Genomic DNA, 115343 nt, shown 5'->3' on the forward strand with positions numbered 1-115343 from the left:
CCTTTCTTTCCATTATAGGAAAAGAAGAATGGTATAGAAAATATCATCATCCATTGTATGTTTTCTACGAATAATCCATTATAGCTAAAATCGCTGCCCATAAATAATAATGAAAATATAGAATAAAATAAAACTAAAGAAAGCTTTTTATCTCTAAAATAATAGAAAATAAAGGTAAGTATAGGACCTAAAATAGAACCTTCCGTAAATAATGATAAAAATAGTATTATCATTATGGATAAAGAAGTTAAAGGTTTATTAGTTTCTTTATCACGTATTTCAATAAAATTTAATAATACTACAGAAAATGCCATGGATAAGAAGATATTATTTTTAACCCCTCTAATATCAGTGAAGATAATAGAAAATATTATAGGAGCTAAGAGAATTATAACTCCACAGAAAATTATTCTAAACATGTTTTCAGAAGGGGTCTTATATGCAATATAAGTTGACAGTAGTACTGTAGCTGTAATTACAATACCAACTAAATATATATTTACGTTTCCACTAGTTATTCCAGAAGGAAAGATAGTGGTTATTAATATATTACCAGATGCCATTATTCCAGATGCAACAAAAAGTCTTTTTGCATAATTGTATTTGCTTCTTGTATGAAAATACCCATCTATTAATAAAAAGAAAAATGTAGGTGCTACTAATCTTCCTATGTAGTGAAACCATAAAGGGGTATTAGGTATGAAACTTGCTATATGGTCAAGTAACATAAAAAAAAGCATTAAAAGTTTTAATTGAAATCTATTAAACATAATGGAACCTCCTTTAAACTGTATTTTACAGGTTTTAATATAGATATTTTAGATTACTTAATTCACAGTGCACAATTCACAATTATGGATATTTCTCAGCAGAAGCTGAGAAATTTAAAATTGATTCTCATTTTTAAGATAGTTTATTTATGGTCATAAATTCCAATACGTGTATAACTAAATTCTAATATATGTAAATTATAAAGTAAATATTTTCAAAGTATATAGTATAAGAATTAATTATTTAAATTAATAATAATTGTTATTTGATATTGATAATTGTTTTCATATAGTATATAATGAAATCATAAAGGGTATATAAAACACAAAATGAGAAAAAATAAGGTAATTAGAATTTAAGGAGGAAAAATGTATGGAAAGATTAGTAGGTAGAAAAGCACCAGATTTTAAGATGAATTCAGTTACTGGTGATGGAAGTGATTTTAAGGAGATAAAGTTATCAGATTACAATGGTAAATGGCTAGTTATGTTTTTTTATCCATTAGATTTTACTTTTGTATGTCCAACAGAAATTACAGGATTCAGTAAAAGAGCTGATGAATTCAGAGCAATGGGTGCAGAGTTATTATCAGTAAGCGTTGACTCAGAATATTCACATCAAGCATGGATAAAAAATGGTCTTGGAGAAATTAATTTTCCTATGGCTTCAGATATAACAAAACAAGTTTCAAAAGAATATGGTACACTTGTTGAAGAACAAGGAATTTCTTTAAGGGGATTATTTATAATTGATCCAAGTGGAGAAGTTAAGTATTCAGTTGTACATGACTTAAATGTTGGTAGAAGTGTTGATGAAACATTAAGAGTATTAAAAGCACTTAAATCAGGAGGACTTTGTCCAGTAGATTGGCAAGAAGGAGATAAACATCTATAGTCAATTTTTATCCACATATTAAATAGAAGTTTAAAATTTAAATAGCATTTATATAAATTAAAAGATGCATGTATATTACGTTATACATGCATCTTTTTTCTTATAATCGTATTTAATAGAGATTAGGATATATGAATAGCTGTGCCCTTTGGTATATTATCATATATCCACTTAGCATTTTCTAGAGCTAGGCGGACACATCCATTAGAAATAGCCATTCCCAGTCTTCCATCTCTTATAGAACCATCAAGGTTATATATAATTGAGTGAAAGAGATAGTTACCTTTTATTTGGGTGTAATACCTAGCTATATATCCATGGTTAGCACCAAAAGAGAGTCCTTTAATTCCAACAGTGAAATTTCCTTTAGGAGTAGGGGTAGATGGCTTCCCAATTGAGCATAAGTAACTTTTGATAAGTTTCCAATTATTTTTTGAACCTTGAAATATATTTACTTTAAAATTTTTAGTATCCACCCAAATGAAATAATTAGTGCTGCTAGCAAAATTGTTTTTATTTACAAAATCTGTAGCTGTAGATATATAATTTGGATCCTTTCTAAAGGCATCGTTTAGTGCTGTTACTTTATACTTAATTAGACGATAAGGTCTACGTAATAAGTTTTTTAGTGTATCTTTCATTATCTTCTCCTATAAAATACTACCTTACTTATATTATATAAAGAACATAGTAAATATTTCATATTATGTTAGAGCAAATTATGTCATTTTTAATAATATAGTATAAGGATAATTATATAAATTTTATTTATTTGCCCAAGTATTGTATTGGGAGGTGGGTTAATGTCGGCTATTGTAAAAGTTAATAATGTTAACATGAGCTTTTATACTTTAGAAGGAGAACTTCAAGTTCTTAAGGATTTAAATTTTTCTGTAGAAGAGGGGAAAATTTTAGCGCTTTTAGGTCCTTCTGGTTGTGGTAAATCTACAATGCTAAATATTTTGAGCAATCTTTTAAAGCCAACTTCTGGTGAGGTTCAGATCAATGGTAAGATTGGTTATATGTTTCAAAGAGATCATCTTTTAGAGTGGAGAACTATAATGGACAATATAACTATTGGTCTTGAAATACAAAAAAAACTCAATGATGAAGCTAGAAAAAAAATAGAAAATCTTTTAAAAGTTTATGGACTTTGGGATTTTAGAAATAGGTATCCAAAAGAGCTATCCGGTGGAATGAGGCAAAGAGTTGCATTGATTAGAACTCTTTCTGTTGATCCAGATATTTTACTTTTAGATGAAGCTTTTTCAGCATTAGATTACCAAACTAGACTTTTAGTTAGTGACGATATTTATAAGATTATAAAAAGTGAGAAAAAAACCACTATACTTGTTACTCATGATATATCTGAAGCTATATCAATGGCTGATTTTGTGGTGGTTTTATCGAAAAGACCATCAACCATAAAAGGCATATATGATATTAAACTTACAATTGAGGAAGAAAAAACTCCTTTATCTGCACGGAAGGCGCCAGAATTTAAGGATTATTTTAATCTTTTATGGAAGGAGTTAGATATCTATGAAAAATAATTCTTTAACCCCATATGAAAATTTTTTAAGGAAAAGAAAAAGAGAAAAACGAATGATTTTATTTTGGCAAATATTTATTCTTGTATTACTTTTAGCTCTATGGGAAATTTTGGCAAGAGTTAATGTTATAGATACCTTTCTATTTAGTAAGCCATCAGATATACATGTATTATTCATGGACTATATGAGTAATGGAGAACTATTTAAACATATAGGCATATCTGTATGGGAAACTGTATTAGGATTTACTATAGGAACGATTTTAGGAATTTTAATAGCTATAATGCTTTGGTGGTCTAAAACTGCTTCTAAGATTCTAGATCCTTATTTGGTTGTTTTAAATGCTCTACCTAAAACTGCACTAGCTCCAATTCTTATTGTTTGGGCAGGAGCAGGAATTAAGGGAATAGTTGTAATAGCAATAACAATATCAGTAGTTACAACAATTTTATCTGCATACAACTATTTTATAAATGCAGATGAAGAAAAAATTAAAATGCTGCAAAGCTTTGGAGCTACTAAAGGACAAATCCTAAGAAAATTTATACTTCCTTCAAATATAGGTAATATCATAAATATAGTAAAAATAAATATAGGTATGTCTTGGGTAGGAGTTATTGTTGGTGAATTTTTAGTATCTAGATATGGTATAGGTTATTTAATAGTATACGGTGGACAAGTGTTTAAATTAGATTTAGTTATGATGGGCGTTGTTGTTTTAGCAATTTGTGCATTAGTTATGTATCAAATTGTTAATGTGATAGAAAAGCTTTATAGGGAAAAAAGAAATTGAGGTAATTCTTAAACTTAGGAATACAAAAAATAAATAATAAGATATTTCTTATATAAAAACTTTATTGTGGTGGTGAATTTATGAGCAAAATAAAAAAAATAGCATCAATTTTAGCTTGTCTATCAATAGCTGTAGTAATTTTAGGTGGCTGTTCTAAAAAAGATGATTTGGTTAAGATAAAAGTTGCAGAAGTTACTCACTCTATATTCTATGCTCCGCAATATGTAGCCATTAATGAAGGATTCTTTAAAGAAGAAGGGTTAGATGTAGAGCTTATAGCAGCTCAAGGAGCAGATAAAACTATGGCTGCCCTTGTTTCAGAGGAAGTGCAAATAGGACTTATGGGACCAGAGGCTTCAATTTATGTTCATAATCAAGGAAGTAAAAACTATGCTATAAACTTTGCTCAAGTTACTAAAAGAGACGGAAGTTTTTTAGTTGCTAGGGAAGCCCATGAGAATTTTAAAATGGATGATTTAAAAGGAAAAGAACTACTTGGAGGAAGAAAAGGCGGCATGCCTGAAATGAGCTTAGAATATGCAATAAAGAATGCAGGGTTAACTATAGGTGAAAATGTTAAAGCGGGAGAAGTGAATGTAAGAACAGATATACAATTCAATGTAATGGGGGGAGCATTTAGCGCAGGAGAAGCAGAGTATGTAACCTTATTTGAGCCATTAGCTACAGCCATGGAAAAACAAGATAAAGGTTATATAGTAGCATCTGTAGGAGAATTATCAGGAGAAATTCCATTTACAGCATATTCTGTGACTAACACATATATGGAAAAGAATCCTGAAATAATTCAAAAGTTCACAAATGCTTTATATAAAGGACAGTTATATGTTCAAAATCACAGTTCTGAAGATATAGCTAAATCCATACAGCCATTCTTTACTGATATTAAGATGGAAGATTTAATAGTAGTAATTGAAAGATACAAGAAAATAGATGCTTGGTGCGAAAATCCAATACTAAAAGAAGAAAGTTTAAATAGATTAATGGACGTAATAGAACTTGCAGGAGAGCTTGATAAAAGAGCACCATATGATAAAATAGTAACCACTAAATATGCAGAAGAAGCTATAAAAAATATTGTGAAATAAATTTATTTAGAGAAATCTCCTTGTGTTTTTTACATAGGGGGATTTTAATTATTATTAATAATGATGGTAAGATAAGTGAAACAGTGTACATAGTGGTATTAAAAATTCCTATAACTTAATAAAGTAAGTATATTTTAAAATAAGTTTTGTAATAGGTATTATATGGCTTTACATTATTTGTATCTTAAGGTAAAAATGGTATAATACATATATAGTAAAGGGTTGATATTGTTTTAATAATATTATTGTGACTTTTAATTTAAAGTTTGTTTACTAATGATAAATAAAATGAATAAATTTTAAAAAATATCTAGGTGGCTTTATAGCTTAGGAGTTATATAAATCTGAGAGGATTAGTTTATTATGAATAATAAATTCTTACATGAATTACAAGAAGATATTTTAGATAAAAAAGCACTTTATATATTATATACATTTGTTTTTATTTTAACTTTTTTATTACAGTTGAAAGTATAAGACTATTTCTTGATGTATTTAGAGTTATTATATCTGGGATAGCACTAGTATTTTTAGTTTTAATTTATTTTAAATGTAAAGATTCTAGAGATCAAAAAGCAAATAGAATAATTATTCACAATATAATTTTTTATTGCGTTAAGTTTTGCATGTATATATGCTTTTATAAAAGATTTAAAATATATTTTATAATTTTTAAGGAAGTTTGGCTACTTTCCTTAATGTATTTTTAGAACAATCTGTACAAAAGCTTTGACTATTTTATTAAAGTAATACATGTTTTAATAAAATTATTAATATCTCTTTTGTTTCTTAAAATAATAAGTTTTTCTTTGTATATAGAAATTCTATCTTTTAATTTGTCTTTTCCTAAGTCATAATTTTTTGCCCACTTTAACATAGATTTAAGCATTTCAAAGCTTGGAGTATAAATACATTTTTCAATTCCAAGTCGCTGCTTTATCCAACGTTTGATTATTCTATAATTCCTAATTTTTTTAGAAATTTCAAGTAGAACAATTATATCAGCTGCTTTTAAGCCATCTTTAAAACATGGCCTGCATACATCTTCAATAATCCAATCTCTTTGTTTTATTACTGAATAAAAAAGATTATCTCGTTCTTCAACTTCTCTTTTACGATTACACCAAGGAGCTGATTTATCAGGTATATGTACAATTTCATCAAGTGAGTGGTAAGGAATTTCTAATGTTTCAGATAATTTTTTTGCAAGTGTGGATTTACCACTGGAAACTGAACCAACAATATATATTTTCATATTTTACTCCATATCATAAAATTATTAATTTGTTTTATTTTATAACTGTGTATTAAATCATAGCTCGTCTATATAGTAATTATAGCACTAATTCTATTCATCTATTTTTTCAATTTGATGTGTATATCATTAATGTGTTGAATATGGCAAATTCCTTCTTTATGTTTTTATCTTTTTATATGATTATGTTCCAATGAAAAATCTTTAGCAAATTTAAAAGAATAATTATAAAAAATTTTATTATTGATAGAAAACCTTTAGAAGAAACGACATTATAAGTATAAGAGCTCTTATTAAGGAGGATATATATGAGAATAAACGATGAAAATGTTGTAAGACATTTGAGAGGTAAAAATGAAAAAGCGCTGCATTATGTTATAGATAGCTATGGTGGTATTGTAAAAGCTATAGTAAAAAAACATCTATATAATTTGGAACAGGTGCAAGAAGAGTGCATAGATGATGTATTTCTTGCAGTTTGGAATAATATAGATCAGTTTTCAGGTGAAAAAAACTCTCTTAAAAATTGGATTGCAGTTATATCAAGGTATAAATCTATAGATTATAAAAGAAAATATTTAAAACTTTTACAAGAGGAAAATATCGAGGACGTGGCTTTAAAAAGCCCCTTAACTGCAGATGGTTACCTTATGGCGAAGGAACTTAGTTATGAAGTTGATATCTTACTTAATAATTTAAAAAAAGAAGATAAGGAGCTTTTCATTAGTTATTATATTGAAGATAAAGAAATAGAGGATATAGCTAGAGAGAAGGGGATTAAGAAATCTTCTATATATAATAGACTGTCAAGGGGAAGAAAGAAGCTTAAAGATATTAATCTAGGTAGTGAAATTGAATAAATTTTATGAGGTGAGAATATGAAAGATAAATTTGAAATGATGAATGATATGGTTGTAGATTTAAATGAATATGAAGTATGTGAGCTAAATGATATAGAAAAAAAACAAATAAAGAAAAGATTAAAGCCTAAGATTAAAAATAAAAACAGTAAGAAGAAAATAGCCGTTATTGTTATAGCCCTAGGACTTGGCTATATTGGGATTGTAAGTAATATTAGTGTTTTAGCGGATATACCCCTAATAGGAAGTGTCATAGAAGAGTATGTAAATTCTAAAGGAAAATCTTTAGAAGATTATAAAACAATTGTACATGAAACAGAAGTAGATAGTGAAATTACGGTAAAGCTTAATGAGGTAGTATTAGATGCAGGACAACTTATAATTAGCAGTACATTTAAATCAAATAAAGTAAATATAGATGATCTATACGCATCACCAACAGTTTATATCAATGGAAGTGAAGTTAGTAAAAATGGATGTGGTTCTAATAAGAAGATTGATGATAATACTTATAATATGTTTTCAAATATAAATTTAGGAAATATAGATATGAAAGATAATCTTGATATAAAAATAGTTTATGAAAATATTCGGGTTAACACAATGCTAGGCAAGTATAAACACTTACCTGGAAAGTGGAGCTTTGAAATTAGTTCTTCTCCAGAAAAACTTATATCAGACATGAAAACTATAGCAATAAATAAAGAATTTAAATTGGATAATGGACAAGAAATAAAAGTAGAAGATTTAATAATTACCCCAATATCAACAAAGCTAGATTATAAGATGATAAAAGAGAATAAAAATGATGTAACCTTTAAATATGATGTACAGTTCAAGGTGGAAGATGAAAGTGGTAATGAATTTAAATTTATATCTGGGACAACTGCAGCTGAAAATAGTCATTTGAGGTTTGAAACTTTAGATGATAATATAAAAAGGCTTAAAATAACGCCTTATGTTATATCTGGTGAAGAAGGAGAGAAAAAGACAGATTATTATAAGGTTTTATATGATGAAGTTTTTTATGTAGAAATAAAATAACTATATTAAAAAATACTGACTTAATACTAAAAGTAGGGGAATACTAACAAATATAGGTTTACAAAAATAATTTTCAAAGATATAATTAAACAAGGCGTCTAACTAGCTATTTTAAAAGATGTCTTATAGTAAAATTAAATAGTTTTGCGTTGAAGGAGAAGAGTACATAGGTGCAGATTTTAAAGAGAGCCAAGGATGGTGGAAGCTTGGTAAATCAAGCTATGGAAGGAAGCTCTGGAGCTATTAGTTGAAAGAAATTTTTGGAGTAAACTAATGGGATTCTTCCCTTAAAGAGAAATGAGTGGGTTAATTGTATTAATAAATTAACCAATATAGGTGGTACCACGGAAGTATGTCTTTCGTCCTAAGTTTTAGGATGAAAGACTTTTTTATTATATTCATAATTGTGAATTGAAAAAGCTATGAATTATATAATTTTAAAATTATTAAGTTTAAATTAAATATATAGAAAGATAAGGTGAATAATATGAATTATGAAAATTTAGCAGAACTTCTTTTTCCTACTATTGATAAAACACCACAATATTATATTGAAAAGTATCCAGCTAGAAACCTAAAAGAGGGTGCATGTGTTACAAGATATGCACCTAGTCCAACAGGTTTCCAACACATAGGAGGAGTATTCTCAGCACTTATTGATGAGAGAATAGCAAGTCAAAGTGAAGGGGTTTTTTTCTTAAGAATTGAAGATACTGATCAAAAGAGAGAAGTAGAAGGTGCTATTGTTGATACCATTTCAACTATGAAAAGTTTTGGTCTTAATTTTAATGAAGGGATGATTGATCAAACTAATGAGATAGGAAACTACGGCCCTTATAAACAAAGTTTAAGAGGGGAAATATATAAAACTTTTGCTAAGGATTTAGTTAAAAGAGGCTATGCTTATCCATGTTTCTGTTCAGAAGAAGAAATTAATGCTATAAGAGAAGAACAAACATCTATCAAAGCTAACCCAGGATATTATGGAAAATGGGCAAAATGTAGAAATTTAAGCTTTGAAGAAATTAAAGAAAACATTGAAAAGGGAGAAAAATTTATTTTAAGATTAAAATCTCCAGGAAATATTGAAAATAGAGTGGAAATTCAAGATTTAATTAAAGGTAATATATCTTTCCCAGAAAATGATCAAGATATAGTTATAATAAAATCTGATGGACTTCCAACTTATCATTTTGCTCATGCTGTAGATGATGGATTAATGAGAACTACTCATGCTATTAGAGGAGAAGAATGGTTATCATCACTTCCAGTACATATTCAGTTATTTGATATTATTGGATTTGATAAACCTAAATATTGTCATACACCAACTATAATGAAACTTGATGGAAACTCTAAGAGAAAATTAAGTAAGAGAAAAGATCCAGAAAGTGCTGTTAGTTATTATACTGAAGAAGGATATCCAATGGTTTCAGTAGTTGAATATCTATTAAACATCATTAATTCAAACTTTGAAGTATGGAGAGAAGAAAATCCTTTTGCAGATTATAAAGAGTTCCCAGTAGAATTAGAAAAAATGAGCAAAAGTGGTGCACTGTTTGATATTATAAAATTAAATGATGTAAGTAAAAATGTTATTTGCAGATTAAAAGCACCTGTAGTATATGATTACTACATAAATTGGGCTAAAGAATATGATAAAGAAATGTATGATTTAGTGATTAGTAATGAGGAAATGGCTAAAGAAATCTTTAACATAGATAAAGAAGGGCCAAAACCAAGAAAAGACTTTGCAAAATGGAAAGATGTAAGAGAGAAAATTTTCTTCTTCTTTGATAAATTATTCGAAGAAGATGGTACAGAAAATATAGAGCTTCCAAAGAATGTTGAGCTGGAAGAAGCTAAAAGAGTTATAGAAGCCTATAGTAAAGCTTATAATTTCAAAACAGATAAAGATACTTGGTTTGAAGAACTTAAAGCTGTAGCTGTAGAATTAGGTTATGCTACAGATAGAAAGAGCTTTAAGAAAGAACCAGAAGCTTATAAAGGTATGGTTTCAGATGTAGCAGGAGTAGTTAGAGCAGCTTTAACTCATAGAGCTAATACACCTGATTTATATACTATAATGCAAATCATGGGTGAAGATTTAGTTAGAAGTAGATTCAATAAATTTTTAGAGCTTTAGTTAAATAAGAAAAGCAGTAGAAAATAATTTTCTACTGCCTTTCTTATTATTTTAATTTAAATGAACTTTTTAATGAAACAATTCTATTAAACACTATTTCATCTTCTGTAGAATATTTAGAATCTACATTAAAGTAACCATGTCTAAATAATTGATATTTATCTTGAGGTTTAGTTCCCTTAACACTTGGTTCAATGAAGCCTTTAAGTATTTCTAAAGAATTTGGATTGATTTGCTCTAAGAAGTGTTTATCTTCTCCATCTTCATCATCAAGTATTAATGGTTCGTATAATCTAAACTCAGCTGGAATGCTGTGTTTAGCATCTACCCAGTGAATTGTTCCTTTAACTTTTCTTCCAGTGAATCCAGTACCACTTTTAGTTTCTGGATCATAAGTACAGCGAATTTCTATAACGTTTCCATCTTCGTCTTTGATAACTTCATTACATTTTACGAAATAAGCACCTTTTAATCTTACTTCATTCCCAGGGAATAACCTAAAGTATTTTTTTGGTGGCTCTTCCATGAAGTCTTCACGCTCTATGTATAACTCTCTTGAAAATGGTACTTTTCTAGTTCCTGCATTTTCATCATCAGGATTATTTTCGATATCTAACATCTCTACTTCATTTTCTGGATAGTTAGTTATAACTAATTTTAGTGGTCTTAATACAGCCATAGCTCTTGGAGCTTTTGGGTTTAAGTCTTCTCTTATGAAGTACTCAAGCATTTGAGCATCTACAGTAGAATTAGCTTTAGCAACACTTATAGCTCTACAGAAGTTTCTTATAGCCTCAGGCGTATATCCTCTTCTTCTTAAACCAGCTACTGTTGGCATTCTTGGATCATCCCAGCCATCAACTACATGTTCATCAACTAACATTTTAAGTTTTCTTTTACTCATAACTGTATTAGTTATATTTAATCTTGCAAACTCAATTTGTTGAGGAACAGACTCCATTTCACATTCTCTAACAAACCAATCATAAAGTGGTCTATGATCTTCAAATTCTAAAGTACAAATAGAATGAGTTATACCTTCAATAGCATCTTCAAGTGGATGAGCAAAGTCATACATTGGATAAATACACCATTTATCGCCAGTATTATGATGAGTAGAGTGAGAAATTCTATAGATAATTGGATCTCTCATATTGATATTTGGAGAAGACATGTCTATTTTAGCTCTTAATACTTTTTCACCGTCTTTGAATTCTCCACTTTTCATTTTCTCAAATAAGTCTAGATTTTCTTCTACAGTTCTATTTCTGTGAGGACTATCTTTTCCAGGCTCTGTTAGTGTACCTCTATATTCTCTAATTTGCTCTGGATTTAAATCACAAACATAGGCTTTACCTTTTTTAATTAAAAGAATTGCTCTATTATACATTTCTTCAAAATAATCAGAAGCAAAATGAAGATTATCCCAGTCAAAGCCTAACCATTTAACGTCTTCCTTTATAGATTCTACATACTCAGTATCTTCTTTTATAGGATTAGTATCATCGAATCTTAAGTTAGTTTTTCCTTTAAATTCGTCAGCTAGTTCAAAGTTTAAAACTATTGATTTAGCATGACCAATATGTAGGTAGCCGTTTGGTTCAGGTGGAAAACGAGTTATTATTTCCTTATGCTTATCACTTTTTAAATCTTCAATTACTATGTTCTTTATGAAGTTAGATGAATTAAATTCGTTTGACATAATGCATACCTCTCTTGCTAAATTATTTAAAGCATCTGAAAAAATAACAAGGTAAAGATGTTAGTCTATTTTATCTCATATGTCTTATATCAGAGAAGCCGTTAGGTTCTGTTTATAGTAGTAATATAGACAGAACCAGACAACGTAGTATGATACAAAATAGGCTAACATTCTGGCTCGTTATTTTTTTAAGATGTCTAAAACAAACATAGTTAATAGTTGTTAATATCTCTACTATATTTATTTACATTTACCTTTAATCATAAACCAATTATGGAAAAAAATAAAGACTTTACTTACTTATTTACAGAATTATGACATACTATAGGTTATTATAGTTTTCCTTATTAAATTTTTCTTATTATCTTTTTATTATTCCTAGCTACTTAGTGTCTTATAATAAAAGTATTTAATGTCACAATGAAGATTATATTTGACGTATCTAATGCGACAAAATATATTCATTTCTTCTTAAAATAAAGAATCTTAGGGAGAAGCAGGATAATTTATAGATTTAAAAAAATATACTGCAAGGGGATAGTAAATCTTAATAAAGTTTTATTAAATAAGTAGTTTTCAAAAAATACAAAAAGACCTATTTAAAATAGGTTTAAAAAAATAGCTTTTTCTATGTAAAATTTATATAAATAGAAAAAACATTAAATCATTTATATAAGTTGGAGTTATTAAATTCCATTTCTCCAAGAAGCATTTTTTCTAAAGAATCAAAATTATAATTTCTACTAGGTATCTTACTCCAAATACTCTCTTTCTTGGTTTTGATGCTTTTACTTTTAATATTTTTATTCTTTTTAAAAAGTGAATTTTTTTGATGTTCTATTGGATCTACCTTTAAAGTTATAGTGTAGAGATTTGACGTACTTCCTCTTCTTTGTTTTTTTATAATTCCTGCAGCTATCAACTCATTTAAGTATCTTTGAATAGTTCTTATAGATTTTCTTAAAATATTAGCTAAATAGCTTTGAGAAGGGAAGCATTGAAGCTTGTCTCCATAACACATACTTTGAAGTAAGAAGTGAAGTTTAAAAGCTCCATCAGAAATATTATAATTTAAAACCTTATTATCAATTTTAGTATATGACATAGCCATTCCTCCTAAAATACATAATTCTAGTAAGTAAATATGCAATTAAGAGAAAATTTTATAAAATATTTTTAAAAACTATTCAATATGTTATTAAACTATGTCATAAGAATCTGATAATAGAAAAAATATATTTTAAATAATAAGTTAAAGAATAAATTATATATTAAGAGAAAAAATAATATTTTTTAAAAACTTGGAGTAGAATCAAAAAGCATTATAAATTATTAAAATTATTCAATAAAAAATCGTGATTAAACATCGCGATTTTTTAATTTTAAATTATTCTGCTATATTTAGTAATACTTTAAGAATTCATTAATATTATATTAATGTAATAAATTTTAAGAGGTAATATTAATGGCTGTAGAAATGCTTAAATTACATCCAAGCAATCCTACAAATGAGCAAAGATATGAGATGGTTAAAGAATCATTAAATGAAGTGGGAAGACCAGAAGATTTTTATAATGTAATTAACTTATTAAGTCCTCCACCTGATATTACAAACTATGCTCCACCATTATCCTTAAAAGGGGTGAAAATAGGAATTATAGGTGGAGGTGCTGCTGGATTAAGTTCTGCTTTTGAATTAAGAAAATTGGGAGCAGATATAACTATTTATGAAGCATTAAAAGATAGAATTGGTGGAAGAATTTATACCTATTATTTTGATAAATCTAAAAAACTATATGGGGAACTGGGAGCAATGAGAGTACCTGCATCTCATGAAACTACATGGCATTATATAAACTTATTTAGTTTAAGAACTAATCCCTTTGTTCAATATAATCCTATGACATTTTTACTTGTTAGAAACAGAAGGATAAGAAATACTAGTGAAAATATAGAGAAATATATCTATCCTTTATTTCCTTTAAGAAAATGGGAAAGAGATACACCTTGGGATGAGCTGCATAATTATGGAATGATTTCTTCTATGAATAATTTAACCCCAAAAGAAAGAACAGATATTTTAAGGATACTTCCTAGATATAGCTTACCATATGAATATCTAGATAACCTTAGTATACGTCAAGTATTGCAAAAGAATAAATTAAGCCAAGGTGCTATAGAGTTAATAGCTGGAATTGATGTTTTAACATCACCATTTTTTAACGCTTCTTATAATGAGCTAATGCAGGAAAATTACCCAGTAACTTTTAACTATTTGTATCAAATTGATGGTGGTATGGTTAACCTTCCACTTGCATTCCATAGAAGCTTAACTTCTGAAGAGCCAACAGAATATGAAAATATACCTCAACATATGCTAGGAACATGTAAATGGAAATCAGGTTGTGTAGTAACCGGAATATATAAAACGAGTAATAAACATGAAAGAGTATCTATTGAGTATAGGAATACGGATAATAATAGAACCTATATGGAAACTTTTGATTATGTAATATGTGCTATTCCTTTTAGTACTTTAAGGGAAGTGGATGTAGCTCCAGTGTTTAGCGCTAGAAAAATGCAAGCTATTAAAGAATTTACTTATGAAAACTCCCTTAAAACATTTTTTTACTGCAAAAGGCGCTTTTGGGAAGATGACGAATATTATGGTGGTATATTAGGGGGAGTATCTTACACTGATGAGGCAATTCAGTCAATTGTTTATCCTTCTGATCATGCAGTTAGGCAGGTTTATTGCCCAGAAGAACCAGGAATATTATTAGCTTCTTATAGCTTATCTTTAGATTCTATTCGTGTAGGAGGTATGAAAGAAGAAGCAAAATTTGAATTAACTAAAAGACAAGTAGAAAAAGTGCATGGACTTCCTGCTGGTTATTTAGATAACATAGTAAAAGAGTATAAAAGTATTGACTGGAATACAGAGCCATATTTTAGAGGTGCCTTTGCTGTAAATGCACCAGGACAGAAACAATTATTTACCTATAATATTTTACAACCAGAGTATAATGGAAGAATATTTTTTGCAGGAGAACATGCCTCTGCTAACCATGCATGGATACAAGGTGCTCTTTATAGTGGTAAGTTTACAGCTAATAATTTAGCAAAATATGCTATGAGTCATAAAAATCAATGTTAACAAATATATTTTTATTTCCATTAATCCATCCTTTTATGAACCTGTTATCTTTCATATAAAAAAGATAGCAGGTTTATTTATATAGATAAAATAGCAAAAAACCTACTAACTTTCTAAAGGTTAATAGGTTTTTAATTTTAACAGAATTTTAAAAAAAATATTTTAAACTTCATTATTTTATTGTTCAGCATGATGAGTTTTATCAAACTTAATTTCCCAATGAATAACAAAGGTTAATATTGCTCTTAATAAAATTATTGCAGCTAAAATATACATTTCATCAAGGGTTCTTATAAGTACAGTTTTTAATATCTCACCTGCTAATTTAAATTCCAAAGCAAGTGCTAAAGCTTCAGCAAAATCTACTTTTATTAAATTAGTACTTGGATTAAATAAGCTTTTTATATACTGATAAAATCCCTTAAGTGCAGAAATTACCACTATAATAATTCCTATTAATTCTAAAAAATGAATAATATAAGGAAGTATTAAGTTAATAAGATGTTCTAGACTCACTTTAATCATCCTCCTATGATTCTATACATGGTTAAGGGTAATATATTCCACTAATCAATAGGAAAATCCTTTATTCTACAAAATATATTAAATAATATAGTGATTTATTCAATATATTTAAGATTTTTTACATTAGTTAACAAATAAGTATAAACTTTATATCTATTATAGTTAATCTGTCAAATCTAATAGTGGTAATTTTACTTCAAATGTGGTTTTTTCTTCATCACTATATGCAGTTATTTCTCCATTATGTAATTGGACGATATTTTTTGTTATAGCTAAACCAAGTCCTGATCCACCAGTTTCTTCTGATCTAGATTTTTCCACTCTATAAAAACGTTCAAAAATATGTGGTAAATCAAGTACTGGTATAGGATCACCATAATTAATTACTTTTATAACCGCAGTATTATCTTCTTTATTTGTAACAATATCAATATATTTGCTATGTTTACCATAAGTTATACCGTTGGAAATTAGATTTTCAAATGCTCTCACTAATTTATCGCCATCACCAAGAACTATAAGTCTATCTTCTGAAAAAAATAATCTTTCTTCCATATTGGCACTTTCAAGTTGAAAACGAAATTGTATAATTAATTGATTTAATAACTCCACAATATTAATTGGATTTTTACTAATTTTAACGCCACCATTTCCTATTCGGGTAAGTTCAAATAGGTCATTGATTAAAAGATTTAATCTTTTAGATTTTTCATAGGCGATATTTACATAATACCGTAATTGAACTTCATCTCTATAACGGTCTTCTTCAATCACTCCAAGATATCCAATGATTGACGTTAAAGGAGTGCGTAAGTCATGAGAAACATTTGTGATTAATTCGTTCTTAGATTGTTCTGCTATACGCTCATCTACTGAATTATTTAATCGTTCAATAATAATATTCATATTTTTAGCAGTTTCGCCTAGTGTATTTTTTGCCTCTATAGTAAGTTTTTCATTAGATTTTTCCTTAGCAACAAGATCTATAGCATTAGTAATTTGAATAAAATTTTTTACTTTTTTATGAGTAAATAGAAATAAGATTAATATAAAAATAAAAAACCATAATATATAGGATACAAAACGTAATTTGCTCAAAGGAATATAAGTTGATACCCTTATAGGAAGTTCCAAAAATCGCCATAAAATTGGCTCATATCCAGAATCAATAAGAATAGGATAGAACATATCCTTAAGAATAATTAAAATTAAGTAAGAGAGAAGCATACTTAGAATAACCATAGATATATACTTTGCTTGAAGTTTATAGATAGTGCTTTTTTTCAATTTTATAACCTACTCCCCAAATTGTATGAATTATTTTTTCTCCACCCATAGCTTTTTCTAATTTATCTCTAAGCTTACTTATATGAACCATGACTGTATTGTTAGATTGATAATATTTTTCTTTCCATACCCGTTCAAATATCTCTTCAGCGCCAAAAACTCTTCCAGGGTGGCTTGCTAGAAGGTGCAAAATTTCAAATTCGGTAGAAGTTAAATTTATATTTACGTCATCTACAAGTACTGAATGAGTGGATTTTTTTATAACTAATGAGTCAATTCTAATAATATCTTCATCCTGCGAATTCATCATATTTTCATTAAAATAATAGGCTCTTCTCAATAGAGTTTTTACTCTTACAGTTACTTCTAGTGGATTAAAAGGCTTAACCATATAATCATCAGCACCGGTGATTAATCCAGTAATTTTATCTGTATCTTCATTTTTGGCACTTAACATAAGAATAGGTATATTTAATGTGGCCCTAATTTGTTTACATACCTCTATGCCATTCAGTTCAGGCATCATTATATCTAAAATAACAAGTTGTATATTGGTATTTTTAATTATTTTTAATGCTTCTACGCCATTGTAGGCTTTAAATATTTTATATCCTTCATTTTTAAGGTAAATTTCTAATAAATTTACAATTTCATGATTATCGTCTACAATAAGTATATTTTTATCCATAAAATCCTCCTATATTGATTTATCTAAAGCTAGAATATATTGTTAGTAAAAAGTAGCCTAAGAAATTAGTTAGTAAAGAATTAATTTAAACTATAATTGTATATAGTTCATTGTTAATTCCTAATTATTTAAAGTAGTTGTTTTGAGATGCACATACATCTATAGATGTATACAACATTATTATAGGATAATTTTATATAAACATATATACTATTGATAAACTACTTTAAAAATTAATTTATAGCTTAATATGATTACAATATTATATATTTTAATTCACAATGTACAGTTTACAATTTACAATTGTGGATATTTCTCGGTAAAAGCTGAGAATTTTAAAATTATTTATTTTTGAAGTGACAAATCATTTCTTATAAAGAATTAGCAAGATATTATTAGTAAAAATTAATTTTAACATAGATTCATAACTATCAATTCTAGATAAAATCAATTATTTATTTAAATATTCTTCTAAAGTAATGCCTTGTGTTGTTATAAATTCAGCTACTTCTTTTCCAACGTATCTTATATGCCATGGTTCATAACTATATCCTGTTATATCTTCTTTGCCTTTAGGATATCTTATTATGAATCCAAATTTATAACAATTATCCTTTAACCAAATTCCTTCAGCAGTAGTTTCAAAACTTGTACTAAAATCTTTATTGGTTATGTCCATAGACAATCCTGTGTTATGTTCACTATATCCAGGTTTAGCAACAAAGCTATCTGCCAATTCTTCTCCTTGACGTTTTACTCTTTCTTCATAGGTATCTTTTTGAGTTTTATAAGAACGATAACCAGACAGTGCATATAAATTTATTCCTTCATTTCCTGCTGCTTTAAATAATTCTTCTAAAGCTTCACCAGCTTCTTTTCTCATTAGCTTTTCTTCTTTTGTCATATTTGAAAAAAATCTTACATTAGGTTTTATTAAATCTTTAGGTTTATAATTTTTACCTAACGAATTTTCTCTATTTACCAATACTAAAATATCATCGGAATTTTTTTCAGCACTTACCTCACTTGAAATGTTTGGTTTATTTGCTGCTTTAACCATTCCAACAACACCTAAAACTATAATTATTATATAATACTCCTCTAAATAATTTTTTCAAAACTATTCCTCCTTAAATTAAATAATCTTCATTTAGCACTAATAGCAATATTTAAGTTTATTTATTGAAAATAATTTTAAATATTTGGCTAAAAAGGCTAATATACTTTGATTTTAAGAAATATAGTTTAAAAAAATTATAATAAAACCTTAAGAATTCTTAAGATTCATTATGTAGATAAATGGAAGTTAGTGATTTATAGTAAAAAATTAATAGATGATTAATTTTAATTTTTTTAATATAATAATTTGTGTGTATCAAAAGAAATGAAATTTATGAAGGTTAAATTTATTTATTTACTTTAAAATTTTAATTAAATAATAGGAGAATATTGTATGACAAATAAAAATATTGAAATGATGAAAAAAATTATTGAAGATAAGAAAAATAAGAGTTCAAAACAAAATGGTATGCAAAGAGCAGAAAAGTCAATGGGACAACTAAGACAAGGAAAAAGTAGCAAAAAAACTGGTGGGTTATTTGATAAATAGAATATTAATTAAAGTATTAAAATAAAAAAGCATTAAGTTTTTATTTAAACTTAATGCTTTTTATATATAAATTTAAGAAAATATTATTTTTAATGGTTATAAACTTTACTTAGCATAATTTTTCTTTTCAGCAATTCCTGAAAGCATAAGAGCTAAAGCACCATCGCCAGTTATATTACATGCTGTTCCAAAGCTATCTTGTAAGGCAAATATGGTTAATATAAGAGCTGTTCCTGCTTCATTAAATCCAAGAACACTTATTATTAATCCAAGAGATGCCATTACAGTTCCACCAGGAACTCCAGGAGCACCTATAGCAAATACACCAAGTAAAAGAATAAATAATATCATAGATGAAACAGAAGGTAACTGTCCATAAAGTATTTGTGATACTGTCATAACAAAGAATACTTCAGTTAATACTGAACCACAAAGATGAATATTTGCACATAATGGAATTGCAAAATCCACGATATCCTCTCTTAACACATCAGATTTTTTAGCTGATTTTAAAGCCACTGGTAAAGTAGCTGCTGAGGACATAGTTCCAACAGCTGTTAAATATGCAGGTCCATAGTTCTTAAGTACTTGCCATGGATTTTTTCCTGATATAAGACCAGCAATAAAGTACAATAGTGCAAGCCAAATAAAATGTCCAATTAGAACTATAATTATAACTTTTATAAATACCGGTAATTGTGTTGTTATAGAACCTTCATAAGCTAAAGTAGCAAATGTAGATGCTATAAATAAAGGAAGTATAGGAATGACAATTCTATTTACTATACTTAAAACTATACCTTGAAATTGATCAAGTAAATTTTCAAATAAATCTGCCTTTGTCCAAGCTGTTGCAAGTCCAATCAATATTGAAAGTACCAAGGCACTCATTACTGACATAACTGGAGGTATATCTAATTTAAATATTAGTTCAGGAAGCTCTTTTAATCCTTCAGTAACAGGAGCTATAGATAATTTTGGAATTAAAACATATCCAAAAAATGATGAAAATGCCGCTGCTCCAACAGATGATAGATATGCTAATAATACTGCAAATCCTAGTAATTTTGATGCATTACTTTTAAGTTTTGCTATTGATGGAGCAATAAATCCTATTATAATTAGTGGTACGGCAAAGAATATTATTTGCCCTAATATATATTTTAGGGTAACAACAATGTGTATAAAGCTAGCTGGAGAATTAAGTCCAACCAAAAGGCCTATTATAACAGCAAGAATTAGCTTAAATATTAAGCTGTTAAATAATTTTTTCATAAATAAGTCCTCCTATATATTTTGATTATAAAATATAAAAAGCTTCTTCTTTATATAAAGATAAAAACTTATTCTTAAATTATATTAATATAATAATTACGTTAATTCAAAAAAAATTACAAATATAATTAATTATATTATAAAGAGTTTATAGTATTTAAATATAAATTTGTATTTCTATAGAAGTGATAATAGTGATTATTAAGTATAAAAGGATAAATTATAATTGTCAAAGGAATTATTTAAAAATATATGGTTACTTTTAATCTTTGAGATGCAAGATTATGATTAAAAAGAAAATATAACATTACATAGATACTTTTAAATAGGATTTTTTATTAAATTTAAATTTTAAATACTTTTATGGTAAACTTGTAATATGAAAATATTGGTTACAAAACTCAGGAGGATGGTTTATGAATTAAAGATGTTTCAATTTATTGATGATTCTATTATATATTTTAAAGATATGAAACTCATTTAGATACCTTATGTGAGATATAGAGTGTTATTTTGAAGAAATGTTAATGGAAGAAGATCAAGGGTTTTAAATATTAATTCTAGAGTAAAATCTATTAGTAGTCTAAAGGAAAAAGATTATTAGAAATAATTATTATAAAAAATATAGTACTGTAGAAGAATTTTTTTCTAACCTTTCAGATTTAATAGGAATTAGAATTGAATGTAGATTTATTGAGGATGAAGATAAAATATATAAGGTAATTAAAACACATTTTACGGAAATAAATGAAGAAGGGTATTATTATAATTCATCGAAGAAAAATATAAAATTAAAATTATCAGATAAACAACCTCAAGAGCAGAAAAATGGATTTAAGATATTTAGAATAGATGGTTTCTATGAATATAATGATAAAAAATTCAATTTTGAACTTCAAATTAAATCTTTGAATTAATATATTCTGGGGTGAAATAGAACATAAAATAATATATAAAAATAATAATTATATGTTAGTTGATGAGTTTTATAAAAATATAATGGGAGCAATTAAGAAAAATCTTTCTATGATAGATAATCAACTTTTACTCATATATGATCAAGTAAATAAATTTAATGCTATTGATCCAACAGTTAGAAAATCTCAATTAGAAACTGTGCTGTCTAAAATAATCTATGATATATTTTCTACACAAATGAAAAAGAGTATAGGGCTAATTGTAGATTTTAAAAAGTCCTGTGATGCCATAGTAAAATACATATTTAGAACTAATAATGCAGAAGATTTAGAAGACTATAATGAAACTTTATTAAAAACTTTATCTAGATTAAATGCCATAGGAAAAGATGATATGAACTTTAATTCTCAAATAGAATTTGAAAGAGAAGTAGAATTCAAAGATGAATTCTGTAATACTGTTGGCACCTCAATATTAAAGTCAATTAATACTGACTTTCAGTGGAATTTGTTTTTAGAATGTTATTTCAAATAGAATTAGGAAATAACTCAGAGGATTTTGAAAGTTTTATAATGTACTTTAAAAATATATTTTTAAAAAATATAAGTTTTCAAAATTAAATTTTCTATTTAATGAAGAGTAATCGGAAAATATAAAAAAATTCTATAATAAAACAACTGTCTATATGTTTTATAGAGATAGATTCTATTACATTTATATATGAAGAAAATATAGAAAAAATTAATCATGAAATAAATAATATTATAAAAGATATATTTACTAATATAAATACTTACGAGCAGTGGGAGAGATAATAAAGATATTTATTTAACACTATTCAATTTAAAGGTACTTTCTATATTTGATTATAAAATTAAAACTGTAAAGGTTAAAAGTTTCATAGAAAAAATTAAAGTCTCATCTACTACTAACATTCAAATAAGTGAAAGCATTTTAAAATACATTGATAAATTAGAATTGGTAACAGAAATATCAGCGAAAGATGCTTTAAAATTAATTAAAATAAATAATATCAGCGAAGGTATTAAGAAATTTTAAATTATATAAATATCACTAAAGAAAACAGAAAATTGTAAACTCCACCTTAGAGAAGCTTTTAAAAGTCTATTTTTAAAAAGGTGGAGTTTTATATTAGAAGCAATATATAAATAAACCACCTAAAAGTCAATGTATAACTAATAACTACCTCCTTAAATATTTTAATTTATAACTTTGATCAATGGACAATTGACAATTATGGTTGAAATTAGTTTTAATCAAACTAATTTCTTTAATAGATTTTTAATAAAAGTGACTTCGCCACTTTTAAAAGGAATAAGTTCAAGACTTCTCTTAAGAGAAGTATCCATAATTGTCCATTGTCAATCGTCAATTCTCAATTGTATAAATATAAGCTAAAACAATTTGTTAACACAATTTTATGAGTGTATATAGATTAAATTTAGGAGTGGTACATCTATATACATATTTACCATCTTCTTGATTTAAATTCTTTTAATTCTTATTTTTAATTAAAAAAAATATTTTATCACTAATTTTATGAGCATTTTTATCTATTAAATGTCAGTTTTATAATATATGCTATTGTAAATTTATATATATTATGGGAAATATTTTTAGAATGATAATCCTATAATTGGAGGTAAAATGATTAAAAAAAATAAAAAAATTAAATGTATTTGTTATTGCAGTAATTTTTAGCTTATTTTTTAATGAATTTCTTGTACAAGCTATAGAAAATAACTTTAAGTTTAGAAGAATAACTATTAAGGATGGCTTATCTCAATCTTCTGTAGAGTGTATTTTTCAAGATAGTAAAGGCTATATGTGGTTTGGCACAACAGACGGATTAAATAGATTTGATGGTCATGAATTTAAAGTTTATAAGTATAATCTTAATGATGATAACAGCTTAACATCTAATTACATAAACTCAATTATAGAAGATAGCGAGGGTTTTTTATGGGTAGGTACTACTAAGGGATTAAATAGGTTAGATACCTATACAAATGAAATTACTAGATACGTAAACGACTCTAATAATATCAATAGTTTATCGTCTTATAATGTATGGGATGTTATGGAGGATAGTAAAGGATATATATGGGTTGCAACGGATAAGGGGTTAAATAAATATGATAAAAAAACAAATACCTTTATAAGATATTTCTTTGATGAAAATGATAATAATAGTTTAAGTCATGATTTTATTACTTCATTATATGAAGATTGTGATGGATTAATTTGGATTGGAACTAAGAATGGATTAAATAGTTTTAATACTGAAAAAAATTTATTTACAAGATATACTCAGGACAGTTTAAATACAAATAGCATTAGTGATAATTATATAACTGAAATTTATGAGGATAGAAATAAAGATATTTGGATAGGCACTTTAATAGGTGGATTAAACAAATATAATAAAAAAACTAATAAATTTACACATTATAAAAGCAGCAATAAAAAGAATCAATTACAATCTAACTCTATTCAAAGTATTTTTCAGGACAGCAGGGGCATTTTATGGATAGGGACAGAAAGCGGATTAAGTAAATATAATAGGGATACTAATGACTTCTTCACATATAAAAATAAATATTATGATTCAGATAGTTTAATAGATGATAATGTGTTAAATATACATGAAGATAAAGCTGGAATGCTTTGGATAGGAACATATAGCGGTATAAGTATGCTCAATCCTGCTTCTAAGTTTAACCATTATAAAAAAAATGCAACTGAAAAAAATAGCTTAAATGACAATATGATAAATGGAATATATGTAGATGATAAAGATGTAATATGGATTGGTACTAATAGTGGAGGTCTTAATTCTATTAATAGAAAAAATGGAGAAGTAAAACAATATACAAATGATATTAACAATGATGAAAGCATTAGTCATAATCGGATTTGGTCAATTACTGAAGATAGAGATGGCGATTTGTGGATAGCTACTAGTTATGGATTAAATAAATTTGATAAGGCTACAAAAAAATTTACCAGATACTTTAATAATAACGATAACAAAAATAGTTTAATAAACAATGAAGTAAGATATATATACGAAGATAGTGAAGGGCTTATATGGATTGGTACACGTCATGGCTTAGATTCTTTTGATAAGGAAAAAGAAGAATTTACTAATTATAATTGGCTACTTAGTAGTAATGGAGTAAAAGATTATTACATCTCTGCAATTTATGAAGATTCTAATGGGATTTTGTGGCTAGGATGTGGAGTAGAAGGTGGACTAATTAAATTTAATAGAAAAACTAATAAGATAAAGAATTATAAATATGATAAAGAAAATAGCAATAGCATTAGTAATAATAGTATAGAATCCATAGCAGAAGATGAAAATGGAAACCTATGGATTGCAACTCATTATGGTGTAAATAAATTTAATAAAGAAAAAGAAGAATTTGTTAGATATACTGAAGATGAGGGTCTTTGTAATAATTATGTTTACGGAGTTCTAATAGATGAACTTGGCAATCCGTGGGTAAGTACAAATGGTGGATTGGCCCAAATAGATGTATATGATAATAGAATTATAAATTTTAACATCAACGATGGTTTGCAAAGCAATGAATTTAATGGATATTCATATTTTCAAAGTAAATCAGGAGAAATGTTTTTTGGTGGGGTAAATGGATTAAATAGCTTTTATCCAGAAGATTTATCGAAAGAATATTATTCATCTAAAGTAGTAATAGAATCTTTCTCTATAAATGGTAAATCTATGGATATCAGGAATGAAATAAAACTTAATCATAATCAAGAGAATTTTTCTTTAGATTTTTTCTTACCTAATTATGAAAACCCAACTAAAACAAAGTATGCCTATATGTTGGAAGGTGTTGATAAGAAGTGGGTATATTCTAACTATAGAAATTATGCTAGCTATACTAATATTAAACATGGGAAATATATTTTTAAAGTAAAAGCAAGAAATAGTAATGGCATATGGAGTGAAGTTACAGAAATACCTATTACAGTTTTAAGACCTCCTTGGAAAACTTGGTGGGCATACCTATTATATACTTTATTAATTCTAATAGTTATATACATAGTTTGGAACTATGTAACCATACTTGAAAGTTTAGTAAAACAAAGAACTATTCAGCTAAATAATAAACTTGAAGAAAATGATAAGTTGTATAAAAGGCTCATAAAAAATGAACAGTTTAAAAATAAATATTTTGTCAACTTATCTCATGAGCTTAGAAGTCCACTAAATGTAATATTATCTGCAGTTCAATTATTTGAAAAGATGTGTAAGGAGGATGTAGTATTAGAAAAAGATACATTAAGTAGATATGTTGGTATAATAAAACGTAATTCCAACAGTCTTTTAAATACTATAAATGAACTTATAGATACCTCTAAAATTGAATCTGGAAGCTACAAATTAAATGTTAGTGAGGAAAATATTATATATTTGGTGGAAGATATAGCATTGTCTATGAAAGAATTTGTAGAAAGCAAAGGCATAGAGCTTATAATAGACCCAGAAGTTGAAGAAAAATTTATTGAATGTGATGCCAGAGATGTAGAGAGATGTATTGTAAACTTAATATCTAATGCTGTTAAATTTACTGAAGAAGGCGGAACTATATGGGTTAATATATATGACAAAGAGGATTTTATTGAAATATCAGTAAAAGATACTGGTGCTGGTATTGCAAAAGAATATCATGAAATAATATTTGATAGATTCGGACAAGCAAATAATGTTATATCAAAGCAGAAAATAGGTAGTGGAATAGGTCTTACTTTAGTAAAATCATTAGTTGAATTGCATGGAGGAAATATAAAAGTAATAAGCGAAATAAATGAAGGAAGTAATTTTATAATTACTTTACCTGTTAGGCAGAAGTTAATAAACCACAAAAATATTTAGTTTTAAATAAGATTTTAATATAATCCAGTTAGTAAATGTTTATTAAAAAATACAATAGGAAAATCATTAATATGTGAAAGAATTTCAAGAAAGTAACTCTTACTTTTGTTAAGTAAGAGTTACTTTTTTATTACTGGGAAATTATACAATTGAGAATTGACGATGGATAATTGACAATTAAGGTGGAAATTAGTTTTAATCAAACTAATTTCTTTAATGAATTTTTGACTAGCAATTACATTGCTAGTTTTTTTATAAGAAGTTACTGTGTAACTTCAAAAAAGAAATCAATTGAAAACTTCTCACATAAGGGAGAAGTCTCCATAATTGTCCATTGTCAATTTTCTATTCTCAATTGTATAAGTTTTAGGGGGAAGAGGTAAGTTTTAAGAATAATTACTTTACATATAACTAATAATAAAAAAAACATATTTATTAGTGAAGTTTTATCAATGTTTACAACAAAAATATGACTTAAATTATTCATTAAAATACATGAGAAAATTTTTATTAAGAATCAATTAATTATTGAGGAGATGAAAAAATGAAAAAACTAAAAAGATTTTTAACAATATTTTTAGTAGCATTTATTTTCAGTTGCAATATTGTTAAAGCACAAGATGCTACAAGAGAATTTATTTCCAAAAGACCTACTAAAGAAAGCGCCAATGTGCATTTTTCTTATGTGAAAAATGGTAAAAGAATTAGAGAGGATACAATTCTTATAATAACTAGTAAGGAAAATAAAGATTTGTATGCTTATTGCATTGATATGTATAAGAAATATCCTTCCTATAATGGAACAGAGTATAAATTAGGAGAATTATCAAGTAGTATAGATAGAAATAAACTAAATAAGGTTTTCGTAAATGGTTTTCCAGTTGTTAGTCCAGAGACGCTATCAAAAAAATCCGGACTTGATGAAAGAAACTATTATTCTTTAGAAGAAGCTTATGCAGTAACTCAATTGGCTCTTTGGCATTATACAGAGGCTAATAGAGATATAATAAAATTTTCAGTAGAAGAGGATATACCAGATAAGAGAATATTACAAGGAGTTAAATATCTTATAAGTAGAGCAGAAGAAAATAAAGAAGAAAGTTTGATTACTTTTCAATATAAGAAAGACACCATAAATAAAATTGCCTTTGGGAAGGAAGGATTTAATTATTTTGGACCAATAAAAATACAGGGAGATATTGAAAGAACGGAAGAAATAAAAATAAATTTACTAAGCAAAAATGCAACATTGGTATATGGCAATGGAGAAGCTGTTGGTGATACAGTGATTATAGATAGAGAATTTTATGTAAAAACACCAAAATCAAATAAAATTTCAAATATTGACATTGATATTAGTACTGATTTAACTAGTTATATTGAAAAATATTATGAACCCTTTGATGCATCTATACAGGATATTTTAGTTGCAGAACGAGTAAACACAGGATTTAAAGATAAAATGTATATCAATATGCTACTACCTCAAACCGGTAATATATTCTCGTCTCAATCAATATTAGGAGTAGGAATATTAATGATAGGTTTAGGAGCAGTTATAATTAAAAAGCATCGATAAATAACAAAAGTTAAAAATATTTACATATATGATTAGATGATTAAATTTGTATATAAAAGAAATTTAATCAAATACTAATAAGAAAAAGGATGGTGTACTTATGCTTAGTGAAAAATTAATTGAAGCAATAAATGACCAAATCAATTACGAATTTTATTCAGCTCATTTATATTTATCCATGGCAGCATATTGTTATAATGAAAATTTAGATGGTTTTGCAAATTGGTTTTTGGTGCAAAATGAAGAAGAAAGATTTCATGCTATGAAGTTATTTAATTATGTAAATCAACGAGGCGCTGCTGTAGAACTAAAAGAGATTCCAGCACCCAAAACAAAATTTAATTCTTTACAAGAAATATTTGATGAAACATTGAAACACGAGCAATTAGTCACTAAAAGATTTTATGATCTTACTGATATGGCTATGGCAGAAAAGGACTATGCTACTGTTAGTGCTCTTGAGTGGTTCAATAATGAACAAATAGAGGAAGAAGCAACTGTAAATTTAGTTATCTCTAAATTAAAACTTGTAGAAGGAGCTTCTTTATACTTATTAGATCAAGAATTGGCAAATAGAACCTTTGTAGCTCCAGCAGAATAATTTTAAAAGAGTGTAAAGTATATTTAAAATTTAGCCTATGAGAACTATATAATTTTCATAGGTTTTAATTTTATTATACTAATATAATTTTTACTAAAGAATATTAAATTTTACAATATTACCACCATAAAACTTTACTTATACCCATAATGAATTTTGCAAAAGTAACAACTTTATGATACAATTAAGTTGTTACTGTTGAAAAGTGTAAAATATTCTGAAGAAAAGGGGGAAGAATATGATAGAATTTAAGAATATAAAAAAATCTTATAAAGATACATCTGTTTTGAAAAATATAAATCTAAAAATAGATAAAGGTGAGTTTGTAGTTTTCATTGGTTCTAGTGGATGCGGTAAAACCACTTTATTAAAAATGATAAATAAACTTATAAAACCTACATCTGGAGAGATTTTTATAGATGGAAAAAATATAGAAAATGAAAATCCTATTGAATTAAGAAGAAGAATAGGATATGTAATTCAACAAACAGGTTTATTTCCTCATATGACTGTTAGAGAAAATATAGAGTTAATACCAAAGTTACAAAAACTAGATGATAGTAAGATTGAAGCTAAGACTAAAGAACTTATGGAGATGGTTGGATTAGATCCTGATAAGTTTATAGATAGATATCCTTGTGAATTAAGTGGAGGACAGCAACAAAGAGTAGGTGTTGCAAGGGCTTTCGCTATAGATTCAGAAATAATATTAATGGACGAGCCTTTTAGTGCTCTTGATCCTATAACTAGAAGTGATCTTCAAGAAGAACTTTTTAATCTTCATCAAGAAGTTAAAAAGACTATAGTATTTGTAACACATGATATGGATGAGGCTTTAAAACTTGCTGATAAAATTTGCATTATGAGTGGAGGGGAAATATTACAATATGATACTCCTGAAAACATATTAAGAAATCCAACAGGAACATATGTTGAAGAATTTATAGGAAAGAATAAAATTTGGAATAATCCTGAGTATATAAAAGCTAAGGATATTATGATTGAAGACCCAGTTAGAATAAGCAGTAAGAGAACAATTCTTCAAGGAATTGAAATTATGAGAAGTAAGAAAGTAGATAGCTTATTAATAACTGATAAAAATGGAACTTTAAATGGATTAGTTACATTAAAGAACATAAAGAAAAATCCAAATATGGTTTTAAAACTTGAAGATGTTATGGAAAGCAACGTTATACGTGTACATGATGATGATAACTTAATAGATATACTAGAAACCATGAATAAATATGAAATTGGATATATTCCAGTTGTAAATAATGAAGATAAGCTTGTAGGATTAGTTACTAGAAGCAGTTTAATTTCAGTGTTGAGTGAACAATTCATAGACATGGAGGTGAATGCTTAGTGCAAGGTTTTTTACAATTTTTAGTAGATAAAAAAGGTCAAATTTTTCAACTTTTATTAGAACATATTGAGCTTACAGTATTTGCAGTATTTATTGCTATATTAATTGGAATTCCCTTAGGTATATTAATAACAAGGGTCAAAAAAGCATCTAAACCAATACTTATGTTAGCAAACCTTATTCAAGCTGTACCAAGTTTAGCATTATTAGGATTTTTGATTCCTATAATAGGAATAGGTAGTAAACCAGCTATTTTAATGGTAGTGCTATATTCTTTATTACCTATAATAAAGAATACTTACACAGGACTTACTAATATAAATCCAGATATGCTAGAAGCTGCAAAGGCAATAGGAATGACTAAAGGGCAAATCCTTAGACTTATACAAATTCCTTTAGCCCTTCCAATAATAATGGCAGGAATAAGAATTTCTGCAGTAACAGCAGTTGGACTTATGACTATAGCAGCTTTTGTTGGTGCAGGTGGATTAGGGTATATGGTATTCTCAGGAATACAGACAGTAGATAATTATATGATTTTAGCTGGAGCTATACCTGCTTGTATATTAGCCTTAGTAATTGACTTCATAGTTGGAAAAGTGGAAAAAGCGGTGGCACCTAGTGGAATAAAGATGGCTGATGGTACAATGAAAATAAAGAAGGTATCTAATGGAAAGAAATCTAATAAGAATCCATTAATAGCAGCTTTACTATTAATAGCAATTGTATCAGGTAGTATTTTTGCGTTTACTAGAAATAACGATAAAATAGTTATTGCCTCTAAAAACTTCTCTGAACAACTTATAGTAGGTAATATGCTAGCGGATTTAATTGAAAATGATACTGATTTGAAGGTTGAAAGAAAATTAAATCTAGGTGGAACTAATATTGCTTTTAGCGCCATGACTGCTGGGGAAGTTGATGCCTATGTAGAGTACACAGGAACAGGTCTTGTGAATATATTGAAAAAAGACATAGTAAATGATCCAAATAAAGTTTATGATATAGTATCAGAAGAATTTGAGAATAAATATAATATAAAATGGCTTGATCCTCTTGGATTTAATAATACATATGTTTTGGCAGTAACTAAGGATACAGCTGAGAAATATAATCTAGAGAGTTTTTCAGATTTAGCAAAGGTAAGTAATGACTTAGTAATAGGTCCAACTATAGAATTTACTAATAGACAGGATGGATATTTAGGTCTTATTAAAGATTATAATATGAGCTTTAAAGACTTAAAACCTGTAGATGGTGGATTAAGATATACCGCAATAGATACTAAGAAAAGTGATGTTATAGATTCCTTTGCAACAGATGGATTGTTAAAAGCCTTTGATTTAAAGGTATTAAAGGATGATAAAAGCTTTTTCCCACCATATTATGCAGTACCTATAATAAGAGAAGAGACATTAAAAAAACATCCAGAGCTTGAAGAAGTTATGAACAAGCTCTCAGGTAAAATAAATGATGATACAATGAGAGATTTAAACTATAAAGTAGATAAACTTGGAGAATCACCTGAAAAAGTAGCTAAAGATTTCTTAATAGAACAGGGATTAATATCTAAGTAGTTAATCAGTTAAGAATTCATAATGGACAATTGAAAATTAAGGTAGAAATTAGTTTTATCAAACTAATTTCTTTAATAGATTTATTGTAGCGGCGAACATTGTTCGCCGCTTTTTTTCACCTCTGGGGAACAGTAGTGAAACCCTTTAGGGTTCCCCTGAGGTGCAGTATAGTTTGGAACAAAAATTAATGAATTTATAATTGTGAATTTTGCACTTTGCATTGTGAATTAGTTAAAAATATCCGATGATTAGAAAGTATGTCCAACTTTAAGTTGGATATACTTTCTAATCATCGGATAAAAATATTTTTGCAGAGTTATATACTTTTTCATCACCTATAAGTAAAAGCACATCACCTTTATTAAAGGTTGCATAGGGGCCAGGGGAAAGTATAAGGGAGCCCTTTCTTTTTATTCCTACAATAGTGGCTCCTGTATTTTGCCAAAACTTAGCTTCAGAAATAGATTTACCGATTAGCTTACAGTTATCGGGAATTTTTATTTCTAAAGGCGTTACTGGAGTTATATTGCCTAATCTGCCAGAGTGGTCTACTATTTTATTTATAGTTTCCATTATCTCGTCTTCAAGTTTTCGCTTTTTAGCAATTAAGTCCGCAAGGGTAGTCTTACAAGAAGCAATACTTTCTATATTTTGAAATTTATTTATAAATTTAAAAGCATTATCTTTTGAAAGAACAGTTATTCCACTTCCTTTAGATGATTGAACTACATTCACATCTTCTAAAAGTTTTATTGCTCTTCTTATAGTTTCAGGAGAAACATTATATTTTCCTGCCAAAGTAGAGCGACCATGTAATTTTTTTCCTTCCTCAATATCTCCTTTATATATGCCACTGGCTATATCCAAAGCTATTTTTTGATATATAGGCATTGAATAATTTTCATACATAAGCTTACCTCCAAGTATACCAAGTTAACTTAATTCTAGAAGTAAGTTGGTTTTAAGTCAAGAGTAAAGTATACCTTTAGAAAAAGTTGCTAATGAAGAATTGACAATTGAGGTTGAAATTAATTCTTATGAATTAATTTCTTTAACTATTTTTACTAGCAATTTTATTGCTAGTTTTCTCCACCTCTGGGGAACAGCAGTGAAGCCCTTTAGAGTTCCACTGAGGTGCAGTATAGTTTGGAACAATACCTAAAAACTCAAACCAATATTAATGGAGATAACTAATATAATTTAAATATTAGTTAATGTATTAAATATTATTTTATATCATACTGCACCCCAGGGGTATATTTTAGAGTTTAGTTTATGTATTAGGCTTATTCAGGTATTTTAATTTCTCTAATATTTTTTAATATGTTATATACCCCAGGGGTGGAAATTAATTTAAAACTTCTCCATAAAGGAGAAGTATCAATAATTGTCAATTATCCGTCGTCAATTCTCAATTGTATAAGTAATAGTAATTCTAAATCAAGTAACTTTAATTTTTAAGATTTATACAAAAATTCTCTATACCCATTTCTCAGCCCAATTTTGGACTTCTATCATAGCTTTTTCAAGTTCTTTACCTTTTTCAGTAAGCTCATATTCGATTCTTACAGGAGTTTCAGCGTAAACTATTCTTTTAATTAATCCTTCTCCTTCTAATTCCTTAAATCTTTCTGCTAACATTCTATCACTAAGCTCTGGAATCATAGTTTTTATGTCAGAAAAACGTTTAGGACCACTTAAAAGTACTTTTATTATAAGTCCAGTCCACTTTTTACCTAGTAATGTAAAAGCATATTCAAATTTAGGACACATATGAAATTCACTCATCATATCACCTCTTATTCTAGTATGTTATAAATGCTTAAATTTATGAAAGAGTTACTACTACAATTATAATTTAATTTCTATAAAAATAAAAGTAAATATAAAAAAATTAAAAACTTACTTGACAATATATACTTACTTTTAGTACAATACTTACATAAAATAAGTTAAATGATTTTAATTAGTTTTACGAAAAAACAATAAAGAATAATTAATAAAGAAAATATATACAATATGGAAGAGGAGGTAATCCTATGATAAAGATTATAAATGGCGAAGCTGTTAAAGATGGAGCTGGAGTAAAACTCAATAGAGTTATAGGAAGTAGAAATTTAGATAATGCAGATCCTTTTTATCTTCTTGATGAGTTTAGAAGTGATAACAAAGGTGATTATATGGCAGGTTTTCCTATGCACCCTCATAGAGGAATTGAAACTATAACTTATATGGTAGAGGGCAGTTTTAAGCATAGAGATTCAAAAGGAAACGAAGGAGTGCTAAATTCAGGGGATGTGCAGTGGATGACTGCTGGAAGAGGAATACTTCATGAGGAAATGCCATTGATGGAAGAAGGAAAATTATGGGGATATCAACTTTGGCTTAATCTCCCAAAGGAAAAGAAAATGATTGAACCTAAATATAGGCATATAAGTAATGAAGAAATTCCTATTATAAAGGAAAAAGGAGTTCTAATAAAACTTATATCAGGGACATATAAAGATAAAAATGGAGCTACAAATCCCACAGTACCAGTAGATTATATAGATGTTAGAATTAATGATGGAAGATTTGAAAAGGAAGGAATGGAAACAGTTCTTTTATATGTTCATAGTGGAGAGATAAATGTAGAAGCTCAAGGAGAAAATGCAGCTGTGAAATCTGGCAATATGTGCTTTATAACTGGTGGTGGGAATATAGAAGTTATAGGGGAAGGCGGATTTTTATATATAAGTGGAAATCCACTTAGAGAACCAGTTGCAAGATATGGACCTTTTATAATGAATACCAGTGATGAAATAATTAAAGCAGTAGATGATTATAATAATGGAGTTTTTGATAAATAGGAGGGATTTTTTATGGATTTAAAAAAAGTATATGAGGAAAGACGAGCAATAAATTTCTTTGACCCTAGTAGAGATATTAGTGAGGAACTTTTAAAGGAGATAATAGATTTGTCAGTACTTGCACCTTCTGCTTTTAATCTTCAACCTTGGAGTATAATTGCAGTAAGGTCAAAAGAAGCTAAGGAAAAACTTTATAAACTTTCAAATAATCAACCAAAGGTTTTAGAGGCACCAGTAACTTTGATTATAGTTGGAGATAAAAATGGATATAATAAAGATAATCCAGTATGGCAAGAGTTTCGTAAAATTGTAAATGACGATGAGGAAGCTATTAAAAATACGCAACAAGCTGCTTATAATTTATATGGAACTTCAGAAGAAAATAAAATTAAATTTGCTGAAAGTAATGGTGGATTATTATCAATGTCTATAATGTATGCAGCTAAAAATTTTGGGGTAGACTCTCATCCGATGAGTGGAATTGATTTTGAAGGTATAAAGAAAGAATTTGAATTAAGTGAAGATAAAACAATAGTAATGACAATATCCTTAGGATATTTAAAAGAAGATAAAACATTATATCCTAGAAGAGCTAGAAGAGGATATGATGAGATAGTAAAAGTACTATAAGTCATTTGAAAAATAGCTAGTCATCACTGTAAAAAAATTATTAGATTATTTTAAGAAAGTATTGATTAGTATATAAAAACATGATATAATAAAGAAGTTATCAGTTAAATAACTATAACATAAAGATTTAATATGATTAAAACATTCCCTTTTTAGGTGTATCGAGTAGATCGTTTTTTAAATCTTAATATAAATAAAAAGGAGAAATGTTTAAAATGGCAGATAAGAATTTAGTATGTAAAGATTGTTCAAAAGAATTCGTTTTCACTGAGGGAGAGCAAGAATTCTACAAAGAAAAAGGATTCGAAAATGAGCCACAAAGATGCCCTGAGTGCAGAAGAGCTAGAAAACAAAACAGAGGATTTCAAAGATAATTAAACAGTAATAAATTACCTATAAGAAGCAATTCTTATAGGTTTTTTAATTTTTTAAATTAATACTACGTAGTTTTACATTCATATGAATACCTTCCTACTTAAATACATACTCTATGACTAACTTAAATAACTCACAATTCACAATGCAAAATTCATAATTATGGTTGAAATCAATTCTTTATGAATTAATTTCTTAAACTAATTTTTTACTAACAATAATTTTTAATTCTCAATTGTATAGAAGATACTTATAAGAATTTATATTAAAGTAGTTTTCTTTTATAAAGACGTATGTTAAATAAAAATAATAAAGATAAGAAAAATGAATAAAAAGTAAAAGATATTAATAAAAACTTATAATTGTTAACAAATATTAACAAACTGGAAGTTAGATGGTATAATATAATGGAAATTAGAATACAATTAAGGATGGTTTTTTATATGCGATGGATAGAGCTTAAAAGGAAGAAACATTTAAATGGATGTGTGAATATACCAGGAGCTAAAAATAGTTCACTTGCATTAATGGCAGCATGCTGTTTGAGTGATGAACCAATTATACTTAAAAATGTACCCCATATTTCTGATGTAGCTTTGATAGAAGATATAAGTAGAGATATTGGATTTAATATAATTAGTAAAGAAGATTATTTATTACTTGACCCAACAAATATATTAGGAGCTGAAATTGATCCTAAAAAAGCTTCAGCTTATAGAGCATCTTATTACTTTATTGGAGCATTACTTTCAAAATTTAAAAAAGTTACTTTAGGATATCCTGGAGGAGATAACTTTGGAAGTAGACCTATTGACCAGCATATTAAAGGATTAAAAGCTTTAGGAGCAGATTTTAAATTTTATAATGACTATTATGTAGTAGAAGCGGAAGAGCTAAAGGGTGCTGAGATATTTTTTGATATAATTTCTAGCGGTGCCACTATTAATCTTATGCTTGCAGCAGCTAGAGCAAAAGGAAAAACCATATTACAAAATGCTGCAAGAGATCCTGAAGTCGTAGATTTAGCTATTCTTTTAAATAAAATGGGAGCTAATATTAAAGGAGCAGGTACTAGTACAATTGTTATAGAGGGAGTAAATGAGCTTAAAAAATGTAGCCATAGGGTTATTCCAGATAGATTAATTGCAGGAACTTTTTTAATGAGTGCAGGAATTGCTGGAGGAAATATTACAGTGGAAAATGTTATACCTGAACATTTATTATCTTGTGTAGCCAAGCTTGAAGAAACAGGATTACATATTGAAACAGGAGAAAATTATATAAGAGCAATTAAAGAAGGTAATTTAAGAGGGGTAAATGTAAAAGCTTCGATGTATCCAGGTTTTGCTACAGACCTTCAACAACCATTAACAGCAATGCTTGTAGAAGCAAATAGTCATAGTATGATAAAAGATACTGTTTATCCAAATAGAATTAATCATTGTTTTGAATTAAATAAAATGGGAGCAGATATTATAATTAAAGAGGAAGGTTTTGTAATTCCAGGTAATCGTAAATTAAGAGGAGCACATGTTCATGCTAGTGATGTTAGAGCTGGAATATCTCTTATTCTAGCAGGATTAGCAGCAGAAGGGACTACTTATATAACTGGTATAGAGCATATAGAACGTGGATATGAAAATATTATAGAGACATTTTCCTCTATAGGAGCAGATATTAAAATATGTGAAGATAATAATATGAAAGAAAGCGAATTTGTTGTTTGCTAAAAGATATAAAAATTATATTTTTGAAATAAAATTTATTAAAAAACTCCAATGTTTTGACATTGGAGTTTTAACTATCTTAATTTTAATTTCTCAAAAAACTTTCTTATGGGAATTAAAATCTATATAAGCCTAATATTTTTATTCTTTGAATTGACATGATAAATTTTCTTTGATAAAATTTCCTAGTTAAAATATTTAATAAAATTTAAATGAAAACTAAGGAGAAGATTTATGAATGAATCAAAAGAGGTAAAAATAGTTACTGCTGACCCATCTGGGCTGGGGCTTTTTGGATTAGCAATAATTACACTTGTAGCTTCTTCGCAGAAGCTTGGAATTACTCAAGGGGTATCATTATTATTGCCTTGGGCAATATTTTTAGGAGCTTTTGCACAGTTATTTGCTTGTATCAATGATTTTAAGCATAATAACACTTTTGGAGCAACAGCTTTTGGAGGATACGCGTTTTTCTGGTTCGGAATGGCATTAACATGGTTGATTCAAAATGGAGTATTTGGAGAAAAGCTTGCTACATCAGTAGATCCTAAGCAATTAGGTTTTGCATTTGTAGGGTATTTAATTTTTACTATATTTATGACTATTGGAGCTATGGAAACTCATAAGGTATTATTTAGTATTTTTTTATTTATTGATTTTTTATTCTTAGGGTTAAGTATGAATTTCCTTGGAATTATGCCAGAACTTGGTCATGAGATTGCTGCATATTCTGAATTTATAATTTCTATACTTTCATTTTATGGTTCAGGTGCTGCAGTTTTAAACAAACACTTTGGAAGAGAATTCTTACCAGTTGGTAAGCCTTTTGGAATATTTAAGGCATCTTCAAAAAATAACTAGCTATTTTATTTCATATGCCTTAAAGCAGTAATTATTAATATAGAATAAAAGTGAAATGTATTAAGCGAAAACTTTAAAGTTACAAAAATAATCTCTGCAATAAGGACAACCTTACTGTGGAGATTATTTTTTATCAATTAGAAGATTTTTTAATGTATTGTATTTTAAATAGCTTAAATCATGAAGCTATATTTTTGTTTATTTAAAAAACTTATAGATGGTATCCTGTTCATAAATAATTGGTATTGGAAATCAAAGAGAATTATTATTAGAATTAAGGTAAAGTAAATTTTATATATTATTAGTAGTAGGAAGATAAAATCTATAGATTTATATTTAACAGAGTTGTAGTTTTATGGTATTAAGGAGGAGATTTCTTTGGATAATGATACTTTGAAAAGCTTAAGACCAGAAATTAGAGAGAGGATTATGAGAGAGGAATTAGGAGAGGAAAAGTGCAAAATATTAGATAAATATGATCTCTATCCAAATGGAAGACTATATTGGGAAAGAATACAGGAAAAATATCCTGTACAGGAGTACTTCAGTCATAAATTTGCTAAAAAAACTTCAGCCTTAGGTATGATATTTCATATATATAGGTTATGCTTTGCAAAGACGAAATATTTTGAAAATAATTGGGAGTATTTTATCCCTTGCATATATGATTATAAAAAAGGTTTTATAGAAACAGAAATTTATAATATGGAATATATAAAACAAAAGGATACAGGAATAATACTAGATTTAAGAGAATTAGCTAAAATAAAATGGATTAGTGACTTTAGACAAATATGCAATTATTTAGAGGAAAAACAAAAAGAAGTAGAGAATAGTAAAAGTCATAATGAAAAGGGAGCATGATATGCAATTGACAATTGAAAATGGACAATGGACAATTTAGGAAACTTCTCCTTTGTAGGAGAAGTTTTAATTTTATTTTTTGAAGTTATGAAGTAACTTTTTATAAGAACTAGCAATGAAATTTCTACTCAATTATGTATTATGGTATTATAACTACATCTTTTGATTTTTTAATTTTGTGCAATATATGTAATAATAAAGTAGAGATTAGATATAGATATAGTAATACTTAGGCAATTGAGAATTGACAATTGACAATGGAGAATTATTGATACTTCTCCTTTATAGGAGAAGTTTTGAATTGATCTTTTTTTGAAGTTGCGTAGTAACTTCTTATAAAAAATTAACGATATAATTGCTAGTAAAAAATCAATTAAAGAAATTAATTTCAACATAAATTGTCAATTGTCCATTCTCAATTATTCATTGCTTAAGTTGTTTTTAGGGGTAATAATTTATGAGGGAGAATATGAATTTAATGACAAAAGACAGATTGGGGTTAAATGATTTATATAAAAATATTTGGTGGAACACAAATAAAGATTTTCCAAAGTTATATGGAAAGGTCAGTTATTTTGAAAAAATAAAAATGGAAAAACAGACAGATAAGTTTATTAACGAAATTATAAAGGTAATAGAAAGTTTTCCTAATGAAGATACAAAGAAGAGGCAATGGAGAGATAGATTTAATAATATAATAGAAGAGTTTATAAATAAATCTCCATTAATTAATAGTAAAGATAAGGAAATTTTATTGGATAGAGAATTACTGAAAAGTACAGAGGACTTTATAAATGCAGCAAAAGCTTTTGACAGCAATATTTCCACAGAAGATATAGGTCAAGCCATGAGAAATGTATGGATAATGAATATACTTCAAATGTTATTTGGGATGAAAATAGCATTTACTGACTCAATATTTGGATATAGCATGTTATATCCCTATACAGATAATTATTTAGATAATCCCCAAATATCAAAAGAAGAAAAAATAAATACTAACAAAAGACTAGAAAAAAGATTAAAAGGTAGGTTAATTGAGCCAAATAATGAATATGAAAAGAAAGTATTTGATTTAGTATCAAAAATTGAAAATACTTTCGATAGAGAAACTTATCCTGAAGCATTTCAAAGCTTAATATATATTTATAATGGTCAAGTAAAGAGTATGATTCAGCAAGGAAAGAGAACATCACCTTACGAAATCGATATTTTAGGTATATCAATAGAAAAGGGTGGAAGCTCTGTTTTAGCTGATGGTTACTTAGTTAAAGGGAAACTAAGTTATGAAGAAGCAAGATTTTGTTATGGATATGGAATACTTCTTCAAATATGCGATGACTTACAAGATGCAACAGAAGATTTAGAAAATAATCATATGACTATAATATCTCAGTTAGCGGAAAAGTGGGATTTAGACAACATAACTAATGGACTAATAAATTTTACTATTAACTTGATAGATGGTGTAGAATGTTTTCAATGTAAAAATATAAAGGAGATAAAACAGTTAATAAAAAAGAATTGCTTACAATTAATATACTTTGCTATAGCAGCAAATAAGAATTTATATAGTAAAAGTTATTTTAAAGAAATAGAAAAATATTTTCCTTATAGAAGAAGATATATGATAAAGCTTTTTGATAATTTAAAAAAGAAGTTTTCAAACATGAATGAAAGTTATAATGGAGTAAGTATAGAAGAGATAATTAAGTACGGGCTATTAGGTGAAGAAGTTAATTTTAATTTAATATATAATAATTAAAAAATTAAAGTGCACCTCAAATGTTAGACACCTATAACATTTGGAGGTGTATTTTTGTATTATGAGAAATTAACTATCTTTCAAAGAAATTATATTTTTATAAAATTATATATTATAATAAAGATATGTTTATAATGATATATAAGAAAAACTGGCATTTATAGATATAATTTATGCAGTAATATATATTTACGAAAAGAGGTTAAATTATGGCACAAGCGAAAACAAATGCAATGAGAATTTTAGACCAAAAAAATATAGAATATGGAATTATAACTTATGATAATAAGGATGGCAAAATAGATGGTATTTCTGTAGCAGCGAAGATTGGCAAGGATGTATCTGTTGTATATAAGACATTAGTAACTCAAGGGAGCAGTAAAGAAATCTATGTTTTTGTAATACCTGTTAAAGAAGAATTAGACTTAAAAAAAGCATCCAAAGCAGCTGGAGAGAAAAAGGTTGAAATGATACATGTTAATAATATATTGAAATTAACTGGCTACATAAGAGGAGGATGTTCACCAATAGGAATGAAAAAAAGTTATAAAACGTTTATAGACTCTACTGCTAAAGATATAGAAAAAATTGTTGTAAGCGGTGGAAAAATAGGAACGCAAATAGAGATATCTCCAGACAATCTTTTAAGTGTTATAAATGGAGAATTCCAAGATATAATAAAATAAATTAACAGAGAATTAGTTTTAATCAAACTAATTTATTCAACTAATCTTTAACTAGCAATATATTTGCTAGTTTTTTATTTAATGTGACTGTGTTATTTTAAAATAAATTAATTATAAATTTCTCAGCAATTGCTGAGAAATATCCACAATTGTGAATTTTGTATTGTGAACTGTGAATTGAAATAAGTTATGAGTTGAAATGATTTAAGGATATCGTTATATAAACATATATGTCAAATATTAAAGGATATATTGTACATGGATTTATCTTAATAAGAGCAAACTACAATAGAATCCAATAAAAGGACGGTGTAGTTAGAACTTATGAAAAATAAAGCAGCAGAAAGAAATTTTAAGAAGATAAAAAGTGAGTTTAATCATATTGAGAATATAGTAAAACATAGCAAATCTTATAATCTATGGGAACATGAAGCAGCTATAAGAAAAAAACTTAGAATGTTAAATGAATACAAGGGATCAGATGTTAAAGAATATAAAACAATTTATAATAAATACCTAGAATTATTAAATTATGCGTCGCAAAAGCTTTTACAGGATTATAATTATAAAAATAATACAGATTTTAATTTTAAAGATATAGTAAAAGAGAAAGAAAGTTCATACCTTAAATCAGGAGTTATGGGACTTCTTATTACGGATCATATTCCTAAAATAGTGGCTAAGGAGTTCGAGGAGCTTTTCCCTTTAAATCCTAAGGATGAATATAAAGAAGTAAGAAAACTTAAAAGAAAATTTTATCTCCATCTTGGTGAAACAAATACGGGAAAAACTTATAATTCAATACAAAGACTTAAAAAGTATTCAAAAGGTATTTATCTTTCTCCACTAAGAATACTTGCTTTAGAAAATTATGAAAGACTCAATAAAGAGGGAGTTAAATGCAATTTAATAACTGGTGAAGAAGAAATTATAATTGAAGGAGCTACACATATTTCTTGTACCATAGAGAAATTAAATATAAATGAAGAATACGAAATAGCTATAATAGATGAAATTCAAATGATAAATGATGATCAGAGAGGAGCTTCATGGACTAGAGCGTTATTAGCATTAAACTGTAAGGAAATACATATTTGTGGTGCTATAAACTCAAAAGAGCTATTAATAGATATATTGGAAGATTGTGGAGAAGAATATGAAATAAAAGAATATAAAAGAGATATACCACTTATCATGGAATATAAGCAATTTTCCTGTAAAGATGTTAAACAAGGAGACGCTTTAGTTGTATTTTCTAAAAAAAGAGTGTTAGAATTGGGAAGTCTTTATTCAAACTTAGGGATAAAGTCAAGTATGATATATGGAGATTTACCGCCGGAGGTTAGAAGGAAGCAGTATGAACAATTTATAAATGGCGAAAGTAGTATGCTAGTATCTACTGATGCTATTGGTATGGGAGTAAATTTACCTATAAGAAGAATAGTGTTTATGGAAATTAAAAAGTTTGATGGAAATGAAGTAAGATATTTAAATTCTCAAGAAGTAAAACAAATTGCAGGAAGAGCTGGAAGAAAGGGAATTTATAATGAGGGATTCGTAGCTTCTTATGGTAATACCCAAAGGTTTATTAATGATAATTTAGAAATAAAGGATGAGCTTATAGAGTCAGCAGTTTTAGGACCAAGTGAAGAAATTTTAAAAATTAAAACCTTACCTTTAAGAGAGAAATTAGCATTATGGAGTACTATAGAAGAAACTATACCCTATTATAGAAAGATGGATATAGGAGAATATTTAATTGTTTTAGATAGCATTAAAAATTATAAATTAGATGAAGTAATTCAATGGAAACTTTTAAAGATACCTTTTGATGTGAGCAATAAAGATATTATGAATTGTTTTCTTTATTATATGGATGAAATATTTATTTCTAAGAGTAAAAAGATTACAAAACCTACATATAAATTTAAAGATTTGTATGAGTTAGAAGCTTATTATCAAAAAATAAATTTATATTACTCATTTTCTAAGGCTTTTAATTTAAATTTTGATGAAGAATGGGTTTATGATGAAAGAATTAAGGTTAGTGATGATATAAATCATATATTGGTAAGAATATAATTTCATAAAATAAGGAACGTAATTGTTAGTTTTTCACCTCTGGGGAGCAGCTTAATCAATGGAAAATTGATAAAGGATAATTGACAATTGATGTTGAAATTAGTTTTAATTAAGCTAATTTTTTACTAGTAGCATAATTATTAATTTTTTATAAGAAGTTACTTCATAACTTCAAAAAACAAACCAATTGAAGACTTCTCTTATAAAAGAGAAGTAACGATAATTGTCCATTGTCAATAGTCAATTCTCAATTGAATAAAGGGGGATATTTATGAATACAGATTTATTAAATTATATTTTAAAGAAAATACAATTAAAAAACGACCAAGAATTAGTATTAAGAAAACCTATGATAGAGGATGCTGAAAGAATGATTGAGTACATTAATACTGTTGGTGGAGAAAGTGATAATTTACTATTTGGTAAGGACGAATTTCATCTTACTGTTGAGCAGGAAAGAGAACATATTAAAAATATAAATAATGCATCTAATTCACTTATGATTTTGGGAATTATAGATAATAATATTGTTAGTATTGCACAAATTACTAGTTCTAACAGAAAAAGAATAGCTCATAATAGTGAAGTTTCTATTTCTGTTAAAAAAGATTATTGGAGAAATGGAATTGGTAGTGCTGTAATGGAAGAGATAATAAAGTTTGCAAAAGAAAGTGGAAGGATAAAAAATATAAGCCTTGGCGTTAGAGCAAGCAACATTAAAGCAATTAAAATGTATGAGAAGCTTGGATTTGTAAAAGTTGGACTTCATAAAAATTACTTCAATATAAATGGTAATTTTGATGATGAAATATTAATGGATTTATATATTTAATTATTAAAATAACTTTCTTATTAGCAATTTTATGGCTAGTTTCCACCTATGGAGAACTTAGTCAATGAATAATTCACAATTAAAGTGGATATTAATTCTTTACGAATTAATTTCTTTAAATAGATTTTTTTAGTGGCGAACATTGTTCGCCATTTTTATATATTTAGAAATTTTTGTACTTAATTGTATAAATAATATTTTTGTTTCAAATAGATGAGGTATTATTGATTATTACTTTCAATTGTACTTTATATTTCAGAGTATATATAATTGATTTGTAATTATATATATTTACATTTCTGTTTTATTTAGTATTAGTATAGGTTAGTAAATTTATACTTCATTGGGGGGATAAAATTGAAACAAAGTAAGTCATTTATTTTAGCTATAAGTGCATTATCTGTAGCTATAAATATTGTTTTAGGAACTTTAGTACAATTTTTAAAAATTCCGTTAGTATTTTTAGATACTATAGGAACTATATTAAGTGCAACATTATTTGGCCCATTTTATGGTTTTATGGTAGGGGCTGTTTCAAATATACTAAGTCCAATACTTTCAGGAAATCCAAAAGATATTCCGTTTTTTATTGTTAATGCTATGGTTGGATTAATTGTAGGACTAATTGCTAAGAAATTTAAGTTTAATATAAAAACAGCAGTTATAACTGGAATAATTTTATCAATTGCATGTCCTTTAGTGGGAACACCAATAGTTGTCTATGTTTATGGTGGTGTTACAGGATCAGTTAATGATATATTCTTTACAATACTTAAAAGTTCTGGATCTAAAATTTTTTCATCAGCATTCATACCAAGAGTTGGAGGTAATATAGTTGATAAAATCTTTTCTTGTGTATTAGTCTCATGGGCTTTAACCACAACGACTTTAAAGAATAAGTACAATTTACAAAGAAAAAAGTCAGAAGTTATCTAGGCTTAAATTATTTTTTATATAAAAAATGGCTGTTGATTTTTCAACAGCCATTTCATTAAATTTTAAAGCTCATATACAGCTATAAAACAATCGAAACCTTTCGCTTTTAATTGTTGAACTCTGCTTTCAGCATTAGCTCTAACAGTATATGAACCGGCAATAACTCTATAATATCCATCATTGTAATCTATAAATACGTCATTTATACCAGCAGATTTTAAATCTTGAACTCTTCTATCAGCATTAGCTTTTTCACTATATGAGCCAGTTACAACTCTATAGTAAGTGGTTGTCCCACCACCAGTCGACCCTCCAGAAGGTTCTTTTCCAGTCAATCCTTTAACTATAGCTCTTGCAAGTTTATCTGATCCTGCATTCTTGTATGCGTTGCAATCTTTAGAAGTTGATACAAAGAAAGGTTCAATAATTATTGCAGTCATACTAGTAGCAGATAATTCATATAAACCAGTAGAAGCTTTAGCACCACGGTTTGAAAGTGATAATCTAGAAGCGATTTCTCTACTTATATTAGTTGCATAGTTCTGTGCTGCTGATGAGCCAGTATAATACCAAACTTCACTTCCAGTAGCAACATCAGTAGTATAGGCATTAACGTGACAGCTAATAAATAAATCTGCCCCCCAACTATTAGCTTCACTAACACCTGCACTAAGTGCTGAACTAGAACTTGAATATTTTCTTTCATCAGGATTAAAGACTTTTACTGTATGCCCCATATCCTGTAGATATTTAACGACTTTAGGTGCATATTCTCTTATTACTGTATATTCGTTTAAATAACCAACTGCTGAAGTATTGCTACCATTTGTTAAAATTTCATGACCAAATCTTACGAAAATTTTCATTTTAATAGACCCCCCACATATTTTATTTTTTATTAGATTAACTAAATCCAATTAATAAGAATGAAATTTTCGCAAAAGTGTAAACATTTATTATAAATATTAAATTAAACTAAATAAAAATAATATATGAAAAGATATTAAGTCTAGAAAAGTCTTTATGTTAATAGACTGTTCTAGCTAAAAATAATATATTTTAATATCATTCCTTTTTAGTAATAATATAAGATTTTATATCTTCTATATCTTTTTTTACATCTTCAATTAATTTTAATTTGTCTGTAAGACTAGAGATTATTTCTTGATATTTAGACTCTCTTTCTTCTTGTTTTAAATCTCTTTTTTCTTGCATTTTTAGTATATAAAAGATAAGTGCCACACTTAAAAGTGCCCATATACCATGAGAAGAAGCTAATTCTATTAATTTACCTTCCATATTTTACTCCTTATCTAATTAATATTTTTTTAAAGTTAGTAAAGCCCTATTTTAATTCTATTTATAGCTTGTCTACATATATCTAAATTTTCAGCAATTTCAATATAACTATAGTTCTTAATAAACTTTAATATTAAAATCTTCATTTGCAGTTCTGTAACATGTTTTAGCATATCCTTTATCCAAATAATATCTCCTTCATCATAGTATCTACAATCAGTATATAGATTTAAATTTAATTTTGTGTTTTTATAAGATAAAATTTTTGTTTTTTGATAAATAAATGTATTTATTTTTTATGCACTATTAATGTAAGGCACTATATATTCATCTTAAAGATCATTACATGTATTATGTAAATGAAGCTTATATAACATTTTAATAAATTACACTGGAAAATCTTACTCACTATTCCTACATATTGGAGGTATATTATATTTTTAAATTAAAGGATTAACTTTTAGTTTAAATATAAAAAATAAGTGATAAAGATTAATCTTTACCACTTATTTTTTATTGATACAATTATTTAATATCTAATTTTTCAGCAGCTGCTTTAGGAATATCTTCTTTTTGTACTTCTTCATATGAAAGTGCTTCATCTTTCTTAAAAGTTACTTTTAAGAAAGCACCTTCACGAAGTTGTTTCATTCCTAAAAATTTAACAGATTTTTCATTACCATCTTTATCATATCCAGTTAATTCGTATCCTCTAGATGAAGTTTCTTTACCTTTGTCATCTTTTTGCGGAGTTCCTTCACCTTGAACTATTACATAATAATCTACTTTTTTTACAAATGGATTATATTTTGAATCACATCCTGTTAAAATTGCTGGTACCATCAATACAACCATTAAAATTGGAATTAATTTTTTCATCTTATGCCTCCTAAATTCTTTTACAAAGTTGTTTATGTAATAAACTAATATAAAAGTATATTTACACTAGTTTTATAAAAAGTTAACCTAAAAATCATATAAATTTAAAGCTTATTATATTAAGGATAATAGCTATTTTATTTTCATTTTTTCTATAGCTTCTTTAGGAATATCTTCTTTTTGAACTTCTTCATATGTTTTTACTGATTCACCTTTTAAAGTAAGCTTTAAGAAAGCGCCTTCACGAAGTTGTTGTATACCTGTGAAAGTAATAATTTTTTCTTTACCTTCCTTGTCATATGCAGGTAATTTATATTCTCTACTTTCCATAACCTTACCCGTATCATCTTTTTGTGGAGTTCCTTCTCCTTCAATTACTACATAGTAATAAGTTTTGCTTGCAAAAGGATTATATCTATCATTACATCCGGTTAATACCATAGGAACTATCAATATCATCATAAGAATAGGAATCAATTTTTTCATTTTAACACCTCCTGTTAATTGATGATATAAGTATAGCATACACAATCTGTTATTAAATGACTCTAACCTTACAAAAGTGTAATTATTTCTTACATTTTTATAAGATTGAGCTTACGTGGGTTTTTAATTCACAATTCACAATTGTGAATATTTCTCAGAGGAAGCTAAGAAACTTAGAATTGATAACAAAAAATCAGTTAAAGAATTAATTTCCACCATAATTGTGCATTGTCTATTATCAATTCTCAATTGAACAAGTTCCCCAGAGGTGGAAAACTAGTTAAAGAAATTAGCTTGATTAAAACTAATTTCCACCTTAATTATGAATTGCACATTGTGAATTGTGAATTATATTAAGCTAGTACATTTATGTAGATAAAAATGATTTAATTAAAATATTAAATATCCATAAGAATTTTTATCAAAAAACTTAATATAATAATATGTGAAAAAGAATAAAATCTATTGCTTTTTTATGAAAAATATATTAAACTTTCGTAATGTATGGAACTTTTTATGAAAAAAACATAATAATGTTCACTTATATAAGTCTAGCGATATGGGCTAGATGTTTCTACCGAGCTACCGTAAATAGTTCTATACTATAAGTGCAAGGATTATTATTACGAAATTCTACAGAAAATCTTTAAGGGAGATGATTATTTTGAAGTACGATGTAATAATAGTAGGAGCAGGTCCATCTGGAATTTTTGCAGCACTAGAATTAGTAAGGCAAAAAGCTAATAAAAAAATTTTAGTGATTGAAAAAGGAAGAAGTATTGATAAAAGATATTGCCCTAAGGAAAAAACAAAGGAATGTGTTTCTTGTAAACCATATTGTCATATTACTACAGGATTTTCAGGAGCTGGCGCTTTTTCCGATGGAAAATTATCTTTAAGTTATGAAGTAGGAGGGGATTTGCCTACTCTTATAGGAACTGATAAGGCACAAGAATTTATTGATTATACTGATGGTATTTATCTTGAATTTGGTGCAGATACAAAGGTAGAAGGTATAGGAAATACTGAAGAAGTTAAAGAGATAAGAAGAAAAGCTATAGAAGGCGGATTAAAATTAGTTGACTGCCCAATAAGGCATTTAGGAACAGAAAAAGCACAGGAAATATATTTAAAGATACAAAATTTCTTGTTAGATTCAGGAGTAGAGATAAGGTTTGATACTTTAGTTAAAGATATAGTTGTTGAAAATGATGAAATTAAAGGTATAATTTCAACTGATTCAAAAAATAAAAACAATGAAGAAATTGTTTTAGGCAATAAAGTTATAATGGCAACAGGAAGAAAAGGTGCTGATTGGCTTAAGGACATGTGTATTAAACATGAAATTAAACATTCTGCTGGAACTGTAGATATTGGAGTTCGTGTAGAGCTTAGAAATGAAGTTATGGAAAGTGTAAACAATGTACTTTACGAATCTAAGCTTATAGGATATCCAGCACCTTTTAATGATAAGGTTAGAACCTTTTGCCAAAATCCAGGAGGGTTTGTAAGCCAAGAAAACTATGATAATAATTTGGCTATAGTTAACGGGCATTCTTATAAAGATAAAAAATCAGAAAACACAAACTTAGCTATATTAAGCTCACATAACTTTGCAGAGCCTTTTAATGAACCTATAGAATACGGTAAAAAGGTAGCTGAGCTGGTTAATATGTTAGGTAATGGTAGAATATTAGTTCAAAGATATGGTGACATATTGGATGGAAAGCGAACATGGGAACATGAACTATACCAATCAAATGTTAAACATACTTTACCAGATGCAGAAGCAGGAGATTTAACTTCTGCAATGCCATATAGAACTATGACTAATATATTAAACTTTATTAAAGCTATGAATACTGTAGTACCAGGATTTGCAAGTAGAGAAACATTATTATATGGACCGGAAATTAAGTTTTATAGTAATAAAATTAATATTGATGAAAATTTTGAAACTAATATAAGGGGGCTTTACTGTTTAGGAGATTCAAGTGGATGGACTAGGGGATTAATGATGGCTTCCGTTATGGGAGTATTGATGGGAAGAAATATTTGCGAAAAATAAAAAAAGCGTGGCTAATGTCACGCTTTTTTTATTTTAAAGAATTTTATACTTGAAAATTACTGAATAAGATTTTTAAGTATTTTAATTCGATTATTTAATTCACGACTTAAACAATTAAAAATAATTTTAGCATATTTTAAATTTCATATATAGCGATGTTATTTATGAATATATAAGAAAAATTAATCAAAGAATATAAATAATTTAAATTAACTGTGTAGGGAAAGGAGAAAAGTATGGCATATACAAAACGAATACTTAAATACTTAAAGCCATATACATTTCTTGCTATTATTGGACCATTATTTATGGTATTAGAAGTAATTATGGATTTATACCAGCCTAAGATAATGCAAAATATGATAGACGTGGGAATAGCAAATAGTGACTTTAACTATGTGGTAAGGTCGGGGATACTTATGGTGGTAGTTTCAATTATAGGTCTTATTGGTGGTGTACTTTGTATTAAATATTCTACAACAGCTGCGATAAATGCTTCTACTGATTTAAGAAAAGATTTATATGGAAAAATACAAGGATTTTCAGGAGGAAATATTGATAAGTTTTCAAGTGGAAAATTAATAACCATATTAACTACTGACGTAAGTAATATACAAATGGCTATAATGATGATGCTTAGGACTATGGTAAGATCTCCACTACTTTTTATTGGAAGTATAGTAATGGTATTTATAAATAGTTATCAGCTGTCACCAGTGCTTTTAGGAGTTATTCCTGCCTTAGTAATAGCATTAATTATCATAGGTAAAAAAGCCAGTATGCTTTTTAGAAAAGTACAGGAATCTTTAGATAGAGTTAATACAACTATGCAAGAAAATTTATCAGGAGTTAGAGTTGTAAAAGCCTTTGTAAGAGAAGAATATGAAATAAATAAATTTGATAAGGTCAATGAAGATTTGACAAAGGTGAATACAGCTGCAGTTCAATCTATATCTATACTACTTCCTGTAATTATGCTAGTAGTAAACCTTGGTATAGTTGCTGCCTTATGGTTAGGGGCCATTAATGTAAATAATGGAACGATTCAAGTTGGTCAAATTATAGCATTTTTAAATTATCTTCTTCAATTATTAATGGCATTAACAATGATAGCTATGATATTTATTCATATAGCAAGATCCGTACCGTCAGTAGAAAGAATTATGAAAGTTTTAGATACTGAACCAGAGATTGGAGATAGTGAAAATGCAAAACAAGTGGATAATTTCAATGGAGATGTTGAATTTCAAGATGTTTCTTTCAGTTACAATGATGATGGTGAAATGGTGTTAAAGCATATTAGTTTTAAGGCTAATCAAGGAGAAAAAATCGGCATTATAGGTTCAACGGGAAGTGGTAAATCTACTTTAGTTAAACTTATTCCTAGACTATATGATGTAGATGAAGGAAGAATTTTAATTGACGGTATGGATATAAGAGATTTAACAATTTCCTCTCTTAGAAGTGCTATTGGTATGGCCACTCAAAAGCCACTATTATTTTCTGGTACTATAGAAAGCAATATTAAATATGGTAAAGAAGATGCAGCATTAAAAGAAATGAGAAGAGCAGCAGAGTCAGCTTGTGCTATGGAATTTTTAAGTACTTTTGAACAAGGATTTCAATATGAGTTAACTCAAATGGCAACTAATCTTTCAGGTGGACAAAAACAAAGATTAGCTATTACAAGGGCTTTAGTAAGAAAGCCTAGAATACTTATTTTAGATGATTCAACAAGTGCTTTAGATGCTAGATCAGAAGGTATAATTCAAGAGGCATTAGATAGAGAATTTAATGATACAACTACATTTATAATTGCATTAAAAATTTCTTCAATTATTGATGCAGAAAGAATACTTGTATTAGATGAAGGAGAGCTTGTAGGACATGGGACCCATAGTGAATTATTAAAAAACTGTAATATATATAAAGAAATATACCTTTCTCAAGGTGGAAAGGAGGTAGCACATGAAGATTGATAACAGACGAGTTAATGCGGCTAATAATTCAAGTGGATTTGATCAAGTAAGGAGAGCAAAAGATGCCAAAGGAACTATAAAAAGAATTTGGGCATATTTAAGTAAACAAAAAAAGGCACTAACATTGGTTATTTTATTAATTATAATAACATCAATTTTAGGAATTTTAGGATCATATTTAATAGGAGTTACCATTGATAATTACATAATTAATAAAAATTTAAATGGAACATTAAAAATGCTTGGAATTATGGCAGTAGTTTATATTTCAAACTCTCTATTAACATGGCTTCAAACCTATATTATGGTTATAATTTCTCAAAAAGCTATAAAAAATATTAGAGAAGATTTATTTTCAAAATTTCAAACCTTATCTTTAAGGTTCTTTGATAACCATCCACATGGTGAATTGATGAGTCATGTAACTAATGATATAGACAATTTAAATAATGCTTTAACTCAAGGTGTAATTCAATTTTTAACAAGTGTTTTAACGATTATAGGAGTAACTATTGCTATGCTTTCTTTAAATTGGATTATGGCAATAGTAGCATTTATTATAATACCAGTAATACTTCTTATTACTAGGAAGTTAAGTAGATTTACAAAGGATGCTTTTATAAAGAGGCAAGAAACACTAGGAGAATTGAATGGTTTTATAGAGGAGACAATAGGAGGACAGGAGATAATAGCTTTATTTGGCCAAGAGGAGGAAGTCTTTGATAATTTTAAAGTTAGTAATGATAATCTTAAAGAAGCTTCCTTAAAGGCTGAAATATATTCTGGTATAATGAATCCTCTTATGAATTTTGTCAACAATTTAGATTTTGCTTTAGTTGTTGCAGTAGGTGGGTTTTTAACTTTAAAAAACTTAGCTACCATAGGAGTTATCGCTACCTTTGTAAACTATGCAAGACAATTTTCAAGGCCGCTCAATCAGTTAGCTACATTATATAACACAATTCAAGCTGCTATAGCTGGTGGAGAAAGAGTATTTAAAATTATGGATGAGGTTCCTGATATAGTGAATAGTAATGATGCTAAAGATATAGAAGCCTTAAAAGGAGAAGTAGTTTTTAATGATGTATCCTTTGGTTATAATGAAGAAAAAATGGTTCTGAAGAATATAAATCTCAATGCTAAACCGGGGGAAAGTATAGCTTTAGTAGGGCCAACAGGTTCTGGAAAAACTACTGTAATAAATCTTTTAACACGTTTTTATGATATAAATAGTGGTGAAATAAAAATCGATGGATTGGACATTAAAAATTATACTATTAATTCTTTAAGAGAAAATATAGGTGTAGTACTTCAAGATAGTTTTCTTTTTTCAGGTACAATAAAGGATAATATAAAATATGGAAGATTAGAGGCTACTGATGAAGAGGTTATTGAGGCTGCTAAACTTGCTAATGCTCATTCTTTCATAGATTACTTGCCAGATAAATATGATACAATTGTTGCAGCTCAGGGAGAAAATTTAAGTCAAGGACAAAGACAACTTATTTCAATTGCAAGAGCTATATTATCAAATCCAAGTATATTAGTTCTTGATGAAGCTACTAGTAACATAGATACAAGAACAGAGCTTCAAATACAAGAAGGTTTAAATAATCTTATGAAGGGAAGAACTAGTTTTATAATAGCTCATAGATTAAAAACTATAGAAGAAGCAAGTAAAATAATAGTAATTAAAAGTGGTGAAATCATAGAACGTGGAAATCATAAAAATTTAATAGAATCTAAAGGATTTTATTATGAATTATACACTTCACAATTTAAAATATAGAAATTTAAGATATATTTAAAATAGCTAGTCAATATTAGTGTCCATTTTCTTCATACTTAGTTGTTACAATTTCATTATAGCCCTTAACTTTAATAGAAATTTGCAACTTGTGTGATGGAAATATAGGATTTAGCTTTGACTAGTTATTTTCTTTTACGTTATTAAGCATAGAGATTACTATTAAGTAAATTTAAAATAGCAATTTTAAGGTTAGTTAAAGACAGAACATTAAATGAAAAATAAAATTGATAGTAATTATATTTTATAAATTACTATCAATTTTATAGAATTATATTTGTATATGTGAATATGTTAAAAAGATTTTAATTTTTATAATGGGTTAACATTCTAACTCACTATAGTATTTTTGTAATAATCTGAGGTAATGATTTGCTTCTCTTAACACATGATCTCCTAATAGAGGTAATATAATACTTTTAATATTGCAGTCTAATATTCCTCCTGTAAGCTCGCCTTTAAAATCTCTAAGATCTCTTGTTGAATTTAAAGTTTTTTCTGTTAGCCTAAAAACATCAGGGCAAACTTTCATTGTGTTCTGAGCTTCATTTAGTAGGTTTTCAAATGCTTTTGCAAAACTATCAGAAATACTTATTAAGTCTTTCTCTGTTGGATCTAATAATCCTCTAATTACTGCTGCATGCTCTGACATAATCCTATCCCAGAACGTTTCTTCCTCTAAAGCATCATCAATCAAATTAATATTTTGATAGTTTTGTAATCTTGTTAATTGCTCAACATAAAGTTCTGCTTCTCTTGTCATATGATCAATGTGTGATGAATAATTAAAAGTAAATATTTGACAATTAGCTAAATCGTTTAATATTCTCCTTTGAAAGTCTATAATTTGGGAAGTAAAATAAATAGCTCTTTTATTTAAAAAAGAAACTCTGTTTTCAAGAATACCAGGAAAGCTATACTCAGGACTTGTAATTAATCCCAATTGAACTTCAGTAATGCTAGTATTTATAGGTATTCCAGTAAAATATTCAGTAGCAAGTTCAGCATCTAATGTAAATTCTGTAACAAATTCTCCAGAACGCATAACTTGAGATGGAATAGTATTTCTTGATAGTATTACGGTTTCCCATAACAATCTATCAAATTGTGCTCTCAATTGGGCAGCTTCCATCATTTTATCCACATCTTTTCGAGTAAATCCAGCTTCTAAAAAAAATGCATGTTCTTTTTGAATTCTAAGAAAAAATAAATTTAATTCTAAAGAGTTTCCTATGAACTCTTCTCTTGATAACATAACCTCTCTTGATAACATAATATTTCTCCTAATATTGTTTACTACTACATATAATATTAATTATAAGTTAATATGTTACATATAAGGTATTTATTTCTTGAAAAGTGTTATTATCATGAGCTATATAAATTATTATATAGTAAATTTATTTGCAGAATTTTATTTATCAATTGATTAAATTGCATTAAAACAGTATAAAATAGTATAATATTGTAATATATTTGTATAAGGCATATAAAAAGGAGAAAATTATGATACTACATAAAGGAACTTTAGGATTAGATATAGAAGAATGTGAAGAAATTAAAGAAAAGCTAGGTAATGGAGAGAAGTTATATGATGCATTTTTAAAAGTGGTTAAAGAGAGAGAACCATCTTTTGATGTAAAGAGAATAACATCTATTCAAACGCCTGTTAAAGAAATTGCATTATCTTTTCAATTAATGGAAATCTTAAAAGAAAAAAAGAAAGAAAAATAAACTAAAATATAATGATTAAAGTTAAAAGAATAAAAATAAACTTAAAATTTATTGATAAATAGGCTTGTTGTAATGACAAGCTTATTTATATGGTTAATATTAACAATTTAACAATAATTTAAAATAAAAAGGCTTTTTTATATTTCAACATAATATAAATTAAATGATATAATTAAATTATATCATTTAATTTAGGGGGATTTAATATGAAGAATTTTTTCAAAGACAGAGCAAAATTGGCACTATTAATTGCATTTACCTTCGTATTTTCATTGGTAGTTCAATTTAATGCTAATCTAGTTTATGCTGAAGAGGCAAATTCACAGTATAAGCAAATTGATATCTTAAGTTTCAATGATTTCCATGGATCTTTAGAGGAAAGTGGAAAAAATGTAGGAGCAGCAAAACTTGCTGGAGCAATTGATGAAGCAAGAAAAGCTAATCCTAATAGTATTGTAGTATGTGCAGGAGATGCATTTCAAGGAAGTGCTATGTCTAATTTGACTTATGGCAAACCAGTAACAGATGTATTTAATTCAATAGGAATTAAATATTCAGCATTGGGAAATCATGAGTTTGACTGGGGAGATGAGCATTTAGTTTCATGGCAGCAAGAAGGAAATTTTAAGTTTTTAGCTTCAAATGTTTATGATAAAAGAACAGGAAAGCCTGTAGAATGGGCTGAGCCATATGCAGTACAAGAAATTGATGGAGTAAAAATAGGTTTTGTAGGACTTGCAACTCCAGAGACAGCAGTTAAAACAAAGCCTGAAAACGTTAAAAATTATGAGTTTAAAGATCCATCAGAAGCAGCACAAGTTTGGGTGGATCATTTAAGAAATGTGGAAAAGGCTGATGTAGTTATAGCATTAACCCATATAGGAAGTATTCAAAGCCAAGATGGAACAATAACTGGAGAAGTAGCAGAACTTGCAAACAATGTTAAAGGTTTAGATGGAATAATATCTTCACATACTCACCAAAAGGTTTCAGGAAAAGTTAACAACGTTCCTATAGTACAAGCTATGTATAATGGAAGAGCTTTAGGTAAACTTTCTATAAAGGTTGATAAAGATAATAAATTAACTTCAATAGAACCATCTGTAGACGTATTATATGAAAGAAAAGATTTAAAAGAAAATGAAGAAGTTAAAGCTTTAATAGGAAAATATACTGAAGAGTTAAAACCTATATTAAATGAAAAAGTTGCAGATTTACTAGTTGATTTACCTCATGATAGAAGAGATGGATTAAGTCCACTGGGAGAGCTTACAGCAAAATACATGACAATGTCAGCTGATGCTCAAATTGGACTTATGAATGGTGGAGGAATAAGAGCACCATTATCTAAAGGTGAAATAACCATGGGACATATGTATACAATTATGCCTTTTGATAACACTTTAGTTACTATGGATTTAAAAGGCTCTGATATTAAGAAAAACTTAGAACATGGAATTGCTAACGAAACATATGGATGGGTTCAATTCTATGGTGTAAGAGCTTATTATGACAAAGAAAAACCATCAGGAGAAAGAATTAATCATATGGAATTATTAGATGGTACTCCGATAGAAATGGACAAGTATTATAAAGTTGTTACCAATGACTTTATGGCTGAAGGCGGAGACGAATTTGATTTTTCAGGTGGTAAAAACATTTTAGATACAGGCAAGCCAATCAGAGATGGTATGGTAGAAATTATGAAAAAAGAAGGAAAAATAGATTATAGTGCTCAAGGCTTATTAATAGAAGGCAAAAAGCCAGAGACTCAACCTGGAGTTAATCCAGAAACTAAACCAGATAATTCAAAAGAAGATAAAGAAATATTACCACAAACTGGTTCGGATTTTGGAAGTAACGAATTTATAACTTTAGGAACTATAGTTACTCTTTTAGGTGGAGCTATGTTTGTAAGAAATAGAAAAAATAAGGAAGAAGATGCAGCATAATCTTTCTTATAAGAAAGTATAATTTGATCTATAAGTACCTTGCTTATAGATATACTAGTTTTAATATTAGTATATGTGAAAATGATTACTACTTCTTAGTATTATAGTTAAAACTTTAAATTCACAATGCAAAATTCACAATTATGGAGATTTCTCAGCAGAAACTGAGAAATTTAGAATTGATTTGTTTTAAAGTGATGTAGTTAGCTCTTATGATAAAAGCTAGCAATTGTATTGCTAGAAAAAAGTCTATTAAAGAGATTAATTTGCTTAAAACTAATTTCAACCTTAATTGTGAATTGTACATTATTTTAAGTAGTTATACATTTATATATAGCAAGGTGCTTTATATTCTCAATTTAATATATTTTAAATTAATTAGGGGGAGTTAAATGTGTTAAAGCTCTTTAAAATGAAAAAGCCTATATCCTTATTAGTAGTGTTTACTATGGTATTTACCTTATTTTCTTTCCATAGTACAAAAGAGGTTTTTGCTAATGAGGAAACAAAAGAAATACAAATAATAGGAACTTCAGACTTACATGGAAGATTTGCACCTTATGAATATGCTATGAATGAGGCGAACACAAAGGGAAGTCTTAGTCAAATTTCATCCTTAATAAAAGAGCTTAAAGAAAAAAATCCTAACACAATGGTTGTAGATGCGGGAGACACTGTACAGGATAACTCATCACAGTTATTTTTAAAAGATGATATTCATCCAATGGTTTTAGCCATGAATGAAATAGGATATGATACATGGACTCTAGGAAATCATGAGTTTAACTATGGAGTACCAACTTTAGAAAAAATGATGTCACAATTTACAAACACTTCTATCTTATGTGGAAACGTATATAAACCAAACGGGGAACCTCTTGGAAAGGCTTATGAGATAGTTGATGTAAATGGAGTAAAAGTTGCTAATATAGGAATGGTTTCACCTCATATTACTAAATGGGATGGTCCTAATCTTGAAGGATATAAAGTTACCAATCCTGTTGAGGAAACAAAAAAAGCAGTTAAAGAAATTCAAGATAATAAAAAAGCAGATATTATAATTGCTACTGTTCATATGGGGAAAGATACGGAGTATGGATTTGGAGATAGTGCTTCAGAAATAGCCAAAGCATGTCCAGAAATTGCAGCAATAATCTGTGGACATGCTCATTCAACTATAAAAGGCGAAGTTGTAAATGGTGTGGTTATAACAGAGCCAGGTAAATATGGAGAATTTGTTTCTAAAATAGATATAAAATTGACTAAAAATTCAGACGGAAAGTATGTAATTAAAAATAGAAGTACAGATATTAAGTCAGATTTAGTAGAAGTTAAAACTTATAAGGAAGATGAAGCTTTAAAATCAAAATTAGCTCCACAACATGAAAAAGCTTTAGCAGATGCTAATATAATAATAGGAGAGCTTAAGGGTGGAGATTTAGCACCAGCTAATGAAGTAAAGGGAATTACTGAGGCTCAATTAAGAGATACTCCATTATTAGATTTAATTTTAGAAGTTCAAATGCATTATGGAAAGAAAAATGTTCCAAATGGAGCACATCATGTTTCCGCTGCTGCAATTTTTGACTCAAAGGCTAATGCAAAAGAAGGAAAAATTAAAAAGGCAGATACTTCAAAGATCTACAAATATGATAATACATTGATGACTTTAAAAATTAATGGAAAGCAATTAAAGAAATATATGGAGTGGTCAGCAAGATATTATAACACTTTTAAAGAAGGGGATTTAACAATTTCTTTTAACGAAAACATAAGAATGTACAATTATGATATGTTTGGTGGAGTTAAATATGAAATAAATATATCCAAACCAGAAGGTTCAAGAGTAGAAAACTTAACTTATAATGATGGAACAGCTGTGAAAGATGGGGATATAATTTATTTAACTGTTAATAATTATAGAGCTAATACAACACTTTTAAATAGTGACTCTGGTATATTTAAAGGTGAAAATGTAGAAGTTGTTTACGACTCCGCAAATGAGCAGTTATCAGCGGTAAGAGACTTTATTAGAGAGTATATTGTAAAAGAGAAGAATGGAGTTATAACTCCAACGGTAGATAATAACTGGAAACTTACAGGATATAATTTTGATAAAGCAAAAAGAGATGCTGCGGTTAAACTTATAAACGAAGGTAAAATTGACATCCCAACCTCTGAAGATGGAAGAACTCCAAATGTTAGAAGTGTAACTTGGGATGATATTAAACATTTAGCACCAGAGCTACCTGAGAACAAGGATAGCGAAGTAACTAATCCAGAAGGTAAACCAAGTTCAAATAATAATGCTGAAGAAGAAAAATTACCACAAACCGGTCTAGAGTTTGGTAGCGAAGATTTTATATCTCTAGGCTCATTAGTATCATTATTAGGAATAGCAATGTTCTTATTTAACAAGAAGAAGAAAAGCGAAGATGCAGCTTAATTAAGCTATAAAAAGAGGTAACTACATTAATGTAGCTACCTCTTTTTCACTTCTGGGGAACAGTTTAATCAATGGAGAATTGAAAATTGTGGTTGAAATTAGTTTTAATACAAGTAATTTCTTTAACTAATATTTTTACGAGCAACACAATTGCTGGTTTTCCACCTCTGGGGAACAGCTTAATTATTGGAGAATTGAGAATGGAAAATTGACAATGAGGTTGAAATTAGTTTTAATCAAACTAATTTCTTTAAATAATTTTTTACTAGCAATACAATTGCTAGTTTTTTATAAGAAGTTACTGTGTAACTTCAAAAATAAATTAATTCTAAATTTCTCAGCAATAACTGAGAAATATCGATAATTCTCCATTGTCAATTGTCAATTTTCCATTGTTTAAGCTATGGTATATTAATCATTTATAGTATAATTAATTAAGACAGATAAAAGAAAATAACTAGTTAAAAATAGGTAATATATTTTGCACCAAACGTGTCCATAGGTTTTCATGATAATTGGTTTATCATAGATTTTCCTAAAGGCTAGAAATGAGGTAGAACTATGAAAAACAAAGTTTTTAGAGCTTTTGGTATAGTATTATTAGTTATAGGAATCTTAATGGTTGGTTATGGAATTTACAATAAGGTTAAAACTAATAATAAGCAAAAAGAAATGATAGAAAACTTTGAATCAGCTTTAAATCACATTAAAGATAGTAATAATGAGACAACTAAAGAAAATAAAAAACAGGAAAATGAAAAAGAAGAAATTCCTCTTACTGATGATGTTATTGCTATAATGGAAATACCTAAGATAAAGTTGCAAGTAGCAGTTAAAGAAGGAACAGAAATGGATATACTTAATTATGCTGTAGGTCACTTTAAAAACACTGCAATGCCCGGTAAAAAAGGAAATTTTGCAGTAGCTGGACATAGAAACTATACTACTGGAGAGTTCTTTTTAAATGTTCATAAACTAACTGATAAAGATGAGATTAAAGTTAGAACTCATGAGAATACTTATATATATACAGTTAGTGGTATGGAAGTGGTAAATGAAGATGCACTAGAAGTATTAAATCCTACAGAGGATGCTACTATAACTTTAGTTACATGTACAGAGGATGGGAAACAAAGGTTAATAGTGAGAGGTAAACTAAAGGAATAGGATGTGATAAAACTATATGGAAAATAATGAAGAAAGAATAGATTTAGGTAACTTTGCTCATCTTCACGTCCATACAGAATATAGTCTTTTAGATGGCTCAGGAAAGATAAGTAAAATGGTGCAAAGGGTCAAGGAATTAGGCATGAAAACCATAGCCATTACAGACCATGGAACTATGTATGGTTGTGTTGATTTTTATAAGGCTGCAAAAGAAGAAGGTATTAAGCCAATTATAGGATGTGAAATTTACGTTGCATCTAAATCTATGCATATCAAGGATGCTAATAGTGAAAATGAAACCAATCACTTAGTATTGTTAGTAAAAAATGAAGTTGGATATGAAAATTTGATGAAGATTGTTTCTACTGCATCCATAGAGGGATTTTATTATAAGCCCAGAGTTGATCATGAATTCTTAAAAGCTCATAGTGAAGGGCTTATTGCAAGTAGTGCCTGCTTAGGAGGAGAAGTCCAATCCTATTTACTTCAAAATAATGAGAAAAAAGCAAAAGAAGCAGCACTAAGATTTAAAGAAATCTTTAATGAAGATTTTTACTTAGAACTTCAATATCATGGCATGGATGAGCAGTTAAGAGTTAATGAACAATTAATTAAACTATCAAAAGAATGTGATATTCCATTAATATGTACTAATGATGTTCATTACATAAATAAAGAGGATGCAAAATCTCATGAAATACTATTATGCATTCAAACAGGAAAAACAATGGAAGATGAAAAGAGAATGAAGTATCCTTCCAATGAGTTTTATTTAAAATCTCCTGAGGAAATGAAGAAAATCTTTGGATATGTTCCAGAGGCATTAGAGAATACAGTGAAAATTGCAAAGCAATGCAATTTTGATTATGAATTCCACAAATCAAAATTACCTAAATTTCCATTACCAGAGGGGGTAGAACCTTATGATTATCTTAAAGAAACCTGCTATAGTGGTCTCTTTGAGAGGTATGAAGCTTTTAAATCTTTAATAGAAAAGCCTTTTGATTTCGAAGAGGTTATAAAAATAACTAAAGAGGATGATGAGGCAAAAAAAATAGTCGATAGGTTAGAATATGAGCTAGGTATCATAAATCAAATGGGTTATGTTGATTATTTCTTAATCGTTTGGGATTTTATAAAATTTGCCAACGAAAATGGTATACCAACTGGACCAGGAAGAGGTTCGGCAGCAGGATCAATAGTAGCCTATACCTTAGGAATAACAAAAATAGATCCAATAAAATACGGCTTACTCTTTGAGCGTGAAGTAAGATGCGCTAGTTAAACTCGGTGAATTGCTGGAAGGCTAAACATAAAAAATATGCATGCTAATCAGCAGCCAAGTCTAGGAAAGGCATAAAAGTACTAGAAAGGTTCAGAGACTAGAGGATTGAATAGCCAAATAATAATATCCTCCACGAGTGCCGAGCTTAGCAAACATATATTCGTATACAGATTTATAATATTGAAGATAATAATATTACTGATTTGTATATGTAGGTGATTTAAATGTTAAAAAAATGTCTAAAGTGTAATAAAAATTTTAATGCGGATTCTAAAATACGAAAATTTTGTAGTAAAAGTTGTGCTAATAGTTTTAACACTACAAAAAGAAAGGTGCATGATAATAGTTTATACACTAGTGGAATGAATACTTTTAATGCATATGTGCTTGGATTAATATACTCAGATGGATGTTTGAGTTTTGATGAGCACTCAAATAGGTATAGAATTACTATAACTATGAATGAATATGATTTAATGGAGTGTTTAAATAAATTTATCTGTCCAACTAAAAAGTTGTATAAATATAAGCATCCTAAAGGCAGAGAGTTTTCTTATTCAGTTATAACTACTAATGAGTTTGATATAAATTTTTTAAAGGAACTTGGATTAACTGAAAGAAAATCTAAAAGTATTATGCTACCCGTATTGCCTAATAATTTAATGAGTCATTTTGTTAGAGGATATTTTGATGGTGATGGTAGTGTATATGTAAATAAAACTAAACAAATTATAAATCAAGAAGTAAAGTATTATAAATATATAAACTGTAATTTTACTACAGGAAGTATTAAATTTGCAGAGCAACTTCGTAATGTATTATTTAATAATGATATTGAAAATACATTAGTTGCCGACTCAAGAAGAAGTGATGCTTTCTATGTAAAAATATATAAGAAAGAATCCATTAAAAAATTCTATAATTACATTTATAAAGATGCTAGTTTATATATAAAAAGAAAACATTTAAAGTTTGCTAAGATGATATAGTCCAAACTGAGCTAGAAATGACTAGCTGATGAAAATGAGAGAAATCTCCAGAGCGTAGGATAAAGAGCCTGCGGTTAACAATAAATGTTCTTAAACCCAGAAAGAGTAAGCATGCCAGATATTGACAGTGACTTCTGTTACGAAGGCAGGCAAAAGGTTATTGATTATGTTGTTGAAAAATATGGAGTTAATAATGTATCTCAAATTATAACCTTTGGAACAATGGCAGCTAGAGCTTGCATTAGAGATGTAGGTAGAGCTATGAATTATCCTTACGCAGAAGTGGATAGAATAGCTAAAATGATACCTACAGTTTTAAATATAACTATTGATAAAGCGTTAAATATGAATCCTGAGCTTAAAGAAGCTTATGAAAGTGATATGAGAGTTAAGGAACTAATTGATGTGGCAAGAGATTTAGAAGGTCTACCAAGACATAGCTCAACTCATGCTGCAGGAGTAGTTATAGCATCTAAGCCTCTTGTAAGTTATGTACCTCTTCAAAAAAATGAGGATATGATTGTAACTCAATTTACTATGGGTACTTTAGAAGAATTAGGGCTTTTAAAGATGGATTTCTTAGGTCTTCGTACTTTAACAGTAATGAGAGATGCAGTTAATTATATTAAACAAAATCGAGGTATTGATATTGATCTAGATAAAATAGATTTTGAAGACCTGAAAGTTTACAAAATGATAGGAGAAGGTAAAACTGCAGGAGTGTTTCAGTTAGAATCATCAGGTATGACTAGCTTTATGAAAGAATTAAAACCTGACTCATTAGAGGATATTATAGCGGGGATAAGTCTTTATAGACCCGGTCCAATGGCAGAAATACCAAGATATGTAGAAAGCAAAAAAAATCCAAACAGAGTAACCTACGAAACACCGCAACTAGAGCCAATACTTAATGTTACTTATGGAGTTATGGTTTACCAAGAACAGGTAATGGAGATAGTTAGAAAATTAGGGGGATATTCCCTGGGAAGAAGTGACTTAGTGCGAAGAGCTATGTCTAAGAAAAAGCACAAGGTCATGGAAGAGGAAAGAAAGAATTTTATTTATGGAATAGTAAATGATGAGGGAGATGTAGAAGTCCCTGGTTGTTTAAGAAATAATATATCAGAAGATGCAGCAAATAAGATATTTGACCAAATGATGGATTTTGCAAGTTATGCCTTTAATAAGAGTCATGCGGCGGCCTACGCAGTTGTTGGATATCAAACTGCTTATTTGATGTATTATTATCCAACAGAATTTATAGCAGCAATGCTTAATAGTGTTAAAGGAAGTAATGAAAAGGTTGCTTATTACATAAGGTTTGCTAACCAATTAGGTATAAGTGTGCTTCCACCGGATATAAATGAAAGTTATTCTGAGTTTACTGTTAAAGATAAAACCATAAGATTTGGACTTTCTGCTATTAAAAACGTTGGAGAAAATGTTATTGAATCCATAGTAAAACATAGAGAAGAAAAAGGCGAGTTTACTGGATTTATGGATTTTTGTAATAAAATAGATACTGCACAAGTGAATAAAAGAGCTGTTGAAAGCTTAATAAAAGCAGGAACTTTTGATTCTTTAGGTGTTTATCGTTCACAATTATCAGCAGTATTTGAAAAAGTACTAGACGGAATTCATAATGAGAAAAAACGAAATGTTAAAGGACAAATAAGTCTTTTTGAAGAGATATTAGAAGAGAAAAACTTTGAGATAGAATACCCTAAAATACAGGAGTTTAATAAGAAATACCTATTAGCTATGGAAAAAGAAATGACAGGAATTTATTTATCTGGTCATCCACTTGATGAATATGAAAAATCCTTAAAAGTTCAAACAAGTCATAATATCTCAGATTTGCTTTTAGAAGATGGCTTTGAGGATGGAGTGGAATTAGATGAGCAAAATCTTAAGGTTAGCGATGGAGATAAAGTCATAATTGGAGGATTAATTTCTGCTGTAAGTAGAAAAGTAACTAGAAATAACACTATGATGGCTTTTATCACCTTAGAAGATTTATATGGATCTATAGAAGTTGTAGTATTTCCTAAAACCTTTGAAAACTGCAGAAATTTAGTTGATGAAGATGAAATTGTAATTGTAAAAGGTAGGGTGGCAGTAAGGGAGGATGAACAAACTAAAATATTATGTGAGGAAATAAAACCTCTTATTAATATCAATAAGGATAAGATATATATTTTAATTAAGGATAAAACTTTGCTTACACCAACTGTTAATGAAATAAAAAATGGGCTTAAAGCTTTTAAAGGAAATACTCCAGTATATCTATGTACAGCAGATGATAGAAAATCCTATTTAATAGATAAATCTGCATGGCTTAGTAACGAATACGATACAATAGAAATATTGAAAGAAACCTTTGGAGAAAAAAATGTAAAGGTTGTTGAATAATAGGATTATGCTATGATTAATTCATAGCTTTTTCCTATTTGCAAGTATTGATATAAAAAATATTGGTAATCATATATGGTGATACTATTTTTAAAAATAATATAAATTATTGTTGGAATTAGATTTATTTAATTCACAACTTAAAATAATGTACAATTAATGTTGAAATTAGTTTTAATCAAATTAATTTCTTCAAATAGATTTTCAAATAAAAGTGAGTTTATTACTTGAAAAATAAATCAACTCAAAACTCCTTCTATAAAGAGGAAGTATCAATAATTCTCCATTCTCAATAGTTAATTTTCAATTGTATAAGGGTGCAGTATTGTTTGGAACAAGACTAATAAATTTAACTAGTACTATGGAGATATTACAGCTACTAGTTCTTTATAAGAAGTGACTACATCGCTTTAAAAACAAATCAATTTTAAATTTATCAGTTTTTGTTGAGAAATATATACAATTGAGAATTAAATATTTATAATTAAAATGCTAAAAAACATCAATTACTTTTGTATATACATTAATTTTAGAACTAGTACATTTGTACAATGTTGCTTTAAAAGTAGAGTTAATTATTTATTAAATAATATAACTTTTAAACCTATGTTAATTTTATTGATTATATCTTTGATTTTGCTTACAATTTATATAGTGATAGTTTTGGGTTTATTTCAATATTTATACATGATAGTTCTAATAATAAAGAGGAGTGATTACATTGAAAACTATTGGAGTATTAACTAGTGGAGGAGATTCTCCTGCTATGAATGCAGCAATTAGAGCTGTAGTAAGAATGGGCACAGATAGCAATTTAAGAGTATTAGGAATACAAAATGGATATAATGGTCTTATTCATGGAGACGTAATGGAACTAAATAGAAGCTCTGTAGCGGATATAATTCACAGAGGCGGTACTATGCTGAAAACTGCTAGAAGTGATGATTTTAAGACTCCTCAAGGAAGAGAAAAAGCTATTAATGTTATGGAAGTTTTAAAAATAGATGGATTAATTGTTATAGGTGGGGATGGATCTTTTAAAGGGGCACAACTTTTATCAGAAAATGGAGTGCCAACTATAGGAGTTCCAGGCACAATAGATAATGACTTGCCTTATACAGAGTATACTATAGGTTTTGATACCGCATTAAATACAGTATTAGATGCTATAAATAAAATAAGAGATACATCTACTTCACATCAAAGAGTTAGTGTTATAGAGGTTATGGGAAGAGAATGTGGTGATTTAGCACTTCATGCTGGTATTGCTGGTGGTGCTGAAAGTGTAATATTACCTGAAAAAGAATTCAATTTTGATGAAATATGCCAAGCAATTTTTGAAGGTAAGAGAAGAGGAAAACTACATAATCTAATTATATTAGCAGAAGGTGTAGCAAAGAATATTGGTGGAGCTCACCAATTAGTAGAAAAAATTGAGGCAGTTACAGGTATTGAAAGTAGAGCTACAGTACTTGGATATATCCAAAGAGGTGGAAATCCTAGTGCATTTGATAGAGTACTAGCTTCAAGGTTAGGTGCAAAAGCAGTAGAACTATTGATACAAGGTAAAGGTGGTAGAGTTGTTGGTATGAGAGAAGGCAAAATCATCGATATGGATATCAATGAAGCTCTTAAAATGGAAAGAAGTTTTGATGAGAAGCTATATAATATATCAAGAGCTCTATCTTACTAATATATAATCCTAGCAACTAAAGGATGGGCATAATTAAAGGAGGAAAAGAGATGAAAAAAACAAAAATAATATGTACAATTGGACCAACTACTGACGATAAAGAGATAGTTAAAACCTTAATGCAGTCAGGGATGAATGCAGCAAGATTAAATTTTTCTCATGGAAGTCATGAAGAGCACAAGAAAAGAATTGATATGGTTAAGGAAATAAGGGCGGAATTACAAAAACATATAGCAATAATTTTAGATACTAAAGGACCTGAAATTAGAACTCATAAGTTTAGTAATGATACTGTTGAACTTAAAGAAGGTACTAACTTTACTATATATTGTGGAGAAGAAATTTTAGGTGATGAAACTAAATGTTCTGTAACTTATGGTAACCTTTGTGAAGACGTAAATGAAAATGATACTATTTTAATCAATGATGGACTTGTAGCTTTAGAGGTTCAAAGTGTAGAAGAGAATAAAGTTAATACTTTAGTTAAAAATACTGGAGTTATAGGAAATAATAAAGGGGTTAATGTGCCTAATGTTGCAATAAACCTTCCTTCATTAACAGAAAAGGATGTTTCAGATTTAATATTTGGTATAGAAAATGAAATAGATATAGTTGCAGCATCTTTCATAAGAAAGGCTTCTGATGTTTTAGATATAAGAAAAGTATTAAGCAAAAATGGTGGAGAAGATATTCAAATATTCTCAAAAATAGAAAATAGACAAGGTGTAAATAACATAGATGAAATTATAAAATTTTCTGATGGTATAATGGTTGCTAGAGGAGATTTAGGGGTTGAAATACCAACAGAAGAGGTTCCTGTAGTTCAAAAAATGATAATAGAAAAATGTAATGCTGCAGGAAAACCAGTTATTACAGCAACTCAAATGCTTGATTCAATGATTAGAAATCCAAGACCAACAAGAGCAGAGGCATCAGACGTTGCTAATGCAATATTTGATGGAACAGATGCAATAATGCTTAGTGGAGAAACAGCTAATGGTAAATATCCAGTAGAAGTTGTTAAAACAATGGCTCAGATAGCAATAACTTCTGAAAAATATATAAACTATGAGTCATCACTATCTAAGAGTCAAATGAGTCATATCCCTAATGTATCAAATGCTATAAGTTTAGCAACTTGTGCTACTGCTAAAGAATTAAATGCATCAGCTATAATTACTGCAACTCAAAGTGGTCATACTACAAGACAGGTTTCAAAATATAGACCAGAATGCCCTATAATTGCAGTTACTCCTTATGAAAAAGTTGCAAGAAGTTTAGCTTTAAATTGGGGTGTATATGCAATACAAGCAGAAAAAGTAGAAAGTACAGATGAGCTTATGGATAAATGTGCAGAAGTTGCATTAGAAAGAGGATATGTATCTAAAGGTGACCTTGTGGTTATGGCAGCAGGAGTGCCCGCAAACTATGTAGGAAGCACTAATATGATGAAAGTTCATATAGTAGGAGATATATTACTTAAAGGTAAAGGAACAGCAGATGTGCCTGCCTTCGGTACAGCTTTATACGCAAAAGATGTCAAAGATGCTATAAATAACATTCAAGAAGGAGATATACTTGTAGTAAAAAGATTAGGTAGAGAATTTCTAGATGTATTAGATAATGTAGCTGGAATAATTGTAGAAGAAGATGAGATGAGCACAAGCGTTGTATTAGAATGTTCATCTAGAGATATTCCAATTATATATAGTGCAGTAGATGCAATATCAATTATTAAAACAGGTTCATTTATAACTATGGACTCTAAACGTGGATTAGTTTACAGTGGAAGAACAAATATAAGTTCTTAATCCATTTTATGTATAATATTATAAATATGTGGACAGTATTCTAAATGGAACATATAGGCAACTGATTTTTATTATTGACACCCTATTTGGGTGTTATTTTTTTATGTACAAAAATAAATTTTATTATAAAAAATTAATTTTAAGCATAATTGTTCTATTCATTGTAAAATAATAATTGGATAAATTTACATGTATTTTTCTATGTATAAAATTTAAATTTCTACACAAAATAGATTCATAGATTTATAAGTTCAAAACTTTGTTTGGCTTATAAACCTATTTAAGAGAGCCTGGCTATTATATATAGTGAAGCTATTGTAAAGCCTGGTTCTCTATATAAAGGTAGAAGCATGGAAGAATAGGAGTGATATTATGAATGGACCTTTAACTTGTAGTGCTGAAAATTGTGTACATAATATGTCAGGACTATGTGCAGCTAATACTATTCAAGTATTAGGGTCAAATGCTCATAGTAGTTCATTAACTCAATGTGGAACCTTTGCTGAAAAAGGATTAAAAAACGCTATTTCAAATGTATTTAATATGAATATACCAGGAGAAATAAGGCAGGCGTTTACTAATTCATCTATAGAAATGAGCCCACATATAGAATGTGATGCCGTAAGCTGTACATATAATATTGATAAGAAATGTTCAGCTGATTATATACAAATTCATGGACCTGGTGCATTAACTAGCGCAAGAACCCAGTGTCAAACTTTTAAACAGTAAAATCTCAACAGTTCTCCAGTGATAAAGCATAACCTCCTAAAATGACATGTTGCATTACGCAGCATGTCATTTTTAATTAGGCATCTTCAAAAAAATAATAAATCAGTATGTTAGCCTATTTTCTATCATACTGCGTTGTCAGAACCTACACATAGCGCTACTATGAGTAGAACCTAACACCTTGTCTGATGTGAGGCATATTCAAAAAATAACTAGTCAGTATGCTCATCTATTTTGTATCATACTGTGTCGTCAGAACTCCATGATAGCTTAAACTATCATGAAAACCTATCTCCTTGCCTGATGAAAAATATATTTCGTATCTTTAACTAGTTATTTTATTTCATATGCCTAAAATATACCAACATCTTTGATCTATTATTTTCTTTCAGATACCTTAGATATTTTCAAAAAATAATAGGCCAGTATGTTAGTCTATTTCCTATCACACTGCATTCTAAGAACCTACCATAACGTTCATCACTATAAGCAGAAGTTGATACCTTGTCTGATGTTAGGTATTTAAGATTTTTGGTTTATTATTTTTATGGTTGAAAATGTTTCTTTCTGTTACAATAAATAGATGGGTTAGAATCAATATAGATCTATCACTTTTAAACTTAATCTATATCTGAAAATAATTAGCCTTATTAGTATCTAGACTAAAACTCAATTCACAATGCACAATTCACAATTGTGGATATTTCTCAGCATAAGCTGAGAAATTTATAACTGATTAACTGTAGCGGCGAACAGTGTTCGCCATATAATAACTAGCAATTGCATTGCTAGCTAAAAATCCATTAAAGAAATTATTTTTATAAAAAATAATTTCATCTTTAATTGTGCATTTTGCATTGTGAATTGTGAATTAAAATACAATAAAGGTATATATTAAATTTTAAGGTAGTTTATCTATATATTCTGTAATCATACTAAAAAATTAGCAATTATATTGCTAGTAAGAAATCAATTAAAGTAATTAGTTCGGTCAAAACTAATTTCAACCACAATTGTGAATTTTACATTGTGAATTGAGAATTGATTAAGTATTACTTCAATGAAAGGTGATAAGATGGGAAAGTTAAAAGAATATAATACAGCAGTAGAAAAAAATAAAGAATATATACTTCAAATAGAAAGTAATGGACACCAAGGTGAAGGTGTAGGTAAAATAGATAATTTTACTATATTTATAGAAGGAGCACTTAAAGGAGAAGTAGTTAAAATAAAAGTAATTAAAGTTAATAAAAACTATGGAATTGGTAAGCTTTTAGAAGTAATATCTCCTTCAGAGGAAAGGGAGAATCCTATTTGTTCTATTTATAAAAGATGTGGTGGATGCAATCTTCAACATACTAACTATGAAGCTCAGTTAAACTTTAAAACTGAAAGAGTAGAAGAAGTTATAAAAAGAATAGGAAAGCTTGAAAATATTAAAGTACATAAAACTCTAGGTATGAAAAATCCATACAACTATAGAAATAAAGTACAACTTCCTGTAGGAAGAAATAAAGATGGTGAAGTGGTTGTTGGTTTTTATGCATCAAGAAGCCATGACATAATAAATATGGAAAAATGCCATATACAAGATGAAGTAGCAGATAAGGTAGTAGAGTTAACTAAAAGATGGATAGAAAAATACAATATAGAAACATATAATGAAGAAAATCATAGTGGACTTATAAGACATATAATGATCAGAAAAGGTTTTAAAACCGGAGAAATAATGATAGTTATAGTAACTAGAGGAGAGAAACTACCTCATAGTGATGAGTTTATAGAGCTTATGGTAGAAAACATAGAAGGAGTAGCTTCTATAATTCAAAATATAAATAAAAATAAAACCAATGTCATATTAGGAGAAAAATCAAAAACTTTATATGGAAAAGATACTATAACAGATTTTATAGGTGAATTTAAATTTAACATATCTCCATTATCTTTCTTTCAAGTAAACTCAATTCAAACAGAAGTATTATATGAAAAAGCTTTAGAATATGCAGATCTTACAGGAGATGAAACAGTCTTCGATGCTTACTGTGGAACAGGAACAATATCCTTATTCCTTTCTCAAAGAGCTAAAAAAGTTTACGGGGTGGAAATAGTACCTGAGGCAATAGAAAATGCAATAGAAAATGCTAAGACAAATAGAGTAACTAATGCAGAATTCATAGTTGGAGAAGCAGAAAAGGAAATACCAAAACTAATAGACAGTGGCATCAAAGCAGATGTAGTAGTCGTAGACCCACCAAGAAAAGGCTGCGAAGAATCACTACTTCAAGCTATAGCTAAAATGTCACCACAAAAAATAGTCTACGTTTCCTGTGACCCAGCAACTCTTGCAAGAGATTTAAAAATTCTAAATGACCTAGATTATAAAATTGTAGAAGTACAACCAGTAGATATGTTTCCACAAACAGCACATGTGGAGTGCGTAGTCCTGTTGCATAGAAAAAACAGTTAAAATATAGCGAAAAAATTAATAAAAATGAGTTACAATTGATGACATGGGAGTAAAGGCTTTCATGTCTTTTTTATATAAAAATATATGGGATAACCATTTTACATATAGAAGTCGGTGATTGATTTATGAAAAAGATAATAGTCATACCGGTTAAATCGCCAGAATATAAAAAGTTGAGAGTTGCAGAATATTATCGAGTTAGCACATTAAGCTTGGTTCAGAAGCGTAGCCTTGATTGGCAAATCAAATCTTATACAAAGATGATATCAGAGCAGCCGGATTGGATTTTTGCCAGTGTATTTTATGATCCTGTCATAGCTAACGCTATCTTAGATAGTATTTTACATCATGCCCATGTAATCTCTATCAACGGAAAATCATATCGTTTAAAAGATCATCTTAAAGAAGATGATGAGTAAAAAGCTATATTCTAATATTGACATTTATACCTATTTTCGTCAGATAAAATTTGAGCAAGAATTATCAAGAATTAATTTATGACTGAGTATATAATATATGATATATGATATATTCTTGGAAAGGAGAATGTATATGGATTATCACTCAAAAGTGCGTGATTCACTTGAGTATATTGAAAAAAATCTAGATAATAAGATTAAACTTAACGATCTTGCTCAAAAAGCTTATCTGTCAAAATATCATTATCATAGACTTTTTCACAAAATAACAGGTGAATCCGTCACCAGATATATTACTAAGAGGCGGATGGAGAAGGCTGCAGAAGAGCTTGTTCAAACAGAACAGCCGATTATTGATATCGCACTGAAGTATCAATATGCTTCTCAGGAATCCTTTTCTAGAGCCTTTATGAAGATTTATGATTTGACGCCTGGAAAATATCGGAGATTATATAGAAGTGGTAAATTCAATAATGTTATCAAATTCAGTTCCGACTTCAACAGAATCACGAATATGGCTGCATAAGCAGCGCATGGAGGTTAATATGAGTAATCTTATACCAATGGTAATTGAACAGACATCTCGAGGAGAACGCTCTTACGATATTTTTTCGAGGTTGTTAAACGATAGGATTATCATGCTTAATGGCATGGTAACGAATGAGTCTGCGAGCTTAATTATTGCGCAAATGCTCTTCTTGGAATCCGTCGACTGTGACAAGGACATTCATTTCTACATTAACAGCCCAGGTGGTTCCGTAACGGACGGCTTCGCTATTATGGATACAATGAATTACATCAAATGCGATGTTTCTACCATCAGTGTGGGCCAATCAGGTAGCGCAGCTTCATTACTTCTGGCGTCGGGGAAGAAAGGTAAACGTTTTGCCCTGAAAAACAGTGAAGTACTGATTCATCAGCCGTCAATATCCGGCGGACTTCAGGGGCAGGCCACAGATATTAAAATTCATAGTGATTGGCTTGAAAAAACAAAAGAAACTCTGAATGAAACATATAGTAGGCTTACAGGCCAACCGATCCAAAAGATTAAAGAGGATATGGAAAGAGACTGTTATATGACGGCTGAGCAAGCGAAAGAATATGGGTTAATTGATAAGATTTTATTAGGTCGTGCGTAACATTACATTTAAAAAACACGATTAAAGCGAAGCTTTAGATTGGATATCTGCATTTACAAAGATATTAAGATATAAAATCCTTAAACTGGAAAACCTAGAGTAAGAGAAGCAGAAATAGAAGAAATAAAAATTGAAGAATAAGTAATAGGATTTAGGAGTATTCTGATGATAAACACTCAACATATGTAGAGTGTGTTGTGAAGATAAAGAAGAAATAGATTTTCTTGATTTACTCTTTATTGACTTTTTCGACGTATAATAGTATAATGATAAAAAAATTTGAATTTTGAGGTGAAAAAATGATTAATTTTTCTTGCTAATTTTTAAAGTACATTTAATACAAAGATAAACAGGTGTAGTCTGTTTGTTTTGTTGTACTTATGCAAGAAGGTTATTCTTTTTTCTCTGTAATATATACACTTGTTTTATGCTATAATGATTAGCTTAACTACGTATATCTATGAGCTGTAAGAATAATTAATTCTTGCGGCTCTTATTTTTTTATAAATAATTCGAATAAGGAGGGTAAATAATATTATGATAAATAAAGATACTTTGCTAACACATGATAATCTCCATATAGAGTCGGATATTGCAGGCGACACTTATATGGAGCAATAACAAGGTCGCCTATTGTTCCGACTTTGTTATTTATACTATTAAATACAGAGGAGGACAAAAATATGTCTTTAATAAATGTTACAAACCTAACCTTTGCTTATGAAGGTAGCTATGATAATATTTTTGAAAATGTAAGTTTTCAAATTGATACCGATTGGAAATTAGGATTTACTGGAAGAAACGGAAGAGGAAAGACTACTTTTCTAAATCTATTGCTTGGGAAATACGAATATAATGGGAAGATTTCAGCTGATGTGACTTTTGAATATTTTCCTTATGAGGTGCAGGAGCAAAGCAATTTCACCATAGATATCATAAGGGAGATTAGTCCAAATTCAATGGATTGGGAAATAGTAAAAGAATTATCCTTATTAGATATGGACTACGATGCTTTATATAGACAGTTTTATACACTATCTAAAGGAGAGCAGACCAAAGTATTGCTGGCTGCTATGTTTTTGAAGGAGAATTCCTTCTTACTTATTGATGAACCTACCAATCATTTAGATGCTGAAGCTAGGCAAAAACTATGTAATTACTTGAAAAAAAAGAAAGGATTTATTCTGATTTCGCATGATAGGTCTTTTTTAGATAATTGTGTTGACCATATCTTGTCTATTAATAAAACTAATATTGAAATACAAAAAGGAAATTTTTCTTCATGGTGGAGAAATAAAGAATTACAAGATGGTTTTGAGCTAGCAGAAAACGAAAAATTGAAAAAGGATATTAATAGACTTTCCAGCTCGGCAAAACGTACATCTACGTGGTCGGATAGTGTTGAAAGCAGCAAGCATGGAACCACTAATTCTGGGAGCAAATTAGATAAAGGATATGTTGGACATAAAGCTGCAAAAATGATGAAGCGTGCTAAAAATATAGAAGCTAGACAACAAAACATGATTGAGGAAAAATCAAAGCTTCTTAAAAATATTGAATCTAATGAAAGTTTAAAAATAGCACCACTTACCTTCCATGATAAAAAGCTTGTAGAACTTACGGATGTTGCAATTGAATATGATGATAGAATTGTCTGTGAAGGAGTAAACTTCACTATAGAACAAGGTGAAAGAATTGCTATTCAAGGAAAGAATGGCAGCGGAAAATCGAGTATATTGAAATTAATTTATGGAGAAGACATCCCTCATAGTGGAGTTGTAAGAAAGAATAATAAGTTAATCATTTCGTATGTTTCACAAGATACTTCGGATTTATATGGTAGTTTATCTGAGTATGCAGATAAACACTGTATTGACGAGAGTTTATTTAAATCGATACTTAGAAAACTTGATTTTTCAAGAGAACAGTTTGAAAAGAATATCGAGGATTTTAGTGGAGGACAGAAGAAAAAGGTATTGATTGCCGAAAGTTTGTGCGAACGGGCACATTTGTATATTTGGGATGAACCATTGAATTTTATTGATGTCATTTCTCGTATGCAGATTGAGAAATTGTTAATCGAACATGAACCTACAATTTTGTTTGTTGAGCATGATAGTGTATTTTGTGAAAATGTTGCAACAAAAATAATAAAATTGTAAAGATAGGAATGGCAATTAATATGTTTAATGGAAATATAAAAGTAACACACAATAGGCTCCATGCAAAGCCAGATGTTTTGGGCGACGCTTGCATGGAGTAATATAAGTCGCTAATTATACTGGCTTTGCTTCCTAACTATTAATAGTGAGGGGGAAGCCTACATGAAACAGACAAAAACAAAATATGAAAAAATAAAACAAATAATATCAAATTTAAAATTACCTGATTATAGATATGAGCAGCTAACAAAAGCTATTTTTCATCAAAGAATAGATAATTTTGATGATATGCATATATTACCAAAAGCGTTAAGGGTAGCTTTAGTAAATGAGTTTGGAAATAATGTATCTAGTGTAACACCTGTTTTTTCACAAGATTCTAAACAAGCTCAAAAATTGTTATTCGAATTGACTGATGGAGAAAGAATAGAAGCTATTGGACTAAAGTATAAACCGGGGTGGGAATCCTTTTGTATTTCTTCCCAATGTGGTTGTGGTTTTGGATGTCGTTTTTGTGCAACGGGAAGTGCTGGATTTAAACGCAATCTTACTGTTGATGAGATAACTGACCAATTACTTTATTTCTATTTTAATGACCATAGATTGAATAGTATTTCATTTATGGGAATGGGTGAGGCTTTTGCAAATCCGGAGTTATTTGATGCAGTAAAAATTTTAACTGATCGAAATTTATTTGGGTTAAGTCAACGAAGAATTACTATTTCAACAATTGGCATTATACCAGGAATTCAAAGATTGACCAAAGAATTTCCACAAGTGAATTTGGCTTTTTCACTTCATTCACCATTTGAAAGTCAACGAAATGATTTAATGCCTATAAATAAAAGATTTCCATTGAATGAGGTGATGAAGACATTAGATGAACATATCATTCATACGGGGCGACGAGTGTTTATTGCTTATATTATGCTTGAAGGAATTAACGATTCGAAAGAACATGCAGAGGCAGTTATAGGTTTATTGAAAAATCGTGGTTCATGGGAGCATTTATATCACATTGATTTGATACCTTATAATTCTACAGACAAAACAACTTTTAAATTTCAATCTTCAAATGCTATCAAGCAATTTTGCAGTACACTAAAGAAAGCTGGTATTAGTGTAACTGTTAGAACGCAATTTGGTTCTGAAATTAGTGCTGCTTGCGGACAGTTGTGTTATGAAGATGAATTAGATGTTAGTTCAAAAATATCCATTTGAGTAAAAAAATAATCTCATTTTAAAGATCTTGAAGATTTTTAATTAAATATTGAAGAATGTTGTATGTCCCTCAGACTTTAGGTTTGAGGGACTTTTTACTTAAGATGGATGAACTTTTATGCAAGACCAAAGATGTCTATGTAATTATATTTATTTGCATTGAAGCTTATATGATATCTTAAGATCATTAAAAGCCTTCGATAAAAAATTAATTCTCTTCTTAATCCTACTATAATTGGAGCTTTTATAATTTATATATATTAGAGAAGGGATGGGTAAAATAGGTGATTTTTCAAGACTTTTAGATATATTTACAGTAAACAAATATCACGAAGCTTTTAACGAAAAAGAATATAAAAATATTTATGAGATATGCAGAAATGCTAACATTGGCTGTATAGCTTGTAAAAAACTTTTAGTACAATTTAAGTTTAAATTTATCAGTAATATATGAGTAGGTATCCATAGTTATAGAAGGTTTGGTTTGAGTTGACTTTACAGAAACAGTAGAATTGAAAAATTATCAAATAATACACACTCTTTTAATTAAGTTATTCTAATATAAATTTCTTTAAGCTATAATTTAGTTAATGTTTTTGAATGCTTAGAAAAGGAGAAAAATATTATGGATGGCATTAATTATAAGCAGGAATATATAAACCGTATATATAGATTACAAGACTATATTGAAAATAATTTATATGAAACGCATACGTTGGAAAAGCTTGCCGGGGTGTCTGGATTTTCGAAATATCACTTTCACCGTATTTTTAAAAGTATGACAAAAGAAACAGTATTTCAATATGCCACAAGAACAAAACTAGAATTTGCAGCAAGTACTTTAATTGCTCGACCGGATTTATCTATTACTGATGTTGCTTATCAATTTGGGTTTAGTGATTCAGCTGTTTTTTCAAGAACATTTAAAAAATATTATGATATGAGCCCAAGGGAATTAAGAAAACAATATAGCAACAATTGCAAAGATTCTCTATTAAAAACGAGCTATACTAAGAATGTAAACAGCAATGTTAATACAGTCAAAGGTGATGTTGAAATAATTACCATGGATTCATTACCTGTTATTTATATAAGAAAAATTGGAGCATATAAAGATTTAGATAATTATTCAGATTCTATAGAAAAATTATTTACCTTTGCCATAAAACAAAATTTAATTGATGAAAAAAAGTCAAAACTGCTTGCTGTTTATCATAGCCACCCAGATTTTTCAGATGAAGAAAAACAAAGAACAAGTATCTGTCTTTCCATCAAGGAGCCTATAACAATTGATGATAAAAGTGATATTGGGTGTATGTCTATTTTGTCTGGAACTTATGCAGTGGCCCATTTTGAAATTTTTCAAAGTGAATATCCAGATGCATGGGATTTTTTATGTGGAGAGTGGTTGCCACAAAGTGGCTATTTTCCTAGGGATTATTTTCCCTTTGAAGTATATATGAATGATCCAAATGAACATCCGCAACATAAACATATTGTAGATATTTATTTGCCTATAGAACCACTCTTCTAAAAATAGAGGAGGAATTTTAGTGAAAGAAATAAAAATTAAAAATGCTTATATGCATAATCTAAAGAATATTGATGTCACAATTCCAAAAGATAAATTAATTGTTGTCACTGGAGTTAGCGGTTCAGGAAAATCCAGCTTAGTTTTTGATCTTATTTTTGAGGAGGGAAGAAAAAAATATTTACAATCATTAGGTATGAGTTTAGAATTTGACGATAACAAATTTGATAGTATTACTGGATTAAGTCCAACTATTGCAGTTAAACAAAGTCTTGTTCGTCAAACAAATTCTCGCTCAACAGTAGGTTCGAAAACTGGCATTTTAAATATGCTTGCCCTCCTTTTTTCTAATGATGGCAAAATGGTGAATGAAGAAACTAATTTTAATATAGAGGATGATGAAAAGTTAGATTCAAGCTATTTTTCATATACATCGCCAAATGGTATGTGCATGAAATGTGGTGGTCGTGGAAAATACTTCAACGTCAATTTAGATAAAATTATTCCAAATAATGAAATTACAATGCAACAAGTGTTCAAAAACATTGGTGCTACTTCTGGATATATGAATTTATTACAACGGAAATACCATGAATATTTCTATACTCCTTTCACTCAGTTACCCTATGACCTCAAAGATGAATTAATTTATGGCATTCCAACAAATAACTCAAATAATGTTAGTTACTGTGTTGAAAGAGTTTTGCATAATCGTTATTTACATGGTGAGAGCTTGAAAGGAATTTATGAAATGGAAACTTGCGAATCCTGTCATGGATTTAGGATTGGTGAAGAAGCTAGAAGTGTTTTTCTAAATCATCGTCACATTGGTGAAATTGGTAACATGACTTTATCTCAAGTTAATAACTATTTACAAGAATTATTGTCTCAGAATACTCTAACAGAATTTGGTTTTAAAATGACAAACACAATTTTGAAAAAGATTAATGAATTAATAAGAGTTAGACTTGGGCATTTGACTTTGTATCGTGAAATGCCCTCACTAAGCGGTGGAGAGCTACAAAGAATTTTTCTTAATTCACATTTGGATTCTGGAATGGATTCACTTATATATATCTTTGATGAGCCAACCAGTGGTTTACACGAATTTGAAAAACAAGAAATATTACAGGCAATTCTTAAGCTTAAAAAGTCTGGTAATACTGTAATTATTGTTGAGCATGATAAATCAACTATTAAGCTTGCTGAACATATTATTGATGTTGGTCCAAAAGCTGGTGTGTATGGTGGTGATATTGTCTATCAAGGAAACTTTGAAGGAGTACTAAACGCTAAGCACTCAATTACAGGTAAATATTTGTCAGGAAGAACACCATTTCCTGTGCGACAAGGAAAAAATCTGCCAAAAATAAACATGAAACATATAACGATTCATAATGCTAAAACCAATAATTTAAAAGATTTAACTGTTTCCCTACCTTTAAATTAAATGGTAGGTATAGCAGGAGTATCTGGAAGTGGAAAAAGTTCACTCATTTCTAAGACACTTTTACCACTACTTAAAAATAACTTCTATAAAAATACGCAAAGAAAACAATTTGAAGATGATTATGATGAAACACCTCCTCTCCTGCAACCTATTGTAAATCAAATAGATGGTATGGAACATATCCAAGATTATGTGGAAATTTCACAGGCACCAATTGGACGAAAAATGAATTCAACCCCAATTTCTTATCTTGGATTATGGGATAAAATAAGAACTTTATTTTCACAACAACCAAAAGCTATGCAAAATAACTTATCAGCTGGACACTTTTCTTTTAATTCCAAAGGTGCATGTCCAGTTTGCAAAGGCAGCGGATTAGAAACTATTTCAATAGGCAATGATATTCATTTTGATAGAAGCTGCCATGAATGTAATGGTAAGAGATTTAATCATGATACTTTATCTATAAAATTCAAGGAAAAAGATATTTATGATGTACTTGAAATGAGTATTACAGAAGCCCTCACTTTTTTTGAAGGTACGAAGATTTCATTCAGACCTCTAAAAGTATTGAAGCAAATTGGAATGGGATATATAAAGTTAGGTCAGCCGATTCCAACTTTGAGTGGTGGAGAAGCCCAAAGAATTAAATTAGCCAAAGAAATTGGAAAGCAGAAAAAAGGAAACATTCTCTATATACTAGATGAACCATCCACAGGATTAAGTCAATATGATACTGCCAAATTAATTACATTACTTGATGAATTAATTATTGATGGAAACTCTGTTATAGTCATTGAACATGACCTAGATATCCTATCTTCATGTGATTGGATTATAGAATTAGGAAAAGGCGGCGGTATTGAGGGTGGTAATATATTAGCAGAAGGAACTCCACAAGAGCTCAAAGAAAATAAAGATTCATTAACTGGGAGGTATTTGTAAATGGAAAATGACTATACTCCAAATACAGTTTGGGAAGTGAAGGAAAAGTTAGATGTAGAAATTTTATCGAATCTTGATTCTATTATTAAAACACAATATACAAATATTGAAAGAATACTCATTTTACAAGATGGTTATATTCTTCATGAAAAATACTACCACGGTAAAAACAAGGAGAATAAATTTCATGTAGCCTCTGTGACAAAAAGTGTACTTTCGGCTTTGATTGGTATCGCTATAGATAAAGGATATATGAAAAGTGTTGATGAAAAGGTGATTTCCTTTTTTCCAGAATATGAATTTAATGATAACAATAGAAATCGAAATCATATTACTATTCATCATCTTTTAACCATGACTGCACCTTTTCCTTTTCCAAACATGAGAGAGCCATTATACAGAATGATTCGTCGAAAAGACTGGATTAAATACTCTCTTGAAATGCTTGGAGAAGGTGGACGGATTGGAGAATTTAAATACTCAACTGCTGGTGCACATATACTATCAGCCATTTTAACAAAAAGCGTTGGTATGAGTGCTCGTGAGTTTGCTAATCTCCATCTATTTGAACCTTTAGGAATTGAAAAGATGCCAGATTATCCTATGATATTTGATTTAACTCATGTGTTCGGCGATGATGTACGTGGCTGGGTAAGTGACCCAAACCAATATTCAGCTGGTGGCTGAGGATTGACATTAACCCTACGTGAAATGGCAAAGTTCGGCCTTCTTTACCAGAAGAATGGTGTCTGGGAGAATGAACAGGTTATTAGTAAAGAATGGGTTGATTTATCAACAAATTCTCATGGAAATGACTATGGATATCTTTGGTGGATAGATAAAGATAAAGATAAAGAGATTTCTAGTATTCTGGCGGCAGGTTCTGGTGGAAATTTAATTGGCATATTTCCAGAAAAAAGAGCAACTATTGCAATTGCTTCCAAAATCACTCAACAACCACGCTATAGGGAGGTGCTCATAAAAGAATATATTCTTCCGTTTATTTAAAGAATAAAGCAATGATTGCTAAATAAAAAAACGCTATTTAGTAATCATCTTTCCAAGGATGAGTATTTCACTAGAAAGTGAGATACTCACTTTTTTATAAATATAAAAATTCAAGCATAGAAGCAAGGAAATAATGGATCATATGGATTGCTTATAAATTTAATAAATAGCAATGGCAATGCAAATGTTAATTTCTATTATAAAGATTTTTCAGGAAAAACTGTTTCAAATTATTCTGTGAATATCAAGTAATAGGCATTAACTATATTAATGAAATAAAAAGGTCGCATATTGGATTATAATTCCAGTGTGTGGCCTATTTTTGTATTTAGAAAACCACCTGCTACGCGGGTATGTTCAGAATAGCTTTAGTGATGATCATATAAAAAATAGTCTCCTTTTGTTAAAAAAATCACTGCAGTTTATATCTCCTAGTCATATGTAGGTGAAGACAAAAACAAACAAAAAATGAGGAGGTAAAAGTATTTTGTAAATAAAGGATTATGTCCCTTAATATAGAATTACATTAAATAAGTGCAATAAATAGGTATAACTGGATGAATTTTTATAGAATTAGTAGTAAGCGAAAGCAGTAATTCTTATGTGGGTTATAGAGAAGGGTTGGAAGAATATTTTTTAGAAAAATATTAAAACTGTATATTGAATTTTAGATTTCTTCCAGAAAAGTGAGGAGAATTGCAATGTATTTTGAAAATGAAATTTTACATCCAGGAGAAAAAGTAAAAAAACTAAGGACAATGATACAAGCAGCACAAAAAGAACTTTCTAGCAAAAGCATAAGCCGAAATTTTATTAGTGCGATTGAAAATAAGAAAGCTGCATTAAGCATTAATGCAGCTGAGGTTATTGCTGATAACTTAAATAAAATAATAGATGATAGAGCATATACACTACCACACATAACTTCAGATGAACTACTTTTAAGTGAAGAAGAGCAGGCTATAATAATTGTAAAAAATAGCATAACAGAACTAAGTAAATATGAGAATGAATCAATGGAGCAGTTTAAATTAAAAGTTAATTATATTGAAAATATAATTGATTCATACAATATACTAGAAGACATAATGTATGATTTTTATGAAGTTGTTATTAATTTTTATTATAACAATTTTATTATGAAATGGCTGAAATTTATATATTAAAAAAGTTAGATTTATCATCAATAGAACACAATAAAATAGAATATATTGAATCATTACTTACCAAGATGAAAATATGTATAAGGTTAAACAAAAATTCGAATATAATACATCTATGTGAATATATATTATATTTTATGAATAAAAATAAAATAGATGATGAAACGTATAGAAAAAGAATATATTTTAATATAGCGTTATCATGTAAAAAACTGAATAAGAGTAAAGAAGGATTGTGCTATATAAATAAGCTTAGATCGGAATTTCAGTTTACTGAAGCTGAGCTTAATGATATTATACTTTTAGAGGGTAAACTTTATCGGCAAATTGGGAACTTTAAACTTGCTGAAATAAAGCTACATGAATATTTAGAAGTAAGTAAGAAAATGAAATGTAGTAGAAGTATAGTAGTTGGTTACAATGACTTAGCATATCATTATTGTTTTTTAAAAGATTATGGTAGAGCTAAATTTAATATTGATATGGCCATACAGGTTATTAACACTAGTAATATTGACAATAGATTATTAGCAATTGTTTTTCATGAAGCTTTCTGTATTTACATGAAATTTGATGAAGATAAAATGTTTTATTATTTTAATAAAACATTAGATAAAGCATTTTTAATAGGTAATAGTGAGCTAATACTAGATGCAATAAACAGAATATTTGATTATTTTGAAGCAAAAGATAATAAGAATAAGAATTTAGAAATACTAAAAAATATAGATGAAAAAACTAAGACTTATGATAAGAAAAATGAGCTAGGAGAAATCTATGTAAGAGCATTTAGTTACATAGATTTCTAAAAAATATTAAAGTTCAATTTTTAACTATAAATAATAGGTTATGGAGGATTTAAAAATGAAAAAAAGAATTGGTATATTAGTACTAATGGGGTTATTAGCTGTTAATACACTTTACACTACTGCATTTGCAAAAGAATTAAAAACTATTAATAAGGACTTCTATAATAAAACCATTATGATGTGTGCAGATGAAGACCCGGGTCCGTGGTAATAAAAATAAGAGTTATGCAATTTACTGTATAACTCTTATTTTTTCTATAGGAAATTATAAGGCTTTAAATTTGTGGATAACTTCATGAAGTCAGAAAATACATAGTCTACACAGTAGATATGGAGGAAAGAAAAATTTTTTAAGATCATTCTGTATTATAGTATATTTATACAAATTACTAATTATTTCCAAAAAAAGTATAATCTTCTGTTTTAATAGTTTTATTAATTTCACTAAACCAGCCTTCATCACAATTAAATTTTAATTTACGGCCTACTTCTATAGAAAACCCCCTGTAAGCCATACCAATTGCAGTAATAATATTTCTATCTACTACAAGAAGTGCTTTTACTAGTAAAAAAATACCCTGTAAGTTAACACAGCTTCTTTTCTGTGTCTATCTTACAGGGTATAGTTTACTCTCTCTGGTCTTTTTCTATCATGATAGAGAGAATGGCGCGGTCTGTTTCAACCATGCCAGGATTGCTAACTTGTCCCATATTTCGTATAACTTGTTCCGCTGTTACATCGCAGATTCCGTCTGATGGCTGCAGCGCTACGTCAGACATAGCCAGATAAGCGCACATTAATGCTGCATTTGTTGCAGTAGCCAGTTTTAAGGCACAACCGATTTTGCCACCATCACAAATCATACCGGTTAAATTTCCACTCATGTTGATAATGGCATTGGAAATTTGGCAGTCATTTCCGCCCATCAGCCATACCATAGCTGATGATGCTGCTGTAGCAGCGGATACGCCGCAGCCACAGGTGGCAGACAACTTGCCTGTAAAAAGCTTGATATAAACGTTCAGAGTGTGTGAAAATGCTAGTGCTTTTACCAGCTGTTCTCTGGAAGAATTTAAGTAACGAGCCATTTCGGCTACAGGCAGAATGGCTGTGATTCCGTGATTACCGCTGCCAGCACTACTCATGACGGTGTAGGGACAGCCGCTCATACGACCTTCGGCGCTGCTGGCAACGCGGAGCATAGTACGGCTAAATAAATTATCTCCCATAATATCTGCAGTCATTTTTTCCTGAAGGGCAGAAGCGATGCCGATTCCGAGAGAATGCTCCAGACCATAGTCTGCCAACTTTTCATTCATATCAATGCCGTCCAACAGGAAGGAAAGTTCTTCTTCCCTACACTGATCAATCAACTGACGGATTTCAGCTACGCTCATAAGCTTCAGCTGCTGATGAAGAGAATTGTCGGAGTTGGCAGAGTATTCCTTCTGCAGAAGCACATCATTATTTCGTTTGGTAAAAATGATATTGGAATGGGTGCCACGAATTTCGCTGATTCCGATTCCAGCAGTAGTGATGATTTCCGCCCGTACGTATAACTGGACTTCTTCATGCTTAATCATTACTATAGCCTGGCTGTCTTCTACAATTTTTATGGCTTTCTGGCTTATCTCTGGTGTGATATCTTCTAAAAGCTCCAGCTTTTTCTCAGGATTTCCCATTACTGCTCCCAGTGAGGCAGCATATTTAAGACCTACGCGGTCGAAGCCAGGAATGCCTACAGACATTCCGTTTTTATAAATTCCAGGATTGACCTCTATTTTAATAGAAACAATTTTGCCTCCTATGGCATGATAAGCGTCCGCCGCAGCCAGTGCTACACAGACAGGTTCGGTGCATCCAAGGGCAGGAACAACCTCCTGCTTTAATAAGGCTAATAAATTTTCTTTTGTTAGCATTGGGAAAATCTCCTTTCAAGGTTTGTTTTTTACTTTAATAAAGCAAAGAATATGCCAATTTTCGAATCGGAGAAAAAAGAGAAGATTAGAACCAGAAGAAAGGTAAAATGATCAAAAAATATGGTTAAAATGGTCAAATAAAACGTATTAACCATATATATAACCAAATAGACCAATTAAAACAAACTGTGAAGGCGAAAAAATATAAATTTTTTTAAGAAATGACAAAAAATTTTTTTGGCATGGTTTTTGCTCATTACATTTAGCATCAACTGCAAACAACAAGGACAGTGAAGAAAGGAAGATTTATTATGAAATATGATTTTGATGAAATCATTGACCGCAGCAATAACCGTGCTGCAAAGTATGATGAACGGGTGAAAAAATTCGGTACAAGTGAAGTGATTCCTTTGTGGATTGCGGATATGGATTTCAGAACTGCTCAGCCAATCATCGATGCTTGCAAAAGGAAAGCTGAGGAAGGCATCTGGGGCTATACTTCCAGACCAGACAGCTACTTTAAAGCCCTACAGGAGTGGGAAAAAAGGCGAAATCAATGGGATCTTGATGTATCTCTGATGACCTGGAGCCTAGGAGTTGTTCCTGCATTATCGTCTATTGTCAAAATTTTCAGCCATACTGGCGACAAAATTTTGATTCAGACTCCGGTTTATCCAGAGTTTTATGATGTCACAGAGGCTTGGGAACGAGTAGTAGTAGAAAATCAGTTGATAGAAAAAAATGGAAAATGGCATATTGATTTTGATGATTTTGAAAAAAAAGCAAAAGAGTGTAAGATTTTTCTTCTATGTAATCCTCACAATCCTCTTGGTATTGTATGGGAACCGGAGGAATTAAAACGGATGGCGGAAGTTTGTATTGCAAATGATGTGCTTATAGTATCAGACGAGATACACTCAGATTTGATTTTCCATGGAAAGAAGCATACGCCTACAGAAACACTTTCCAAAGAAATTGCAGAAAAAGTCATTACCTGTGTATCTGCAACTAAAACTTTCAACCTAGCAGGTCTTCAGGCTTCTACGATTATTTTTCCAAATGAACAGATGAAGCAGAAGTTTGATCGTTTCTGGATGAATATGGATATTCACAGAAATAATGCCTTCAGCTCAGTAGCGATGGAAGCAGCTTACAATGAAGGCGAAGAGTGGCTTACACAGCTGCTTGCTTACCTCTCAGAAAACTTTGATTTTATTAAGAAATATTTTGATGAAAATATTCCAAAAATCAAGCCAAATGTTCCAGATGCTACATATCTGATTTGGTTAGACTGCCGAGAATTAGGCATGACTAATGAAGAGCTTCGTGACTTTATGATTCATAAGGCTGGTTTAGGCTTAAACGAAGGGTGTAGCTTCGGACGTAGTCTTTCCGGCTACATGAGACTTAATGCAGCATGTCCACGTTCTGTATTGGAACAGGCATTGAAACAGTTAAAAGAAGCAGTTGATAAATTATAAAATACAAATGATAGCGTTTTTGTGAAATGCTAGGAAGGAGAAGGTATGGATAAGAAGAAACTATGGAAGCATTATCGATCTCCTCTCATTTTGCTTGGGGGGATTATTACAGGAGCTATACTAGGTGTTGTTTTGGGGGAAAAGGCAACAGTATTTGCGCCTTTGGGAGATATTTTTATTAATTTAATGTTTACTATCGTAGTTCCGATGGTATTTGTTTCAATAGCAACTGCTGTAGGAAGTATGCTGAACATGAAACGTCTGGGTAAAATTCTAGGAAGTATGGTGATGACCTTTGTAGTAACTGGATGTTTTGCAGCAGTTCTGGTTTTGACGGTTGTCAATATCTGGCCGCCGGCAGCAAATACTGCAATTACAATGGCAAGTGCAGAGATGCAGGAGAGTGCAAACATTAGCTCTATGATTGTAGGCACTTTGACAGTTAACGATTTTTCTGGTCTTATGAGTCGTGAAAACATGCTTCCGATTATTGTATTTGCCATCATTTCCGGTCTGGCTGTATCTGCCTGTGGCGGGGAAGAAAGCTATGTAGGTCGGTTATTAGGAAACTTAAATGATGTAATTATGAAGATTGTAGAAATGATTATGAAACTAGCTCCTATTGGATTGGGTGCTTATTTTGCAAACCTGGTTGGTGAGTTTGGTCCTCAGCTGATTGGAGATTATGGACGTACAATGCTAATTTATTATCCGATGTGTCTTGTTTATGGAGTAGTTTTCTACCCGGCTTACGCATATTTTGCTGGAGGAAGGCTGGGAGTAAAGAAAATGATTCAGAATATTTTTAATCCTGCAATTACTGCATTTGCAACACAAAGTTCTGTAGCTACCCTGCCTGTTAATATGGAGGCCTGCAAAAATATCGGAGTACCAGAGGATATATCTAACATCGTTCTGCCTATGGGAGCTACCATGCATATGGACGGTTCCGTACTTTCATCCATAACTAAAATTGCTTTCTTGTTTGGTGTGTTCCAAATGCCCTTTACAGGGGTAGGAACCTATGCAATGGCCGTCATAGTAGCAATTTTAAGTGCATTTGTATTATCTGGTGCTCCAGGCGGAGGGCTTGTAGGAGAAATGCTGATTGTCAGTTTCTTTGGTTTTCCAGGAGAAGCATTCCCATTAGTTGCCACTATTGGGTTTTTGGTGGATCCGGCAGCTACCTGCCTCAATTCCTCAGGTGATACCATTGCATCCATGATTGTTGCACGTTTAGTGGAAGGTAAGGATTGGATGTTAAAGAGAGAGAAAAATAAAATAAAGGAAGAAGAACACATGAAAATTCTCGAAACGACAAAATCTCCTGGAACTAGCGGAGCATCTTAGGAATATAAAGTAAAAAAGTATTTAAAACTACCTGTTTTCTGGCAAATATGAGGGATTTTGCAACTTTTAATGAGAATATTTCGTATCAAAGCCGGCCGCAGTTGTGCGGCAGTAAAGCCCATTACAAAGGGTGTATTATGTGAAATTGAAGCAATCGCTGTAAAATAAGGAGGAAATAATATGAAAATTACTGTAATTGGAAGCCACCTTTGCCCAGATACCTTAGCTGCATTAAACAAGCTTTCTGCTGTTGGAGCAGATATTGATTTTAAGGATATCCTATCCTGTCATGCAGATTTAAAGGAATATTTAAAACTGAGAGATACTAATGTTCTTTATGATGAAATCAGAGGAACAGAGCGCTTAGGAATTCCATGCTTTGTTTTAGAAAATAATGAATTGACCATGGATATCAAAAAGGTCCTAGAGGACTAAGAAAAAGATATTAAAGACATAATAAAGGAAGGAAGAAGAAACATGAAAATTATCGAAACAACAAAAGCTCCTGGAGCTATCGGACCATACTCTCAAGGATATGAGGTAAACGGAATAGTTTACACTTCCGGTCAGATTCCGGTTAATCCAGAAAATGGAGAAATAGCAGAGGGAATTGCAGAACAAGCAAAACAAAGCTGTGAAAATGTAGGTGCCATCCTAGAAGCGGCAGGCACCAGATTTGAAAAAGTATTTAAGACTACTTGCTTTTTAGCAGATATGGGGGATTTTGCAATTTTTAATGAAGTTTATGCAAAATATTTTCTATCAAAGCCAGCCCGCAGTTGTGTGGCAGTAAAGACCCTTCCAAAGGGTGTATTATGTGAAATTGAAGCAATCGCTGTAAAATAAGGAGGAAATAATATGAAAATTACTGTAATTGGAAGCCATCTTTGCCCAGATACTTTAGTTGCATTAAACAAGCTTTCTGCTGCTGGAGCAGATATTGATTTTAAGGATATCCTGTCCTGTCATGCAGATTTAAAGGAATATTTAAAGCTGAGAGATACTAATGTTCTTTATGATGAAATCAGAGGAACAGAACGCCTAGGAATTCCATGCTTTGTTTTAGAAAACAATGAATTGACCATGGATATCAAAAAGGTTCTGGAGGGTTAAGAAAAAGACCTAGAAGACATATCGAACCTAACGCAAATACTTAGTGTAAGCTAAGGATTGACTGTTAAAGAGACAAAAAATAAAATAAAAAAAGGGATGCTGCATAAAAACGCATGGTGGGATAACAGTGTTTGCAGCATCCTTTTATCATATAAGGAGAATGAAATAAAAATAATAATTATAGGATGAGTGGCCGGTGGTACCGGAGCTACTGCCAGGTTTCACAGGAATGATGAAGAACTATTCCATTCAGTCCTGTGCGGTAGTAGAAGCCTGTTGATTTTCACTCAGCTCCAGAACCAGGTTTTCTAGGACCTGTTTATTCAGATATTACTCCAGCTGCGTGGCAGCTATCTGGAGGATTTATAATGACTAAATTATTTTTGGTGATAGAATTTGCTTTTGTTCATTTTTTACTGATAATTTCATAAGCATTTATCCATTGAATGCATTTTGTTATACACAGCTTAAATGCAGCATATAGACGCAGAAACCTAAATGGAGATATAAAAAAGGAGCAAATTGTATTCAATTATTATTTAAGTTATAATAGATGTAGCTAATATGAGAAAATAAGAGAAAACATGAGGAAATATGGAGGGAACATGAAAAAAACGATATCTGTAGTAGTTTTGGATTCTAAGGCCGGAGAGTTTTATGCAAAAGAAATCAATGAACTGTTTGGGGAATATGTAGAAATAGCATTATACAGTGTGAGTGATGGGTCTGCCATGGGAACGTTGCCCAAGGCAGATTTATTTGTAATTTCAACAGATGCATATGGTTCCGCAGAAGAGGTGGCCCGTCATATTCCTATAGACAGCCTGACCATGGGAATTGAGGTTTCCTATCGGTGGAGTACACTGCAAAAACTCAGTATGATACCAAAGGGGACCCGAGCACTTTTTGTAAACTTAACGGATACCATGGCTCGGGAGGCTATTGCACAGCTGCAGCAGCTGGGAATAAACCATATTCGTTTTATTCCATTTTATCCAGGTGATATTTTGGAAGAGCAGGTGGATATGGCTGTAACGCCGGAGGAGGAGAGATATGTACCACAGAGCGTAAAGAAGGTTTTAAATATCGGACACCGTTCCTGTACTTCAGGGATGATGATTGAGATTGCTTTGCGTCTAGGACTTGAAGAACTGCTAGAGACGAAAAAATTCCAGAATTATTTTCATGAAATGGCAACGAATAATTACAGTTTTAATCAGATATATGGCCGTTCTAGAAGACTGGAAAGTCAGTTCCATATTTTGATGGAAATATTGGATGAGGGACTGGTAGGTGTTAATGAAAAGGGTGAAATCTTTGCATGCAACAAGAAAGCCTGCCAAATTGCAAAGATTGAGGAGAATCTTGTTCTTGGCAGATGTGGGGAAAAAGTGTTTCCCTATATTCCCTTTTATAGTGCCCTGAAGGATAAGAAAGAAATTCGACCTAAAGTGATTAAGTTGGGTGGCGTAAACGTAAGTATTGCAGTTATACCGGTTCTACGGCAGAAGGAATGCATCGGTGCATTTGCTACCCTGCAGGAATTTAGTGAGCTGGAATCTAAGCAGAATGAGTTAAGAAGCCAGCTGCTGAAAAAGGGTCATTGCGCCAAGTACACCTTTGATGATGTAATCGGAGAGTCAGATTGTATCTGCCGGACGAAGAGGATTTTAAAACGGATGGCGGCTACTGAAAGTCCAGTCTTAATTGTAGGCGAGACAGGAACGGGAAAAGAGCTGCTGGCTCATGCGGTGCATTGTGCATCTAAGCGGAGCAAGAGACCTTTTATCGCCATTAATGTGGCAGCCATGCCGGAAAATCTTTTGGAAAGCGAGCTTTTTGGCTATGAAGAGGGTGCATTTACTGGTGCGAAAAAAGGAGGACGTCCCGGTCTGTTTGAATTTGCCCATGGCGGTACCCTATTCCTCGATGAAGTAGAAGGGATGAGTCAGGCCATGCAGATAAAGCTCCTAAGAGTTCTGCAGGAAGGTGAAGTCATGCGCGTAGGCGGCAGTGGAATCATAAGTGTTGATGTCAGAATTGTTGCAGCAACCAATGAATCTCTAGATCAAAAGGTGGAGGAAGGAAGCTTCCGAAAGGATCTGTATTACCGCTTGAATACCTTGACGGTTGTAGTACCGACGTTACAGGAACGGGGAGAGGATGTTTTTCTTTTGATGGAGCATTTTAAAGAGGAGCTCCAGGGTGACTTTAAGTTATCGGAAGAAGTAAAAGACTTTCTGCGTCAGTATTCCTGGCCGGGAAATATTCGGGAACTGCATAACACAGTAGAATATTTTGTTTATACCGGAAAACAGGTGATTGAGATGGATGATTTACCGCCTACTATTTTCCATGGTCGGACATTTAGAACGGTGAATGTGGAGAAGAAGGAGAGACTGCAGGAGGTGGTTTCACCCTTTTGGTTCGTTCTGGAACAGCTTTATATGGCAGCGGAGCGGGATGAGTTTATCGGAAGGGATAAATTGATGCTGAAGGCGAAGGAGCAACACCTTCTATTATCCCAAAAGGAGATTCGAGATATTTTAAAGGACATGGAGGAAAAGGGATTTGTAAAAATCAGAAAAGGAAGAGGCGGCAGTAGAATTACCCTAAAGGGAAAGGAATACTGGCAGAACCGGGATATGTATCGTTGATGAAATTACTGAGGATCTTATGGGGGCTATTCTAATATTTCTGCGTATCAGTATCATCTTATAGCCAAAACATATGTGGAGACAGTTATAAATCTGAGCAAAAGGCAGTAAAAATAAGGAGAAGTGAGTATGAATAAAGAGATAAAGTTCGTAGCATCTTATAGTGGAGGGAAGGACGGTATGCTTGCACTGTATAGAGCTATAAAGAGCGGGTATGAGCCAGCAAGCTTACTGACTACTTATAACGAGAGTGCTAATCGTTCATGGTTTCATGGGGTACCAGTAGAGGTTTTGAATAAAGTTTCACAACTTATAGATATTCCTTTAGAACTTGTAAAAACAGGAGCTGGAGACGACTACGCTAAAGATTTTGAAAAGGCATTGTTAAAGCTTAAAGACAACGGTGTTAATGCTTGTGTTTTTGGTGATATTGATATACAAGCTCATTATGACTGGTGTGATTCTCGTTGTAAAGCTACTAAGATTAAAAGTATATTTCCCCTTTGGAATGAAAGTAGAAAAGAATTGGTTTATGAATTTATAGAAAGTGGTTTTAAAGCTGTTATAACTATTGTGGATTCATCTAGACTTAGTGAAAAGTTCCTAGGAAAAACCTTAACAAAAGAACTTATAAAAGAAATTGTAGCTGAAGGTGCAGATATTTGTGGAGAAAACGGAGAATACCACACATTTGTGTACGATGGGCCACTTTTTAAAGAACCTGTAAATTTTAAATTTGATGAAATAATAAGAAATGGTAATTATTCAATATTGCCTCTTTCCTTAGAATAAAAATATAATTTTAACATATAAGGGACGGTTCATAATTATATCTTAAGTAAATTTAGATTACAGCATTAAACCTACCGAGAAAAGACTGTGAAGAATCATTACTTCAAGCCATAGTTAAAATGTTACCTAAAAACAGTCCATCTTTACTATGGCCCTGGAAATTTAGCAAGAGATTTAAGATTCTAGATCATTTAGGATATAAAACCCTAGCAGTACAACCAGTAGACACATATATCAACGTAAAAGCATCCGATACTGGAAAAAGTAGGTGCAATACCTTAAAACATTTTCAAGCAATTTAACAACTAAATATGAAAACAAAAAGTTGTTTGCTCTGAGTAGGGTAGACAGCTTTTTTTATATAGGCAAATGTTGATCATGCTTTAGGGGAGAATATGTCGGATAAAGAAAAAATAGAGGAACAAAGATAATATTTCTTGCATTTTTTAGCTACTGAAGGGAGCGTAGCCACACAATTTATTGTGTGTTCAATGGGCATTGGGAATACTTCCCAACAAGCAGATTTGCCAAAATTCCGTAAGGGAATTTCGTGAAAAATTGCAAGGTATGTACCGCCTTGCCCTGCTTGCCACTTTACTTCACTATTGATACCACAACAAAGGAAAAGTCTACTTTAACAAACAAGAGTAAAAGAAAAAACGTTGCAAAACGGTATCGTCTGCAACGCTCCTCAACCGTTATTCGATTGTGTCATGGACATTCATTGCCCCATGTTTACACTTCCTTTGTTCATCCTTTCTTTGAGATATGATTACACATATCATATAATTGATTAAAATAAAGCATATTTTAATGTTTGGTTTTTATGATAATTATGCATAAAGGCAATTATAAATTCCTTTATGCAATATATAATTGACATTATGAAATATATGATGTATAATTTTATCATCAAGGCAGAAGAAGGAGGAGTTTGGTGAAAAATAAAAAACTCAAAATTGCCAGAATTGAATGCGATATGAGCCAAGAGGACTTAGCTGATATTGTTGGCGTCACACGACAAACTATTGGTTTGATAGAGTCCGGAAATTATAATCCAACATTGAAACTTTGTATTGCAATATGCAAAGCTCTTAACAAAACATTAAATGACTTATTTTGGGAGGGACCATAATGAAAAGCAAAAAAATCAAAGATGAACGTGTCTTACAATTAAACAACAAAATTCAAAGTGAAGCCTATCTTATAGTGCTATTCCTTACGGTTGTTTCTGTTTTTATTAAGTCCTATGTGATGGATATGCCGTTCTCACAGTATGCATTTGAGCTTGGTATTATTATTTTATCAACAGCTTACATTGCGGTAAGAAGTATGTTAGTCGGATACGATTTTATGAACAATTCTAAAAGTGGAAAGGTATCAACAGTATCGACTATTTTAATTTCAAGTTTTGCTATAAGCATTATAAACGGAATAAGAAACTATTCTCTATATGGCGATAAGTATACTGGAATATTAGACGGACTCTTTATTTCAGTATTAGTGATTACTTTTATCTCTGCAGCTATTTTTAATTCCGTTGTATTCGTTATTCTATACTTTTTCAATATGAAAGGGCAACAAAGGATTGAAAAGAAGCTCAATGAAGGAGAAAAACAAGATTAATTGTTTGAAACAAGGACTTTTCTTTTATTACAGAAATAAAGAGATTGGAGGAGTGGAATGCAAAAAGATAAATGGATTTTATGTCCTGTATGTGAGAATAAAACTCGCCTTAAAATTAGAAAGGACACCAGACTTGAAAATTTCCCATTATACTGTCCTAAATGTAAACAGGAAACCTTAATCTCTGCCCAACAAATGAATATAGCTGTTATCAAAGAGCCAGACGCATAGACGCAGAGCCGATACCTCGTGAGAAACAATTCAATGGTGTCGGTTCTTTATTTTGCTTCTGATCATGTATGATAAAGAAATGGCAAACCAACAAAAACAAACATGAAAGGAAATCAATTATGAACAAGAAATGGATTTTAAATATTATTACAATGGCAATATTGGGTATGACCTTGCTTATGGGGTGTGGGAATAGAACAAATACAATATCGACGGATTTATCCGCTTTGCAAACAGATATTAGTACTTTAACTGTATCTGAAAATGTGCAGGTTGTGGGGCTTGGAGAAGCGAGCCATGGTGTAAAAGAATATCATCAGATGAAAGCAGAAGTGTTCAAAGCATTAGTCGCAAACAATGGATGCCGGACATTTATTATTGAAGGCGACTTTGGAGGTGCGTTAAAGGTAGATGACTATATTCATGGGGGAGAGGGAACTGCTGAAGATGCTGTTGGAGAAATTGGTTTTGCGATTTATCGCACACAGGAGATGGCTAATTTAGTGGGTTGGATGCGTTCCTATAATGAAAGTGCTCCTGAGGGAAAAGACTTGCATTTTTACGGAATGGATATACAGCGATACGATAATAACAAGGAATATCTGTTTTCCGTGTTAGATATAGCGGCACCTGCCTTAAGTAAAAAATATAAAATGGCATTTTCACAATTAACTGATGAAACAAGATTGACTTTAAGTAGTGATGTTTTGGATAAGTCCAAAATGGATGCCTTAGGGTTGTTAAAAGAAATGGACGCTGCTGAAACGGATATTGTAACCATTTCTGGACAAACTGCCTTTGATTTTGTGAGGGAAAGTGCAAATACAATCTATCAGTATAGCGAAATACTGTTGAGCAATAACGCCGAGTATAACTCTTTACGGGATAAGCATATGTCTGATAAAGTAAACTGGTTTCTACAGCATGGAGATGACAGTGTACTCTTTATTAGCGGTCATAACGGACATATTGGAAAAACCTCTGTTTCCAGTTATACTTGCTTGGGTGAATTGCTGACGAACAGCATAGGGGAAAACTATTTTGCTATTGGGACAGATGCAGAGAATACAGCATTTAATTCACAAGATAACAATGGAAATTTTAGTATTATGGAAGTTAAAAACCAAAATGTGTTGAATAGTCAGCTTGACAATATGGAGAGTAACTTTTATTATATTGACTTTTTAAAAGTAGCTGATAATGAAAATTGGCAAGAGATTTTGAAGGGGCAACAAAAAATTACAACGCTAAATGTAGGAATATCGGGGTGGCAAAAGCTCTTGAAATCCTTTTATACAACTACCATTGTTCCAAATGACACATTTAACGGAATGATTATTTTCAAAAAAACCTCTCCTACAACTCTTATTAAATAAATTATATTAACTAAAGTAATTGATAATTATCGCATAAATAAAACGCCGTTCTGTGGAAATGAACGCCATAACGTTGGATAATGTTTACACTCTGATGATTAACTTTGAAAAAATGCATGATAGAATTAGCGATGATGAACGAAAAGTCCTTGTATCTTCCTTAATTAAAGAAATTCAGATATACACCCGTGAAGAAGCGGAAGTGACGCTAAAGTCCATTTCCTTTAACTTGCCAGTCTTTAAAGATGGGAGAGAGGTGCAGGAACTTTTGTGAGACAAAGGTAATACCGTTGAGAGGATTGTATTGATGCCAAAGAAGTAAAGTAAAAATGGTGAAATAATTATAAATAAAGAGTTTCCTAAGATTGAAATTCTTATGCCAGATGGCAGTTAAGAAATTAGTCTTTAGAAACTCTTATTTTAATATAGCTTGTTAACATAACAATTATAATTATTTAATTCTTTGTTTAAATTAAACTTATTTTAGACCAAGTGCTTTTTTATAGTATCAAGTATTATAGGAACATTTTTTATTATTTGCTTATTATTAACTTCGCTTATGGTAATTCTGAAATAATTATTGCATCTATATTCCTTAAGAAAACATTCAGCTGTATTAAATATTTTGATATTTTTATGGTGTAATGAATTAAGTATTTTATCATGCTTTAAAGAACCATCCGCATAAATGCAGCCAAAGTATCCTGATTCAGGAATATTATATTTTATTCTTGGATGTTTATATTTTAATAAAGTATTTTTTAAAGAGCTTATGCGTTCGGCATATAAATTAACTAATTGCTTCATATAAGTATCGAACATTCCATTTTTTATGTATATTTCTAAGGCTCCTTGAGATAGTATAGGGCTATTTATATCAGTCCATTTTTTATGTTCTAAAAAACTATTAATTAATAGATCAGGTAATATGAGAGCAGCAACTCTCAAACCAGGCATAAGTATTTTTGAATAACTTTTAAGATAGATTACTTTTGAAGAAATATCATAAGAAAACATTGGATCATTTTTTTTATTCATATCTAAATCAGCAGCAATATCATCTTCAACAATATATACGTCATATTTATGAGCTAATTTAACAATTTCTTGTTTTTCAAGTTTACTATATGAAGTGCCAGTTGGATTATGAAATCGAGGTATACTGTAAAAAAATTTTATATTTCCATATTTAAATAATTTTTCTAATTCATATAAATCTAGTCCATTAAAATCTCTATTTATGCCTAAAACTGGAATATTATTAAACTCCAAAGATTTTATCATTCCATGGTATGTAGGCTGTTCAATTAGAATATTAGATTTTCCGTTCGGAAACGGCATTATTGATAATATGTTTAATGCTTGTTGAGAGCTTGATGTAATAAGTATATTATCTGGCTTTGCAAATATTTGATAGTTTTGAATATGTTTTGATAGCACATTAATTAATGAGTTCAAGCCTCTAGGATCGGAATAAGAAAATAGTTTCTCTTTGTATAAATCTATTGATTTATTTAGACAGTGTTGAAAATTCTCATATGGAAAAGCTTCAGCACTTAAATTTACAGCTGAAAAATCAATTATAGTTTCCTTAGCAGTACTTAGATTATAAAAATTATCAACTATGTAATATCCACTTTTAGGTACAGAATAGATAATATGATCTTGTTCAAGCTTGGAATAAGCTTTTAAAACTGTGCCAGTACTACACTGAAACAATTTTTGAATAAATCTTATAGAAGGCAATTTTTTTGGATGATTTAATTTCTCTGTTTTTATACTGTTTTTAATATATTCTATAATCTCTTCATATTTAAGCAAAATGAATCACTCCTTAAGTACTGTACTAGCACAGATCTGAATTTTACTTGTTGATATATAGATTACACTATAATACCATAATTGTAAGAAGTATGTAAGTAAAAATAATAACTTAATACGTCTTTTTTGTTAAATTAAAGGAGGATATAATTATGGCAAAACAATACCCAAAATTCATAGGAGCTGCAGTTCAGGCTGCACCAGTATATTTAGATTTAGATGCAACAGTTGAGAAATCTTGTAAATTAATTGATGAAGCAGCATCAAATGGAGCAAAATTAGTTGCATTCCCAGAAGCATTCCTTCCAGGGTATCCTTGGTTTGCATTTATCGGACATCCTGAATATACAAGAAAATTCTATCATGAATTATACAAAAATGCAGTTGAAATTCCAAGTTTAGCAGTTCAAAAAATAAGTGAAGCAGCTAAAAGAAATAAAACATATGTATGTATTTCTTGTAGTGAAAAAGATAACGGTTCATTATATTTAGCACAATTATGGTTTAATCCAGATGGAGATTTAATCGGAAAGCATAGGAAAATGAGAGCTTCTGTTGCAGAAAGATTAATCTGGGGAGATGGAAGCGGAAGCTTAATGCCAGTATTTGAAACCGAAATAGGTAATTTAGGTGGATGTATGTGCTGGGAACATCAAGTACCATTAGATCTTTTAGCAATGAATTCACAAAATGAGCAAGTTCATGTAGCATCTTGGCCAGGATATTTCGATGATGAAATATCAAGCAGATACTATGCAATTTCTACTCAAACATTTGTATTAATGACTTCATCAATTTATTCAGAAGAAATGAAAGATATGATTTGTTTAACCCCTGAACAAAGAGAATACTTTGATACATTCAAGAGTGGGCATACTTGCATTTATGGACCAGATGGAGAACCAATAAGTGAAATGATTCCAGCAGAAACAGAAGGAATAGCTTATGCAGAAATAGATGTAGAAAAAACAATAGATTTTAAATACTACATTGATCCAGCAGGGCACTATTCAAATCAAAGTTTAAGCATGAATTTTAATCAAAATCCTACGCCAGTTGTTAGAAAGTTTGGAGATAGCAAAAATAAAGTTATAACGTATGAAGAAATTAATTTGTCAGTAGGCAGCGAAGAATAAAAAAACACTTATAGATATAAAATGAATGGGAGATTATAATAGAATTAAATTAGCAATAGCTATCGATAGAAAATGTGGAAGCAGAAAAACAACGCTCTGATGCTTTATCAAAAGTGCTTGTATGCAACATATTTAATATGGATGATTTCCTTCTCCTTTTTGACATGCATATAATGAGAGTGCTAATTGTTCATGGTTTCATGGGGTACCAGTGGAGGTTTTGAATAAAGTTTCACAACTTATAGATATTCCTTTAGAACTTGTAAAAACAGGAGCTGGAGACGACTACGCTAAAGATTTTGAAAAGGCATTGTTAAAGATTAAAGACAACGGTGTTAATGCTTGTGTTTTTGGTGACATTGATATACAAGCTCATTATGACTGGTGTAATTCTCGTTGTAAAGCTGCTAAGATTGAAAGTATATTTCCACTTTGGAATGAAAGCAGAAAAGAATTAGTTTATAAATTTATAGAAAGCGGGTTTAAAGCTGTTATAACTATTGTGGATTCATCTAGACTTAGTGAAAAGTTCCTAAGAAAAACCTTAACAAAAGAACTTATAAAAGAAATTGTAGCTGAAGGGGCAGATATTTGTGGAGAAAACGGAGAATACCATACATTTGTGTACGATGGACCACCTTTTAAAGAACCTGTAAACTTTAAATTTGATGAAATAATAAGAAATGGTAATTATTCAGTATTACCTCTTTCATTAGAATAAAAATATAATTTTAATATTAATTATGAACAGTAATTACAAAAGACTACCCTTGAAGTGCCCATTTTAAAACGCCTTCAAGGGTTGAAATATAAGACTTAAAATGCATGAAAAATTTAAAAAGCAAAAAATGCCTAGAAAAAACTCGACCTTATCACAAAAAATCAAAGGGATAGTTTTAGTTATTTACTTTCAAATATATGTTATACACTCCTAGACTGATAGTTTAGGAGTTTTTTGTAATATTTAAGTTGGTTATATTGACAAAATCTCAATACAAGAGTATGTTAAGTATAACTAGTATAAAAAGTAATACTGAAAGGGAGATTGCTATGAATAAAAAAGCTTCGGAAGATAAATATATGGGTTCTGTGAAGGTAGGTCCAAAGGGACAGATTGTTATTCCAAAGGAAGTGAGAGATATGTTTGATATTTCTTCAGGAGATACTTTAATTTTGCTTGCAGATGCCCAAAAAGGTATTGCAATTGAACGGTATGAGATTTTTTCTAAGATTGCTGATGCAATTTTTGCAGGGAAAGCACGAGAGATTTATCCATTGGAATCGGAAGAGGATTCACTTGTTTTTGCTGAAGAAATAAAAAAATTGAGTGAGTCTGAAGGAGAATATGATGAGTAAAATAGTATTTTTCAGCATCCCAGCTCATGGGCACACTAATCCTACTATAGCAGTAGTAGATGAATTGGTAAAACGTGGTCATGAAGTTTGGTATTATTCCTTTTATGAGTTTCAGGAGAAGATTGAAAATGCAGGTGCAAAATTTATTCCATGTGATAGTTATTTGCCAGAACTTACTCCAGATATAGAAAAGAAAGTAGGAAAGGATTTTGCAGCTCTTATAGAGATGACGGCAGATATGACTATGAGTCTAGATGAAAAAGTATGCAGAGAGCTTAAAGAATTTCAGCCCCACTGTATAGTATCAGATTCCATATGTATTTGGGGAAAATTATTTGCAACAAAATTAAATGTGCCATATATCTGCTCTACTACCACCTTTGCAATGAACAAACATACTGCAAAGTTAATAAAACAGAGTCTAAAAGAAGTGTTCCGTATGTTTATAGGCATTCCAAGAATTAATAAAAAGATAAAGCTTCTTCAGGAAAAAGGCTATAATGTAAAAAACTTTATAAGCATTATTCAAAATGACAATGATACTCACACAATTGTTTATACATCTAAAGAATTTCAACCTATGGCAGAAACATTTTCAGATAAGTATGCTTTTGTAGGACCTTCTTTCCGAGTTCCAGAAATTGAACAAATTGAAAAGAAATATCCACAGATTTATATTTCATTGGGAACCGTATTGAATCAAAATAGACATTTTTATCAAAATTGTGTTCAGGCATTAGCTGATATAAATTGTCAAGTTATCATGTCTGTTGGAGAAAAGGTAGATATTTTTAGTTTTGGCAAGTTACCAGACAATTTTAAAGTTTATCCCAAAGTTGAACAATTAAAAGTTTTACAACAGACTGATGTGTTTATTACTCATTGTGGGATGAATAGCATAAGTGAAAGTTTATATTTTGGTGTACCATCCGTTTTATTTCCATTACACAGTGAACAAACTATGGTGGCAAACCGAGTAGCAGAACTAAATGCTGGAAAAAGATTAAAGTCAGATACTGCAAGTAGTATTCGAGAAACTGTTTTACAAGTATTGAATGATATATCCTACAAAAGAAATGCAGAAGTGATTTCTAAAAGCTTACAAAAAGCTGGAGGAGCTAGTGCAGCTGCAAATAAGATAGAGAAGGTGTGTAACGAAAGCTTAGATAGAGATTAATAAGGTTCGATGAATACATTTCATCTTATTATTGGAATTTGTCACAATAAAAGAATTAACAGATTTGGATATTGAAAAAATTCAATTAATAAGGGAAACAATAGAATAAGCAATTGAAACTATCCTTTAAAGCGGAGAAGCTAGAGGCTCTCCGTTATTTTTTTGTTCGAAAATAGGAAAATAATGTAATAGTTAAAAAAAGGAAGATGTTGTTGGATATTTGGGATTTTAGGCTTATTATAGTCATTTCATAAGATTGACTGTAATATAATGGTATGATATAACGAAGACATTAACAACTAATAAAATATTAGCCAAAAGAAAGGTATATAAAAGGAGGTGAAATTACAAAAATACGGAAAGTTTATCAATAATCTTATCCACATCAAATTGAGCATTTGGGACAGTAAATTAAAGAAGTTTTCCCTGGTCACAGTTTAAAATTTAGACAATATTTTCGTGGGCAGAAACATCAACACTTATAAGTAAGGCAGATAAGTCATCTGATTTCTTTATGATATCACGACCTTTCTGCAGAAGAGATGGAGAAATCAGAAAAGGAATATCCTAAGTAAAATAATGATTAAAGTCTCATATAATCAGCTTTTATCTAATGAAAATGCCTTAATGCGGCTGTCATTAGAGATGAAACATCTGAGTAAGCAGCATGTGATACTTAAGTCAATGGACAATCCTTCGTAATAGTATAATTAGTACTCTATCAGAAAATGAACGAACTAAACTTCTATAATGTCCTGTTAAGAATAATTAACATTAGGATACTCCAATTAAAAGTTACTATTAATTTAATCAAAATAAAATAAGTTCTATAGCCTAGCTGCTGACTACAGAATTTATAATGTAAAGGAGCATGGGTATGAAAAAATCTTATTTTAAAAGGTTTATGGCATCTATTCTTATCATCTGTACAATTTTTGGTTTCACTTCAATTTCCACTGTAAAAGCTGCTGATAACAGTGATGCTATGTTAGTTGGAAATGATTATCCCATAGTTATGGTACATGGATGTTTTGGTTGGGGAAGCAATGAAGCAGCCGGTCTTTATTACTGGGGAGGTCAGGAAAGTCTGACTCAAAAGCTTACTGAGAAGGGTTATACTGTATATTCTCCATCTATTGGACCTGTCTCAAGTAACTGGGATAGAGCATGTGAGCTGTATACATATATTGTAGGCGGCACAGTTGATTACGGTGAATCACACTCCAAAAAAAATGGACATGCAAGATACGGAAGGATTTATCCAGGTGTTTACAAAGAAATTGGAACAGAAGATTCATCTGGTAATATTCAGAAAATTCACCTAATTGGACACAGTATGGGAGGACAGACAATCCGTCTATTGGCACAGCTTTTAGAAAATGGAGATCCCGATGAATTAGCATTTACCACAGACGAAAACATCAATCCACTTTTTACTGGGGGAAAATCATGGGTATCCAGTATTACATCTATTGCTACTCCACATGATGGAAGTCAGCAAGCGCATATAAAATGTGATATTGAGCCTCTCACACATCAATTTGTTGCAGCTATTGCCGCAATAAAAGGTAGGAATGTTAATTTGGGTGACCTAAATTACGATTTTCAATTAGATCAGTGGGGACTTAGAAGAAAGCCTGGCGAATCATGTTTAGACTACAGCAATAAAGTAATTAACAGTGAAATCTGGAAAAAAAGCAAGGATTTAAGTGTCTGGGATTTGTCACCAGAAGGAGCTCAGGAATTTAATTCCTATGTTAAGGCACAAAGTGATATCAATTATTTTTCAATTGCATGTGTAAATACTCATGAAGATCGATTAACTCATTTTCAGGTACCAAATAAAAATATGAATCCGATTCTTATAAAAAGTTCGATATTTATGGGTATGTATACAAACAATAAGAGTGGTGAAGTTCCTATAGATAAAAGCTGGTGGAGAAATGACGGAGTTGTGAGTGTGATATCAGCCATAAGTCCTAAGGTTGGTTCAACAGACCAAATGATTGATTATAACGGAAATGCCGTAAAGGGTACATGGAATTATCTTGGTGAATTAGATAATACAGATCATATTGAGGTTTGTGGAATGAAATATGATCGAAACGGAATTGAACAAATGTATTTTAATGTGGCAGAAATGCTTTCAAAACTTCCTGTTGAATAATTCATAAAATTTGATATCAAGAAATTGTTAATTATTGGACATGCTGGCAAAGCCGAATTTATTTCAGAATTATAACGTAGTTATACAAGGTTCTAGATATTTTTTCTTAAGAAAGAGGCTTTGTCAGCATATCTATTATTTAATAATAAAGGGATGAAGGGGTTAACTAATACGGAAAACCTATTATTTCTGTGTAGTAGTATCATTATTTCACCTAAATACATATATAAATGATTTAATTTATCATTATATTCTCTTATTTCATCTAGGAATTTCATAGGAATCTTTACTTTGGTTTTTATGTTTAGTTTGTCTGCTGCGTAGGGATGAACTTCATTAGCACTCAAGTTATTGAATATTAGGATTGTTTTATTTACCATTATTAATAATAAACTATACACTAAAACACCAGAGTTTAAATATGCATTATGATAGGGGTAAATGGAGGTAAGGATGTTATGAAGAATGGATATAAGACAGCACAAGTAGCAAAGATAATAGGCATACATCCTAATACAGTGAGGTTGTATGAAAAATTAGAATTGATACCTAAAGCTCAAAGATTATCTAATGGATATCGAGTTTTCTCAGATTTTCATATTGAACAATTTAAACTGGCTAGGACAGCACTTAAAGTCGAGGTGTTGCAAAGTGGTCTTAGGAAAAATATGATTAATATTATTAAATTATCTGCTCAAGGTGAATTCCAAAAGGCAATTGTATGTACTAATAACTATATAAATCAAGTTAAAATAGAACAGAAAAATGCAGAAGAGGCTATAGAAATTACAAAAAAATTACTCTCTGGTATACAGGAGAAAGAAGATGATGTAGCTTTCACAAGAAAACAAACTGCAGATTACTTGAATATTACCATAGATACGTTAAGAAATTGGGAAATGAATGGGTTATTTTCTGTAAAAAGAAAACAAAATGGATATCGGGTATACACTAAAAACGATATTCAATTATTGAAGATAATACGTTCTTTACGCTTTGCAAATTATTCTCTTGCAGCAATTTTGCGTATGGTAAGTGCACTATCCAATAATTCAGAAATCGATATACGAGAAGTTATTGATACCCCAAAAACTGATGAAGATATTGTAACAGTATGTGATGAGCTTCTTACTTCACTAAGCAACGCGGAGTTAAATGCATATTGTGTTTTAAGTCAGCTAAAAGCCATGGAGGAAAAATTTAATATAAATCCTACAGTATAACACCAGACTTTATTCTGGTGTTATTCTTTTTATGTATTAAAAAACAGGGGGTTTTTAGATATGGAAACAGTTAAAATTCATGCCTTATGTAAATCATATGGGAATATACAAGCTGTAAATAAGGTTAGCATATCCGTTAAAAGTGGAGAAGTATTTGGATTGCTTGGAGCTAATGGGGCAGGAAAAAGTACCACCATTGAATGTGTTTTAGGCACGAAAAAATTTGATAGCGGCTCAATTTCTATTTTGGGAATGAATCCACAAACACAGAGAAAGGAATTGTATCAGAGAGTTGGAGTCCAATTTCAAGAATCAAACTATCAAGATAAACTAACCGTAGCAGAACTTTGCGAAGTTACACAAGCTCTTTACAAACATCCAACAGATTATGAAGAATTGTTAAAACAGTTTGGTCTCTCAGATAAATGTAAAAGTCAAGTAAGTGAGCTATCAGGCGGCCAAAAGCAGCGGCTATTTATTATACTTGCTTTAATTCCTAACCCAGAAGTTGTGTTTTTAGATGAACTAACCACAGGACTTGATACTAGAGCAAGGAGAGAAGTATGGAAAGGACTTCTAGATTTAAAAAAGAAGGGAATTACTATCTTTTTAACTTCGCATTTTATGGATGAGATAGAAACATTGTGTGATAGGATTTGTATTCTTAAAAAAGGAGAAAGCATTTTCTATGGAACAGTGCAGGAAGCAATTGTAAAAAGCCCATATGAAAAATTTGAGGAAGCATATTTATGGTATACAGGTGAGGAGGAAGTTGATGATGAAAGCATTTAAAACAATGTTAAAAACAGAACTGAAATTATCCCTGAGAGGAATGGATATGTTTATTTTTGCAATTTGTATGCCAGTAGTGGTAACAATTCTTATTGGTATCATCTACGGAGATAAATCAGCATTTGATGGTGCGTCATACACTTTTTTAGAACAATCATTTGGAGCTATTACTACAATTGCAATATGTGCAGGTGGTGTCATGGGATTACCGCTGGTAGTATCCGATTATCGTCATAAAAAAATTCTAAAAAGGTTTAAAGTAACACCTATAAGTCCTGCTGTAATTTTAACAGTTCAGGTAGTAATTTATGCATTTTACGCCATTGCTTCACTTATACTTGTTTATGCTATTGCAGCAATTTTCTTTGGCTTTAGATTAAATGGTTCTTGGAGCCAGTTTTTAGCTTCTTATTTCTTAGTGATGGGTTCTATGTTTAGTATAGGGCTTATGGTAGGCGGAATTGCTCCAAATTTAAAGACAGCAAGTGTTGTAGCAAGTATATTATATTTTCCTATGCTGATTTTTTCAGGAGCAACGCTGCCCTATGAAGTTATGCCAACAGCACTTCAAAAGTGTTCTAATATACTACCATTAACCCAAGGAATAAAGCTTTTAAAAGCAACTTCACTTGGTTTAGCTGTAGATGATGTAATGATGCCAATCATTATAATGATTGCTCTTATGGTAATATGTACTGGTATAGCTATTCGATTTTTCAAATGGGAATAATAGTGAATATTCAATTGTTAAAAGTGATATACTAATAAACTATATTACATGTCACTGATATGGTGAATTATTTAAAAATAACTTACCATATGGTATAATTTTGAGTATAAATAAAGCATTAAGGGGGTGGCGATTTGGCACAGCAATATACCAAAAAAATGATTCGTGAGGTATTCATAAAGATGTTGAATGAGCGTCCACTTAACAAGATTACAGTTAAGGATATTGCTACAGAATGTGAGATCAACAGAAATACTTTTTATTATTACTACACAGATGTATATGCACTTTTGTCAGAAATCTTCCAAACAGAACTTCAGACAGTCATTGATGAATATAATGATACACTCTCCTGGGAGGAGAGTTTTACTGTGGCTGCTAAATTTGCTTTAGAAAACAGAAGAGCAGTTTATCATGTATATAATTCCATGCAGAGAGAAGAGTTAGTGAACTATATATTCAATGTATCAGGAAATGTTATGATTCGGTATGTTGAAAGAGTAAGTGATGGTATCTCAGCTTCTTTGGAAGATAGAAAACTAATTGCTTCCTTCTATCAGTGTGCCCTCACTGAAATGGTACTACGCTGGATTGCTTCCGGAATGAAGGAAGACCCTGATACTATCATTAGACGAATTGGGTACCTCTTCGATGGAAATATTGAGTTATCCCTTAAGCGAAGTGCTGGTTTAAATGATGTTTAGCAAAAATAAATATAAAATTTCTTTCATATCAGACATTTTGATCTAAATGCCTAAAAAATAGATAAATTAACTGCGGTGTTCGAATCTCGAACACCGCAGTTTGTTTATCTAATGAAAAAGACACAAAAAGACTATATTATAGACTTATAGGAATCTTACAGATAATAAGTATCCATAAAGTTAAAGGAGGACTTATTATTTATGACACCATATTGGCATACTAGTAAAGTGAATATAGAAGGACTCTAAATATAATAATAGTATTTAGAAAACTATAAAAAAATTAAGAAAGAGGTAGATAATAATGAAATTAAAAACACATGATGATAGACTTACTCTTACAAATGGAAGTTATCATGCTTTAGTAAATGCAAGAAAGCCAAAAGGAATTGAAGATAAAAAAGCTTATTTAATCGGTACTGGAATTGGAGCTTTAGCTGCTGGTTGCTTTTTAATTCGTGATGCTCATATGGAGGGCAGTAAGATTACTTTCTTAGAACAATTAGACATTCCAGGCGGATCTTTAGACGGTCAAGTTCGTCAGAATATGGGTTATGTAGCACGTGGTGGACGTGAGATGGGTCACCATTTTGAAGTTTTATGGAGCTTATTTAGTTCATTACCATCTACAGAAGATCCTAATATGACTGTTCTAGATCATTTTTATTATACAAACTACGATGATCCAAACTTTAGCAATTGTCGTATTACTAAAAATCAAGGTGAGCGCTATGACAATGGAAAATTCAATTTAGGTCAAGATTTAGCAAAAGAATTAGCTGCTTTTGTAAATATGCCAGATGAAGAACTTGAAGATAAAACTATTGAAGATATTTTTTCTGAAGAGCTTTTAAACACTGATTTCTGGACATATTGGAGAACAATGTTTGCTTTTGAAAACTGGCACAGTGCTTTAGAGATGAAATTATATATGAATCGTTTCATTCACCATGTTGACGGACTGCCAACTCTTTCTGCACTACAATTTTCAAGACATGATCAATACACTTCATTTGTAAAACCTATGGTTAAATATTTAGAAGACCATGGTGCTAAATTTGAATATGGAGTTACTGTTGATAACGTTGAATTCTCAATTTCAGATGATAAAAAGGTTGCAAAGAAAATAGTTGCAACAGATAAAAATGGAAAAGATATCTCTATTAATTTAACAGAAAATGACTTAGTATTTATTACTAATGGTTCTATGACTGAAGGTTCAGGATATGGTGATGACAACACTCCTGCACCATTTAATAGGGAGCCAGAAGGATGCTGGAAGTTATGGAGAAATATAGCAGCTCAATCAGATGAATTTGGAAGACCAGATAAATTCTGTACAGATACAGAAAAATCTAATTGGGAGTCTTGTACAGTAACTTGTCATGATGAACGTGTTCCTGAGTACATTGAAAAAATCACAAAACGTTCACCATACGGCGGACGTACTGTAACAGGCGGAATAGTTACAGCTCTTGACTCTTCATGGTTGATGAGTTGGACAATAAACCGTCAAGAACAATATTACGGACAACCTGAGAAAGACGTTGTTGTTTGGGTATATGGTTTATTCTCTGATGTTCCTGGAGATTATATTAAAAAACCTATGAGAGATTGTACTGGTAAGGAAATCACAAAAGAATGGTTATATCATATAGGTGTTCCTACAGATAAAATTGAAGAATTAGCAGAATCATGTACTGCAGTTCCTGTTATGATGCCATTCATCACATCTCAATTTATGCCTCGTGCAGCTGGAGATCGTCCATATGTTGTACCAAAGAATGGAGTAAACTTTGCTTTCCTTGGACAATTTGCTGAAACATTAGATGATCCAGGTCGTGATACTGTATTTACTATAGAATATTCAGGACGTACAGCTATGGAAGCAGTATATGTTTTAACTGGAGTTGAAAAAGGAGTTCCTGAGGTATTTGGTTCAAGATATGATATCCGCTATTTATTAAATGCAGGTGTATGTTTATTAGATGGAGAAAAACCAAAACTTGATTTACCACCAATGGCTAAACGTAAAGTTTTAAAACAAGTAGCAGGAACAGACATTGAAAAGTTATTAAAAGAATATGGAATTATTTAATGACATTTACAGTTAAATAATTTGATTGAAATCCCGAATTTTAAAAAAATCGGGATTTTAATTTATATTAATTTATATATAGTTATTATTTATATGGCTGCTTGGTATATTAATAATATAATATCATACGAAGGAGGAACTTCTGTGAAAGAAAAAACAGATCTTAAGCAAGGTTATATCCCTAATATAGGAGAAATGCAAAGCTGGTATGAAGATGATTTACGAAAAGAAGCTCTAAAATCATCGGAATACGAAGATAATAAAAAAATAGAAGAGCAAGGGACGTTTTTTAAAGCTTTTCGAAGATTTGAAGAAAGGGATTATGAAATCCCTTATGATTCTAACAAAAATAATGTTTATTACGAAAAATATAGAGCTTATGTAGAAGAAGAAACAGAAAACAAAGGCAAAAAGATACAAGAGATTGAAAATTCAATTGAATATGAAAAGTTTTTCCTTCGTTGGGAAAGAAGGGTCAACAGCGAGAGTAATAATTATAGTCATTATGGCAGCAATGCAGCTACAAGATATAGAGTTGATTGCATAAAAAAATTGGAAAAAGAGTTAGAGACAATTCTAGAAAATTCTCCAGAAGCATGGGAATTTTATTATAAACGTCAATTGATAAGTGATATAGAAACCCAACATCAGCAGCGTTTAGTAACTGTACCTTATGTAGTTGAAGCAAAACAAAAAGTAATAGATTCGTTGAATTTAGGTGTTCCTGTGTATATTGTAGGACATTTGGGAAGTGGAAAAACACAATTAGCAACTGAAGCAGCTCTAGACTTTACTATTCAAAATAGAATACAAAGAGAATTAGAAGATAAAATGGAAGATTGGTTTTCGAGAAATCCAAATGCCACAGAAAGTGATGCTATTGAAAAATTTGGAGAATTTAATGAAGAAAGAAAACTTTACTATAAGAATATTTTAACTAATGGAAGTAAAGAGGAAATAGAATCTTTACAACCACTATTTATATCTGGCTCTCACAATTTAACTTATGAAGATATGTTTGTAGAAAAAACTTTGTCTCTGAAACACAGTTTCTCCCAAGGATCTTTTGCAGATTATCTGAACATGATTGTAGGAGATTTTTATGAGTGGATGGATGAGCACAAAACTAGACTAGAGAAGATGACTGATGAAGAACAGTTATAGCTTAAGATTCAAATATGGAAAAGTTTTTCTGATTTATTGGTAGCAAGTAATAGTGCTTTTGGTACTGAAATCAAAAAAATAGAAAGAGAAATTTTAATTGCAGTAAAAGAAGGCCGCCCTGTAATCGTAGATGAATTAAATACAATTGCCATGCAAAATCTAATTGCTTTAAATGATATTCTGCAACGTCATGCAGGAAATACAGCTTATATCACAGGAGTTGGTCCTGTTTTGATTAAGCCTGGATTTGGATTTATCGGCACCGGGAACCTGTCAAGTCAAATGGTCAATTATGAAGGAACCAATGAACTAAATCCAGCATTTAAATCACGTTTCGTAACCATTGAATATAATTATGTACCTCAAAAGACAATTGGTTCCTTAGAAAATCAAGAATTCCCAGAAAAAAATGAACTTTTTAGAATAATAATAGCACGATTAGCTGATAAAAATGGAAATATCCATCTTCCTAATTCCAAAAGGACATTGGAAGAATTGTTTAGATTTTCTCAATTGTGCAGAGTTACTCAAAATGTTTTTATGGGCAAATGGAAAGATGACGAAGCCCAAAAAGATTTTGGAATGGATGAACTAGAGCTGAGGGAGTCTGTATTATCAATTCGTAATATTTTGCACGTTTTAGATAATTGGAATGGAGGGGAAGAAAAAGACTTGAGCAAAGCTTTGTGGGATGGCTTTATTAGTTCAATTACTTATCCTGATGACCAAAACTATATTCTTTCACAAGCGGTGCGTTTTGGATTTTTCCCTATAGGAGAAGGATGGAAAGTTGAGACAAAAGGTATAGGAGAAGCAACTACAACATATGATGAAATTCGAACTCGTCCATATCACTATGTTCGCCCATTAACAGAAACTTTAAGTTATTTAGATGTAGTTCATCTGATATTTGGAAAAGGAACGCCGAGAAAAACTTTGCCAAAAGGACTAAAAGAAACCTTTGAAGCTGCTGTTGATGATTCATTGCAAATTGATGCGAAAGAATATCAAAAACTAGATCAACAATTATCTCATTTAGAGCATTCAAAAGATATCCTTGAATACTTAGAAGATAATGGAGAAGAAAAATGAAAATTAATTTGTCGGTAGAGGTCAAGGATTTTAAGAGCCAAGTTAAAGAGCTAAGAGAAAAGCTGAATGAATGCCAAAGAAATGGAATTTTAGATGATGGCTTTAAAGAACAATTAAACAAACTTTTAAAAGTAGAAGAAGAGCTATTGACTGATTTAATTCCCTATTATCGGGTTTATGCAAATGATATTAAGAAAAGTTCAATGAGGATAAATCCGATAAAACAATTGGGGGCTTTTGGTTTTGAGAGTTTTTTACAAACTACATTGAGGATTAATAAAAACCTTTTTATTATAGGTAGCATAGATAGAAAAGTTCAATTTTTTTATATAGATATTACAGATGATTTTTCTAATCACAATCAAATTGAAGGAGAGTGGAGTCCTCCTATTAAAGAAATAAAAGAGACAATTTCATTTATGTATAAATTGAATGATAAAGAAATTTTACTTTTAGGAGTCAGAGGAGGATGCTATCTAATTTCAAGTGATAATTTTGATAAGCTGCCTAATGTTAATGGAGAGATTAAAGTTCAAAGTGTTAAAATAAATCATCATTTTAATGGATTTGGAAGATGTCTATCAATTAGAGATGGTTTATTTGCAGTAGAAAATGGAGATGAAAAATTAAATTTATTTGAAATAATAAAAGAAAATGATGAATATTGTTTGATTTTTCATAAAGATATACACTGTACTATTCCAAATTGGACCACAGTAGAAAAAATAGATGACGATTATTTTATAGCAGGAACAAAGAGTGGAGAATTATATTTTATTAAATATGAGAACAAACAATTTACTATTACAGAAAAAATTAATTTTTTAGATGATGAAATAAGACAAATTAGATATTTAGAAGATGAGAATGATAATAAGAATTCTCTTATAGTGACAGGCAATAGAGGTCAGCTTAAGATATATTCCTTATATGAAGATTCAAAAACTATGAAAATAGAATTGAATGATTTAAAAGGCAATTTATTTGACACTCAATCTAAAAAAGGCACAGCTGTAGTTTTGAGTGAAGATGGAATCATATACTTACTTGAAGAGAATTTTGGAAATTGGTATCTAAATGAAGATACAACTATTAAAGATGTATTTTTTACTAATGTCCTTAAATTAGATGTTTCAAAATATCTGCTGATGGATATAGAAGGTAAACTAAATCTGCTACACATTGATCGAATTGATACACCAAAGGATTTGTGGAATCTGCCACTGTATTAAGGCATCTTCAAAAAATAAATAAGTCAATATGCTCGTCTATTTTGTGTTATACTGCGTCAACAGAACCCTTAGATAGTGCTACTAACTGCGGAACCTGTTTCCTTGTCTAACTCAAAATATACTTTCCATCTTTGACCTATTATTTATTTTCAGATGCCTAATAGGAGGGATGAGTATGTTTAATTTTGATGAACAAACACTAATTGAAGAATCTAAAAAACATTGCGAAGAATTTCTACAAAAAGAACAACGCTCGTTAGCCACATTTACAGGAGATTCTAGTTTAATGTATATTCCTGATTCAAAACTACAAAGATTTTTATTAGATTCTTCCAAAGGTGTTTTGTATTTACCCCTGGAAAGTTTTTTGGATAGAAAATTAGATGACAATCAAATTATGTGGCACATCTATTATGAGCTGGCCTTATATTCTGATTGGAAAAAGCAAACTAAAAGATATCTGGATAGAAAAAAAGATTGGCAGAAAGAAATTGACCACATGACAAGTTATATTATGACTAGGATAAAAAAAGAAGTACTAGAAAATGACCCTGCATATAAGCCTAAAGTTATTTCTAATTATGCGAGAAAAGAAATTTTTGATTTGTTGAATCTATTGGATAAGCACACATCATTTTTAAGAGTTTTGCAGATGTGTCCTATATATAGGGATGAAGAGAACTTTAAAAAAATTGTTTCATATATGAAAAAAACAGGTAAGACCATTGAGTCAATTTCTAAAATGCCTAGACATAGAGCTTTTGCAAATAGCTTTTTTATTATTGAATTATATAAAATAGAGCCTAAAATTGAAGAATGTGCTGAAAATCCTTTTGATAGAAAAATTTTTAATCAGCCTTTTTTTGATTTTATTCATTATCAATTAATTAGACAAATAAATAATGATCGAGGAATTATAGAAAGAGATCCATTCATTCGCTCTTTCATCTATCCAACTTTTGAGCAATTATGGAAACAAGAAATTGATGAAATGATGTTTTATAAATCAAAAGGACAGAAAGAAGAGCAAGTCAAAGGAAGTGAAAATCTTTTTGAACAGTCAAACTCAGATGAGATTCCAGATTCACTAGAATCTACTCAAGAAGAAGTGGAAAAGATTTTAGAAGAAATGATAGATCAACAAGACCAAATAAGTGAGAGTATACAAAATGCCATGGGAGGCAAGGTAGATTTAGAGGCCTATGGAATTAGCCAATCAGATCAACAATTGTTTCAATTTTATTCAAATAGAATGAAATTGGAAAGAGAACAAATGGGTCAATTTTGGAAAAAGCTAATAGGGAGCGCAAAAAAAGAAGTAAGCGTAAAAAAACATGGTCAAATAAAAGGAAAACTAGATGTGGATAGTTTTATTAACTTTTATCCGGACTTTGTAGAAGCTGAAAAAAAGGGAAATTATAAAAATCTTCCAATTTTCAATAGATACTTACTAGAGACTAAGGCAGATATATTACCTGAAAGAATAGAGATTTCTTTTGTGATAGATAATTCAGGGTCAATGAATCCCTCAAAAATTGAGGCAGCGAGAAAAGCTTTGGCAGTGACTTTGCTGTCCATAGATGATTTTAATAGATATTTGAAAAGCAATGCAGAGCAATTGAATCAAAAAGTAGAGGTTTTAAGTGAAACTTGGTTTTTTGGTAGCAAGTATTATAATGTGAAAGAATTTAACGATAAAAATGTGAGTGAAAAAGAGAAAAGCGATATAATTAGCTCAATTGTAAAGCTAAATGCAGCAGATGGAGCAACAGATGATGCAAGCTGCCTTAGGGAAATATCCAATAGAAT

The 115343-nt window shown here is 29.9% G+C and carries 96 protein-coding genes, 6 pseudogenes, 1 riboswitch and 1 other annotated feature (1 of these 104 running past the window's edge); of the genes and pseudogenes, 80 read left to right on the forward strand and 22 right to left on the reverse strand.

The genetic code is table 11. The features are described from left to right. A partial coding sequence (locus ACY1IQ_RS04565; RefSeq protein WP_461612852.1) for a TraX family protein occupies positions 1-770 on the reverse strand: 770 nt, incomplete at its 3' end. Between the two features lie 373 nt (positions 771-1143). On the opposite strand from ACY1IQ_RS04565, the gene ACY1IQ_RS04570 reads away from it, so the two are divergent. Continuing rightward, positions 1144-1665 (forward strand): peroxiredoxin, encoded by a 522-nt coding sequence (locus ACY1IQ_RS04570; protein ID WP_039635833.1) that lies wholly within the window; start codon positions 1144-1146, stop codon positions 1663-1665. A 122-nt stretch (positions 1666-1787) separates the two neighbouring features. Here the strand turns inward: ACY1IQ_RS04570 and ACY1IQ_RS04575 are convergent, their stop codons facing one another. Beyond that, entirely contained in the window at positions 1788-2306 is a 519-nt protein-coding gene (locus tag ACY1IQ_RS04575; protein WP_461612853.1) for a L,D-transpeptidase, read from the reverse strand. 162 nt (positions 2307-2468) lie between these two features. Between ACY1IQ_RS04575 and ACY1IQ_RS04580 the strand changes: the two genes are divergently transcribed. The 3 genes from ACY1IQ_RS04580 (at position 2469) to ACY1IQ_RS04590 (ending at position 5117) form a co-directional block, all read left to right on the forward strand. Beyond that, positions 2469-3218: an ABC transporter ATP-binding protein gene (locus ACY1IQ_RS04580; protein ID WP_461612854.1), complete on the forward strand. Its 750-nt coding sequence runs from the start codon at positions 2469-2471 to the stop codon at positions 3216-3218. Beyond that, positions 3208-4011, forward strand: a complete 804-nt coding sequence (locus ACY1IQ_RS04585; RefSeq protein ID WP_461612855.1) for an ABC transporter permease — start codon at positions 3208-3210, stop codon at positions 4009-4011. The genes ACY1IQ_RS04580 and ACY1IQ_RS04585 overlap by 11 nt, the downstream gene beginning before the upstream one ends. An 80-nt stretch (positions 4012-4091) precedes the next feature. Then, positions 4092-5117 carry an ABC transporter substrate-binding protein gene (locus ACY1IQ_RS04590; protein ID WP_461612856.1) on the forward strand — a complete coding sequence of 342 codons (1026 nt, stop codon included), beginning with the start codon at positions 4092-4094 and terminating at the stop codon, positions 5115-5117. A gap of 733 nt (positions 5118-5850) precedes the next feature. Here the strand turns inward: ACY1IQ_RS04590 and ACY1IQ_RS04595 are convergent. Together ACY1IQ_RS04595 and ACY1IQ_RS04600 are read right to left on the reverse strand one after the other, a co-directional pair. Further along, positions 5851-6372, reverse strand: coding sequence for a P-loop NTPase family protein (locus tag ACY1IQ_RS04595; protein ID WP_461612857.1), 522 nt, complete (start codon positions 6370-6372; stop codon positions 5851-5853). A 104-nt stretch (positions 6373-6476) separates the two neighbouring features. Next, a pseudogene (locus ACY1IQ_RS04600) lies at positions 6477-6617 on the reverse strand (IS1595 family transposase); the annotation flags it as partial. Between the two features lie 63 nt (positions 6618-6680). On the opposite strand from ACY1IQ_RS04600, the gene ACY1IQ_RS04605 reads away from it, so the two are divergent. The 3 genes from ACY1IQ_RS04605 (at position 6681) to gltX (ending at position 10422) form a co-directional block, all read left to right on the forward strand. Continuing rightward, on the forward strand, positions 6681-7232 hold the full coding sequence (locus tag ACY1IQ_RS04605; RefSeq protein ID WP_461612858.1) for a sigma-70 family RNA polymerase sigma factor: 552 nt from the start codon (positions 6681-6683) through the stop codon (positions 7230-7232). A gap of 18 nt (positions 7233-7250) precedes the next feature. Continuing rightward, a complete protein-coding gene (locus ACY1IQ_RS04610; protein ID WP_461612859.1) occupies positions 7251-8276 on the forward strand; it encodes a DUF4179 domain-containing protein in 1026 nt (341 codons plus the stop codon). A 140-nt stretch (positions 8277-8416) separates the two neighbouring features. Then, positions 8417-8646: a binding site (T-box leader), on the forward strand. A gap of 117 nt (positions 8647-8763) precedes the next feature. After that, positions 8764-10422 carry a glutamate--tRNA ligase gene (gene gltX / locus ACY1IQ_RS04615; protein ID WP_461612860.1) on the forward strand — a complete coding sequence of 553 codons (1659 nt, stop codon included), beginning with the start codon at positions 8764-8766 and terminating at the stop codon, positions 10420-10422. 46 nt (positions 10423-10468) lie between these two features. Here gltX and ACY1IQ_RS04620 read toward each other — a convergent pair whose 3' ends face one another. Beyond that, on the reverse strand, positions 10469-12124 hold the full coding sequence (locus ACY1IQ_RS04620; RefSeq protein ID WP_461612861.1) for a glutamine--tRNA ligase/YqeY domain fusion protein: 1656 nt from the start codon (positions 12122-12124) through the stop codon (positions 10469-10471). Between the two features lie 664 nt (positions 12125-12788). Continuing rightward, positions 12789-13229 carry a helix-turn-helix domain-containing protein gene (locus ACY1IQ_RS04625; protein ID WP_461612862.1) on the reverse strand — a complete coding sequence of 147 codons (441 nt, stop codon included), beginning with the start codon at positions 13227-13229 and terminating at the stop codon, positions 12789-12791. 360 nt (positions 13230-13589) lie between these two features. Here ACY1IQ_RS04625 and ACY1IQ_RS04630 point away from each other — a divergent pair, with 360 nt between their 5' ends. Further along, entirely contained in the window at positions 13590-15281 is a 1692-nt protein-coding gene (locus ACY1IQ_RS04630; protein WP_461612863.1) for a flavin monoamine oxidase family protein, read from the forward strand. Positions 15282-15458: 177 nt separating this feature from the next. On the opposite strand, the gene ACY1IQ_RS04635 is transcribed toward ACY1IQ_RS04630, so the two are convergent. The 4 genes from ACY1IQ_RS04635 to ACY1IQ_RS04650 form a co-directional block, all read right to left on the reverse strand. After that, on the reverse strand, positions 15459-15797 hold the full coding sequence (locus ACY1IQ_RS04635; RefSeq protein ID WP_454055106.1) for a DUF1622 domain-containing protein: 339 nt from the start codon (positions 15795-15797) through the stop codon (positions 15459-15461). Between the two features lie 171 nt (positions 15798-15968). After that, on the reverse strand, positions 15969-16904 hold the full coding sequence (locus tag ACY1IQ_RS04640; protein ID WP_461612864.1) for a sensor histidine kinase: 936 nt from the start codon (positions 16902-16904) through the stop codon (positions 15969-15971). Between the two features lie 166 nt (positions 16905-17070). Further along, positions 17071-17781, reverse strand: a complete 711-nt coding sequence (locus tag ACY1IQ_RS04645; protein WP_461612865.1) for a response regulator transcription factor — start codon at positions 17779-17781, stop codon at positions 17071-17073. A 451-nt stretch (positions 17782-18232) separates the two neighbouring features. Then, positions 18233-18841: a M15 family metallopeptidase gene (locus tag ACY1IQ_RS04650; protein ID WP_461612866.1), complete on the reverse strand. Its 609-nt coding sequence runs from the start codon at positions 18839-18841 to the stop codon at positions 18233-18235. Between the two features lie 393 nt (positions 18842-19234). On the opposite strand from ACY1IQ_RS04650, the gene ACY1IQ_RS04655 reads away from it, so the two are divergent. Then, the gene (locus ACY1IQ_RS04655) at positions 19235-19390 is read left to right on the forward strand and encodes a hypothetical protein (protein ID WP_461612867.1); all 156 of its coding nucleotides are present in this window, start codon (positions 19235-19237) and stop codon (positions 19388-19390) included. Positions 19391-19495: 105 nt separating this feature from the next. On the opposite strand, the gene ACY1IQ_RS04660 is transcribed toward ACY1IQ_RS04655, so the two are convergent. After that, the gene (locus ACY1IQ_RS04660) at positions 19496-20665 is read right to left on the reverse strand and encodes a dicarboxylate/amino acid:cation symporter (RefSeq protein WP_461612868.1); all 1170 of its coding nucleotides are present in this window, start codon (positions 20663-20665) and stop codon (positions 19496-19498) included. 599 nt (positions 20666-21264) lie between these two features. Between ACY1IQ_RS04660 and ACY1IQ_RS04665 the strand changes: the two genes are divergently transcribed. The 7 genes from ACY1IQ_RS04665 (at position 21265) to ACY1IQ_RS04695 (ending at position 31636) form a co-directional block, all read left to right on the forward strand. Beyond that, the gene (locus ACY1IQ_RS04665) at positions 21265-21582 is read left to right on the forward strand and encodes a hypothetical protein (RefSeq protein ID WP_461613047.1); all 318 of its coding nucleotides are present in this window, start codon (positions 21265-21267) and stop codon (positions 21580-21582) included. Between the two features lie 52 nt (positions 21583-21634). Further along, positions 21635-22117: a hypothetical protein gene (locus ACY1IQ_RS04670; RefSeq protein WP_461612869.1), complete on the forward strand. Its 483-nt coding sequence runs from the start codon at positions 21635-21637 to the stop codon at positions 22115-22117. Positions 22118-23297: 1180 nt separating this feature from the next. After that, positions 23298-26513, forward strand: a complete 3216-nt coding sequence (locus tag ACY1IQ_RS04675; protein WP_461613048.1) for a ligand-binding sensor domain-containing protein — start codon at positions 23298-23300, stop codon at positions 26511-26513. Positions 26514-27057: 544 nt separating this feature from the next. Further along, positions 27058-28092: a Cys-Gln thioester bond-forming surface protein gene (locus ACY1IQ_RS04680; RefSeq protein WP_461612870.1), complete on the forward strand. Its 1035-nt coding sequence runs from the start codon at positions 27058-27060 to the stop codon at positions 28090-28092. Between the two features lie 100 nt (positions 28093-28192). Then, positions 28193-28693 (forward strand): ferritin, encoded by a 501-nt coding sequence (locus tag ACY1IQ_RS04685; protein WP_461612871.1) that lies wholly within the window; start codon positions 28193-28195, stop codon positions 28691-28693. 238 nt (positions 28694-28931) lie between these two features. Further along, entirely contained in the window at positions 28932-30059 is a 1128-nt protein-coding gene (locus tag ACY1IQ_RS04690) for a betaine/proline/choline family ABC transporter ATP-binding protein (RefSeq protein WP_461612872.1), read from the forward strand. Further along, a complete protein-coding gene (locus ACY1IQ_RS04695; protein WP_461612873.1) occupies positions 30059-31636 on the forward strand; it encodes an ABC transporter permease/substrate-binding protein in 1578 nt (525 codons plus the stop codon). Before ACY1IQ_RS04690 ends, ACY1IQ_RS04695 begins: the two co-directional genes overlap by 1 nt. A gap of 285 nt (positions 31637-31921) precedes the next feature. Here the strand turns inward: ACY1IQ_RS04695 and ACY1IQ_RS04700 are convergent, their stop codons facing one another. Next, positions 31922-32545 carry a TrkA C-terminal domain-containing protein gene (locus tag ACY1IQ_RS04700; RefSeq protein WP_461612874.1) on the reverse strand — a complete coding sequence of 208 codons (624 nt, stop codon included), beginning with the start codon at positions 32543-32545 and terminating at the stop codon, positions 31922-31924. 570 nt (positions 32546-33115) lie between these two features. Then, positions 33116-33424, reverse strand: coding sequence for a winged helix-turn-helix transcriptional regulator (locus ACY1IQ_RS04705; RefSeq protein WP_454055094.1), 309 nt, complete (start codon positions 33422-33424; stop codon positions 33116-33118). 251 nt (positions 33425-33675) lie between these two features. On the opposite strand from ACY1IQ_RS04705, the gene ACY1IQ_RS04710 reads away from it, so the two are divergent. From ACY1IQ_RS04710 to ACY1IQ_RS04760, 11 genes are all read left to right on the forward strand, one after another. Beyond that, positions 33676-34485 (forward strand): pirin family protein, encoded by an 810-nt coding sequence (locus tag ACY1IQ_RS04710; protein ID WP_461612875.1) that lies wholly within the window; start codon positions 33676-33678, stop codon positions 34483-34485. A 12-nt stretch (positions 34486-34497) separates the two neighbouring features. Beyond that, complete coding sequence (locus tag ACY1IQ_RS04715; protein ID WP_461612876.1) at positions 34498-35115, forward strand: nitroreductase family protein; 618 nt, start codon at positions 34498-34500, stop codon at positions 35113-35115. A gap of 215 nt (positions 35116-35330) precedes the next feature. Then, the gene (locus ACY1IQ_RS04720) at positions 35331-35489 is read left to right on the forward strand and encodes a zinc-ribbon domain-containing protein (protein WP_461612877.1); all 159 of its coding nucleotides are present in this window, start codon (positions 35331-35333) and stop codon (positions 35487-35489) included. A 444-nt stretch (positions 35490-35933) separates the two neighbouring features. Then, positions 35934-37220, forward strand: a complete 1287-nt coding sequence (gene murA, locus ACY1IQ_RS04725) for a UDP-N-acetylglucosamine 1-carboxyvinyltransferase (RefSeq protein ID WP_461612878.1) — start codon at positions 35934-35936, stop codon at positions 37218-37220. 231 nt (positions 37221-37451) lie between these two features. After that, positions 37452-38078 carry an acetate uptake transporter gene (locus ACY1IQ_RS04730; protein WP_461612879.1) on the forward strand — a complete coding sequence of 209 codons (627 nt, stop codon included), beginning with the start codon at positions 37452-37454 and terminating at the stop codon, positions 38076-38078. A gap of 378 nt (positions 38079-38456) precedes the next feature. Further along, positions 38457-38942: a hypothetical protein gene (locus ACY1IQ_RS04735; protein ID WP_461612880.1), complete on the forward strand. Its 486-nt coding sequence runs from the start codon at positions 38457-38459 to the stop codon at positions 38940-38942. Positions 38943-39399: 457 nt separating this feature from the next. Next, positions 39400-40707: a class 1 isoprenoid biosynthesis enzyme gene (locus ACY1IQ_RS04740; protein WP_461612881.1), complete on the forward strand. Its 1308-nt coding sequence runs from the start codon at positions 39400-39402 to the stop codon at positions 40705-40707. A gap of 209 nt (positions 40708-40916) precedes the next feature. Next, entirely contained in the window at positions 40917-41393 is a 477-nt protein-coding gene (ybaK, locus tag ACY1IQ_RS04745) for a Cys-tRNA(Pro) deacylase (protein WP_461612882.1), read from the forward strand. A gap of 324 nt (positions 41394-41717) precedes the next feature. Beyond that, complete coding sequence (locus ACY1IQ_RS04750; protein ID WP_461612883.1) at positions 41718-43475, forward strand: helicase-related protein; 1758 nt, start codon at positions 41718-41720, stop codon at positions 43473-43475. A gap of 271 nt (positions 43476-43746) precedes the next feature. After that, positions 43747-44307: a GNAT family N-acetyltransferase gene (locus ACY1IQ_RS04755; RefSeq protein WP_461612884.1), complete on the forward strand. Its 561-nt coding sequence runs from the start codon at positions 43747-43749 to the stop codon at positions 44305-44307. 357 nt (positions 44308-44664) lie between these two features. Then, complete coding sequence (locus ACY1IQ_RS04760; protein WP_461612885.1) at positions 44665-45243, forward strand: CD3073 family putative ECF transporter S component; 579 nt, start codon at positions 44665-44667, stop codon at positions 45241-45243. A 62-nt stretch (positions 45244-45305) separates the two neighbouring features. Here ACY1IQ_RS04760 and ACY1IQ_RS04765 read toward each other — a convergent pair whose 3' ends face one another. The 5 genes from ACY1IQ_RS04765 to ACY1IQ_RS04785 all read right to left on the reverse strand — a co-directional run bounded on the left by ACY1IQ_RS04765 (position 45306) and on the right by ACY1IQ_RS04785 (position 47907). Continuing rightward, on the reverse strand, positions 45306-46109 hold the full coding sequence (locus tag ACY1IQ_RS04765) for an N-acetylmuramoyl-L-alanine amidase (protein WP_461612886.1): 804 nt from the start codon (positions 46107-46109) through the stop codon (positions 45306-45308). Between the two features lie 199 nt (positions 46110-46308). Further along, positions 46309-46542, reverse strand: a complete 234-nt coding sequence (locus tag ACY1IQ_RS04770) for a BhlA/UviB family holin-like peptide (protein WP_039630791.1) — start codon at positions 46540-46542, stop codon at positions 46309-46311. Positions 46543-46577: 35 nt separating this feature from the next. Then, positions 46578-46715, reverse strand: coding sequence for a sigma factor-like helix-turn-helix DNA-binding protein (locus tag ACY1IQ_RS04775; protein WP_461612887.1), 138 nt, complete (start codon positions 46713-46715; stop codon positions 46578-46580). Positions 46716-47067: 352 nt separating this feature from the next. Further along, positions 47068-47421, reverse strand: a complete 354-nt coding sequence (locus tag ACY1IQ_RS04780; protein WP_461612888.1) for a YxeA family protein — start codon at positions 47419-47421, stop codon at positions 47068-47070. Positions 47422-47553: 132 nt separating this feature from the next. Then, positions 47554-47907, reverse strand: coding sequence for a YxeA family protein (locus ACY1IQ_RS04785; RefSeq protein WP_461612889.1), 354 nt, complete (start codon positions 47905-47907; stop codon positions 47554-47556). Positions 47908-48428: 521 nt separating this feature from the next. After that, positions 48429-48532, forward strand: a riboswitch (purine riboswitch). A 39-nt stretch (positions 48533-48571) separates the two neighbouring features. Between ACY1IQ_RS04785 and ACY1IQ_RS04790 the strand changes: the two genes are divergently transcribed. From ACY1IQ_RS04790 to ACY1IQ_RS04800, 3 genes are all read left to right on the forward strand, one after another. Beyond that, positions 48572-49975 (forward strand): NAD(P)/FAD-dependent oxidoreductase, encoded by a 1404-nt coding sequence (locus tag ACY1IQ_RS04790; RefSeq protein ID WP_461612890.1) that lies wholly within the window; start codon positions 48572-48574, stop codon positions 49973-49975. A gap of 236 nt (positions 49976-50211) precedes the next feature. Then, positions 50212-51954: an ABC transporter ATP-binding protein gene (locus ACY1IQ_RS04795; RefSeq protein WP_461612891.1), complete on the forward strand. Its 1743-nt coding sequence runs from the start codon at positions 50212-50214 to the stop codon at positions 51952-51954. Then, on the forward strand, positions 51944-53743 hold the full coding sequence (locus tag ACY1IQ_RS04800) for an ABC transporter ATP-binding protein (protein ID WP_461612892.1): 1800 nt from the start codon (positions 51944-51946) through the stop codon (positions 53741-53743). The genes ACY1IQ_RS04795 and ACY1IQ_RS04800 overlap by 11 nt, the downstream gene beginning before the upstream one ends. Before the next feature lie 340 nt (positions 53744-54083). Here ACY1IQ_RS04800 and ACY1IQ_RS04805 read toward each other — a convergent pair whose 3' ends face one another. Beyond that, on the reverse strand, positions 54084-55034 hold the full coding sequence (locus ACY1IQ_RS04805) for a DUF2935 domain-containing protein (protein ID WP_461612893.1): 951 nt from the start codon (positions 55032-55034) through the stop codon (positions 54084-54086). A 233-nt stretch (positions 55035-55267) separates the two neighbouring features. Here ACY1IQ_RS04805 and ACY1IQ_RS04810 point away from each other — a divergent pair, with 233 nt between their 5' ends. From ACY1IQ_RS04810 to ACY1IQ_RS04930, 25 genes and pseudogenes are all read left to right on the forward strand, one after another. Next, the gene (locus ACY1IQ_RS04810; RefSeq protein WP_461612894.1) at positions 55268-55495 is read left to right on the forward strand and encodes a hypothetical protein; all 228 of its coding nucleotides are present in this window, start codon (positions 55268-55270) and stop codon (positions 55493-55495) included. A gap of 206 nt (positions 55496-55701) precedes the next feature. Next, the gene (locus ACY1IQ_RS04815; protein WP_461612895.1) at positions 55702-57447 is read left to right on the forward strand and encodes a 5'-nucleotidase C-terminal domain-containing protein; all 1746 of its coding nucleotides are present in this window, start codon (positions 55702-55704) and stop codon (positions 57445-57447) included. 394 nt (positions 57448-57841) lie between these two features. Further along, complete coding sequence (locus tag ACY1IQ_RS04820) at positions 57842-59893, forward strand: 5'-nucleotidase C-terminal domain-containing protein (RefSeq protein WP_461612896.1); 2052 nt, start codon at positions 57842-57844, stop codon at positions 59891-59893. 561 nt (positions 59894-60454) lie between these two features. Further along, the gene (locus tag ACY1IQ_RS04825; RefSeq protein ID WP_461612897.1) at positions 60455-61060 is read left to right on the forward strand and encodes a class D sortase; all 606 of its coding nucleotides are present in this window, start codon (positions 60455-60457) and stop codon (positions 61058-61060) included. A 16-nt stretch (positions 61061-61076) separates the two neighbouring features. After that, a pseudogene (gene dnaE / locus ACY1IQ_RS04830) lies at positions 61077-62324 on the forward strand (DNA polymerase III subunit alpha); the annotation flags it as partial. Positions 62325-62569: 245 nt separating this feature from the next. After that, positions 62570-63334: an LAGLIDADG family homing endonuclease gene (locus tag ACY1IQ_RS04835; RefSeq protein ID WP_461612898.1), complete on the forward strand. Its 765-nt coding sequence runs from the start codon at positions 62570-62572 to the stop codon at positions 63332-63334. A gap of 87 nt (positions 63335-63421) precedes the next feature. After that, positions 63422-65746 (forward strand): annotated as a pseudogene (dnaE, locus tag ACY1IQ_RS04840) (DNA polymerase III subunit alpha); the annotation flags it as partial. Between the two features lie 721 nt (positions 65747-66467). After that, positions 66468-67439, forward strand: a complete 972-nt coding sequence (pfkA, locus tag ACY1IQ_RS04845) for a 6-phosphofructokinase (RefSeq protein ID WP_461612899.1) — start codon at positions 66468-66470, stop codon at positions 67437-67439. A gap of 50 nt (positions 67440-67489) precedes the next feature. Next, the gene (gene pyk / locus ACY1IQ_RS04850) at positions 67490-69250 is read left to right on the forward strand and encodes a pyruvate kinase (protein WP_461612900.1); all 1761 of its coding nucleotides are present in this window, start codon (positions 67490-67492) and stop codon (positions 69248-69250) included. A 372-nt stretch (positions 69251-69622) separates the two neighbouring features. Continuing rightward, a complete protein-coding gene (locus ACY1IQ_RS04855; protein WP_461612901.1) occupies positions 69623-69982 on the forward strand; it encodes a DUF1540 domain-containing protein in 360 nt (119 codons plus the stop codon). A 1075-nt stretch (positions 69983-71057) separates the two neighbouring features. After that, positions 71058-72449: a 23S rRNA (uracil(1939)-C(5))-methyltransferase RlmD gene (gene rlmD / locus ACY1IQ_RS04860; protein ID WP_461612902.1), complete on the forward strand. Its 1392-nt coding sequence runs from the start codon at positions 71058-71060 to the stop codon at positions 72447-72449. A 125-nt stretch (positions 72450-72574) separates the two neighbouring features. Beyond that, positions 72575-72868, forward strand: coding sequence for an ATP-binding protein (locus ACY1IQ_RS04865; RefSeq protein WP_461612903.1), 294 nt, complete (start codon positions 72575-72577; stop codon positions 72866-72868). A gap of 133 nt (positions 72869-73001) precedes the next feature. Then, the gene (locus ACY1IQ_RS04870; protein WP_461612904.1) at positions 73002-73394 is read left to right on the forward strand and encodes a helix-turn-helix domain-containing protein; all 393 of its coding nucleotides are present in this window, start codon (positions 73002-73004) and stop codon (positions 73392-73394) included. A gap of 7 nt (positions 73395-73401) precedes the next feature. After that, the gene (locus ACY1IQ_RS04875; protein ID WP_461612905.1) at positions 73402-74007 is read left to right on the forward strand and encodes an ATP-dependent Clp protease proteolytic subunit; all 606 of its coding nucleotides are present in this window, start codon (positions 73402-73404) and stop codon (positions 74005-74007) included. A 683-nt stretch (positions 74008-74690) separates the two neighbouring features. Next, positions 74691-76169, forward strand: a complete 1479-nt coding sequence (locus ACY1IQ_RS04880) for an Lsa family ABC-F type ribosomal protection protein (protein WP_461612906.1) — start codon at positions 74691-74693, stop codon at positions 76167-76169. 162 nt (positions 76170-76331) lie between these two features. Continuing rightward, positions 76332-77390 carry a Cfr family 23S rRNA (adenine(2503)-C(8))-methyltransferase gene (locus tag ACY1IQ_RS04885; RefSeq protein ID WP_461612907.1) on the forward strand — a complete coding sequence of 353 codons (1059 nt, stop codon included), beginning with the start codon at positions 76332-76334 and terminating at the stop codon, positions 77388-77390. Positions 77391-77661: 271 nt separating this feature from the next. Then, a complete protein-coding gene (locus tag ACY1IQ_RS04890) occupies positions 77662-77844 on the forward strand; it encodes a hypothetical protein (protein ID WP_461612908.1) in 183 nt (60 codons plus the stop codon). Positions 77845-78015: 171 nt separating this feature from the next. Then, positions 78016-78924: an AraC family transcriptional regulator gene (locus ACY1IQ_RS04895; RefSeq protein WP_461612909.1), complete on the forward strand. Its 909-nt coding sequence runs from the start codon at positions 78016-78018 to the stop codon at positions 78922-78924. 19 nt (positions 78925-78943) lie between these two features. Further along, a complete protein-coding gene (locus ACY1IQ_RS04900; protein ID WP_461612910.1) occupies positions 78944-80371 on the forward strand; it encodes an excinuclease ABC subunit UvrA in 1428 nt (475 codons plus the stop codon). Next, entirely contained in the window at positions 80372-81316 is a 945-nt protein-coding gene (locus tag ACY1IQ_RS04905; protein WP_461612911.1) for a hypothetical protein, read from the forward strand. Next, the gene (locus tag ACY1IQ_RS04910; RefSeq protein WP_461612912.1) at positions 81317-82003 is read left to right on the forward strand and encodes a serine hydrolase domain-containing protein; all 687 of its coding nucleotides are present in this window, start codon (positions 81317-81319) and stop codon (positions 82001-82003) included. A 24-nt stretch (positions 82004-82027) separates the two neighbouring features. After that, complete coding sequence (locus ACY1IQ_RS04915) at positions 82028-82324, forward strand: hypothetical protein (protein ID WP_461612913.1); 297 nt, start codon at positions 82028-82030, stop codon at positions 82322-82324. Positions 82325-83025: 701 nt separating this feature from the next. Then, on the forward strand, positions 83026-83490 hold the full coding sequence (locus ACY1IQ_RS04920; RefSeq protein ID WP_461612914.1) for a helix-turn-helix domain-containing protein: 465 nt from the start codon (positions 83026-83028) through the stop codon (positions 83488-83490). 134 nt (positions 83491-83624) lie between these two features. Further along, positions 83625-84296, forward strand: a complete 672-nt coding sequence (locus ACY1IQ_RS04925) for a hypothetical protein (protein WP_461612915.1) — start codon at positions 83625-83627, stop codon at positions 84294-84296. A gap of 55 nt (positions 84297-84351) precedes the next feature. After that, positions 84352-84507, forward strand: a complete 156-nt coding sequence (locus ACY1IQ_RS04930; RefSeq protein ID WP_461612916.1) for a hypothetical protein — start codon at positions 84352-84354, stop codon at positions 84505-84507. A gap of 178 nt (positions 84508-84685) precedes the next feature. On the opposite strand, the gene ACY1IQ_RS04935 is transcribed toward ACY1IQ_RS04930, so the two are convergent. Together ACY1IQ_RS04935 and ACY1IQ_RS04940 are read right to left on the reverse strand one after the other, a co-directional pair. Next, entirely contained in the window at positions 84686-84811 is a 126-nt protein-coding gene (locus ACY1IQ_RS04935) for a hypothetical protein (protein ID WP_461612917.1), read from the reverse strand. Positions 84812-84923: 112 nt separating this feature from the next. Beyond that, the gene (locus tag ACY1IQ_RS04940) at positions 84924-86216 is read right to left on the reverse strand and encodes an L-cysteine desulfidase family protein (RefSeq protein WP_461612918.1); all 1293 of its coding nucleotides are present in this window, start codon (positions 86214-86216) and stop codon (positions 84924-84926) included. 311 nt (positions 86217-86527) lie between these two features. Here ACY1IQ_RS04940 and ACY1IQ_RS04945 point away from each other — a divergent pair, with 311 nt between their 5' ends. The 12 genes and pseudogenes from ACY1IQ_RS04945 (at position 86528) to ACY1IQ_RS05000 (ending at position 96842) form a co-directional block, all read left to right on the forward strand. After that, on the forward strand, positions 86528-87697 hold the full coding sequence (locus ACY1IQ_RS04945) for a MalY/PatB family protein (RefSeq protein ID WP_461612919.1): 1170 nt from the start codon (positions 86528-86530) through the stop codon (positions 87695-87697). Positions 87698-87742: 45 nt separating this feature from the next. Then, entirely contained in the window at positions 87743-89047 is a 1305-nt protein-coding gene (locus tag ACY1IQ_RS04950) for a dicarboxylate/amino acid:cation symporter (protein ID WP_461612920.1), read from the forward strand. Positions 89048-89058: 11 nt separating this feature from the next. Further along, positions 89059-89215: pseudogene (locus ACY1IQ_RS04955) on the forward strand (Rid family hydrolase); the annotation flags it as partial. A gap of 12 nt (positions 89216-89227) precedes the next feature. Next, a complete protein-coding gene (locus ACY1IQ_RS04960) occupies positions 89228-89482 on the forward strand; it encodes a glutaredoxin (RefSeq protein WP_461612921.1) in 255 nt (84 codons plus the stop codon). Between the two features lie 42 nt (positions 89483-89524). After that, on the forward strand, positions 89525-89893 hold the full coding sequence (locus tag ACY1IQ_RS04965) for a RidA family protein (RefSeq protein WP_461612922.1): 369 nt from the start codon (positions 89525-89527) through the stop codon (positions 89891-89893). 12 nt (positions 89894-89905) lie between these two features. Then, entirely contained in the window at positions 89906-90160 is a 255-nt protein-coding gene (locus tag ACY1IQ_RS04970; protein WP_461612923.1) for a glutaredoxin, read from the forward strand. Positions 90161-90765: 605 nt separating this feature from the next. Continuing rightward, the gene (locus ACY1IQ_RS04975) at positions 90766-92817 is read left to right on the forward strand and encodes a sigma 54-interacting transcriptional regulator (RefSeq protein ID WP_461612924.1); all 2052 of its coding nucleotides are present in this window, start codon (positions 90766-90768) and stop codon (positions 92815-92817) included. A 129-nt stretch (positions 92818-92946) separates the two neighbouring features. Then, positions 92947-93609 (forward strand): Dph6-related ATP pyrophosphatase, encoded by a 663-nt coding sequence (locus ACY1IQ_RS04980; RefSeq protein WP_461612925.1) that lies wholly within the window; start codon positions 92947-92949, stop codon positions 93607-93609. A gap of 937 nt (positions 93610-94546) precedes the next feature. Beyond that, complete coding sequence (locus tag ACY1IQ_RS04985) at positions 94547-94744, forward strand: helix-turn-helix transcriptional regulator (RefSeq protein ID WP_461612926.1); 198 nt, start codon at positions 94547-94549, stop codon at positions 94742-94744. After that, positions 94744-95235: a DUF6773 family protein gene (locus ACY1IQ_RS04990; protein WP_461612927.1), complete on the forward strand. Its 492-nt coding sequence runs from the start codon at positions 94744-94746 to the stop codon at positions 95233-95235. The genes ACY1IQ_RS04985 and ACY1IQ_RS04990 overlap by 1 nt, the downstream gene beginning before the upstream one ends. A 57-nt stretch (positions 95236-95292) precedes the next feature. After that, positions 95293-95466, forward strand: coding sequence for a cysteine-rich KTR domain-containing protein (locus ACY1IQ_RS04995; protein ID WP_461612928.1), 174 nt, complete (start codon positions 95293-95295; stop codon positions 95464-95466). 68 nt (positions 95467-95534) lie between these two features. Then, positions 95535-96842 (forward strand): erythromycin esterase family protein, encoded by a 1308-nt coding sequence (locus ACY1IQ_RS05000; protein ID WP_461612929.1) that lies wholly within the window; start codon positions 95535-95537, stop codon positions 96840-96842. Positions 96843-97325: 483 nt separating this feature from the next. Here ACY1IQ_RS05000 and ACY1IQ_RS05005 read toward each other — a convergent pair whose 3' ends face one another. After that, positions 97326-98663, reverse strand: a complete 1338-nt coding sequence (locus ACY1IQ_RS05005) for an aminotransferase-like domain-containing protein (protein ID WP_461612930.1) — start codon at positions 98661-98663, stop codon at positions 97326-97328. Positions 98664-98815: 152 nt separating this feature from the next. Here ACY1IQ_RS05005 and ACY1IQ_RS05010 point away from each other — a divergent pair, with 152 nt between their 5' ends. From ACY1IQ_RS05010 to ACY1IQ_RS05070, 13 genes and pseudogenes are all read left to right on the forward strand, one after another. Beyond that, positions 98816-99799 carry a carbon-nitrogen hydrolase family protein gene (locus ACY1IQ_RS05010; RefSeq protein WP_461612931.1) on the forward strand — a complete coding sequence of 328 codons (984 nt, stop codon included), beginning with the start codon at positions 98816-98818 and terminating at the stop codon, positions 99797-99799. A gap of 190 nt (positions 99800-99989) precedes the next feature. After that, positions 99990-100520 (forward strand): annotated as a pseudogene (locus ACY1IQ_RS05015) (Dph6-related ATP pyrophosphatase); the annotation flags it as partial. 329 nt (positions 100521-100849) lie between these two features. Beyond that, a complete protein-coding gene (locus ACY1IQ_RS05020) occupies positions 100850-101155 on the forward strand; it encodes an AbrB/MazE/SpoVT family DNA-binding domain-containing protein (protein WP_461613049.1) in 306 nt (101 codons plus the stop codon). Next, positions 101148-102332, forward strand: a complete 1185-nt coding sequence (locus ACY1IQ_RS05025) for a macrolide family glycosyltransferase (RefSeq protein ID WP_461612932.1) — start codon at positions 101148-101150, stop codon at positions 102330-102332. The genes ACY1IQ_RS05020 and ACY1IQ_RS05025 overlap by 8 nt, the downstream gene beginning before the upstream one ends. Before the next feature lie 877 nt (positions 102333-103209). Continuing rightward, the gene (locus ACY1IQ_RS05030; protein WP_461612933.1) at positions 103210-104499 is read left to right on the forward strand and encodes an esterase/lipase family protein; all 1290 of its coding nucleotides are present in this window, start codon (positions 103210-103212) and stop codon (positions 104497-104499) included. Between the two features lie 458 nt (positions 104500-104957). Beyond that, the gene (locus ACY1IQ_RS05035) at positions 104958-105722 is read left to right on the forward strand and encodes a MerR family transcriptional regulator (RefSeq protein WP_461612934.1); all 765 of its coding nucleotides are present in this window, start codon (positions 104958-104960) and stop codon (positions 105720-105722) included. A 60-nt stretch (positions 105723-105782) separates the two neighbouring features. Continuing rightward, positions 105783-106514, forward strand: coding sequence for an ABC transporter ATP-binding protein (locus ACY1IQ_RS05040; protein WP_461612935.1), 732 nt, complete (start codon positions 105783-105785; stop codon positions 106512-106514). Next, positions 106501-107244 carry an ABC transporter permease gene (locus ACY1IQ_RS05045; protein ID WP_461612936.1) on the forward strand — a complete coding sequence of 248 codons (744 nt, stop codon included), beginning with the start codon at positions 106501-106503 and terminating at the stop codon, positions 107242-107244. The genes ACY1IQ_RS05040 and ACY1IQ_RS05045 overlap by 14 nt, the downstream gene beginning before the upstream one ends. A gap of 134 nt (positions 107245-107378) precedes the next feature. Next, the gene (locus tag ACY1IQ_RS05050; RefSeq protein WP_454055002.1) at positions 107379-107948 is read left to right on the forward strand and encodes a TetR/AcrR family transcriptional regulator; all 570 of its coding nucleotides are present in this window, start codon (positions 107379-107381) and stop codon (positions 107946-107948) included. 304 nt (positions 107949-108252) lie between these two features. Next, complete coding sequence (locus ACY1IQ_RS05055) at positions 108253-110046, forward strand: oleate hydratase (RefSeq protein ID WP_461612937.1); 1794 nt, start codon at positions 108253-108255, stop codon at positions 110044-110046. Between the two features lie 144 nt (positions 110047-110190). Beyond that, a pseudogene (locus ACY1IQ_RS05060) lies at positions 110191-112302 on the forward strand (P-loop NTPase family protein). Next, complete coding sequence (locus ACY1IQ_RS05065; protein WP_461612938.1) at positions 112299-113534, forward strand: hypothetical protein; 1236 nt, start codon at positions 112299-112301, stop codon at positions 113532-113534. Before ACY1IQ_RS05060 ends, ACY1IQ_RS05065 begins: the two are co-directional and overlap by 4 nt. Before the next feature lie 175 nt (positions 113535-113709). Beyond that, positions 113710-115343, forward strand: partial view of a vWA domain-containing protein gene (locus ACY1IQ_RS05070; protein ID WP_461612939.1) — the 5' portion only. The gene runs 310 nt beyond the window's last position; only the first 1634 of its 1944 coding nucleotides appear in the window; it begins with the start codon at positions 113710-113712; its stop codon lies off the right edge, out of view.

The organism is Clostridium sp. Marseille-QA1073 (assembly GCF_054863625.1).

What these genes read in the sequence shown, in the direction of transcription:
- ACY1IQ_RS04570 (WP_039635833.1), top strand. Translation starts at nt 1,144, where the DNA reads ATGGAAAGATTAGTAGGTAGAAAAGCACCAGATTTTAAGATGAATTCA.
- ACY1IQ_RS04575 (WP_461612853.1), bottom strand. Translation starts at nt 2,306, where the DNA reads ATGAAAGATACACTAAAAAACTTATTACGTAGACCTTATCGTCTAATT.
- ACY1IQ_RS04580 (WP_461612854.1), top strand. Translation starts at nt 2,469, where the DNA reads ATGTCGGCTATTGTAAAAGTTAATAATGTTAACATGAGCTTTTATACT.
- ACY1IQ_RS04585 (WP_461612855.1), top strand. Translation starts at nt 3,208, where the DNA reads ATGAAAAATAATTCTTTAACCCCATATGAAAATTTTTTAAGGAAAAGA.
- ACY1IQ_RS04590 (WP_461612856.1), top strand. Translation starts at nt 4,092, where the DNA reads ATGAGCAAAATAAAAAAAATAGCATCAATTTTAGCTTGTCTATCAATA.
- ACY1IQ_RS04595 (WP_461612857.1), bottom strand. Translation starts at nt 6,372, where the DNA reads ATGAAAATATATATTGTTGGTTCAGTTTCCAGTGGTAAATCCACACTT.
- ACY1IQ_RS04605 (WP_461612858.1), top strand. Translation starts at nt 6,681, where the DNA reads ATGAGAATAAACGATGAAAATGTTGTAAGACATTTGAGAGGTAAAAAT.
- ACY1IQ_RS04610 (WP_461612859.1), top strand. Translation starts at nt 7,251, where the DNA reads ATGAAAGATAAATTTGAAATGATGAATGATATGGTTGTAGATTTAAAT.
- gltX (WP_461612860.1), top strand. Translation starts at nt 8,764, where the DNA reads ATGAATTATGAAAATTTAGCAGAACTTCTTTTTCCTACTATTGATAAA.
- ACY1IQ_RS04620 (WP_461612861.1), bottom strand. Translation starts at nt 12,124, where the DNA reads ATGTCAAACGAATTTAATTCATCTAACTTCATAAAGAACATAGTAATT.
- ACY1IQ_RS04625 (WP_461612862.1), bottom strand. Translation starts at nt 13,229, where the DNA reads ATGTCATATACTAAAATTGATAATAAGGTTTTAAATTATAATATTTCT.
- ACY1IQ_RS04630 (WP_461612863.1), top strand. Translation starts at nt 13,590, where the DNA reads ATGGCTGTAGAAATGCTTAAATTACATCCAAGCAATCCTACAAATGAG.
- ACY1IQ_RS04645 (WP_461612865.1), bottom strand. Translation starts at nt 17,781, where the DNA reads ATGGATAAAAATATACTTATTGTAGACGATAATCATGAAATTGTAAAT.
- ACY1IQ_RS04650 (WP_461612866.1), bottom strand. Translation starts at nt 18,841, where the DNA reads ATGGTTAAAGCAGCAAATAAACCAAACATTTCAAGTGAGGTAAGTGCT.
- ACY1IQ_RS04655 (WP_461612867.1), top strand. Translation starts at nt 19,235, where the DNA reads ATGACAAATAAAAATATTGAAATGATGAAAAAAATTATTGAAGATAAG.
- ACY1IQ_RS04660 (WP_461612868.1), bottom strand. Translation starts at nt 20,665, where the DNA reads ATGAAAAAATTATTTAACAGCTTAATATTTAAGCTAATTCTTGCTGTT.
- ACY1IQ_RS04670 (WP_461612869.1), top strand. Translation starts at nt 21,635, where the DNA reads ATGTTAGTTGATGAGTTTTATAAAAATATAATGGGAGCAATTAAGAAA.
- ACY1IQ_RS04680 (WP_461612870.1), top strand. Translation starts at nt 27,058, where the DNA reads ATGAAAAAACTAAAAAGATTTTTAACAATATTTTTAGTAGCATTTATT.
- ACY1IQ_RS04685 (WP_461612871.1), top strand. Translation starts at nt 28,193, where the DNA reads ATGCTTAGTGAAAAATTAATTGAAGCAATAAATGACCAAATCAATTAC.
- ACY1IQ_RS04690 (WP_461612872.1), top strand. Translation starts at nt 28,932, where the DNA reads ATGATAGAATTTAAGAATATAAAAAAATCTTATAAAGATACATCTGTT.
- ACY1IQ_RS04700 (WP_461612874.1), bottom strand. Translation starts at nt 32,545, where the DNA reads ATGTATGAAAATTATTCAATGCCTATATATCAAAAAATAGCTTTGGAT.
- ACY1IQ_RS04705 (WP_454055094.1), bottom strand. Translation starts at nt 33,424, where the DNA reads ATGAGTGAATTTCATATGTGTCCTAAATTTGAATATGCTTTTACATTA.
- ACY1IQ_RS04710 (WP_461612875.1), top strand. Translation starts at nt 33,676, where the DNA reads ATGATAAAGATTATAAATGGCGAAGCTGTTAAAGATGGAGCTGGAGTA.
- ACY1IQ_RS04715 (WP_461612876.1), top strand. Translation starts at nt 34,498, where the DNA reads ATGGATTTAAAAAAAGTATATGAGGAAAGACGAGCAATAAATTTCTTT.
- ACY1IQ_RS04720 (WP_461612877.1), top strand. Translation starts at nt 35,331, where the DNA reads ATGGCAGATAAGAATTTAGTATGTAAAGATTGTTCAAAAGAATTCGTT.
- murA (WP_461612878.1), top strand. Translation starts at nt 35,934, where the DNA reads ATGCGATGGATAGAGCTTAAAAGGAAGAAACATTTAAATGGATGTGTG.
- ACY1IQ_RS04730 (WP_461612879.1), top strand. Translation starts at nt 37,452, where the DNA reads ATGAATGAATCAAAAGAGGTAAAAATAGTTACTGCTGACCCATCTGGG.
- ACY1IQ_RS04740 (WP_461612881.1), top strand. Translation starts at nt 39,400, where the DNA reads ATGAGGGAGAATATGAATTTAATGACAAAAGACAGATTGGGGTTAAAT.
- ybaK (WP_461612882.1), top strand. Translation starts at nt 40,917, where the DNA reads ATGGCACAAGCGAAAACAAATGCAATGAGAATTTTAGACCAAAAAAAT.
- ACY1IQ_RS04750 (WP_461612883.1), top strand. Translation starts at nt 41,718, where the DNA reads ATGAAAAATAAAGCAGCAGAAAGAAATTTTAAGAAGATAAAAAGTGAG.
- ACY1IQ_RS04755 (WP_461612884.1), top strand. Translation starts at nt 43,747, where the DNA reads ATGAATACAGATTTATTAAATTATATTTTAAAGAAAATACAATTAAAA.
- ACY1IQ_RS04765 (WP_461612886.1), bottom strand. Translation starts at nt 46,109, where the DNA reads ATGAAAATTTTCGTAAGATTTGGTCATGAAATTTTAACAAATGGTAGC.
- ACY1IQ_RS04770 (WP_039630791.1), bottom strand. Translation starts at nt 46,542, where the DNA reads ATGGAAGGTAAATTAATAGAATTAGCTTCTTCTCATGGTATATGGGCA.
- ACY1IQ_RS04775 (WP_461612887.1), bottom strand. Translation starts at nt 46,715, where the DNA reads ATGCTAAAACATGTTACAGAACTGCAAATGAAGATTTTAATATTAAAG.
- ACY1IQ_RS04780 (WP_461612888.1), bottom strand. Translation starts at nt 47,421, where the DNA reads ATGAAAAAATTAATTCCAATTTTAATGGTTGTATTGATGGTACCAGCA.
- ACY1IQ_RS04785 (WP_461612889.1), bottom strand. Translation starts at nt 47,907, where the DNA reads ATGAAAAAATTGATTCCTATTCTTATGATGATATTGATAGTTCCTATG.
- ACY1IQ_RS04795 (WP_461612891.1), top strand. Translation starts at nt 50,212, where the DNA reads ATGGCATATACAAAACGAATACTTAAATACTTAAAGCCATATACATTT.
- ACY1IQ_RS04800 (WP_461612892.1), top strand. Translation starts at nt 51,944, where the DNA reads ATGAAGATTGATAACAGACGAGTTAATGCGGCTAATAATTCAAGTGGA.
- ACY1IQ_RS04805 (WP_461612893.1), bottom strand. Translation starts at nt 55,034, where the DNA reads ATGTTATCAAGAGAGGTTATGTTATCAAGAGAAGAGTTCATAGGAAAC.
- ACY1IQ_RS04810 (WP_461612894.1), top strand. Translation starts at nt 55,268, where the DNA reads ATGATACTACATAAAGGAACTTTAGGATTAGATATAGAAGAATGTGAA.
- ACY1IQ_RS04815 (WP_461612895.1), top strand. Translation starts at nt 55,702, where the DNA reads ATGAAGAATTTTTTCAAAGACAGAGCAAAATTGGCACTATTAATTGCA.
- ACY1IQ_RS04825 (WP_461612897.1), top strand. Translation starts at nt 60,455, where the DNA reads ATGAAAAACAAAGTTTTTAGAGCTTTTGGTATAGTATTATTAGTTATA.
- ACY1IQ_RS04835 (WP_461612898.1), top strand. Translation starts at nt 62,570, where the DNA reads ATGTTAAAAAAATGTCTAAAGTGTAATAAAAATTTTAATGCGGATTCT.
- pyk (WP_461612900.1), top strand. Translation starts at nt 67,490, where the DNA reads ATGAAAAAAACAAAAATAATATGTACAATTGGACCAACTACTGACGAT.
- ACY1IQ_RS04855 (WP_461612901.1), top strand. Translation starts at nt 69,623, where the DNA reads ATGAATGGACCTTTAACTTGTAGTGCTGAAAATTGTGTACATAATATG.
- rlmD (WP_461612902.1), top strand. Translation starts at nt 71,058, where the DNA reads ATGGGAAAGTTAAAAGAATATAATACAGCAGTAGAAAAAAATAAAGAA.
- ACY1IQ_RS04865 (WP_461612903.1), top strand. Translation starts at nt 72,575, where the DNA reads ATGAAAAAGATAATAGTCATACCGGTTAAATCGCCAGAATATAAAAAG.
- ACY1IQ_RS04870 (WP_461612904.1), top strand. Translation starts at nt 73,002, where the DNA reads ATGGATTATCACTCAAAAGTGCGTGATTCACTTGAGTATATTGAAAAA.
- ACY1IQ_RS04875 (WP_461612905.1), top strand. Translation starts at nt 73,402, where the DNA reads ATGGAGGTTAATATGAGTAATCTTATACCAATGGTAATTGAACAGACA.
- ACY1IQ_RS04880 (WP_461612906.1), top strand. Translation starts at nt 74,691, where the DNA reads ATGTCTTTAATAAATGTTACAAACCTAACCTTTGCTTATGAAGGTAGC.
- ACY1IQ_RS04885 (WP_461612907.1), top strand. Translation starts at nt 76,332, where the DNA reads ATGAAACAGACAAAAACAAAATATGAAAAAATAAAACAAATAATATCA.
- ACY1IQ_RS04890 (WP_461612908.1), top strand. Translation starts at nt 77,662, where the DNA reads ATGGGTAAAATAGGTGATTTTTCAAGACTTTTAGATATATTTACAGTA.
- ACY1IQ_RS04895 (WP_461612909.1), top strand. Translation starts at nt 78,016, where the DNA reads ATGGATGGCATTAATTATAAGCAGGAATATATAAACCGTATATATAGA.
- ACY1IQ_RS04905 (WP_461612911.1), top strand. Translation starts at nt 80,372, where the DNA reads ATGGTAGGTATAGCAGGAGTATCTGGAAGTGGAAAAAGTTCACTCATT.
- ACY1IQ_RS04910 (WP_461612912.1), top strand. Translation starts at nt 81,317, where the DNA reads ATGGAAAATGACTATACTCCAAATACAGTTTGGGAAGTGAAGGAAAAG.
- ACY1IQ_RS04915 (WP_461612913.1), top strand. Translation starts at nt 82,028, where the DNA reads ATGGCAAAGTTCGGCCTTCTTTACCAGAAGAATGGTGTCTGGGAGAAT.
- ACY1IQ_RS04920 (WP_461612914.1), top strand. Translation starts at nt 83,026, where the DNA reads ATGTATTTTGAAAATGAAATTTTACATCCAGGAGAAAAAGTAAAAAAA.
- ACY1IQ_RS04925 (WP_461612915.1), top strand. Translation starts at nt 83,625, where the DNA reads ATGAATAAAAATAAAATAGATGATGAAACGTATAGAAAAAGAATATAT.
- ACY1IQ_RS04930 (WP_461612916.1), top strand. Translation starts at nt 84,352, where the DNA reads ATGAAAAAAAGAATTGGTATATTAGTACTAATGGGGTTATTAGCTGTT.
- ACY1IQ_RS04935 (WP_461612917.1), bottom strand. Translation starts at nt 84,811, where the DNA reads ATGGCTTACAGGGGGTTTTCTATAGAAGTAGGCCGTAAATTAAAATTT.
- ACY1IQ_RS04940 (WP_461612918.1), bottom strand. Translation starts at nt 86,216, where the DNA reads ATGCTAACAAAAGAAAATTTATTAGCCTTATTAAAGCAGGAGGTTGTT.
- ACY1IQ_RS04945 (WP_461612919.1), top strand. Translation starts at nt 86,528, where the DNA reads ATGAAATATGATTTTGATGAAATCATTGACCGCAGCAATAACCGTGCT.
- ACY1IQ_RS04950 (WP_461612920.1), top strand. Translation starts at nt 87,743, where the DNA reads ATGGATAAGAAGAAACTATGGAAGCATTATCGATCTCCTCTCATTTTG.
- ACY1IQ_RS04960 (WP_461612921.1), top strand. Translation starts at nt 89,228, where the DNA reads ATGAAAATTACTGTAATTGGAAGCCACCTTTGCCCAGATACCTTAGCT.
- ACY1IQ_RS04965 (WP_461612922.1), top strand. Translation starts at nt 89,525, where the DNA reads ATGAAAATTATCGAAACAACAAAAGCTCCTGGAGCTATCGGACCATAC.
- ACY1IQ_RS04970 (WP_461612923.1), top strand. Translation starts at nt 89,906, where the DNA reads ATGAAAATTACTGTAATTGGAAGCCATCTTTGCCCAGATACTTTAGTT.
- ACY1IQ_RS04975 (WP_461612924.1), top strand. Translation starts at nt 90,766, where the DNA reads ATGAAAAAAACGATATCTGTAGTAGTTTTGGATTCTAAGGCCGGAGAG.
- ACY1IQ_RS04980 (WP_461612925.1), top strand. Translation starts at nt 92,947, where the DNA reads ATGAATAAAGAGATAAAGTTCGTAGCATCTTATAGTGGAGGGAAGGAC.
- ACY1IQ_RS04990 (WP_461612927.1), top strand. Translation starts at nt 94,744, where the DNA reads ATGAAAAGCAAAAAAATCAAAGATGAACGTGTCTTACAATTAAACAAC.
- ACY1IQ_RS04995 (WP_461612928.1), top strand. Translation starts at nt 95,293, where the DNA reads ATGCAAAAAGATAAATGGATTTTATGTCCTGTATGTGAGAATAAAACT.
- ACY1IQ_RS05000 (WP_461612929.1), top strand. Translation starts at nt 95,535, where the DNA reads ATGATAAAGAAATGGCAAACCAACAAAAACAAACATGAAAGGAAATCA.
- ACY1IQ_RS05010 (WP_461612931.1), top strand. Translation starts at nt 98,816, where the DNA reads ATGGCAAAACAATACCCAAAATTCATAGGAGCTGCAGTTCAGGCTGCA.
- ACY1IQ_RS05020 (WP_461613049.1), top strand. Translation starts at nt 100,850, where the DNA reads ATGAATAAAAAAGCTTCGGAAGATAAATATATGGGTTCTGTGAAGGTA.
- ACY1IQ_RS05025 (WP_461612932.1), top strand. Translation starts at nt 101,148, where the DNA reads ATGAGTAAAATAGTATTTTTCAGCATCCCAGCTCATGGGCACACTAAT.
- ACY1IQ_RS05030 (WP_461612933.1), top strand. Translation starts at nt 103,210, where the DNA reads ATGAAAAAATCTTATTTTAAAAGGTTTATGGCATCTATTCTTATCATC.
- ACY1IQ_RS05035 (WP_461612934.1), top strand. Translation starts at nt 104,958, where the DNA reads ATGAAGAATGGATATAAGACAGCACAAGTAGCAAAGATAATAGGCATA.
- ACY1IQ_RS05040 (WP_461612935.1), top strand. Translation starts at nt 105,783, where the DNA reads ATGGAAACAGTTAAAATTCATGCCTTATGTAAATCATATGGGAATATA.
- ACY1IQ_RS05045 (WP_461612936.1), top strand. Translation starts at nt 106,501, where the DNA reads ATGAAAGCATTTAAAACAATGTTAAAAACAGAACTGAAATTATCCCTG.
- ACY1IQ_RS05055 (WP_461612937.1), top strand. Translation starts at nt 108,253, where the DNA reads ATGAAATTAAAAACACATGATGATAGACTTACTCTTACAAATGGAAGT.
- ACY1IQ_RS05065 (WP_461612938.1), top strand. Translation starts at nt 112,299, where the DNA reads ATGAAAATTAATTTGTCGGTAGAGGTCAAGGATTTTAAGAGCCAAGTT.